Raw genomic sequence first — 115,343 nt, 5'->3', positions numbered from 1 at the left:
GCATCAGCGCCTTCGCCGCCGGCACCTATCTGCACGGCGGCGGCAGCACGGTCGTCGCGATCCTCCTCGCCGTGCTGCTCGGCGTCGGCTCCGGCCTGCTCAACGGGCTGCTGGTCAGCCTGGGCCAGGTGCCCGCGCTGGTCGTCACCCTCGGCACCCTGTACATCATCCGGGGCGTCGACTCCATCTGGGTCGGCTCCCGGCAGATCACGGCGGCCGACCTCCCCGGCGGCTTCGTGGACTTCGGCTCCGGCGGCATCTTCGCGATCCCCTGGCTCGCCGTGATCGCGCTCGTGGTGCTCGTGGCGACGGGGTACTACCTCAAGCACTACGGCAGCGGGCGGGAACTGTACGCCCTCGGCTCCAACCCCGAGGCGGCCCGGCTGGCCGGCATCCCGGTGCGCAAGCGGATCCTGGCCGCGTACACCTTCTGCGGCGCGCTCGCCGGACTCGCCGGAGCGATGTACCTGGCCCGGTTCGGCAACGTCGACTCCGGCACCGGCAACGGCTACGAACTCACCGTCGTCAGCGCGGTCGTGGTCGGCGGCATCGCCTTCACCGGCGGCTCCGGCAGCGTCTACGGCGCCGCCCTCGGCGCCCTGCTGCTCACCTCGATCAACAGCGTGCTGCCCGCGCTCGGCGTCAGCTCCGTCTGGGTGCTCGCGATCAACGGCGTCCTGCTGCTGCTCGCCATCGCCGTCGACCGGATCGTGGCGCTGCGCGTGACCGCCGCCCTGAAGAAGAAGTCGGCCCCGAGGAGGATCGCCATGGCGAAGGAGAAGGCCGGTGCCTGAGTCGCTCACCCGCGCGGTCCGCTGGGACACGGTCGTCGGCGCGCTGCTCGTCGTCCTGTTGCTGCTGTCGTTCGGCTTCGTCGACGGCTTCGGCAACGCGCTCAACCTGTCGTTCCTCCTCGGCAACACGCTCCCGATCGCGCTGATCGCCCTGCCGATGACCCTGCTGGTCGTCGCCGGCGAGATCGACCTGTCCGTCGCGTCCACGGCCGGGCTGTCCGGCGCGGTGATGGGCAGGCTGTGGAACGAGGGCATGACCATCGAGACGATCATTCCGCTGTGCCTGCTGCTGGGCGTGGTCTGCGGGCTGGTCAACGGTCTGCTGGTGACCCGGCTCGGACTGCCCTCCCTCGCCGTCACCATCGGCACCCTCGCCGCCTACCGGGGCATCGCGCAGATCGTCCTCGGGTCCGACGCGGTGACCGACTTCCCGCAGCAGTACCTGGACTTCGCCGCCGGCCGTGTCGCTGACACGTTCCTGCCGAAGGCGTTCCTGCCCTTCGTCGTGGTGCTCGCCATCGCCGTGGTGCTGCTGCACGCCACGCCGTTCGGGCGGTCATTGTTCGCCATCGGGGCGGGGGAGGAGGCGGCGTGGTTCGCCGGGATCCGGGTGAAGCGGACGAAGCTGCTGCTGTTCGTCGCCACGGGGTTCATGGCGGCGTCGACGGGTGTGTTCTGGGCGCTGCACTACGCCAGTGCGCGCTATGACAACGCCACCGGGCTCGAACTGTCCGTCGTCGCCGCCGTGCTGCTGGGCGGGATCGACTTCGACGGGGGCAAGGGCACCATCGGCGGGGCCATCGCCGGTGTCTTCCTGCTCGGTGCGCTGCAGAACGTGATGAGTCTGCTGAACGTGTCGGCGCAGTCGCAGATCGTCGTGACGGGTGTGCTGCTCGTCGTCTCCGTGCTCGGGCCCCGGGTCGCCCGGCAATACAGCACCGCGTCCCTGAAGGGACGCTCCCACCCCTCCTCCTCGTAAGGAACCCTCCGCCATGCGCGCGTCCCGCCTCACCCTCGTCTCCGTCACCTCCCTCGCCCTCGCCCTCACCGCCTGCGGTGGCACGACCAAGAACGATGTCAAGAACGACAACTCCGCCGCCGCCTCCGCCGGCAAGGCCGATCCGAACGCGGCCACCAAGAAGGGGCTGACCGTGGGCTTCCTGCCCAAGCAGGTCAACAATCCCTACTTCACCACCGCCGACAAGGGCGGTGAGAAGGCGCTCGGCGAACTCGGCTCGACGTACAAGGAGGCCGGGCCGAGCAGCGCCACCGACACCGCCGGGCAGGTGAGTTACGTCAACACGCTCACGCAGCAGCGGGTGAACGCCATCGCCGTCTCCGCGCAGGACCCGGGTGCCCTGTGCACCGCGCTGAAGCAGGCCATGACGAACGACATCAAGGTCGTCACCTACGACTCCGACACCGACCCCGGCTGCCGCAACGCCTTCGTCTCGCAGGCCGGTGCCGAGGACCTGGGCCGTACCGAGGTGCAGCTGCTCGCCGAACAGATCGGGTACAAGGGCGAGATCGCGATCCTGTCGGCCGCGCAGACCGCGACCAACCAGAACACCTGGATCGGCTACATGAAGGACGAGCTGAAGGACCCCAAGTACAAGGACATCAAGCTCGTCAAGATCGCCTACGGCAACGACGACGCCCAGCAGTCCTTCCAGCAGACCCAGGGCCTGCTGCAGGAACACCCGGACCTGAAGGGGATCATCTCCCCGACCACCGTCGGCATCAAGGCCGCCGCCCAGTACCTGTCGGGCTCCAAGTACAAGGGCAAGGTCAAGCTGACCGGGCTCGGCACGCCGAACGACCTGCGCAAGTACGTCAAGAACGGCACCGTCGACGCCTTCGAGCTGTGGGACCCGGCCAAGCTCGGGGACCTGGCCGCCCGGACCGTGGTCGCGCTGGCGTCGGGGCAGATCACCGGCAAGGAGGGCGAGACCTTCAAGGCCGGCGGCACGACGTACACCATCGGCAAGGACGGCGTGATCAGCCTGGGCAAGCCGACCGTGTTCGACGCCAGGAACATCGACCAGTTCGACTTCTGAGCCGACGGGGGCTGTTGATGCAGCGCGTGTGTTTCCTGCTGAAGGTGCGGGCCGACCGGCTCGACGAGTACCGGGAGCGGCACGCGGCCGTCTGGCCGGAGATGCTGGAGGCCCTGAGGGCGACCGGCTGGCACAACTACTCGCTGTTCCTGCGCGAGGACGGCCTGCTCGTCGGCTATCTGGAGACGGAGGACTTCGCCGCCGCCCAGGCGGGCATGGCGGCCACCGACGTCAACGCGCGCTGGCAGAAGGAGATGGCGCCGTTCTTCGAGTCCCTGGACGGCGCCCGCCCCGACGAGGCCATGAAACCGCTCACCGAAGTGTTCCACCTCGCCTGACCACCTGGAGCCCACCATGAGACGACGCACCGTGCTGGCCGGCGCCCTCGCCGCCTCCGTCACGGCCGCCGGAACCGCACGGGCGGCCGCCCCCGGCCCGTCGGTCACGAGCAAGGGAACCACCCGACTCGACGCCCAGGCCGTCTACTTCGTCTCCTACGACGGCCTGGTCAACAACAACTCCTTCCAGAAGAACGGCCTGCTGACCCACAAGGGCCACCAGTACGCCGCCTGGTACACGGCGAGCCGCAACGCGGTCGTCGCCCGCCGGGCCCTCGGCTCCGCCACCTGGTCGACGGCCACCCTGCCGCACCGGCTCAAGGCCGACGACTCCCACAACGTCATCTCCATGGGCGTCTCCGCGACGGACGGCCGCCTCCACCTGAACATGGACTCCCACAGCGACGGCTTCTTCTACGTCAAGTCCGTCGCCGGGCTCATGGACGACCCGACGGGCACGGCCTGGACCCCGTCCGTCTTCGGCGCCGTACAGACCACCCTCGACGGGCTCGCGCTCACCTCGCAGTTCACCTACCCGCAGTTCGTCGCCACCCCGGAGGGCCGGCTCCAGCTCAGCTACCGCGCCGGTGTCTCCGGCAACGGCCGGGGCGCCCTGGCGGAGTACGACGGGTCACGCTGGACCGCGCTGGGGGAGTGGACCAGCGCGACCGGCACGTACACCAGTGAGCACGGCTCCAGCACCGCCCGGAACATGTATCTGCACGGCATCGACTACGACACGCGGGGCCGGCTGCACGCCCTGTTCACCTGGCGGGAGCAGAACGCGGCCGTCATGTGCGGCGGCGGCGGCATCACCAACCACGACACCGGCTACGTCTGGTCCGACGACCGCGGCCGTACCTGGCGCAACGACGCGGGCACCGTCGTCGGCACCACCGGCGGCGCCGACAGGGTCTCCGTCGGCGACGGCGGCCTCGTGGTCGACCCGCTGAACCCGGACCACTCGCTGATGAACCAGGAGAGCCAGACCACCGACTCCGCCGGCCGGCCGCACGCCGTCATCTCCTACGTCCCCGGCCGCTTCGGCCAGTGCACCACCGACTACGTCGCCGACCGCACCGCCCACGGACGCGCCTTCCACCTGCGCAAGAACGCCTCCGGCGGCTGGCAGAAGACCGAGATCCCGGTCCCCCTCGGCTCCAGCCAGCGCACCAAGCTGGTCCTGGACCGGTACGACAACGCCTACGCCGTTTTCCCGTACGGTCGTATCGCCGCGGCCTCGCGGGCTTCCGGGTACACCGACTGGACGCTGCTGTACGACGGCGGCGGACTGAACGCCTTCGGCGAGGTCGTCATCGACGAGACCCGGGTCAGGGCGGACAACGTGCTGTCGTTCATGTACCAGGAGAAATCCACCGGCACCACACCCTCGGCACTGCACGTGGCCGACTTCGCCCTGCCGGCGTGACGGTAATGTGAAGGTCGTCCCGCCGCATCCCCGTTCCCTGGAGGTCCGAAGCCCGATGGCCCAGTCGGTGGGTATCAAGGACGTCGCCCGCGCCGCCGGAGTGTCGGTGGGCACCGTGTCCAACGTCATCAACCGCCCGGACACCGTCGCCGGCGAGACCCGCGCCCGGGTGCTGTCCGCGATCGACCGGCTCGGCTACGTCCGCAGCGAGTCGGCGCGCCAGCTCCGGGCGGGCCGCAGCCGGATCATGGGGCTGCTCGTGCTGGACATGGGCAACCCGTTCTTCGTGGACGTCGCGCGCGGCGCCGAGCGGGCGGCCCGCGAGGCGGGGCTCGGTGTGATGGTGTGCAACAGCGCGCAGAACGCCGCCGAGGAGGCCGAGTACCTGTCGCTCTTCGCCGAGCAGCGAGTACGGGGGGTGCTGCTCACCCCGGCCGACGCCACCGGCCGCAACATCGAGGCGTTCCGCCGGCACGGCATCCCGTTCGTGCTGGTCGACCGGGTCGCCGAGGGCACCACCGAGTGCTCGGTCTCCGTGGACGACGTCGCGGGCGGCGCGCTCGCGGTCCGGCATCTGGTGGACGCCGGGCACCGCTCGATCGCCTACGTCAGCGGGCCGCCCGGCTTCAACCAGGTCCGCGACCGGCGCACCGGCGCGCTGCACGCGCTCGCCGAGGCCGGGCTCGGCCCCGAGGCGCTGCGCGAACTGCCCACCGAACGGCTGGACGTGGCCGCCGGCCGGGACGCCGGGGCCCGGCTGCTCGGTCTCGCCGACCGGCCCACCGCCGTCTTCTGCGCCAACGACCTGCTCGCCCTCGGCGTGCTCCAGGCGATGTACGCGGCGGGCGTCACCGTCCCGGACGACCTGGCGATCGTGGGCTACGACGACATCGAGTTCGCCGCCGCGGCCGCCGTACCCCTCACCTCCGTGCGCCAGCCCGCCGTCACCATGGGCGCCCTCGCCGCCGAGCTGCTGCTGGAGGAGACCGAGCAGGGCGAGGGCGAAGGGAAGCGGACGCACGAGCACCGGCGCGTGGTGCTCCAGCCGGAGCTGGTGGTGCGCCGCTCCAGCCTCGCCGCACGCTGAGCCGGGTCCCGCGGCCGGTCCCGTGCTGACCGGCGGTTCAGTGACGATCCATGATCCCGGGGCTCGGCCCACGCCCGCTCATGTGCTCAACTGGGACACGTCCGGACCGTCCGTCCCAGGAGACCCGTTGAGCCTCAGCTACCGCCAGCCCGGCGTCGTCCTCACCGACCGCCACTTCACCGTTCCCCTCGACCACGCCGACCCGGGCGGCGAGACCATCGAGCTGTACGCCCGCGAGGCGGTGGCGAGCGACAAGGCCGGGCAGGACCTGCCCTGGCTGGTGTACCTGCAGGGCGGCCCGGGGTTCGGGGCGCATCGTTTCGTCGGACGTCAGGCCTGGCTCGACCGGGCCCTGAAGGAGTACCGTGTCCTGCTGCTCGACCAGCGCGGCACCGGCCGCTCCACCCCCGCCACCCGGCAGACGCTGCCGCTGCGCGGCGGCCCCGCCGCACAGGCCGACTACCTGACCCACTTCCGCGCCGACTCCATCGTCCGCGACTGCGAGGCCATCCGCCCCCAGGTCACCGGCGGCGCCCCGTGGACCGTGCTCGGCCAGAGCTTCGGCGGCTTCTGCACGGTGTCGTACCTCTCCCTCGCCCCCGAAGGCGTCCACACCGCGCTCGTCACCGGCGGTCTGCCCTCCCTGCACGCCCACGCCGACGACGTCTACCGGGCCGCCTACCCGCGCATCGAGCGCAAGGTCACCGCGCACTACGCCCGCTACCCGCAGGACGTGGAGCGGGCCCGCCGGATCGCCGACCACCTCCTCACCCACGACGTGGTCCTGCCGAACGGCTACCGCTTCACGGTGGAGGCCTTCCAGTCCCTCGGCCTGATGCTCGGCGCGAGCGACGGCAGCCACCGGCTCCACCACCTGCTGGAGGACGCCTTCGTCCGCACGCCGGCCGGCCTCGAACTCGCCGACGCCTTCCAGGAGCAGGTCCAGTCCCTCCTGTCGTACGCCGCCCACCCCCTCTACGCCCTCGTCCACGAGTCGATCTACGGCCAGGACGCCCGCCCCACCGCCTGGGCCGCCGAACGCGTCCGCGCCGAGTTCCCGCAGTTCGACGCGGCGAAGGCGCTCACCGGCGACGGCCCGGTGCTCTTCACCGGCGAGACGGTCCACCCCTGGATGTTCGACGCCGACCCGGCCCTGCGGCCCCTGCGCGAGACGGCCGAACTGCTCGCCGCCCGCACCGACTGGCGCCCGCTCTACGACCCGGCACGGCTCGCCGCGAACGAGGTCCCGGTCGCCGCCGCCGTCTACCACGACGACATGTACGTCGACACCGCCCACTCCCTGGAGACCGCCGCCGCGATCCGCGGCCTGCGTCCCTGGGTCACCAACGAGTACGAGCACGACGGCCTGCGCGCGGGCGCGCCCCGGGTGCTGGACCGGCTGCTGGCGCTGGTGCGCGACGAGGTGTGACGGACGAGGTGTGACGGACGAGGTGTGACGGAGGCGGTGTGACGGAGGCGGTGTGACGGAGGCGGTGTGACGGACGAGGTGTGACGTACGCGGCGGACCGGGCGTGCGGGCAAAAGGAGTTGCGTGCCGGGGAGGGCGGCATAGTGTGCCGCCCATGACGGAGTCCAAGATCACTCAGCTCCAGCCCCTGCCCGGCGACTGGCAGCGGGCCCTCGCCGTGGTGGCCCACCCCGACGACCTGGAGTACGGCTGCTCCGCGGCCGTCGCCGCCTGGACCGACGCCGGCCGCGAGGTCGCCTATGTGCTGGCCACCCGTGGCGAGGCGGGCATCGACACCCTGGACCCCGCCGTCTGCGGCCCGCTGCGCGAGCGCGAGCAGCGGGCCGGCGCCGCCGTCGTCGGCGTCACCACCGTGGAGTTCCTCGACCACCGGGACGGCGTGATCGAGTACGGCGTCGGGCTGCGCCGCGACATCGCCGCCGCGATCCGCCGCCACCGCCCCGAACTCGTCGTCACCCTCAACCACCGCGACACCTGGGGCGGAGTCGCCTGGAACACCCCCGACCACGTCGCCGTCGGCCGCGCCACCCTGGACGCCGCGGCCGACGCCGGCAACCGCTGGATCTTCCCGGAACTCGCCGAGCAGGGCCTGGCACCCTGGAACGGCGTCCGCTGGGTGGCCGTCGCCGGCTCCAGCAGCCCCACCCACGCGGTCGACGCCACACCCGGTCTGGACCGGGCGGTGCGCTCGCTGCTCGAACACCGCGCCTATATCGAGGCGCTGACCGACCAGGACCCGGAAGCGTACGTCCGTGACTTCCTGACCGAGACCACCACCGCCACCGGCAAGCGCTTCGGCGGCACACCGGCGGTGGCCTTCGAGGTGTTCGGCCGGTAGGTCACCTCAGGGCCGGGCCCGGGTCGACCCGAGGTGCCGTCGTTCGTCTGCCGGTTCGTCGTGGCTGGTCGCGCGGTTCCCCGCGCCCCTCGGGGTGCGCCCCTCGTCGGCCCCGCTCAGACGTACCGTTCTCCGCTCCAGCCTCAGCCGCAGCCCCTCCGGCATCAGCGTCAGGCGTTCGGCGACCGTCAGGCGGTAGCCGGGGTCGGCCGACAGGTCGTAACGGCGCAGCAGCAGGCCCAGGACCAGGGTCGCCTCGTGCAGGGCGAACTGGCGGCCGATGCAGGCCCGGACGCCGGTGCCGAACGGCTTGAAGGTGTGCGGGGGACGGGCCCGTACGGCCGGCGCGGTGAAGCGGTCCGGGTCGAAGCGCTCGGGGTCCTCGCCCCACACCTCGGGTTCGCGGTGCAGCATCGGCGTCAGCACCATGGCCCACGCGCCCCGGCGCATCGGGTGCTCGTCGGCGAGGACCGTGTCCTTACGGGCCTCGCGGGCGAAGGCGGGCGCGGTGGGCCACAGCCGCAGCGACTCGTCCAGCACCCGGCGGACGTAGCGCAGCTTGGCTATCCGGTCGTAGGCGGGCTGCTCGGTGTCGCCCCAGACGCGGTCCACCTCGGCGCGGGCCCGGGCGGCGATCTCGGGGTGCCGGGCGAGGTAGTGGAGGGCGAAGGAGAGCGCGCCCGAGGTGGTCTCGTGGCCGGCCACCAGGAACGTGATCACCTGCTTGCGGACGTTCTCCGCGGACAGCCGCTCCCCGGTCTCCGGGTGCGCGGTCGCCAGCATGCGGTCCAGCAGGTCCCCCTCGCCGCCACCGGACCGGCGCCGGGCGGCGACGAGGCCGTCCACCGTGCGGTTGAGGTACGCCATGTCGGCCGTGTTGCGCCGGGCGGCGGCCCGCAGCAGCAGCGGGGCCAGCGGTCCGGGCACGCTGTTCAGCCGCTGGGCGTAGGTGAGCGTGCCGACCATCGCCGTGACGAACGGGTGCGGGCGTTCCCGCTCGAAGGAGCCGAAGTCGTGCCCGAAGCCGGTCCGCGCGATGGTCTCCAGGGTCAGCCGGGTCATGTCGCCGGGCACATCTACCGTGCGCCCGGCCGCGAGCTGCCGGTCCCAGTGGTCGGTCAGCCGGCCGGCGACGGCCAGCATCATGCCGTGGTAGCCCTCCATGGCCTCCCGGCTGAATCCGGGCGCCAGGACGTCGTGCGCCAGCTGCCAGTTCGGTTCGTGGTTGTAGGCGGTGAACAGTCCGTCGCCGGCCAGCGGCCGCAGATTGGCGACGCCGAGGCCGACGTGCTTGGCGAACCGGGACTCGTCGGCGAGGTCGGCGACGAACCGTGCCCCCCACACGAACACGAACTCCTTGCCGAAGGCCCGGCGGCGGAAGACCGGCCCCAGCTCGCGCGCGAAGCGCATCGAGTCCTGCAGCGGCCGGTGCCGGTCGGCGCCGAGCACATCGCCGAGCAGCGGCAGCCGGCGCGGCGGATGCGGGATGCGGTGCAGCTCGGGCCAGCCCTGTTCGGCGCTCCGGAAACCCCTCGGCAGCCCGGTCTCCATGGTCTCCGTCGTCTCCGCCATGACGCGATCTCCCTTGATCCAGCGGATGGTTGAGGCACTGACGCGCGCGTGTTGTACGTGGGTTCAATAACGCGGTTCAGTGTCGACCCGTTGTTGAACCCGCGTCAAGTAAAGTGACGCCATGCCCGCGAACCAGGGGGAGCGAGCCCGGCGCAGACTCAGTACCGGGGAACGCCGTGAGCAGTTGCTGTCGGTCGGCGCGAAGCTGTTCTCGGAGAGCCCCTACGACGAGGTGTGGATCGAGCAGGTCGCCGAGATCGCCGGGGTTTCGCGCGGGCTGCTGTACCACTACTTCCCGACCAAGCGGGACTTCTTCGCCGCCGTGGTGGAGCGGGAGAGCGCGCGCATGCTGCGCATGACGGCCGCCGAGCCCGGGGTGCCGGTGCGCGAGCAGCTCGCCGCCGGCCTCGACACCTACCTCGGCTACGTCCAGGCCCACGCCCATGGCTTCCGTGCCTTCCACCGGGCCGACGCGGCCGGCGACCAGGCCGTGCGCCGGGTCTACCAGCGGGCCCTCGCCGCCCAGGAGAAGCAGATCCTGGCCGCGCTCGCCGCCGACCCGGAGTTCGGTCCCGTCGTGGAGACCGCTCCCCGGGTGCGGCTGGCGGTGCGCGGCTGGCTCGCCTTCACCACCGCGGTGTGTCTCGAATGGCTGCGCGGCGAGGGCGAATTGAGCCGGGAGCAGGTGCGCGATCTGTGCGCCCGCGCGCTGCTGGGCGTCCTGCCGTAGGCCCGTCGTAGGCCGGAATGATTCCGTCCGTCGGTGTGGCGTGGTTGGCGTGCGCCCCGATCTTCGATAGGTTAGGCAAGGCTTACCTAAGGAGGTCCCGGGATGGGTGACACGCAGGACTGGACGGCCGCCCCCGGCGCGGCGGAACGGGCACGCTCGGTGCTGGCCACGGCGTGGTCGTGCGCGGTGACCGCGGACGGCGCCCGCGAGGAGTACGTCGGCGCGCACTCCGTGACCGAGGACGGCGCGGTGCGGCTGGCGGTGCCCGACGACAGCGCCCTGTTCGGGGCGGTCCTGTGCGCCCCGCGCCAAGAGCCCTCCGCCCTGCTGGAGTTCGCCGACGTCGCCCCCGTACCGGTGCGCCACCGTGTCCGCGCCCGGCTCTTTCTCTCCGGCTGGTTCGCCCCGTCCGAGGGCGCCCTCCTCTTCCGGCCCACCCGCGTGGTGCTGCGCCAGGCCGCCGGGGCCGTGGTGGTGGACCTGGACGAGTTCACCGCCGCCCGGCCCGATCCCCTCGCCGGCGCCGAGGCCCGGCTGCTCACCCACCTCGCCGACGCCCACCCGGACGCCGTCGAACGGCTCACCCGCCTGGTGCGGCCCGAGAGCCTGCACGCCGCGACCCGGGTGGCGCCGCTCGCCGTGGACCGGCACGGACTGACCCTGCGCATCGAACGCACCCGCGCCCACGGCGACGTACGACTGCCCTTCCACACGCCCGCCGACGACATCACCCAGCTCACCGAGCGCGTGCACGCCCTGCTCGCCCAGGCCAGTGCCGCCGCCTGCCCCCGCGCGCTACAGCGGCAGCGCGCAGACGGCGACGGGTGACGCGAACGGCTCGCCGGTCAGGCGGAGTTCACCGCTGTCGGGGTCGACGCGGAAGACGGTGACCGTGCCGGAGCGCTGGTTCGCCGCGAACAGCAGCCGGCCGTCGGGCGCGAACGCGATCTGCCGCGGGAAGTCCCCGCCCACCGGCACCGTGCCGAGCAGCCGCAGCCGGGCCCCGCCGGCCTCGACGGCGTACCGGGCGAGGCTGTTGTGGCCCCGGTTGGCGAGGAAGGCGTACCGCCCGTCCGCCGTCACCAGGATCTGCGCCGGATAGTTCGTGCCGCCGCCCGACCCGGTCGGCTGCGGCTCGCCGATCCTCAGGCGCCCGGTTTCCGGCTCATAGGCGCACACGGCGACGGTGTCGTCCACCTCGTTGGCCAGATAGGCGTACCGGCCGCCCGGATGGAAGGTCAGATGGCGCGGCCCCGCACCGGGCCGGGTCCGGGCCCGGGCCACCTCCGTGAGCGTCCCCTCGGTCTGGTCGAGGCGGTAGGTGTAGACGGTGTCGGTGCCCAGGTCCACGGCGAGGACGTGCCCGCCGTCGGGACTCGTGACGATCTGGTGGGCGTGCGGGCCCTCCTGGCCGGGGCCGGGCGGCGGAGAGGTGTGCGTGACCAGCCCGGTGCGCTCGCCGAGCGCGCCCGTGGCGTCGATCGGGTGCACGGCGACACTGCCGGAACCGTAGTTGGCGCTCAGCAGCCAGCGTCCCGTGGGATGCACCGAGAGGTGACAGGGCCCGGCGCCGCCGGTGCTCCGGGTGCCGAGGATCCGCCGGTCGGCAAGGCGTACGGCCGTCACCCCGCCGTCCTGCCGCTCGTCCACCGCGTACAGCGTGCGGCCGTTCGGGTGCACGGCGAGATACGACGGGTCGGGGACCCCGGTGAGCGTGCCCGACCCGGTGATCCGGCCCGACCCGGGGTCGTACGACGCGAGAGCGATGCCGGTGCCGCCGCCGTCGACGGAGGTGTAGGTGCCCACGTACAGCGGGCGCGGACCGGACGGCTTCCGGGGCGGCGGGGTGGCCTCCGGCCGGCTCTCCGGGGCCTTGCGGTCCGCCGGCGGGGCTGCCGGGGAGGGCACCGCCACGACGGCCGCCGTGCCGGCCACCGCCCCGACGAACCGGCGCCGGGTCCAGCCGCCGCCGCGCTCGCGGTCCCGCCGGGACGGGGAAGACCCCTCGTCCGCCGTCCGTGCCTCCGTGTCCATGCCGCACCTCAGGTCGTCGGTCGCCCCGCTCGTGACAGCCACCTTGGCCCGCGCACACCGCCAAGGGCAAGCCGGGCAACGGGCGTTGCACGTGCTGCAACCGGCGGGGATGCCGGCGGTGCTACCACTCGCCGTCCTCGACCGGCCTGCCCGGCGCGTCCTTGAGCGGCGTCACCTGCCCGGCGGACGGCGCCTCCCAGGGGTCCAGGTCGTTGCCGAGCCACTCGCCGACCGGCTTGACCGCCTCCAGGGTGTCCGTGGGGGCGAGGTCCTCGGCGTCCTCGTCGTAGTAGTCGTACCAGGGCAGGCCCGCCCGGGTGTACGCGGCCCGGTCGACCGGCGACGGCGGGGGCGCCTCGCCGGTGATCCGGCGCCACTCCGGGGGCGTGACCAGGTGCACGAACACCCGCCCGGCCGGTTCCTCCGACCAGTCACCGAGCGGCCGGTCGTCCCGGTACACCTCCTGCCGCATCGAGCCGCCCACGCCGAGCCCCATGGCCGCGGCGCGCCGCTGCGGAGCGGCGGCCGGGGGAGCGGGAGCGCCGAAGGACGCGGCGGGCGGGGGCGGCGGCGCTCCGCCGGGGGCCGCCGCGGCCATGGGCAGGGCCGCGTTGTACCCGCCGGCCGCGCCGTACCCGCCGGCCGCGCCGTACCCGCCGGGCGGGCCCAGCTGCCGCGAGCGCTCCCGCTCCCGGCGCCGCCACTCGGCGAGGGCCTCCTCCTTCAGCGGGAACGACTGGAGCTGGACCCCGCCCCACACCTCCTCGCCGGTGACCTGTCCCTCGACGGTCGCGCCCAGCCCCAGCGGTACGGCCACGAACTGGCGGACCGTGCCCCTGCCGGAGTTGATGCCGTCCAGCCAGGGCTGGCGGGGCAGCACCACATAGTTCTGCGGACGCCGGGACAGCCGGTCGCGCCACGGCTTGCCGGACACCGCGCACACCTTGCCCACACCGACCTGGAGCGCCGCCGGCTCCGTCGTGCCGCCGAAACTCAGCCACATCGCCTCGCGCAGATACACCGGCAGCATCACACCGCCCCGCGCCCGCATCCGCTCCGGCACCCGGTCGGCGTGGTCGGCCACCCGCCGGACCGGGAACTCGCCCAGGCCCGGCGGCAGCGGATGGGTGCCGCTCTCCGGCAGCCGCAGCGTGCGGACGAACCGCACCGCCACCCCGCCGGGCAGCCGCAGTGTGTTCCCGTCGATCCGGACTCCGCCACCGGTCATCCGTACGCTCCCTCGCCTCCGGCGCCGGCCCGCCCCGGCGGCTCCCTCACCGATAACGCTCACCGAACCCCGCACGGTTCCGCCACAGCTCCTCCTGGACCCCCAGGCGGTCGCGCAGCCAGGCCAGCCGGGGCAGCTTGGTCCGCTGCCCGCGCGATACCCGGTCCAGCTCCTCCAGCAGGCGGCGGGCACGGTGCTCGGTGTTCAGCTCGTCGATGATCCGGGTCGTCTCGGTCAGGACGGCGCCGAGCAGCTGCCAGTGCGCCCAGTCCTTCTGGATCTCCTCCCTGAGCAGCTCGGCCAGCCGGTCCCGGGTGCCGGCCGCCGTGTGCAGCTCGGCCGACAGCCGCGCCTCCGCCGACTCGGCGTTCTCGCTCACATGGCTGGTCACCAGCACGGCGAAGCTGACGATGGCGTCGGCGATCTCCGACAGCAGCTGCTCCACGGTCGCCCCCACCCGGGGCGGGAACAGCTCCTCGGACCCGCGGGCCTTCGCCAGGTCCGTGAACGAGCGGGCCAGCACCCGCAGCACCACCGTGCAGATCTCCATCGTGTCCAGACCGGTGCGCAGCACCACCCGGTGCAGCAGCCCCTCCTTCACCCGCGGATTGAGCCGCAGGCTGTCCTCGGCCTGCCGCAGCGCCGCGTCCACCTGCACGATGTCGTGGTCCAGCCGACGCGCCTCGTGCAACCGCTCGGCGGCCCGCTCCCAGGGGGTCCGGCCCGCGGCCTCCTCGCCCATCCGCAGCATCAGCTGCCGCACCCGCCGGGCCAGGTCCTCGATGGACCGGCCCGCCTCGTCCACCCACACCGGGGGTGGCAGCAGCAGGTTGCAGGCGGTGCCGACGACCGCGCCGATCAGCGTCTCCACGATCCGCGCCCACGCGGTGAACCCGACCGTGGTCACCCCGAGCACCAGCATGGCGCTGATCGCCACCTCGGCCACGTACTCGTCGACGCGCACCATGTGCCCGACGGCGAGTGCGGCGACGATCAGCAGCGCGAGGCTCCACCAGGTCAGGCCCACCAGCACGCTGAAGGCGATGGCGACCAGCACACCGGCGACCACCGAGTTCACCCGGCGGATGCCGTTGGTGAGGGTGGCGTAGAAGGTCACCTGGACGACCAGCAGCGCGGTCAGCGGTGCGGTGAGCGGGGCCGGCTCGGGGCTCAGCCGGAGCGCGATGACGTAGGCGACCGTCGCCGCCGCGGCCGACCGCAGCGTCTGGACGACCACCGGCTCCCGGCGGCGTTTCGCCAGACGCAGCAGCCCCGCGGTCCACTTTCGTACGTCGTGCATCCCTTGGCCTGTTCCCCGTCCTCGGGGGCATCGAACGTGGCCGTTTGCGGACTCTTTCCGTCTGTTTCAGGCCAGATGCTTACGCATACAGCTTGTCGAGGAAGGCGGAGAGATTGCCCCGGGTGCGCGCTATCTGCTCCTCCAGGGTGAGGCTCTCCTCGAACCGGGCGCCGGACTCCGGGACCTTCTTGCCGCGCACGTACAGCGAACACGCCAGGTCCGTGCACATGTACAGCCCGACCGAGTTGCCCTCGCGGCCCGCCGCGCCCGCCTTCCGCGCGGTCATCAGGGACACCCCGCCGCCGGGATGCGTCGTCAGGCACACCGAGCACATGCTGCGGTGCAGGAAACCGCGCTGGGAGGCGGGGAAGCGCAGGGCGACGCCGGTGAGCCGGCCGTCCCGCTCGGTGACCAGATAGCTCCGGTCCGGAGCGCCGGGATCGCGCCAGCCGAGGAAGTCCAGATCGTCCCAGGGGCGTTCGCCGAGATCACGCGGGACCGCCAGCCGCTTGGCCTCGCCTTTGGAGCAGTTGATGAACGAGCTGCGGATGTCCTGCTCGGTGAGCGGTCTCATGGGGAGTCCTTCCGGATGCGTGGCATGCAAGGAAAACCTAGGGTCTCTAGGTACACGGCTACTCTATTTAGCCACCAGAAGGGTGGGCCAATGAATTTCCGGTCCCCTACTGCCCTTCGGCGGGCCTCGGCTCCGGTGGCCACACGCCCGGGCTCAGGACGCCCAGGGCGTAGGCGCGGGCGACCAGCTCGGTACGGTTGGTCGCACCCCAGCGGGCCGACAGGCGGCGCAGGTGATAGGTGACGCCGTCCCGGCTGAGGCCCAGTTCGCGGGCGGCGCGGGCGGTGGTGGCGCCGCCGGCCAGCAGGGCCAGCACCCGCCGCTCGACCTCCGTGGTCCGCACCGGCTCCGGCTCCCGCGCGGGCTGCTCGCCCCCCACCCGCAGCATCACCAGCAGCGCGGGTGTCTCCTCCACGGTGTCGCTCACCGGATCCGCCGTCAGCTCCCCGTACCGCTCGCCCCCGCCGGGCGCCGGCCAGCACACCGACACCTGGTAGCGGGAGCGGTGCCGCAGCCGCAGCGCCTCGGCGATCCGCTCCACCTGGCCGGCCTCCTGCGGCCGGAACAGCTCCAGCACCTGCCGGCCGCGCAGCCGGCCCGGGGTCGTACCGCACTCCGCGGCCATCGCCGGGTTCGCCAGCACCACCTGGCCGTACACATCGCACACCGCCACCGGTACCGCCACCCGGTCGAACAGCATGAGCGCACGGTTGCGCCACACCACCGCGTCGGCCCCACCCGATTCCATGGCACCTCCCGGTCCGCCGGCCGACTGCCATCCAAGAGGAAGCGGCAGGTCAGCGGCAACTCGGGGGAGCGAGGGGCGCCGCAGGCTCTCGACGCGGCCGGTGCCGCGTGAGCAGGCCATCGGCACCCCGCCCGCCGCCTGGAGGAGTGCGCTGCGCGCCGTGCCGCGGGCGCGTAGCCCGTGTCCGGCCGGTCGCCGGCCAGCAGCAGCACGGCGGCACAGGGCGACGAACCGCCGGACGACGTCCCACTGCGGAACCCGGCGCCGCCGGCCGTTCACTGGCTCGCGGCCGGCCCGCGCAAGCCCCGGCGCCCACTTTCCACTGCACGAACGTGTAGTGCCGTGGCACGGGCGCCGGATGCCCGTCGACCACCCTGGAACGCAGTAGTCCGCTACCGCGAAAGGCAGTTGTCGCGTCATGCCCCCCACCGCACTGCGCCCAGGACCGGCCGCACCCCTGGCCGGCGTCCCCGTCGTCGACATCACCGCCACCGGCCCTGGCCACACCCCGATCCAGCAGGTCATGGGGCTGATGCGGGAGCACGGTCCGGTGCTGGTGCGCCGGCTGCACGGCCGGGACGCGATGTTCGTCGCCGACGCGGACCTGGTCGCCGACCTGGCCGACGAGGAGCGCTTCGCCAAGCACATCGGGCCCGCCCTGGAGAACGTGCGCGAGTTCGCCGCCGACGGCCTGTTCACGGCGTACAACGACGAGCCCAACTGGGCCAGGGCGCACGACATCCTGATGCCCGCCTTCGCGCTCGGCTCGATGCGCACCTACCACCCGGTGATGCTGAAGGTGGCCCGGCGACTCATCGACTCCTGGGACCGCGCGGCCCGGGCCGGCCGGCCCGTCGACGTGCCCGACGACATGACCCGGATGACGCTCGACACCATCGGACTGGCCGGGTTCGACTACGACTTCGGCTCCTTCGAGCGCGACGAGCCGCATCCCTTCGTGGAGTCGATGGTCCGCTGCCTGGAGTGGAGCATGACCCGCCTGGCCCGCACCCCGGGCGCGGACCACTCGGCGGCGGACGCGGCCTTCCGCCGGGACGCCGACTATCTCGCCCGGGTCGTGGACGACGTGATCGCCGCCCGCACCGGCACCGACCAGAGCGGCGCCGAGGACCTGCTCGGGCTGATGCTCAGCGCCCCGCACCCCGCCGACGGCACCACCCTGGACCCGGCCAACATCCGCAACCAGGTCATCACCTTCCTGATCGCCGGCCACGAGACCACCTCCGGCGCGATGTCCTTCGCCCTGTACTACCTCGCCAAGCACCCCTCCGTCCTCCGGCTCGTGCAGCGCGAGGCCGACGCGCTGTGGGGCGACACCCCCGACCCGGAGCCGACGTACGAGGACATCGGCCGGCTCACGTACACCCGCCAGGTCCTCAACGAGGCGCTGCGGCTGTGGCCGACGGCCGCCGCGTTCAGCCGGCACGCCCGCGAGGACACCCTGCTCGGCGGCCGCATCCCGCTGCGCGCCGGGCAGGCCGTCACCGTGCTCGCGCCGATGCTGCACCGCCAGCCCGTGTGGGGCGACAACCCCGAGCTGTTCGACCCCGAGCGGTTCACCCCCGAGGCCGAGGCGGCCCGCCCGGTGCACGCCTTCAAGCCCTTCGGCACCGGTGAACGCGCCTGCATCGGACGGCAGTTCGCGCTGCACGAGGCGACCATGCTGCTCGCCCTGCTGGTCCACCGCTACCGGCTGCACGACCACGCCGGCTACCGGCTCACCGTGAAGGAGACCCTCACCCTCAAGCCCGAGGGCCTCACCCTCACGCTCACCCCGCGCACCCCCGCCGACCGCGTGCACGCCCCGCTGCCCGGCACCGCCCCCGCGCGGGCCGCCGGCACCCCGGCCCCGGACGCCCTCCCGGCCCGGGTCCGCCCCGGCACCCGCGCCCTCTTCCTGCACGGCAGCAACTACGGCACCTGCCGGGACTTCGCCGCCGGGCTCGCCGACGAGGCCGCCGCCGTGGGATGCGCCACCGAGGTCGCCGCCCTGGACGCCTACGCGGACGGCCTGCCCACGGACCGGCCCGTCGTCATCACCGCCGCCTCCTACAACGGCCGCCCCACCGACGACGCCGTCGCCTTCACCGCCTGGCTCGACGGCACCCCCGACCTGACCGGAGTGACCTACGCCGTCCTCGGCGTCGGCGACCGCAACTGGGCCGCCACCTACCAGCAGGTTCCCACCCGCGTCGACGCCCGCCTCGCCGAACTCGGCGCCACCCGGCTCACCGAACGCGCCGCCGCCGACGCCTCCGGCGATCTCACCGGCACGGTACGGGAGTTCACGGCCCGGCTGCGCACCGCGCTGCTCACGGAGTACGGCGACCCGGACGCCGGGAACGACACCCCGGCCGAGCCCGCCCACGCCTACGCGGTGCGCACCCTGACCGGCGGCCCGCTGGACGCCCTCGCCGAACGGCACGGGCTGGTCCCGATGACGGTCACCGAGGCCCACGACCTCACCGCCCCCGGCCATCCCCGCACCAAGCGGTTCCTGCGCGTGGCGCTGCCCGAGGGCGTCACCTACCGCACCGCCGATCACCTGGCCGTGCTGCCCGCCAACGCCCCGGAGCTGGTGGAACGCGCCCTCGCCGCGTTCGGCCTCGACGCCGACGCCGTTCTCGACATCCGGGCCACCCGCCCGCGTCGCGACGGACTCGCTGTCGACCGACCGCTGACGGCACGGCAACTGCTCACTCACCACGTCGAGTTGCAGGAGCGGCCGACCGAACGGCAGCGGGCGCTCCTCGCCGAGACCAACCCCTGCCCGCCCGAGCGTGCCGCCCTCGCCGCCCTGACCACCGACGACCCGCGCACCCTGGTGGAGCTGGCCGAGGACCACCCCGCCCTGCGCGGAGCCCTCGGCTGGCCGCTCCTGCTCGACCTGCTGACCCCGCTGCGGCCCCGCCACTACTCCATCTCCTCGGCGCCGGCGGCCGACCCGCGCCACGCCGACCTCATGGTGTCCGTGCTCGACGCCCCGGCCCGGTCGGGCAAGGGCCGCTACCGGGGCACCGGCTCCGGTCATCTCGCCTCCCTGCGCCCCGGCGACACCGTGTACGCCCGCGTCCAGCCCTGCCGCGACGCGTTCCGGGTCGACGGCTCGGCACCGGTCGTGATGGTCGCCGCCGGCACCGGACTCGCTCCGTTCCGGGGGGCCGTCGCCGACCGCCTGGCCGCCTGTCAGGCAGGCACCCGACTCGCCCCGGCGCTCCTCTACTTCGGCTGTGACGCGCCCGAGGCCGACTACCTGCACGCCGAGGAGCTGCGGGCGGCCGAGCGGGCCGGAGCGGTGTCCCTGCGCCCGGCCTTCAGCGCCGCCCCCGAGAACGGGGCCGTCTTCGTCCAGCACCGGATCGCCGCCGAGGGCGACGAGGTGTGGCGGCTGCTGACCGCCGGGGCCCGGGTCCACGTCTGCGGCGACGGCGCCCGCATGGCCCCCGGCGTCCGCGAGGCCTTCCGTACCCTGTACCGGGAACACACCCCCGGCGCCGACCGGGCGGCGGCCGAGCGGTGGCTCGACACGCTGGTGGCGGACGGGCGTTACGTGGAGGACGTGTACGCGGCGGGCTGAGCCGCCGCCGGGGAGGGGGCACCGATGGGGGAGTCCGAGGAGCGGACGCGGATCGGGGACTCGCACGAGCGGGCGCGGCGGGTCCTGGCCGCGGCGGGCCTGCCGCCCGCCCGGCTGGTCGGGGTGCGCCCCCTCGGCGGCGGCACCTACAACACCGTCGAGGAACTCCGGCTCGCCGACGGCAGCCGCTACGTGCTGAAGACCGCGCCCGCCGGGCCGGGCCTGCGCTACGAGTCCCGGCTGCTGCGCTCCGAGGAGGCGTTCTGCCGGGCCGCCGCCGAGGCCGGTGTCCCCGCGCCCCGCACGGTGCACACCGACCCCGGACCCAAGGCGCGGCACGCGCTGCAGACCCTCTGCCCCGGAGCGCCCTGGGACGGCTCCCTGCCCCAGGCGGAACAGGCGGCCCTGCGCCGCGAGCTGGGCGCGCAGGTGGCCCGGCTGCACCGGATCACCGGACCCGGCTTCGGCTACCCGTCGGGCGCGCTCGGCCCGCTCGCCGCCGACTGGCGGACGGCGTTCACGGGGATGCTCGACGCGGTCCTCGCCGACGCCCGCGACTACGCCGCCGAACTGCCCCGGCCCGCCGACGAGGTGGCCCGTACGCTCCGCTCCGCGTACGGCGCGCTGGACGAGGTCACCGTGCCGCGCCCGGTCCACTTCGACCTGTGGCCGGGCAACATCCTCGTGGACCGCACCCCCGGCGGGCCCCGCGTGGGCGGGCTCGTCGACGGCGAGCGCATGTTCTGGGGCGACCCGGTCGCCGACTTCGTCTCCCTGGCCCTGCTGGACGACATCGAGAAGGACCAGGACTTCCTCGCCGGCTACCGGGACGCCGACGGCCGGGTCTCCTTCGACCGGCCGGAGCGGCTGCGGCTAGCCCTCTACCGCGCCTACCTCTACCTGATCATGCTGATCGAGACGGTGCCCCGGGCGGTCGGCGCGGACCGGCAGCGGTGGACCCAGGAGACCGTCGCCCCGGAGCTGGTCGCCGCACTGGACGACATCGAACGCCTCCGCCTTAGCTCATAGCGTGAACTAAGGGTTGGCAGAATGTCGCGTTCCGGCTGCCCGAAGGGGTATGTTGCAGGTCGGGCACGGTTCGTGAAGGGAGCCACATGGCGGGGCGCAACGGACGCACGGTACGCGACCTGAGGCGAGGCAACCGTACGGCGGTGCTCCAGCGGCTGTACTTCGACGGTCCGCTCAGCCGGTTCGAGCTGGGTCCGGCCACCGGACTCAGCTCCGGTTCGGTCAGCAACGTGGTCGCGGACCTGATCGCGGACGGACTGGTCGAGGAGGCCGGCAGCGTCGACTCCGACGGCGGCCGGCCGCGCACGCTGCTGCGGGTCGCCCCGCACAGCGGCCAGATGATCGGCGTCGACGTCGGCGAGACCCGGGTCCGGGTGGAGCTGTTCGACCTGGCCCTCACCGAACTGGCCCGCGTGGAACGGCCGTTGGCCCCGCAGGGCTACGACGTCGACGTCATCGCCGGCCACATCCGCGACGGCGTCGCCGAGGTCCTCACCGCCGAACAGGCCGACCCGGGGCGGCTGCTCGGCGTCGGCGTCGGCGTCCCCGGCATAGTCGAACACACCCCGGACCGCGGTGCCGTCGTCCACGGCCAGACCATCGGCTGGGACGCGGTCCCGCTGGAGCGGCTGCTCCGCTCGGCCTCCCAGCTCCCGGACGAGGTGCCGTACTTCATCGACAACGGCGCCAAGACCCTCGGCCAGGCCGAGATGTGGTTCGGCGCCGGGCGCGGCGCCCGCAACGCCGTCGTCGTGCTCTTCGGCTCCGGCGTCGGCGCCTGCCTGGTCACACCCGAGGTGGAACACGGGCGGGCGGTGGAGTGGGGCCATCTGACGGTACGGGTGCGCGGGCGCCGCTGCCGCTGCGGTGCGCCGGGCTGCCTGGAGGCCTACGCGGGCGCGGAGTCGCTGCTGGCCCGCTGGCGCGAGGAGGGCGGCCGGCCGCCGGAGGGCACCGACGAGGAGACCGCGCTGACCGCGATGCTCGCGGCGGCGTACCCGCCCGAAGGCGGCACACCCGACCCGGTCGCGCTGGCCGTCCTGGAGGAGACCGCGGAGTACCTCGGCGCCGGCCTGTCCGACCTGATCAACCTCTTCCAGCCCGAGCGGATCCTGATCGGCGGCTGGGCCGGGCTCCAGCTCGGCACGCGGTTCCTGCCCGCCGTACGCCGGCACGCGGCCACGTACGCCCTGCGGCACCCGGCCGACAAGGTCACCATCGACCTCGGCCGGCTCGGTCCGGACGCGGTCACGGTCGGCGCCGCGATCCTCCCCCTGGCCGAGTTCTTCGCCGCCGGCGGCCGCCACCCCGAACCCACCACCGAACCCCGCCTCCCCGCCTGGCGAACAGCCCTCCAGGACCGAACCCCTCAGTGAGCGGCGACCCCGGCGGGCACAGGGCGACCCGGGCTCGTCCCGGCCGCTTCGGCTGAGGTCGACGGCCGGCCGCTCAGGCCGACGGTTCCTGTGGGGTCGGATGTTCCGGGTGCACCGTGCCCGGTCGGGGGGAGTCGCGGGGGCCGGTGCCGGCTTCGTCCGTGTCGGGTACGGCGTGCTCGTCCGGTTCGTCGTCGCGTGGGCGTGCCGGGGTGACGTCCCACGGGTCCTTGTCGGGGCTGGCCTGCTGGTCGGGCATGTCCCGGGGTACCGGCCGTTCCCCGGGGCCGGATCCGGGCTTCTGCTCGGGCATGGTGTTCTCCGTTCCTCCCTCGTCCGGGGCGGGGCCGTTCAGCCGACCTTCCGTCCGCGCATCGGCTCGGTCTCCATTCCGCCGCCCTTCTGCAACCCGTCCAGGAACTCCTGGAGCACCTCGGTCGCCGTGCGCCGCGGCTCCCAGCCCAGTTCGGCGCGCGCCCGTGCGCAGTCCATCAGCGGCAGCCGCAGGACGGCGTCGAACAGGTGCGGGGAGGCGGGCAGCAGGCGCAGGCCCCAGGCGGCGGCGATCGCCGAGCGAGCCGCCGTACGGGGCAGCCGCAGCGGCCGGGAGCCGAGCAGCTCGGCGAGGACGCCCGCGTCGAGCGGGGGATCGGCGGCCAGGTTGAAGGCGCCGCGGGCGCTGTCCGTGTGCACCGCGAGCCGGTAGGCCTCGGCCGCGTCGTCCGTGTGGAGCGCCTGCACTCTCAGGCCCGGGATGTCCGGAAGGAACGGCAGCAGCTCCGGGCGGGCCAGCGGACCGGGCAGGAACCGCCCGCCGAAGATCCGCCGCTGCTCGCTCGCCGACTCCCACTTGAACAGGAACGCCGGGCGCATCCGGACCACCCGCACCCCGGGGTGATCACGCTCGAACACGTCCAGTGTGCGCTCCAGATAGGCCTTCTCCCGGCAGTACGCGGCGTCCGGCCAGCCGTGCGTCGGCCAGGACTCGTCCACCGGGCGGTCCTTCGGCCCCGGCGAGTACGCCCCGACGGAGGACGCGTGCACCAGCACCGGTACCCGGGCCGCGGCGACCGCCTCGAAGACCCGGATGCTGCCGAGCACATTGGTCCGCCAGGTGGTGGCCGGATCGTGCGTCGGCTGGAACGCCCAGGCCAGATGGATCACGGCGTCGGCGCCCTCGAACCGCTCGGCGAGGTTGTCCTGGTCCGAGCCCAGGTCGACGGCGGACCACTCGGTCTTCGGCGGCGACCACTCGGGCGTCCGCCGGGCCAGCCCCCGCACCGACCTGACACCGGGATCCTCCGAGAGCAGACGCACCACACTCGTCCCGACATTGCCGGTGGCGCCTGTCACGACCACCCTGCTGCCCGCTGAGCTGCTCACCTTCGGCTCCTCTCGTCGGCATCGGCGGAGGCTGCGACGAGCGGCCGGGTACCCGGGCGCCGGATCCGCACACGCGGCGCCCCCGGACGGCGCACAGCGGAAGCGGGCAGTGGAAAGCCCCGGCCGTGACGGGGGAATCACGACCGGGGCGGACGGGTGGTGGGCGCGGATGGCGGTCGCCTCTCGGCGAGACGCTCCACAGGGCTTCAGCCGAACGATCGTCCCTGTGGGCAAAAGGTGAGGCCCGGGGACACTGTCCCATCCACACCCACGGCTTGTTCAACGGGCAACCACACCCGGGTGTTCCATCCCCACAGGTGACCTGCGTCACCACCGTCACCGCTCAGCCCAGCGGGCTTCCGGCCAGCCGCGCCAGCAGATCCGCCGGATCGGCGTACACCGCCTCCGCCCCGGCCTCCTCCAGATCGGCCCGCGGGATCCCGCCGCACAGCAGCCCCACACAGCGCACCCCGGCCTTGCTGCCCGCCCGCATGTCCCACACGGTGTCCCCGACGAACACCGCCCGCGAGGCCGGCACCCCGGCCAGCTGAAGCGCGTGTTCCACGGGCTCCGGGGCCGGCTTGCCCTGCCGTACGTCGTCGGCGCTCGCCGTGGCCGCGATGGCGTCGTCCGCGTCGATCGCCCGGCGCAGCGCGCCCAGCTCGGCACCGCTCGCCGAGGTGGCGAGGACCACCTTCCAGCCGTCCCCGTGCAGCCGCCGCAGCAGCTCCCCGGCCCCCGGAAGCGCGGGCAGCCGGTCGAAGTACTGTCCGTACAGCGCCGTGTGCGCCCCGCTCAGCCGTGCGTCCTGGTCCCGGTCCCGGTCGTCGCCGAGCAGATGGGCGACCAGGTCCGTGGAGCCGAGGCCGACGGCCCGGTGCACGGCGTGCATGGGGACCTCGTGCCCGGCCTGCCGGAACGCCTCCCACCAGGTGACGACGTGCAGGTGATTGGTGTCGACGAGGGTCCCGTCGACGTCGAACACGGCGGCACGGTCCATCCCAGGTCCTCTCGATCAGCTTGCGACAGTCAGCTTCCGGCCCGGGTACCACGCCCCGACTCCGCCACGCGCGCCGGCAGCCGGCCCTCACGGGTCCAGCCCAGCAGCTCCTCGGCCGACCAGGTGGTCACCACCCGCTCGGGCGGCACCCCGCACTCCTCGGCCCGGGCGCAGCCGAGGATCTGCCAGTCCAGCTGGCCGGGCGCGTGCGCGTCGGTGTCGACCGAGAACAGCACCCCCGCCTCGACCGCCCGGCGCAGCAGCCGACGCGGCGGGTCGAGCCGTTCCGGACGGCTGTTGATCTCCACGGCGGTGCCCGACTCGGCGCACGCGGCGAACACCTCGTCCGCGTCGAACTGCGACTCGGGCCGCCCCCGGCCCGTGACCAGACGCCCGGTGCAGTGCCCGAGGACGTCGGCGTGCGGATCGCGCACCGCGGCCACCATCCGGCGGGTCATGGACCGCGCGTCCATCCGCAGCTTGGAGTGGACCGACACCACGACCACGTCCAACTGCTCCAGCAGCTCCGGTTCCTGGTCCAGCGAGCCGTCCTCCAGGATGTCGCACTCGATGCCGGTGAGCAGCCGGAACGGCGCCCACCGCGCGTTCAGCTCCGCCACCACCGCGAGCTGCTCCCGCAGCCGCTCGGGCGACAGCCCGCGGGCCACGGTCAGCCGTGGCGAGTGGTCGGTGAGCACGGTCCACTCATGACCCAGCTCGGCCGCCGCCCGCCCCATCTCCTCGATCGGGCTGCCCCCGTCGGACCAGTCGGAGTGCGTGTGACAGTCCCCGCGGATCAGCGCCCGCAACTCGGCACCGGCCCCCTCGGCACCGACCGAGGCCCCCGCCTCCTCCTCCAGCCTGCGCAGATACCCGGGCACCTCACCGGCCAGCGCCTCCCGCACCACCTGCGCGGTCTTCGGCCCGACCCCCTTCAGCGACTCCAGCGTCCCGGCCGCGGCCCGCTCGGCGACCTCCTCCGCGGACAGCGCGGCCAGCGTCCGGGAAGCGGTGCGAAAGGCCCGTACCCGATAGGTGGGCGCGAGCGCCCGCTCCAGGAGAAAGGCGATCCGGTCGAGAGCGGCGACGGGGTCCATGCACACCAAGGGTGCACCAGACGCCCTGAAGGGGCGCGGGGAACCGCGCGAGCAGCCGACCCCCGGCCCGCGCTCCGCAGCACACCCCGTGCTCCCGCGTCGAAACCCGTTTGTCCACCCCGCCCCCGGGTACTGCGATGCCCACGCTCACCAGAGGAGGCCGTCCATGCCACGCGCAGCGATCGTCACCGGCTCGGACTCCGGCATCGGCCGGGCCACCGCCGTACGCCTGGCCGAGGCGGGCCTGGACATCGGCATCACCTGGCACTCCGACGAGAAGGGCGCCGAGGAGACGGCGCGGGAGGTCCGCGCGCACGGCCGCCGCGCCGCCGTGGCCCAGCTGGACCTCACCCGGCTGCCCGAGGCCGCCGACACGGTGGACGAGCTGTGCGCCGAGCTGGGCCGGGTCGACGTCCTGGTCAACAACGCCGGTACGGGCACCATGACCCCCTACCTCGACCTGACCCTGACGGAGGTGCGCCGGGTCCTGGACATCGACCTCGTCGGCCCGTTCCTGCTCGGACAGCGGGCCGCGCGGCAGATGATCCGGCAGGGCGACGGCGGCCGCATCGTCAACGTCACCTCGGTGCACGAGCACCAGCCCCGGGTCGGCGCGGCCCCGTACTGCGCGGCCAAGGGCGGCCTAGGCCTGCTGACCCAGGTGATGGCCCTGGAGCTGGCCGAGTACGGCATCACCGTGAACGCGGTCGCGCCGGGCGAGATCGCCACCCCGATGACCGGCCAGGAGGACACCGACGTGCACACCGAGCGCCGCCCCGGCGTGCCGCTCGGCCGGCCCGGTGACGCCCGCGAGGTGGCTGCGGTGATCGCGTTCCTCGCGAGCCCCGACGCCTCCTACGTCACCGGCGCCTCCTGGAGCGTCGACGGCGGCATGCTGCGCATGGGCCCGCAGGCCGGCTCCCATCTGACCAGCGACGACTGGCGCCGCCCCTGAGCCGGTCCGCCGGCCGGTACCGGTGGACGACCCGTCCGGGCGGGTTGCGTTCTACCCTCGATTGCATGACCGAACAAGCAGCTCCCCACATCTCCCATCCGCGGATCATGGTCCTCGGGGTGTGCCCGGGCAGGCACGGTGAGCCGCCCTTCCGGATCATGGAGATCGACGGTCAGGTGGTCGGCGAGGCCAGGACCGTCACGGACGTGCTGGAGACGGCGGCCGCCTACGGCATCCCCATCCACGACCTCGACGACCCGGACGTGGTCCGCTTCGTGGGCGGGGACAAGTACAAGTGGACGGTGCACTGACCGGCCGGCACGTCCGGCTCAGCCGACCGTCCACTTCTGGTTGGCACCGCCCGTGCAGGTCCAGATCTGCAGCCGGGTCCCGTTGGCCGCGTTGTTGCCGGTGACGTCGAGGCACTTGTTCGCCTGCGGGTTGACGATGTCGTGCGCCCCGGTGACGGTCCACTTCTGGTTGGGGCCGCCGGTGCAGTCCCACAGCTGGACGGTCGAGCCGTCCGCCGTGCCGTTGCCCGTGACGTCCAGGCACTTGCCGAGCGCCCGCAGCGTGCCGTCCGTGCCGACGGTCCAGGCCTGCGCGCCCGTGCCGTTGCAGTCGTAGAGCTGGACCGGGGTGCCGTTCGCGGGGTTCGCGCCGGCCACGTCCACGCACTTGCCCGCCAGGCCCCGGATCGGCACACCGGCGGCGCTGTCGCTCGTGGTCACCGACACCGAGTCCACCACCAGCGCTTGCGGGAACTGCGTGGAGCCGTCCGGGTCGCCGGGCCAGTAGCCGCCGACCGCGAGGTTCAGGATCAGGAAGAACGGCTTGTTGAAGACCCAGGTCCGGCCGCCCAGGTCGGCGGGGGTCCGGCGCTGGTAGACGTTCCCGTCCACCGACCAGGTGATCGAGTCGGGCGCCCAGTCGACGGCGAAGGTGTGGAAGGCGTCCGCGAAGGCCTGCCCGTTCGGCAGCGTGTAACCGGCGCCTATGCCGCCCGAGCCGGAGTAGCCGGGCCCGTGGATGGTGCCGTGCACGGTCGAGGGCTCGAAGCCGACGTTCTCCATCACGTCGATCTCGCCCGAGTCCGGCCAGTTGACCGGCGTGCCGAGCATCCAGAACGCGGGCCACATGCCCTGCCCGCGCGGGATCTTCATCCGTGCCTCGACATGGCCGTACTGGGCGGTGAACTTCCCGGCGGTGTTCAGCCGCGCCGAGGTGTACTGGCAGCTGCCGTACCAGCACTGGTAGCCGGCCGGGTTCTCCTTCCGGGCCGTGATCACCAGGTGGCCCTGGCCGTCCAGGGCGGCGTTCTTCGTGCCCGAGGTGTAGTACTGCCGCTCGTGGTTGTTGACGTTGTCACCGGTCTCCAGGGTCCACTTCGAGGAGTCGACCGCGGCGCCGGCGGGCCCGTCGAAGGTGTCCGAGAAGGTGGTGACGGCCGCTGCCGCCGGGGTGGCGGTCTGCGCGGCCCGCGCGGGGCCGACGGCGACCGAGCCGACCAGGGCGGCGGACAGGGCGGCGAGGAGACATCTGCGGAGCAGGCGTGGGGAGGCCATGGCTCTCCGATCGGTGTGGGGGCGGGAGCTGCGCGCCTCTTGATTTAAGGAGTGAGATAAGGGGGTGTCAATACTGTGGTACAGACCTGGTGCTGACGATCACTCGGCCGACGGCTCCCGCACCCGCCGGTGCACCCCCCGCCCGAGCCGCCGCCCCAGCAGCAGCCAACCCACCAGCGCCCCGGCCGTGTTGAGCAGTACGTCGTCGATGTCGAAGGCCCGGCCCGTCACCAGCGCCCCCTGGACCAGCTCCACCATCAGCATCACCAGGGCCGTCAGCGCGAGCACCCGCACCACCCCCCGGGCACGCGGCGCCAGGACCGGCACCAGCACCCCGAACGGGACGCCGAGCAGCAGGTTCCCGCCGACCTGCCGGACCGCGTCCCGCGCCGACGCCTGCTCCAGATAGGCCCGGAGCGAGCGGCCCGGGTGCAGATTGCTGTGCGTCAGCGGCACCGAGGCGGGGGACGGCTGGAGCGTGACCCGGGCCAGGAGGACGGCGAACGCCACCATCAGCGCGAAGGCGACCAGGACCGCCAGCAGCCGGACGGGAAGCGGCAGCGCGTGCCGCGCGGCACGGGGACGGTCCTTCGCGTCCCGCCGGTGCCTCCAGGCGGCAGCGGCACGCGGACGGGTCTCGCCGTCCGGGCGCCGCCTGCGGACGGCGGCCGCACGCGGGCGGGACTTCACGGGCGGCCACTGCCTCCGGACGGCGCGCAGGACCTCGGGCAGCCGCGGGACGGTACGGGCCATGCGCTCCTCCAGTCGTCAACTTCCGCGTTCCGAACGTCGGTTACCCGCACCCCGGCCCGGGATGCCGCCGCCCGGCACGCACCCGTGGTTTCCGTTCACGCCTCCGGGGCACTCCGGGTGCGGACCCGCGTGCCGCCGCTCCCGCCCGGGTCCGGCGGTGCTTGGATGCCCCCAGCGGCACTCCGGACACATCGCCGCGTACCCGTGCACAGCGGGCCGGAGAACAGTGGAACAGCGCACAGCGGACCCGAGGAGGTGCTGCATGACCCGCCGTACGGCCCCCCGCGCGGCCCTCCTCGCCGCCGGCGAACTCCTCGCCTGGTGGGCGGCGCTGACGCTGCTGTGGCTGGTGCTCATCAGCACGGTCGACACTCTGGAACGGATCGTCGGCGCGGGCTGCGCCGCCGCGGGCGCTCTGCTGGCCCGGGCCGGCCGGCGGGCGGTGACCTGGCGGTGAACGGCTGGATCCTCGCGGCGACCGTCGAGCTGGGCGGGGGAGGCGCGGCCGCCCTGTGGGGCGTGACCACCGGCCCGCCGGCCCGCCGGGTGATCGCGCAGAACCTGACCACCTCCGCCGTCTGCCCGGCCCTGCTGCTCCTCGCCCAGGGCTACGGCCGCCCGTCCTACGTCGACCTCGCCCTGCTCCTCGCCCTCCTCGGCCCGGTCGGCACCCTCGTCTTCGCCCGCCTCCTCTGCGACGACCTGACCGGGCAGCGAACCGCCGCCTGGGGCCTGACCTGGACGGCGGCGGGACTGGCCGCGGCGGCCGTACTCGCGCTGTGCGCCACCGTCGGACCGGGCCGGGCCATGTTCAAGCTCCTGCTGATCGGAGCCCTCCTGATCAGCGGCAACGTGATCGCCTCCCGGGCACTGGCGGGCGGCTTCCGGGGGGTGCGGGGTGGCTGACGACACGGTGGGCGGGGCCCGCCCCGTGCACGAGGCCCGCACCAGGCGGCCCGCAGGGGCGCGGGGAACCGCCCGCGTACCCGACGACCACCCGTGGTCGGCAAGGCTCCGTGCCCCAGGACGGCGAAACCCGTGTGACCAGGCGAGGCCGATGTGTCCGACGCGGTGATCGTCGTCGCCCTGCTGCTCGTGGCCGCCTCCGCCACCGCGGCCGTGGCCCAGCGCGACCCCGCCCGCCAGGCGCTGGTGCTGTCCTTCCTCGGCCTCCTGCTGGCCGCGTTGTTCACCGTGCTCCAGGCCCCCGACGTCGGCCTGTCCCAGCTCGCCGTCGGCTCCGCCCTCACCCCGCTGCTGATCATGCTGTCAGTGCGCAAGGTCAGACGCCGGGGCCGCTCGAAGGAGGGGCCGAAGTGAACCGGCTGCGGCTGGTCCTGCTGGCCGTCGGCGGCGCCGGCCTGGCCGCCCTGCTCGTCGCCGCCTGCCTCCGCCTGCCGGACTTCGGCGGCCGGTGGCACCCGTACGGCGACCGGGCCGTCCACGCCTCCCTCACCCGGCACACCGCCAACACGATCGCCTCCGTCAACTTCGACCAGCGGGCCTACGACACCCTCGGCGAGATGAGCATCCTGTTCGCCGCGGTCCTCGGCTGCGTGGTGCTGCTGCGCCAGACCCGAGACGAGCACCGGGCGCAGCCCGAACCCGCCGAGGTGGCCCGCCCGGTCCGCCGCTACGCCCTGCTCGCGCTGCCCGTCGCCCTGCTCACCGGCCTGTACGTCATCGCCCACGGCCAGCTCAGCCCCGGCGGCGGCTTCCAGGGCGGGGTCGTCGCCGCGACCGCCCTGCACCTGCTCTACCTCGGCGCCGACTACCGCGCACTGGAACGCGTCCGCCCCCTCGGCGTCTACGAGACCACCGACTCCCTCGCGGTGTCCGCCTACCTCGTCCTGGGCACCGCCGGAGTCCTGGCCGGCACCGCCTTCCTGGCCAACACCCTGCTGCCGTACGGCACCTTCAACACACTGTCCTCCGGCGGCACCGTCCCGCTGCTGAACGCGGCCATCGGCATGGAGGTGGCCTGCGCGGTCGTCGTCCTGCTCGCCCACTTCCTCGACCAGGCCGTGGAGATCGAGGAGACCCAACAGGAGAGGACCGAGGGGGCGCACGAGAGGTGAACACCGCGATGCACGTCCTTCCGTACCTGGCCGCCGCCTACATCTTCCTGACGGGCTGCTACGGCCTCGCCACCAGCCGGAACCTCATCCACGCCGTCGGCTGTCTCGCCGTCTGCCAGTCCGCCACCTACGTCCTGCTGCTGGCGGTCGGCTACCGCGACGGCGCCACCGCGCCCGTCTTCTCCGACATGAAGCCCGGCTCCCGGCCGGTGGTCGACCCGGTGGTGCAGGCCCTCACCCTCACCGACATCGTCGTCGGCGCCACCGTCACCGCGCTGCTGCTCGCCCTCGTCCTGCAGATCGCCAAACGGCACGGCACGATCGACCCCGACGAACTGCGGGAGCTGCGCGGCTGATGCACCACCTGATCCCGCTGCTCGTCGCCATCCCGCTGCTCGGCGCCGCCCTGCTGGTGGCCCTGGGCCGCCTTCTGCCCCGGATCGCCGTCGAGATCACCGGGTTCGCCGTCTCCGGCGGCACCGCGGCCCTCGCGCTCGTGCTGCTGCTGAACTCCGCACCGCCGATGGTCGAGTGGGTCGGCGGCTGGCTGCCCGTCGACGGGGAGAGCGTCGGCATCCTGGTGGTCGGGGACGGCCCCGCGCTCGGCATGGCCGCGCTGGCCTCGCTGCTGACCCTGGCCGCGCTCGCCTACTCCTGGCGCTACTTCGACGAGCCCCCGCCGGGCCGCGCCGGTTCCTTCACCGCGCTGATGCTGGTCTTCCAGGGCGCCATGTGCGGATTCGCCGTAGCCGGGGACCTGTTCAACGCGTTCGTGTTCTTCGAGCTGATGAGCGTGGTGGCCTACGCCCTGACCGGCTACCGCATCGACGAGGCGAAGGCCGTCCAGGGCGCGCTGACCTTCGGTGTGGTCAACTCCCTCGGCGCGTACGCCATGCTGATGGGCATCGCCCTGCTGTACGCCCGTACCGGCGAACTGGCCATGGCGAAGATCGGCCGCGGGCTCGACGCCGCCGGGCAGGACGGGCCGGACGCGCTGGTCCTCGCCTCCTTCGTGCTGGTGCTCACCGGGCTGCTGGTGAAGGCGGCCGCCGTACCCTTCCACTTCTGGCTCCCGGACGCGCACGCCGTCGCCCCCACCCCGGTCTGCATGCTGCTCTCCGGCGTCATGGTCGAACTCGGCGCCTACGGCGTCTGGCGGGTGTACGGCACCGTCTTCGCCGGACCCGGCGGCATCCCCGCCGCCGACCTGACCCGGGCCCTGGTGACCCTCGGCGCCCTCACGGCCGCGACCGGCGCCGTCATGTGCTGGTACCAGCGGCACATCAAACGGCTCCTCGCCTACTCCACGGTCGCCCACACCGGCCTGTTCCTCGTCGGGCTCGGCGTCCTCACCCCCGAGGGCGACGACGGCGTGGCCCTGTACCTGCTCGGCCACGCAGGGGTGAAGGCCGCGCTGTTCGCCTGCGCGGGCTTCCTGCTGGACCGGTTCGGCAGCGTGGACGAGCACGCGCTGCACGGCCAGGCCCGGCAACTGCGCGCCACCGGGGTGATGTTCGCCGTCGGTGCCCTCGGCCTGGCCGGTCTGCCGCCGTTCGGTACGGCGCTGGGCAAGGCGGTCACCGAGGAGGCGGTCGGCGGCCCGCTCACCGTGGTGTACGTGGCCGCCTCCGCGATCACCGCGGGCGCGGTGCTGCGGGTCACCGCCCGCGTCTTCCTGGGCCTCGGCCCGCGCCCGGAGGACGCGGAGTACGAGACCAGCGGCTCCGACGAGGAACCGGAGACGTCCGGCTTGCTGCGCCGGATCCCGGACACCATGACGACCGTGCCCGCCGTGCTGCTCGCCGCCGCCCTCGCGGTCGGGGTGGTCCCCGGCTTCGGCGCCCTGGTGGCCCGGTCCGTCAACGAGGCCGGCTCGGGCGGCGCCCACGCCTCCGTGCACTGGACCGCGCACGGTGCGCTGCTGGGGGTGGCCTCCACGGTGCTGGCCGTGGCGCTGGCCGGTCTCGCCGTCACCCGCCCCCGCTGGGTGGCCGCCCCCGACTGGGCCACGCCCGTCAGACATCTGCAGTCCGGGCACGTCGGCGACTACGTGGCCTGGCTGCTGGTGGGCGCGACCGTCCTGGGCGCGCTGGCCCTGCCGGGGGTGCTGGGGTCCTGATCAGGTGCCGTAGACGATGTGCACCTCCGTGAAGCCGAGGGAGTGCAGCAGGCCCTGGAGCATGCCGGTGGTGTTGCTCTCGGCGCGCGCGGTCAGCCCGCTGCGCTCGGCCGCGTCGCCGATGTGCCGCACGGCGAGCCGCTGCACGGCCTGCTCGCTGTTGGGGTTGTCCGAGAACAGGTCGCCGAGCCGGTCCAGCAGCCCGCGCTGCTTGGACACGGCGTAGGAGTGGTCGGGATCCAGGGCCGGCCTGCCGAGCCGCGCGTGCGGCAGCCGGATGGTGGCGGACGTACGGTCGCCGTCGACCCGCACGTCCTTCTCGCCGACCCGGCCGAGGTCGACGTAGGCGTCCACGGTGCCCGCGCCGACGTACAGGGTGCGGGTGCCGCGGACGGCGTCGGGCAGGAACTTGGCGTCCTTCTCCAGGTCCACGACGACCTGGAAGTTGCCCGAGGCCGCGTCGTAACGGCTCATGTCCCGGATCGACTTGAGCAGCGCGGGCCCGGAACGGTCGTGGGTCTCGGTGCCGAACAGGTCCTTGATGCCCGGCAGTACGGCCAGCCGGATCCCGGCGAACAGCACGGCGAGCACCAGTACGATCGCCGCCACGGCCATGGCCATGATCCTGGCCCAGCCCGGCAGGCGCCTCACGGAAGTCGTCATCGCGACGGTCCTCCTTCCTGCCGACCGGATGCCCCCGGAGGGCCGGAACAGACCGGTCCGTCACAGCGAGCCGGACGCGGCCTCGGAGCGGGCCACGGCCGCGTCCAGGTCCGGCTGCGGGGGCAGCAGCCGGGTCAGTCCGGTGACCCGGAACACCCGCAGGGTCAGCGGGTGCGTGCACACGAGGTGCAGTTGCCCGCCGCGCTCCAGCACCCGGACGCGCGCCCGGTACAGCAGCCGCAGCCCCGAGCAGTCGAAGAACTCCACCGGCCGCAGGTCGATGACGACCCGGGCGCCGGGCCGGTCGGTGACCCGGTCGAGGAACGGGCCGATCTCCGTCGCCGCGGCGATGTCGATCTCGCCCCGGAACTCCAGCACCGTGTGTCCGCGGTGGTCGTACATGCCCAGTTGCCGGGTGAGAGGTACGGGTTCGTGTCGCACCTCGGCACCACCTCCCACCCCGCGCCCCGACGTCGCTTCCCGATCGTCAAGTTACCCTCGATGGAAGGAATTTGAGCATGTTCGATTGACATATGTCTTCGAGTTTGACGCGTGTCGTCGGCGCGTGTCGCTCAGTCCGCCAGCAGCACCAGCTTCCCGGTGGTCCGGCCGGTGTCGCCCAACTCGTGCGCCTTCGCGGCGTCGGCCAGCGGGAACGTCCCGGCGATCGTGGCCTTCAGCCGCCCGGACTCCGCCAGTTCCGCGATCGCCCGCATCCCGGCCCGGTCCGCGTCGACCAGCATGCGCACCGCCCGCACGCCCAGCCGCTCGGCCTCCTCGTAGAAGTCGTCGTCGCCCACCGGCAGGATCGACACCACCACACCGCCCGGTCGCAGCATCCGCAGGGACCGCACGGAGGTCTCGCCGCCGAGCGTGTCCAGGACCACGTCGACGTCCCGGACCGCCTCCGTGACGTCGGTGGACCGGTAGTCGACCGGCTCGTCCACGCCGATCTCCCGCAGGAAGTCGTGCTTGCCCGCGCTCGCCGTACCGATCACGTACGCCCCGCGCGCCTTGGCGATCTGCACGGCCACATGGCCGACGCCGCCGGCCGCCGCGTGGATCAGCACCCGCTGCCCCGGCTGGACGTCCGCGTGCTCGGTCAGCGCCTGCCAGGCCGTCAGCGACACCAGCGGCAGCGCGCCCGCCTGCACGTGGTCGAGGGAGGCCGGCTTGTGGACCAGGGCCCGGGCCGGGACGGTGACGTACTCGGCGTGCGAGCCGTGACCGAAGGGGTAGGGCAGCATGCCGAAGACCTCGTCGCCCGGCCGGAAGGCGGCCACGCCGATCCCGGTCTCCGCGACCTCGCCGGAGACGTCCCAGCCGAGGACGAACGGCGGCTCGCCCAGGAACAGGCCGAGGGCCCGGTGCTTCCAGTCGGTGGGGTTCACCCCGGCGGCCCGCACCCGGACCAGCACCTCGTTCGGGCGCGGCTGCGGCCGCTCGACCTGTACTTCCTTCAGGACCTCGGGACCGCCGAGGACGTCCTGGCTGATGGCTCGCATCGTGTTCACATCGCTCATGGTCCCCCAGCCTGCCGGAGCCCGCCCGGCCGGGAAATGGCACGATTGCCAACCTTCGATAGGATCGTGCCATGTCTGATGTGGAGCTGCGCCCCCGCCGCCCGGAACGGGTCGTCGTCCTGGCCCTCGACGGCGTCTACCCGTTCGAGCTGGGCATCCCCAGCCGCATCTTCGGCGCGGCCGACGGCCACTACGAGGTGCTCACCTGCTCGGTCGACGGCCGCCCGGTGCGCACCAACGCCGACTTCACCATCGGTGTCGCCCACGGCCCCGAGATCCTTCGGACGGCCGACACGGTCGTCGTCACCTCCATGGCGCCCGCCCACATCCCCGCCGAGCTGTCCGCCGAGGTCACCGCCGCCCTGGCCCGGATCCGCCCGGACGCCCGGATCGTCTCCATCTGCACGGCCGCCTTCGTGCTCGCCGAGGCCGGCCTCCTCGACGGCCGCCGGGCCACCACCCACTGGCAGGTGGCCGACGTGTTCCGCCGCCGCTACCCACAGGTGGACCTCGACCCGGACGTCCTCTTCGTCGCCGACGGCCGCATCCTCACCTCGGCCGGGGCGGCCTCCGGCGTGGACATCTGCCTGCACATCGTCCGCACCGACCACGGCAGCGAGCTGGCGAACGCCGTCGCCCGCCGCTGTGTCGTGCCCCCGTTCCGGGACGGCGGCCAGGCCCAGTACATCGAGCAGCCGGTCCCCGAGAACGGCGCCGCCGGCACGGCCGCGACCCGCGCCTGGGCGCTGGAGCGCCTGGACGAGCCGCTCACCCTGGCGGACCTCGCCGCGCACGCCCGGATGAGCCTGCGCACCTTCGCCCGCCGCTTCAACGACGAGGTCGGCCTCAGCCCCGGCCGCTGGCTCATCCAGCAGCGGGTGGCCCGCGCCCGGCACCTGCTGGAGGCCAGCGACCTGCCGGTGGACCGGATCGCCGCCGAGGTCGGCTTCGCCACCGGCGCCTCGCTGCGCCAGCACCTGCACGCGGCGATCGGCGTCTCCCCGCAGGCCTACCGGAGAACCTTCCAGCGGACCCGCTGAACGTTCCGGCCCGCCCCGCCGTCGAAGGACCGCACAGTGCACAGGAGAACAGGGGCGGGGCATGCGCAGAGGGCTCGTGGTGACGGCGGTGGCGGTGCTGACGGCGGCGGTGGCGGGGTGCGACGACGGATCCCGGCCGGACCTGGTGGTGCGGGGCACCCCTCCGGCGACCCCCTACAGCGGCCCGCTCCACGTACCGACCAGGCAACTCGACGAGAGCACTCCCGAGGCGATCCGGCTGGCCTCCGGGGCGGCCGGCCGGGCGCTGGAGTGCGACGGGGAGATCTTCGACGGCTCCGGGCCCGACGGATGGAGCAGGTCCGACGGCGGGGACACCCCGGCGGAGGGCCTCGCCCTCTACTTCGACATGGTCCAGCCGGAGCAGCCCGGCCACGGCTACCGCGTGGAGCGGGAGGAGCCGGACCGGGTCCTCTACTCCTACGATGTGGACGGCCGTACGAAGGTGGCGGTCGTGGTGGCCAAGGACCAGAAGGACCGGCCCGGCTGGGGCCCGGAGACCAACGCCTCCTGCGACCCGGCCGAACTCCCGGAGAGCTTCACGGCCACCACGGACTGGCAGATCTGGACCGACCGCGCGGGCCGCCGGGTCCCGGTCACCACCCTGCACAGCTCGTCGGGGCCGGCGCACTGCGGCTGGCAGTCCGCCGGCTTCCTCGCCCTGGGGAAGCGGACGTACGCCCGTGACCCCGAGGGTGTGCTGGGCCGGGACGGGCTGCTCCGGGCGCCGTACCGCGCGACGGTCCGCATGCCCGCGGGTGCCCGGGACACCGGGTACCACCACCGTGGCCGCCGGCTGTGGCTGACGGACGACAAGACGACGGCGTACGTCCGCACGGACCACGGCGTGGAGGCGTGGCCGCTGGTCGAGGAGGGTGTCGGCTGCGCCTGACCGGCGCCGCGGTCACTCCGCCGCGTACACGCACGCGCCTCCCACATAGGTCAGCGCCACGCGTGTCTCCGCGATCGCCTCCGGCGGCCCGGTGAACGGGTCCCGGTCCAGGACCACCAGGTCGGCGAGCGCGCCGACGGCCACCCGGCCGGTGTCGTCCAGGTGGTTGACGTACGCCGACCCGGCCGTGTACGCCGTCAGCGCGTCGGCGAGGTCCAGCCGTTCGTCCGGCAGGAACACCGGTCCGGTGCCGCCCGGCTCGACCCGGTTGACCGCGACGTGGATGCCCTGGAGCGGATCGGGGCTGCTCACCGGCCAGTCGCTGCCCGCCGCGAGCCGCGCCCCGGAGCGCAGCAGCGCCCGGAACGGATACTGCTGCCGGGCCCGTTCGGGCCCGAGGAACGGGATCGTCAGCTCGTCCATCTGCGGCTCGTGGGCGGCCCACAGGGGCTGGATGTTCGCGGTGGCGCCGAGCCGGGCGAAGCGGGGCACGTCGTCCGGGTGCACCACCTGGAGGTGGGCCAGATGCGGCCGGGTGTCGCGCGGCCCGCCCGCCGCCCGGGCCGCCTCGATCGCGTCCAGCGCGTCCCGTACGGCCCGGTCGCCCAGCGCGTGGAAGTGGCACTGGAAGCCGAGCGCGTCCAACTCGGTCACGTACCGGGGGAGTTGCGCCGGGTCGATGAAGCTCGTACCGCGGTTGGCCGTCGCGCAGCCGCACCGGTCCAGGTACGGTTCGAGCAGCGCCGCCGTGTGGTTCTCGGCGACCCCGTCCAGCATCAGCTTCACCGCGCCCGCCCGGAACCGGACCCGGCTCGACGCGGCCCGCTTCTCGACGAGTTCGGGGATCTGCTCCGAACCCCGCTCCCGGTCCCACCACAGGGCGCCGACGACCCGGGCGGTGAGCGAACCGTCCTCGGCGGCGGTGAGATACGCCTTTGCCGGGTCGTCCATGCCGAGGAAGTCACCGACCAGCGCGTCCTGCCAGGCGGTGATGCCGAGCGCGTGCAGATGCCGCTGGGCCCGCAGCAGCGCGGCCAGCCGGTCGGCGGGGGTGGCGGGCGGGGCCAGCCGGCCGACCAGCTGCATCGCACCCTCCTGGAGCGTGCCGCCGGGCTCCCCGGACGCGTCCCGCTCGATCCGCCCGTCGGCCGGGTCCGGGGTGTGCCGGCCGATCCCGGCCAGCTCCAGCGCCCGGCTGTTCACCCAGGCGCCGTGATGGTCACGGTTGGGCAGGTACACCGGCCGGTCCGGGACGACCGCGTCCAGCAGCTCCTTCGTCGGCGTACCGCCCGCGAACGCCTCCATCGACCAGCCGCCGCCGAGGATCCACTCCCGCTCCGGGTGGGCGTCGGCGTAGGCGCGCACGGCGGCCACGGTCTCCTCGGCCGTCACCCGGCCCGTCAGATCGCACCGGGACAGTTCCAGCCCGGCCGGCACCGGATGGACGTGCGCGTCCTGGAATCCGGGCAGCAGCAGCCGCCCGGCCAGGTCCACCACCTCCGTGCGCGGACCGGCGAGTGCGCGCAGCTCCGCGTGCCCGACGGCGGTGATCCGGTCCCCGGTGACGGCCACGGCGGTGGCGGTACGGCCCTCGGGGGTGAGGACGGGGCCGCCGGTGAAGAGCAGGTCAGCGTGCATGGTGCCTTTCCTGGTCGGTCGGTTGGAGGGGGTGGGCGGTTTCGGCGAGACGTCGCCCGGCCGGCCACCGGAAACCCGGACACGATCATCCCGAGCGGGGTACGGCACCCCGGCGGCCGGGACGCGTCGCCCGGACACGCCTTGGGTGACTCCGTGCGCGGACCGGGGATCCGCGGCCACACTGAGCGCAACGATCATTCCAAGGAGGCCGTACGCCATGACCCCGCCCCCCGCCCGCAGCGCCGAGCAGCGCAAGAAGGACACCCTCCACCGGCTGGAGAACGACGTCGACGCGTGGGTCGCCACCGCCGGACCCGACGGCGCGGCCCCGTATCTCGTACCGCTGTCCTTCGTGTGGGACGGCAGCTCGCTGCTGATCGCCACTCCGGCCGAGAGCCCCACCGGCCGCAACCTCGTGGCCACCGGCCGGGCCCGCCTCGGCATCGGCCCCACCCGGGACGTCGTCCTGGTCGACGGTGTCGTGCGCGCGGTGACGCCCGAGGACCTGCCCGAGGAGGACGCCGAGGTCTTCGCCGGGAAGACCGGCTTCGACCCGCGCCGACTGGCCACCCGCTATCTGTACTTCCGGGTGCTCCCGCAGCGGATCCAGGCCTGGCGCGAGGAGAACGAACTGCGCGGGCGCGAGCTGATGCGCGACGGGGAGTGGCTGCCGGCCGACTGAATCCGGCGGCCCGGGATATCCGCCTGGGAAGAGGCCGAGAGGACACTTCCTCGATCCCGGGAGGACCCATGACACTGGTGAAGGCGGGCCTGGTGGTGCTGGACTGCGCCGAACCCGAGAAGCTCGCCGAGTTCTACCGCGGCTTACTGGACGGCGAGCGGACCGCCGCCTCCGCCAACCTGGTGGAGGTCCGGGGCGCCGACGGCATCCGGCTGGCCTTCCGGCGCGATGCCAACGCCACCCCGCCCAGCTGGCCCCGCCCGGAGAACTCCCTCCAGATCCATCTCGACTTCCTGGTGCACGACTTGGACGAGGCCGAGCGGCGGGTCGTGGCCCTGGGCGGCCGCCCCATCGACACGAGGGACGCCACGGGCCCGTACGAACACCGCGCCTACGCCGACCCCGCCGGCCACTCCTTCACCCTGCGCCTCCTGCCCCCGACAGCGCCCAAACAGGGCTGACGGGCGTCGCGGTGAGCTGGTCGGGGGCGCCGCAGCCGGGGGTGGCTGCGGCGCCGGAGCGGACGGGGTCAGTCGCGGCCGGTCTTGTCGGTGCTCGGCCATACGCCCGTCGACCGGGCGATGGCCTTCGCGCCGGTGCGGTCCACAGCGCTGCGGACCACCGCGAAGATCGCGCCCTGGACCGCCGCGGCCAGCAGGATCTCGCCCCAGCTGCGGTCCGGGTCCAGCGCGTCGGGTGCGTCCTCCTCGTGCCGGATGGCCGTCCACGCCTTGCGGAAGGCCATACCGGCCAGCGCACCGCCCGCCCAGCTGAGCACGAATCCGACCGGCTGATAGACGAGAGGGAGCTTCTTCTTCTTGTTCTTGGCCATGTGTGACTACTTCCTCGTGAGGCGTCCCTCATGCGGGCCGTCCTTGCGGCGACACCCGTTCGCCCGGAGGCACCGGCCCCGGCGGCGTCCCGTCCCCGAACGGCCGGCCACCCAGCTCCGCGCGGCGGTGCGGGCTCAGCCAGCCGGCGAGGTCCGGGCCGAGCGGCACGATGCCGGTGGGGTTGATACCGGAGTGCACCTGGTAGTAGTGCCGCTTGATGTGGTCGAAGTCGACCGTGTCACCGAAGCCCGGCGTCTGGAACAGATCCCGCGCGTACGCCCAGAGCACCGGGTGCTCCGCCAGCTTCCAGCGATTGCACTTGAAGTGACCGTGGTAGACCGCGTCGAACCGGACCAGCGTGGTGAACAGCCGGATGTCCGCTTCCGTGAGGGTGTCGCCGACCAGATACCGCTGCCCGGACAGCCGCTCACCGAGCAGTTCCAGCCGCCGGAACACGGCCGCGCACGCCTCCTCGTACTCCTTCTGGTGCGTGGCGAACCCGGCCCGGTACACACCGTTGTTCACGTCCTCGTAGACCTCGGCCATCACCTGGTCGATCTCCTCGCGCCGGCCGGCCGGGTACAGGTCCGGCGCACCGGCGCGGTGCAGGGCCGCCCACTCGGTGGCCAGGTCCAGGGTGATCCGCTGGTAGTCGTTGGTGACCAGCCGCCCGCTCGGCACGTCCACCACCGCGGGCACGCTCACCCCGCCCGGGTAGCCGGTCTCCCGCTTGTCGTAGGCCTCGCTCAGGAACCGGATGCCGAGCACCGGGTCCCGTCCGCCGGGGTCCAGGGTGAACCGCCAGCTGCGGTCGTCCTGGATCGGATCGGCCACCGCCATCGGCAGCGCCTCCTCCAGCCCCAGCAGCCGGCGTGAGATCACCGCCCGGCTCGCCCACGGACAGGCGCGGGAGACCACCAGCCGGTAACGGCCCGCCTCGACCGGCCAGCCGTCCCGGCCGTCGGCGGTGATCCGGTCCGCGAAGTGGCTCCTGGACCGGCTGAAGGTCCGGTGCCCGTAGGCCCTGTTGCCGTCGCCGCCCATGCTCTCCTCCTCGCCGCCCGGGGTCCTCCTCGCCCCGCGTTCCCCGTTTCGCGCGTCCCGCACGGGGGTGTGAGCCGTCCGGTCGGGGGCAGTCGGCGAAAGGTGAGCAGGACATCCTCGGAACGGGAGACGGCCGCACGGACGGCCGAGGACAGCGGAGGCCGGCCCGACGCCAAGGCCGGCGGCGAGACCGACACCACGGCGGGCGTCCAGGCCGACGCCGACGCCCACGCGGGCGGCCGAGCCGACGGCGGAGCCGGTGCCGAGGCCCCGGCCGACGCGACAGCCGCCGTCAGCGCCGACCGGCACACCAAGGTCACCGTCCTCGTGGCCCTCGGCGCCAATCTGGTGATCGCCGTCGCCAAGGCGGCCGGCGGGGTCCTCGCGGGCTCGCCCGCGCTGCTGTCGGAGGCCGCGCACTCGGTCGCCGACAGCCTCAACGAGGTCTTCCTGCTGGCCGCGCTGAGCCGCAGCCGCCGCCCCGCCGACACCCGGCACCCCTTCGGCTACGGCAAGGAGCGTTTCTTCTGGTCCCTGCTCGCCGCCGTGGGCATCTTCGTCATGGGCGGCTGCTTCTCCTTCTTCCAGGGCTTCGAAGCCCTCCGCAGCGGCGCCGAGGAGACGTTCAGCGGCTATGTGGCGGGCCTGATCGTGCTGGGTGTGGCCCTGGTCGCCGAGGGCGTCTCGCTGCTGCGCGCGCTGCACCAGGTGCGCCGGCAGGGCGGCGGTCTCGGCGGGCTGCGCGATCCCGCGCTGCGCACGGTGGTCGCCGAGGACGGCACGGCGGTGCTCGGCGTGACCCTCGCCCTCATCGGGATGGGCCTGCACATGGCGACCGGGCAGGTCGTCTGGGAGGCCTCCGCCTCGCTGGCGATCGGCCTGCTGCTGGTCTACGTCGCCTACCGGCTGGGCCGCGACGCCCAGGCCCAGCTGATCGGGGAGGCCGCCGACCCCGAGCTGACCGGGAGGATCCGCGCGCTGCTGCGGGCGCAGCCGGAGATCGACAGCGTGGAGGCGGTGTTCACCATGAAGATGGGCCTCGACTCCACCCTGGTCGCCGCCCGCGTCGACCTGGTGCCGGGCCTGGACAGCGAGCGCGTCGAGGAGGTCGCCGTACGCATCAAGCGTTCGGTCACCCGGACGTTCCCCGACGCGGGCCAGATCTTCCTGGACGTCACCGACCGGCGGGCGGGCGAGGCGCGAGAAAGCCCCGCCGCGACGGGGGAACGCGGCGGGGCCTGACGCACGAGTGCCCGGCCGGAAGCCGGTTCACACGTCCCCGGAACAGATTTTTCTGAAACGGGCCGGTGTCCGGCCTGAATCAGCCCTCGTCGAGCGGCTCCAGGACGAAGACCGGGATCTCCCGGGAGGTCTTCTCCTGGTACTCGGCGTACGGCGGGTACGCGGCCACCGCCCGCTCCCACCACTCGGCCTTCTCCGCCCCGGTGACCTCACGGGCCCGCATGTCCCGCTTCTCCGGCCCGTCCTGCAACTCGACGTGCGGGTCCGACTTCACGTTGAAGTACCAGACCGGATGCCTGGGCGCGCCGCCGAGGGAGGCGACCGCCGCGTACCGGCCCTCGTGCTCCACCCGCATCAGCGGCGTCTTGCGGATCTTCCCGCTCTTCGCGCCCCGCGTGGTCAGCACGATCACCGGCAGCCCGGTGTCGCGCAGCGTCGTCCCCTTCGTCCCGCCGGAGCTCTCGTACAGCTCGACCTGCTCGCGCACCCACTGCGTCGGGCTGGGCTCGTACTCGCCCTCAAGAGGCATGGGTCCCGCTTCCTTTCCTAGGTCCAACGAATCCGTGCCATCCGATCACTGCCCGCCCGGGGCGGGAACGATCCCTGTACGCCGAACGGCCGGTGGCCGGATCCGGCCACCGCACCCCGGGTACTTCGGCCAGATGACGAAGGTCACCGAAGTGGCCGAACTTGACGTCGACCCATAGATGCCTGGGGCATCTAATGAAGATCGGCACGACGCACTTCTTTCGTCTGCGAGGTCTTTCCATGACGGAACTGACGGACACCAGCGGCCCGGCTGCCCCGGCCGAACCCGTCGCCTTCCCCCAGGACCGCACCTGCCCCTACCACCCGCCCACCGGCTACGACCCGCTGCGCGACGGGCGCCCCCTGTCCCGCGTCACCCTCTACGACGGCCGTGAGGTCTGGGCGGTCACCGCCCACGCCACCGCCCGCGCCCTGCTCGCCGACCCCCGGCTGTCCACCGAGCGCCGCCGCCCCGGCTTCCCCGTGCCCACCCCCCGGTTCGAGGCGGGCCGCAACCGCAGGGTGGCCCTGCTCGGCCTGGACGACCCCGAGCACCACCGACAGCGGCGGATGCTGATCCCGTCGTTCACCGTCAAGCGGGCGGCGGCACTGCGCCCCTGGATCCAGCGGATCGTGGACGGACTGCTCGACACGATGATCGCGCAGGGACCGCCCGCCGAGCTGGTCTCGGCCTTCGCGCTGCCCGTGCCCTCCATGGTGATCTGCGGCCTGCTCGGAGTGCCGTACGCCGACCACGAGTTCTTCGAGGAACAGTCCCGCAGGCTGCTGCGCGGCCCGACCGGCGCCGACACCGTGGCCGCCCGCGACCGGCTGGAGGAGTACCTCGGCGGACTGATCGACGCCAAGGCCAAGGAGGCCGAGCCCGGCGACGGCATCCTCGACGAGCTGGTCCACCAGCGGCTCCGCACGGGCGAACTGGACCGCGCCGACACCGTGTCGCTCGCCATCATCCTGCTGGTCGCCGGCCACGAGACCACCGCCAACATGATCTCCCTCGGCACCTACACCCTGCTCCAGCACCCGGACCGGCTGGCCGAGCTGCGCGCCGACCCCGCGCTGCTGCCCGCCGTCGTGGAGGAGCTGATGCGGATGCTGTCCATCGCGGAGGGGCTGCAGCGGGTGGCGCTGGAGGACATCGAGATCGCCGGCACCACGATCCGGGCCGGCGACGGCGTGCTCTTCTCCACGTCGGTGATCAACCGCGACCCTTCCGTGTACGACGACCCCGACGCCCTGGACTTCCACCGCCCCGACCGCCACCACATCGCGTTCGGATTCGGCATCCACCAGTGCCTGGGCCAGAACCTGGCCCGCGCGGAACTGGAGATCGCCCTCGGCAGCCTGTTCACACGGCTGCCCGGACTACGGCCGGCCGTCCCGGCGGAGGAGATTCCCTTCAAACCCGGCGACACGATCCAGGGAATGCTGGAACTCCCGGTGACCTGGTAAGAGGCTCTGCTCATGCATATCGACATCGACAAGGACGTCTGTATCGGCGCCGGGCAGTGCGCGCTGGCCGCGCCGGGCGTCTTCACCCAGGACGACGACGGCTACAGCACCCTCCTGCCCGGCCGCGAGGACGGCGCGGGCGACGCGAACGTCCGGGAGGCGGCCCGCGCCTGCCCGGTGAGCGCGATCACCGTGCGGGACAGCACGGGCTGACGGGCCGTCCGGCGGTACGGCGACCACGGGCCGCCGTACCGCCCGGGCGCCCTTCAGCGCACCTTGCGGACGTACGTGGCGGCGCCCGGGGTGGACACATCCCGGTCGCGGCGGACGATGCTCAGCCGGTCGCCCCAGCGGGCGCGGGCCGCGCGCAGCCCGCCGTCGGTGTACTCGATGTCCACCACCCGGTCGTCGAAGGCCTCCGCGTACACCTCGCACTCGTCGTACTGCCCGCACTCCTCCGTGACCGCGAAGTCCAGCCCGGCCCGCTCGCGCCGCCCGGCCAGCTCCGCGGTGTTCTTCTGCCCGACGGCCAGGTGCCGGGCGTGCGCGTGCCGGGAGAGCAGGGCCATGAAGGCGGTGGCGTCGGACGCGGTGAGCAGCCCGTGGGAGCGGGTGTAGCTGTCGTAGTTGTCGGGCTCGACGGCGTCGTAGCCCTTGTCCGCGCAGCCGTCGATCCACCGGCTGACGCGCTGCGCCACGCGCGTCCGCTTGGCCGGGGTGCCGATGTCCAGCAGCGGCTCGTCCCAGTCCCTGTCGATGACGATCTCGCCCCGCGCGTCGCGCAGCAGCAGGTCGGCCGGCCAGGAGGAGCGCTCGGCGGGCTGCGCCTGGAACGCGTTGACGTAGCAGATGTTGTACAGGCCCGGCGCGGGGGAGTCGGACCGGTCGCGGCTGACGATCCGCACCCCCGCGGGCGGGGGATAGGCGCCGCCGATCTGGTAGTCGAACCCGGCGTGCCGCGGCGGCAGCCGCAGCGTGGCGGACCGGGCCGTGCCGTCCTCGTCCCGTTCGCCGGGGGCGCAGCCGGCCAGGGCCGTCACCGCGACCACCAGCGTCGCCGCCAGGGCGCCCAGGGCCGTGCGCGCTCCCGTGGCGCGGTGCACACCCGAGGGGGACACGTCCGCTCCGTCCTGCCCACGCCGGGCGGCGCGGCACGTGTCAGGATCAAATCCTCCGCACACCGGCGGCGTCAAGTCGGCCCCGGGCCGCCGTCGTAGGCTCTGCCGTGACCATCGTCCCGAAGGCAGGAGCAGCAACGATGCAGTACGTGAAGCTCGGTTCGACGGGCCTGGACGTCTCGCGGATCTGTCTGGGCTGCATGACGTACGGCCTGCCCGACCGCGGCGTCCACGAGTGGACCCTCGACGAGGAGGCGTCCCGCCCGCTGATCCGGCAGGCGCTGGAGGCGGGCATCAACTTCTTCGACACCGCCAACGTCTACTCCGACGGCACCAGCGAGGAGATCGTCGGCAAGGCCCTGCGGGACTTCGCCCACCGCGACGAGATCGTGCTGGCCACCAAGGTGAACGGCCGGATGCGGCCGGGCCCCAACGGGGCGGGGCTGTCCCGCAAGGCCATCATGAGCGAGATCGACCACAGCCTGCGCCGGCTCGGCACCGACTACGTCGACCTCTACCAGATCCACCGCTACGACCACGCGACTCCCGTCGAGGAGACGATGGAGGCGCTGCACGACCTGGTCAAGGCGGGCAAGGTGCGCTACATCGGGGCGAGTTCGATGTACGCGTGGGAGTTCTCCAAGGCGCAGTACACCGCCGAGCGGCACGGCTGGACCAAGTTCGTGTCCATGCAGAACCACTACAACCTGCTCTACCGCGAGGAGGAGCGGGAGATGCTGCCCCTCTGCGCGGACCAGGGCGTCGGGGTGCTGCCCTGGAGCCCGCTCGCGCGCGGCCGGCTCACCCGCGACTGGGGCACGGTCACCGAGCGCAGCGCCAACGACGACTTCGGCGGCCGGCTGTACCTGGAGAGCGACCGCGCGATCGTCGAGGCCGTCACCCGGATCGCGGACGACCGCGGTGTGTCCCGCGCCCAGGTGGCCCTCGCCTGGCTGCTCCACCAGGACACCGTGGCGGCCCCCATCGTCGGCGCCGCCAAGCCGCACCACATCGAGGACGCGGTGGCCGCGGTGGAACTGGAGCTGAGCGAGAAGGAACTGGAGGAACTCCAGCAGCCGTACACCCCGCGCGCGATCAGCGGCCACTGATCTCTCTGCCCAGGCGGTCCGTGCGGCACGAAATGGGTGCCGCGCGGGCCGCCGTTGACGAAATGTCAATGAATAAACGAGTGCGGTGAATCCCGAGAATCGGGAGATCACTTGTTCGGATGTGTTCGGCTGTGCAAAAGTGCCGCCTCAGGTGGACGTTCGAGCTGCGTCATGACCTCGCCATATCAATTGGTATGGACTAATTCCCCGTAGTGCGTCTGGAGGAATTCGGCCGTGACCGAGGCAGGCCCGTCGGACGAACAGCTGAGTGCCGAGCTGAAGAAGTGGACGGGAGCGTCACCCGCGCTGCATCCCGTCGGCGAACTCCTCGACCGGCACTGGGCGGCCGCCTTCGCCTACGCCCGGCTGTGCACCGACGGGCCGCGCGCCGCCGGCATGCTCACCACGGCCGCCTTCACCCGGCTCTTCGGCGCGTCCCTCCGGCAGGCCGGCCCGACCGCCGCCTGGCGGCCCCAGGTGCTGGTCGCCGTCCGCCGCATCGCGGCCGAGTGGGACACCGACGGCCGGCAGGAACTCCTCCACCCCGACCTGCGCCCCGGCGACGGAACCGGCGAGCGCGCCGCGGCCCGGCTGCTGCCGCCGCCCGACCGGCGGCTGCTGTCCCGCGCGTTCCAGCGGATCCCCGAGATCTCCCGCGCCGTGCTGTGGCACAGCGAGGTCGAGGCCGAACCCCTGGCCGTGCCCGCCGCGCTGCTCGGTCTGGACGAGGAGGACGTCCGCGTGGAACTCCGCCGGGCCCGCGAGCGGCTGCGGGAGGAATGCCTCCAGGCGCACCGCGAACTCGCCCCCGACGCCGAGTGCCGGCGCTATCTGCGCATGCTCGACGTGACGTTCCGGCGCGGCGGCACCGACATCGACCCGGACCTGCGCGAGCACCTGGCCGGCTGCGGTCACTGCGGCCGCACCGCCGGCCAGCTCACCTGCTTCAACCACGGTCTGGGCCTCGCACTCGCCGAGGCGATCCTCGGCTGGGGCGCCCGCGCCTACGTGGAGTCCCGGGCGGCCCGCGCCGAGGAGCCCGCCGCACCGGTCCCGGCTGCCGCCGCCGTCGCGGCGGGGGGCGGGGACGCCGCCGCTCCCGAGGGCGAGGACGCCTTCGCAGCCCAGGGCGGAGACACCTTCGCGCCCCTGGCCGGGGAGCCCTTCGCACCGGTGACGGGCGAGCCCTTCGCGCCCTTGGCCGGTGAGTCCTTCGCGCCGGTGGCCGGGGAACGCTTCGCACCGGTGGCGGGAGAATCCTCCGCGTCACCGGCAGGGGAGCCCTTCGCGCCCGCCGACCCCGCCGACCCGGTCCGAGCCGTCGCGCCGGCGCCGGCCTCAGCCACGCCCCGCCGCCGTGCGGCCGTCCGGCGCCGAACGGCCGCCGCCCCCGTCGTCGCCGACAGCACTCCAGCCGAAGCCGCTCCGGGCACCCCAGCCGGTCCGGGCACCGCCCCCGCGCCCGCCTCCCCCCGCTCCGCGTACCGCGCCGCCCGTCGTGCCCGGCGGCGGAACCTCGCGCTGGCCGTCGTCACCGTCAGTGGTCTCGTCGTACTGCCGCTCGCGCTGTGGTCGGCGCTGGGGTCCGGCGACAGCCCGGAGCCCGGCCCCTCCGGCACCCCCTCCCGCACGCCGGGCGGGGACGCGGCCTCCCCGGGGCCCTCCTGGGCCGGGCGGAACACGCCGGGCCAGGGCGCCCTGCACGGCAGGCTGCGCAACCTCGCCTCCGGCCTGTGCGTCGGTGTGGCCGGCGAGAAGGCCGTCGAGGGGGCCGACACGGAACTCGTCGACTGCTCCGCCGCCCCGACCCAGCAGTGGACGTACGAGACCGACGGACTGCTGCGCAACGCCGCCGCTCCCGACCTGTGCCTGGACTCCGGCCTCGGCTACTCCGTGCGCCTCGCCTCCTGTACGGCCACCGGCCGGGCCGCCCGCGACATCCGCTACGACTTCACCCTCCAGGGCGCCCTGGTGCCGCACTCGGACCAGGGGCTGGCCCTCACCCCGGCCGCCACCGACGGCTCCGGCGCCCTCGTGCTCAAGACCCGCGCCCCGGGCACCGCCCAGCGCTGGTCCGTCGACACCGCCCAGCCGGACCTGCGGATGGAGAACGTCAACTGGGACGGCGACAGCACCCCGGTCCCCATGACCGCCCCGCCCACGACCCCGCCGGCCACGGCCACACCGTCCAGGACGGCCGAGCCGACGCCCACCCCGAGCGCGACCGCGTCCGCGTCCCGTCCGGTGCCCTCGCCGACCGCCACCGCCGACCCGTGCACGGCGCACCCGGAGTACTGCGGCTGGGGTGGCGGCGGCTGGGGCGGAAGCGGCGGACGGCATCGCCGCTGAGTCAGGGGTGGTGCGGCGGCGGGGGCGGGATCGTCCCCAGGTCCGGGGCCGGTTCCGGCCACACCAGCAGTACCGGGCAGGGCGCGTGGTCGACGGCGAACCGGACGGCCGGGCCGAGACTCTTCGGTCCGAGCCGGGACCGGTCCCCGTCCCGGGCCAGCACCAGCAGCCCGGCCCCCTCGGCGGCGGCCACCACCTCCCGCTCGACCCGGCCCGACCGCTCCTCGCGCGCACACGGCCGGCCCAGCCGTTCGGCGGCCGCGTCGAGGAGCGAGGCCGCGGACGTACCGCCGAGCGCCTCCAGCCGGTCACCCGGATCCCTCCCCCAGCCTTCGGCCGGGAGGTGCCCCGACGGGTGGCCCCGCCCGAGCAGCCCGGCGAAGGCCCCGTGGGCCACGCCGGGCACGTCCGGTCCGCTCACATGGAGCAGCACCACCTCGGCGTCGTCCGGGGCGTGGGCGCGCACCGCGTCCACGCAGGCGGGCCAGGTGCCCTCCACGAGCCAGGCGATCACCCGCATCTTCCAGGCCTCCCACGTCACAGAATCCTGAGCGACCCCCACAGTGCCACCACCGCGACCGCGAGGGAGGACGGCACGGCGAGCAGACCGAGCCGGGTGAACTCCCCGAGGTCCACGTCGTGCTCGTGCTGGTGCACGATCCGCCGCCACAGCAGCGTGGCCAGCGACCCGGCGTAGGTGAGGTTCGGGCCGATGTTCACGCCCAGCAGCACGGCGAGGACCGCGCCCGGCCCGGCGGGCGCCGCCAGCGGCAGCAGCACCAGCACCGCGGGCAGGTTGTTGATGAGGTTGGCGAGCAGCGCGGCCAGCGCGGCGACGCCGAGCAGCGCGGGCAGCCCGGTGCCGTCCGGCACCACATGCCCGAGCACGTCCGCGAGCCCGTTGTCGACCACCGCCCGCACCACGACGCCCAGCGCCAGGACGAACGCGAGGAAGCCCGGGGCCGCCGCCCGGACCACGGTCAGCGGGCCCGCCTGCCGGCGCACCAGCGCCCGCCCGGCCAGCACCAGCGCGCCGGCCGCGGCCACCCAGGCGGGGTCCACGCCGAACGCCGACGCCACCACGAACCCGGCCAGCGTGCAGCCGACGGTCACCAGCGCGAACAGTGGCAGCGGGGGCACCTCTGCGGTGTCCCGGCCCGCCGGGGCCGCCGCCGTGAGGTCCCGGGCGAAGAACCGCCGGAACACCAGGTACTCGACGCCGATCGCGGCCAGCCACGGCAGCGCCATCAGCGCCGCGAACCGGGTGAAGCTCAGCCCGCTCGCCGCGAACGCCAGCAGGTTCGTCAGGTTGGACACCGGCAGCAGCAGCGACGCCGTGTTCGACAGGTGCGTGCAGGCGTACACGTGCGGCTTGGGCCGTACGCCCGTCCGCGCGGCCGTCGCGAAGACCACCGGGGTGAGCAGCACGATCGTGGCGTCCAGGCTGAGCACGGCGGTGATGGCCGAGGCCAGCGCGAAGACCGCCGTCAGCAGCCGCACCGGCCGGCCCGCCGCCCACCGGGCCGTCCACGCCCCGCACGCCCGGAACAGCCCCTCGACATCGCAGAAGTGGGCGAGCACCAGCACCGCCGCCAGGAACCCGACCACCGGGCCGAGCCGTTCGGCTTCGGCCCGGGCGTGCTCGAGCGGGATCGCGCCGGTCGCGACCGCGATCCCGGCGGCGGGCACGGCCATCACCGCCTCCGGCCACCCGAAGGGCCGTACGACGGCCCAGGCCAGCACGGCGACCAGCAGAACGGCGGACAGCGCCTCGGCGAGCGGGGTGTTCAGGGCGGGTCCTTCCGGAGTCGGTCACACGGTGCCCGCCCATGAAAACAGACGACCGTGAACGCGTTACGACGACGGGCTGCCCGGCGCACCGAGGAACTCCGCCCAGCCGCCCGCCGGGGCCTGTCCGGGCGGCAGCGTGCGCAGTCTGCGCAGCACCGCCGGGTCCTGCGCCTCCAGCCAGGCCACGAGCTGTTTGAAAGACACGAAGCGCACGTCGTCGTAGGAGGCCATCTTCCCGATGGCCTCCTCGACGGCGTCCATGTAGATGCCGCCGTTCCAGCGTTCGAAGTGGTTGCCGATGAAGAGGGGGGCGCGGTTGGTCTCGTAGGCCCGCCGGAAACCGGCCAGGTAGGTGTCGCGGGCCTGGGCGCGCCAGGTGCCGTACTGCGCGCGGTCGCCGAGCGGATTGCCGCCGGACTGGTTGAACATCATGTTGTAGTCCATCGAGAGCACTTGGAAGGAGTGCCCGGCGAACGGTATGGACTGCAGCGGGAAGTCCCAGAGCTTCCCGCCCTGCACCTTGCCCGGCCAGATCTGGAGCCCGCCGGGGGAGCTGGCGTCGTACTTCCAGCCGAGCGCGGCGGCCGTGGGCAGCAGGTTGGCCTGGCCCTCCAGGCAGGGGGTGCGGCCACCGGTCAGCTCCTTGCGGTAGTCGAAGGGGAGCGGGTCGAGGTCGGTGAAGCCGGTGTTGGTCTTCCACCGCGTCACGAAGCCGACGGCCTGCTCGATCTCGCTGCGCCACTCGGCCGGGGACCACCTGCGCACGCCGGTCGCGCCGCAGAAGTGCCCGTTGAAGTGGGTGCCGATCTCGTGGCCCTCCAGCCAGGCCGCGCGCACCTGCTGGAGCGTGGCGTGGATGTGCCGGTCGGCGAGGTAGCCGATCGCGGAGGCGCCGACCGGGTGCTGCGGGGGCCGGTAGAGGTGCTTCTTGGACTCGGGCAGGGTGTAGATGCCGCTGAGGAAGAACGTCATCTTCGCGCCGTGGTCGGCGGCCACCGTGCGGAACCGGGAGAACAGCTTGTTGCTCACCTCGCCCGCGCCGTCCCACGAGAACACCACGAACTGCGGCGGCTCCTGGCCCTCCTTCAGCCGGTCCGGCTTCGGCTGGTGCGGCTGGGCACCGGTGTCGGCGGTGGAGCCGTCGCCGATGGGCTTCACCGGCCGGGCCTGCGTGGTGCCCTCGCCGTCCGCCGAGTCCGGCCCGCCGGTCCTGAGGCCGGTGCCGGAGGAGCAGGCGGCCAGTGCCCCGAGGGCGCCCGCCGCCGCCCCGGCCGTCAGCACCCGCCTGCGTGAGATCCCGCTCATCTTCTCCCCGATTCCCTGGTCGTCGGCCCTCGCGGGGCCTGTGCGTCGTGCGGTCGACCGGGTTCGATGACGGGAGGCGGGGGAAAGATCGCGGCCGGCGGCGCCTGTTGCCGTCCTGTGACAGTTGTGGCGCCGTCATGACGAACCCCGCTGCCTCGGGGGTGGTGGCAGCGGGGTTCGCGTTCGGAGGGGGCGCCGGCTCAGGGGCCCGTGCCGGGGCTGAGCACCGTCAGCCGGACGGCCGAGGAGTTCCCGGCGACCGGCACCGGCCCGCCCGACCAGGCCGCCCGCAACGGGTCCCGCTCGTCCGGCGGGGTGACCAGCAGCGCTGCCGGCCTGGCCGTCTTGGCGCCGCTGATCTCCGGGTTGGAGAAGGTCAGCCCCGCCCAGGCGCTCCGCCCGGGCCGGAGGGTGACGGTCACCGGGGTGCCCGGTTCCCGCTTCGGGTCCGGACCGAGCTGGGTGCCCGAGCCGTTGACGAAGGCCGCGCCCGGATAGCCGCGCACGGTGCAGCTGCGGGCGGAGGTGTTGGTGAGCACCACCGGGAAGTTCTCCTGGCCGGCGCCCGGGTCGTTGCGGCCCACGGAGGCGCGCAGCTCGGAGGTGTGGCAGCGGGTGCTCGCCGCGGCCGGTGTGGTCGAGGCCGGCGGGGTCGAGGCCGCAGCGCCGCTGGGCGAGCCGGTCCCCTTGGGCGCCGGCGACGAACTGGTGCCGGCGGGGGAGGAGGCCGGGGCGGACCGCGGGGCCGTCGGGGTGTCCCGGGCGGGTGCGGCCGTACCGGAGACGGTGGCCGGAGCGGCGCTGTGCGCGCCGGAGTCGTCGCCGCAGGCGGTCAGGAGGCCCAGCACGGCGACCGTGCCCACGAGCAGGGCACCGTGCCGCGCGGACCGGGGGCTGTACACCATGTCTCCACACTCCTGGAGGGTCACGGCACGCGACGGGGACGCGTGCCTACGGCGCCGGGTGCGCCGTCCTCTCCGTCCGATGCACGGACCGCCGGAAAAGTTCGGGACGCGGCGGATTCTGTCGGGTTCCTTTCCCCGTTCCGGCCCCCGGCAGGCGCCGGTCAGGCCACCCGCAGCGAACGGAGTACGGCGTCGGTCGCGTCCTCGCCGTCCCGTTGACGCACCTGCACATACACCTGCGGGTGCGCGGCGCCGCCCGCCGGGGCCAGCGCGGACTCGGTGACCGAACCGCCGTCCGGGCAGCCGCTCCAGGACCGGACCAGCCCGTGCCAGTGGGCGTCCGTGAAGGTGCGGGCGCCGGTGTACCGGCAGCCGGAGTGGTCGAGGGACTTCACCTCGGCGGTGACGTCACCGCGCGCGCTGACCCCCACGAACACCCCGTCGACGGTGGGCTTCGGGTCGGACCAGCGGGACAGGTCGTCGGCCACCACGAGACCCGGCTCGTGCCCGGACGCCAGCCCGAGCGTCCCCGGGTCCCAGCCGGAGTCGCGCAGCTCGCGGCCGAACGCGTCCGGCACCCGCAGGGTCACCCGTCCGGTGGCGTCCGCGACCCGTACCCCGCCGGCCGCGGGGCCGTCCCGGTGCAGCGCCACGGTCACCGTGACCGCGGCGGCGGTGGCGGCGAGGACCGCGGCGACCACCAGGGTCACGGTGTCGAGCCGGCCCCGCACCCTGTCCAGGCGCCGTACGGGCCGCGCCGAGGCCGCTGACGCAGCTGACGGCGCGGATGATGCTGACGGCGCGGATGATGCTGACGGCGCTGACGGTGCTGCGGCCAGCCGGTCCAGCTCGTCCGCGAGGGCCAGGGCGCCCGGCCAGCGCCGTGCCCGCTCCGGCTCCAGCGCGCGCAGCAGCGCCCGCTCCACGTCCTCGCCGAGTTCCGGCCGCAGCCACCGGGGCGGTGTCACCTGACCCGGCGGTCCCGGCACGGTCCCCGTGAGCAGTTCGTAGCCGACCGCGCCCAGGCTGTAGACGTCCGCCCGCTCGTCGATGCCCGCGCCGGGTTCGGCCTGCTCCGGTGGCCGGTAGCCCGCCGAACCGGCCGCCAGGGTCAGCACCGAGGCCTGCGCGAGGCTCTTGGCCAGGCCCAGGTCGGCCAGCAGCACCCGCCGGGTGCCGTCCGGGGCGGTGTGCAGCAGCACGTTGGTCGGCTTGATGTCGCGGTGCACGATGCCCGCCTCGTGCAGCGCGGCGGCTCCGCGCGCGGCCTCGGCGGTCAGCGCGAGCGCCTCCCGCACCGGCAGCGGACCGTCCGCCAGCAGATCGGCGAGGGTCCCGCCGCCGGCGTACTCCATCACGAAGTACGGCCTGCCGTCCGGGAGTTCCCCGATGTCGTAGACCTGCACCACCCGGCTGGAGCCGGCCCGGCGCAGCAGCCGCGCCTCGGACAGGAAGCGCTCCCGGATGTCGAGCCGGTGCGCCCAGTTCTCGGCGAGGACCTTCACCGCCACCGGGGCCTGGAGTTCGGGGTCGTGGGCGAGCCACACCGTGGCGAAGGCGCCGCTGCCCAGCGGCCGTTCGAGGCGGTGGCGGCCGATCCGCTCCAGGGGGTGCATACGACTATCATGCCTGGCCTGAGATCGACGTGGAGGGGGGCCGTCCGTGCAGGACCAGGCGCCGATGGAGGAGTTCGCCCGACGCGCCGCGGCCGGCGACAGCGCGGCCCTGGACCGGCTGCTGACCGAGGTCCGGCCCGAGGTCGTGCGCCGCTGCGCGCGCTTCCTGCCGTGCCGGGAGGACGCCGAGGAGGCCGCCCAGGACGTGCTGCTCCAAGTGGCCCGGAACATCTGCGGCTTCGAGGGCCGCAGCCGCTTCGGCACCTGGCTGTACACCGTGGTCGCCAACTGCTGCCGGCAGAAGTACCGCGAGCTGAAGCGGCGGGCCGCCGAACAGCCCGCGGCCATCGAGCCGGCGCACGCCGTCGACCCGCGCACCACCAGTGTGATCGCCGGCTCCCGGGTGGATCTGCTGGAGGCCCTGGACCGCCTGGAGCGGGAGCATCCGCATCTGGTCGCGCCACTGGTCTACCGGGACATCTGCCAGCTCGACTACGCCGAGGCCGCCGAACGCGCCGGCATCCCGCTCGGCACCTTCAAGTCCCGCCTGCACGAGGCCCGCAAGCAGGTACGGCCCTGGCTGACGGCCTCCTGACGCCCAGCCCCCGGGTCTACTGGTCCTCCTCGAACAGCGGCAGCTCCGCCCAGATCGTCTTGCCCTCCGGATGGTGCCGGCTGCCCCAGCGCTGGGTGAGCTGGGCGACCAGCAGCAGTCCGCGGCCGCCCTCGTCGAAGATCTTGGCCCGGCGCAGGTGCGGGGCGGTGTGGCTGGTGTCGGAGACCTCGCAGATCAGGGTGGCCGCGTCATGGATCAGCCGGAGCCGGATCGGGCGCGCGCCGTACCGGATGGCGTTGGTGACCAGCTCGCTGACCACCAGCTCCGCCGTGAACGACGCCTCGCTCAGCGACCAGGCGTCCAGCTGCTCCACGACCTGCTTGCGGATCGGCGCGACCAGCGCCGGGTCGGCGGGGATGTCCCAGGTCGCCACCTGCGAGGCGGGCAGGCCCCGGGTGCGGGCGAGGAGCAGCGCCACGTCGTCGGGTGCGCCGCCGGACGGGAGCAGTGTGTGCAGGACGCGGTCGCAGGTGGCGTCCAGGGATTCCGCGTACGCACCGAGGGCCCCGTGCAGCAGCTCCCGGCCGGCCTCCGGGTCCCGGTCCCGGGACCACATCAGCCCGTCCGTGTACAGCGCGAGGACGGTTCCCTCGGGCAGTTCCACCTCGGCGGACTCGAAGGGCAGCCCGCCCAGGCCGAGCGGGGGGCCGGCCGGCAGGTCCAGGGCGGTCGGCGTGCCGCCCGGCCGCAGCACCACGGGAGGCGGGTGACCGGCGCGGGCCAGGGTGCACCGCCGGGACACCGGGTCGTAGACGGCGTACAGGCAGGTCGCGCCGACCTCGCCCGGGCTGCCGGCCTCGCCGGGGCTGACCTCGGGTCCGGACTCCTCCGACAGCCGGACCACCAGGTCGTCGAGGTGGGTGAGCAGCTCGTCCGGGGCCAGGTCGATGTCGGCGAGGGTACGGACGGCGGTGCGCAGCCGGCCCATGGTGGCCGAGGCCTGGATGCCGTGCCCGACGACGTCCCCGACGACCATCGCGACCCGCATCCCGGACAGCGGGATCACGTCGAACCAGTCCCCGCCCACACCGGCCCGGGCGGCCGGCAGATAGCGGGAGGAGACGTCCAGCGCGGCCGTGCGCGGCAGGTACCGGGGCAGCAGGCTGCGCTGGAGCGCGAGCGCGGTGTCCCGCTCCCGCGAGTACCGGCGGGCGTTGTCGATGCAGACGGCGGCCCGTGCGGTGATCTCCTCGGCCAGCAGCATGTCGTCCGCGGTGAAGGAGTCCGGGCGGCGGTGCCGGGTGAGCACCGCGACCCCGAGGGTCAGCCCGCGCGCCTGGATGGGCACCGACATCGAGGAGTGGATGCCGAACCGCCGTACCCGCTCGCCGCGCTCCGGGTGCCAGTTCAGCCAGTGGTCCATGTCGCCGGCGGCCACCGAGGTGGTGATCGTGCGGCCGGCGGTCAGCGAGTCGGCCTGCGGGGAGAAGGCCGGGTACTCCTCCGCCGTGCCCGGTTCGATCACCGCCTCCGGGACGCCGTCCAGCACGGACTGGTGGGCGGTGCGGCGCAGCCGTACCGGCGCGGTGATGCGGGCGGGGGGCTCGCCGCCGTACTCCTGCGGGTCCAGCAGGTCGATGGTGACGAAGTCGGCGAGCGCGGGCACGCACACATCGGCCAGCTCCTGCGCGGTCCGGGTGACGTCGAGCGTGCTCCCGATGCGCACGCTGGCCTCGTTGACCAGCTGCAGCCGCTGCCGGGCCCGGTGGTTGTCGGTGACGTCGTGCGCGGCCAGGCACACGCCCCGCACCCGGCCCGTCTCGTCCCGGACCGGCGCCATGCGGGCGAGCCAGGCGTGGGCCCGGTCCTGCCCGCCGGTGCGCAGGAAGGTCTGCACGTCCAGCGGCTGTCCCGAGGCCAGCACCCGGAGCATGCCCCGCTCCAGCTCCTCGCTCTGCGTGCTGCCGCTGATCTCCGTGAGCCGGAGCCCCCGCACCCGTTCCGCCGGCAGCCCGACGACGCCGGCCATCGCCGTGTTCATCCGGCACAGCCGCAGCCGGTCGTCGTACACCGCGACCGCGCACGGCGACTGCATCAGGCCCGCCTCGGCGAGGGGGCCGTCCGCGGCCGGGGGCCGCGCGTCGGTGAGCGGGGTGACCACGAGCCAGCCGCCCGGGTGCTCGTCGCGTTGCGGGCGGCGGTGGGCGAGCAGCCACACGGGGAGGGTACGGCCGTCCTGGTGGCGCAATCCGACCGTGCCCGCCCAGCGCGGGCCCCGGGGTGGGGCCGGTGGGTCGGTGTCGGCCAGCAGTTCGGCGGCGGGGCGGCCCAGGACGGCGTCGGCCGGGTGGCCGAGCAGCCGGCGGGCGCCCTCGTTCCACTCCGTCAGCGTGCCGTCATCGCCGATGACGGCCCGGGCCGTCGCCGCATCGTCGAACGGATAGACCCGGCTCATCGTCGCCGCTCCCAAGCGCACACTCACAGTGAACAGGTGGCACCAGCCGTGTTCCAGCGTAGTGCGTCCCGCCCTCCCGCGAGCGTCGGCCCCGGGCCGGCCGGCCGACGGGTCGAACACGGTCGGGGCACGGTCAAGGGGGAAATCCGGCCGATCTTCGGTGCGGGGCCGGTACCGGAGTCCGGACTCTTGACGATCGTGTGTGGCAGGACGTCAAAATCTGTTTGTTCACGATCAGTTGTGAGTACTTCTGGGTCCTGACGAGGGAGAGCCGCCCATGACGGTCACGCGCAGATCGGTTCTGGTCGCAGCCACGGCGGCGCCCGCGGCCGGAACGCTCCTGAGCCTTCCCGCGACCCCGGCCGCCCTCGCCGCCGAGGCGACCGGCGCCGGGGGGCGCCACACCGTGCCGCTGCGGGACGGCTGGCGCTTCGCCCTGGTGGACCCCGGCGGCCTCACCGACCCGACCGGCGCCCATGCGCGGGCCGCCGACCCCGGCTACGACGACTCGGCCTGGCGCGAGGTCGCCGTACCGCACGACTGGAGCATCGAGCAGACCCCCACGACCGAGCACGGCACCACCAGCGGCACCGGATTCTTCCCCGGCGGTCTCGGCTGGTACCGGCTCGCCTTCACCCTTCCGCGGGCGTACGCCGGCAAGCGGATCGCGGTGGAGTTCGACGGCGTCTACATGGACGCGTACGTCTCCTGCAACGGCACCGAGGTCGGCCGTCACCCGTACGGCTACACCGGCTTCGCCCTCGACCTCACCGAGGTCGTGCACACCGACGGCACCACCCCGAACGTGCTCGCGGTCAAGGTGCAGAACCAGCTGCCGAGCAGCCGCTGGTACTCCGGCAGCGGCATCTACCGCGAGGCCCGCCTGGTGATCACCGAGCCGGTGCACGTGGCCCGCTGGGGCACGTACGTCACCACCCCGGAGGTCTTTGACGACCGGGCGCTGGTCCGGGTCCGGACGACCGTGCGCAACGAGTCCGGCACCCGTGCGGACGTGGAGATTCGCTCCCGGATCACCGCACCCGACGGCCGGACGGTCGCCCGCGCGGCCACCACCGCCGCCGTCTCGGAGGAGGCCGCCGAGACCCATGAACTCACCGTCCCGAAGCCCCTGCTGTGGGACTTCGCGACCCCGGAGCACCGCTACACGCTGCACACCGAGCTGCGCGTCGGGGGCCGCACCACCGACACCTACCGCACCCCCTTCGGCATCCGCACCTTCCGCTTCGACCCCGACGAGGGCTTCTCCCTCAACGGCGCGTACACCAAGATCAAGGGCGTCGACCTCCACCACGACCAGGGCGCCCTGGGCGCGGCGATCAGCATCGACGCCGTGCGCCGGCAGATGCGGATCATGAAGTCGATGGGCGTCAACGCCTTCCGCACCTCCCACAACCCGCCCTCGCCGGAGATGATCCGGGTCTGCGAGGAACTGGGCATCGTGATGATGGTGGAGGCCTTCGACTGCTGGCGCACCGGCAAGACCAGATACGACTACGGCCGGTTCTTCGACGAATGGTGCGAGAAGGACGCCACCGAGATGGTCCTCGCCGCCCGCAACTCGCCCGCCGTGGTGCTGTGGTCCATCGGCAACGAGATCCCCGACTCCACCTCCACCGCGGGGCTCGCCATGGCGGACCGGATCATCGGCGCGATCAAGGCCGCCGACGACACCCGGCCGCTCGTCATCGGCTCCGACAAATACCGGCGCGTCCCCGCCAGGGGGTCGGCGGCCGACCTGATGCTCGCCAAACTGGACGGCCTGGGCCTCAACTACAACACGGCGAAGTCGGTGGACGCCCTGCACGCGGCCTACCCGCACCTGTTCCTCTTCGAGTCCGAGTCCTCCTCGGAGACCTCGACCCGGGGCTCGTACCAGGAGCCGGAGCATCTCAACACGGGCGAGAACCACACGCCGGGCAGGCGGGAGGTCTCCTCCTACGACAACAACCTCGCCTCCTGGACGATGAGCGGCGAGTACGGGCACAAGAAGGACCGGGACCGGACATGGTTCGCGGGCCAGTTCCTGTGGTCGGGCATCGACTACATCGGCGAGCCGACGCCGTACGACGTCTTCCCGGTGAAGGCGTCCTTCTTCGGCGCGGTCGACACGGCCGGCTTCCCCAAGGACATGTACCACCTCTTCAGGAGCCAGTGGACGGCCGAGCCGATGGTCCACCTACTGCCGATGACCTGGAACCACGAGGAGGGCGACACCGTCGAGGTCTGGGCGTACGCCAACGTCCCCACCGTCGAGCTGTTCCTCAACGGAGAGTCCCTCGGGGCAAGGGAGTTCGACGTCAAGAAGACCACCGACGGCCGCACCTACCTGGAGACCACCGAGCCCACCGGCGACGACAAGACCTTCACCGACGGCCCCTACCCCGGCAGCTACACCAGCCCCAACGGCAGCGCCGGCAAGCTCCACCTGACCTGGAAAGTGCCGTACCGGCCCGGTGAGTTGAAGGCGGTGGCCCGGCGGGACGGCAAGGTCGTGGCCACCGACGTGCTGCGCACCGCCGGCGCCCCGCACGCCGTACGCCTCACCGCCGACCGCGAGTCCCTCGCCGCCGACGGCCGTTCGCTCGCCTTCGTCACCGCCGAGATCGTCGACGCGCACGGCGTGGTCGTGCCCGACGCCGGACACCTCATCGCCTTCGACGTCACCGGCGGCTCCCTGGCCGGCGTCGACAACGGCCGCCAGGAGAGCGCCGAGCGCTACCAGGCGAGCACCCGCACCGCCTTCCACGGCAAGGCCCTCGCCATCGTCCGGTCCGGCCCGCGGCCCGGCACGCTGAAGCTCACCGCCCGGGTGGACGGCCTGCGCCCGGACACGGTCCGCCTGACGGCCACCCCGGCCCGCTCGGCCGCGACCACCGAACCCGCCGCCCTCCGGCCCGACCGTCCGACGCCGCCCGCCCACCCGTACGCCGACGCCAGTTACTCCGGCCGCCCGGACACCCTGCCCGCCGCCATGCTGGACGGCGACCCCGCCACCGGCTGGTCCAACGCGTTCACCAAGTCGGCGACCGCACTGCTCCCCGCGTTCGACGGAGCCCGGAGCGAGGACTGGGTGTCGGTCGACTTCGGACGCACCCGGACCTTCGACCGGGTCGCGGTCTCCTTCACGGTCGACGCGGGCCACACCCTGCCCGCGCGGGCCGAGGTGGCGGTCTGGGACGGGCACGCCTACGTCCCGGTGACCGGCGCGCAGGTGGAGTGGGCCACCGCCTCCGACACCCCGACGGTCATCACCTTCGCCCCGGCCCGCGGCTCCCGGCTCCGCCTGACCCTCACCGGCGCGCACCCGGGACAGGTGGAGGGAGCGGTGCGGATCAGCCGGCTGGACATATGAGCTGGTACCGCAGCGAGTACCTGCTGACCTGCGGATATTTACGCGTGAGTACCCGCGCGGTACCGTGTGGGGCATGCCAGCTCTCAACGTGGAGTTCAGCGAACGGGAACTAGAGGACCTGCGGCAGATCGCCAAGGAGCGCGGTACGTCGATGAAGGCCCTCGTGCGTGAGGCCGCCGCCGCCGACATCGCCCGGCACCGGGCCCTGCAGGAGGGCGCCGAGGCGTTCCGCCGCTTCTTCGCCGGCCACGCCGAGGAATTCGCGGCGGCCTTCCCCGACGACGAGCGTCCCGGCAAGGGCGAGGCCGCCTGAGTGATGCCCTCCGTCATCCATATCGACGTCCCGTGGCTGCTCCAGCGGCACGAGGAGGTCCTGCCCGACCAGCCCGCCGTGGACGACTTCTCCGCGCTGGTCGCCGCCGTCGCCCGGCACCGGGTGGACCCGCCCCGGCTCGGCGTGGACTCCGACGCGGCCTGGCGCGCCGCCGCGCTGCTGCACACCCTCGCCGTGCTCAAGCCGCTGCCCGCGGCCAACGCCCGCTTCGCCTGCGCGACCGCCGTGGCCTACATGTTCGTCAGCGGTGCCGGCATCGACCCGCCCTACGGCGCCCTCGTCGACCTGGCCCGCGACCTGATCTCCGGCAAGACCGACGTGTACGGCGCCGCCGACCGGCTCCGTTCCTGGCAGATCTGACCGGGCGCCGGGCGGCCGGCCCCGTGCCGGCCGGCGGGGGGAAGCCGCCGGGACCGCCGGCCGGGACGGGGCCATCGGGGGAGGACCGGCTCCCAGTCCACTACCTGGCCGCCCGCTCCGGGAGCGTGCGCGCCCCGCCGGTGTGTGCGCACACTTCACACGGGGCGCATGCGGAATCGGTCCGCTTTTCGCCAATCCCTGTCATCGGGCGACTTTCTGACTTTCTTTCAATCCGGCCGAAGTCTTTCGCGCGCCTTGTTGCTCCTGTGGCAGGTGTGCAAGGGTTCAAACGCGGTGAATTTCCGCTCGCACCACGCGCCAAAGGAATCCGCTCCGTGCTCACCCCCCACCCCCCTCGTCCTCCCTATCCGCCGTCCGGCGCCGAACCCGGGGAATCCGACGAGTTCCTCGCCGGTCCGCTGCGGGCCGGCTCCGACGCCGAGGCCTCCCGGTCGGCGGCCCTCCTGATGGCCCGGCACTGGCAGCCGGCCCAGGAGTACGCGGTCATCTGCCTGGCCGCTTCCGGCCCCCTCGCCCACATGGTCACCGCCACCGCCTTCCACCAGGTCCTCGGCAGGCTGGCGCTCGGCGAACCCGCCGACGCGCTGCGGCCACGCCTGCTGGTGGCCGTCCGGGACACGGTCGTGAACTGGTCCGGTACCGACCGGATCACCGCCGTACTGCCCGGACTCGGAAAACCCGCCGGGGCCCGCGGAATGCGTACCGCGCAGCCGCTGACACCCGAGAACCGCGCCCTCTCCGACCGCGCGTTCCACGCCCTTTCCCGGCTGGAACAGGCACTGCTGTGGCACACCGAGGTCGAGGCCGAGCCGCCGGAGGTGCCCGCCGGACTGCTCGGCATGGACCTCCAGAGCGCCACCGCCGCGCTCGAACAGGCCCGGGAGAAATTCCGCGAGGGCCTGGTGCGCGCCCACCGGGAACTCGCGCCCGGCAAGGAGTGCCGCTACTACAACCGCCTGCTCGACGTCCCGATCCGCCGGGGCGGCGCGCTGCTGCCCGACGTCCAGGAGCATCTGGCCGGCTGCGCCTTCTGCCGGCACGCGGCCGAGCAACTCGGCCAGACCGACGCCGCCCTGGGCGTGCTGCTCGCCGAGGCCGTGCTCGGCTGGGGTGCCCGCCGCTACCTCGACTCACGTCCCGGCCGCAGCCCCGGCCCCCACCGCTCCGGCTCGCGCCGCTCCGGCGGGCGCCGGCGCGGCGGCGGGCGGCGCCGCGCCGGTGTGGGCGGATCCGGGCTGCCGGCCCGGTTCCTCGCCGGGGTGTCCGCGCGCCGGCCGCCCGGCACCGCCTGGTCGTCCCGGACACTGCTGACCGGCGTCGGCGTGGCCTCGGCCGGTCTGCTCGCGACGGTCCTGGCGATCAGCGCGTGGCCGGACGGCGGCGACGGCACCGAACCGGTCGTCTCCACCGGCGCCGTCCCCGGCGCGTCGACCCCGTCGAGCACCCCGGGCCTGCCCGCCGCCGGACGCCCGGGCCCGCTGCGCAACGCCGCCGGGCTGTGCCTGGACGTCAAGGGCCCGCCGGAGGCCGGGGCGAGCGCCGTCCTCGCCGTGTGCTCCGGCGCGGCCACGCAGCGGTGGACGTACGAGACCGACGGGCTGCTGCGCAGTGCCGCCGGCGTCGGTCTGTGCCTGGACTCGCATGCCGACGCCGGTGTGGTGGTGCTCGGCGACTGCGCCGACACCGGGTCGGCGCGGGGGGACGATGTGCGCTACGACCTCACTCCGCGGGGCGAGTTGGTGCCGCGGTGGGACCGGACCCTGGCGCTCGCCGCCGGCGGTGACGGGGCCGGCGCCGACCTCGTGGCCAAGGTCCGGGACGGGTCGGCCGGCCAGAGGTGGACAGCGGCGTAGGCCTCCGGCGGCTCGCCCCTCAGGGGGTGGGCGTGCCGTCGGTCTCCAGGTCCGACCGTGTCACCGTACCCGGGCTCGCGTGACCCGACAGGGCCAGCGTGAGGTCGAACTCCGCCAGGAGGCAGCGGATGACGTGGTCCACGCCGGCCTCGCCGTCCAGACCGAGGCCGTAGACGTACGGGCGGCCCAGCAGGACCGCGCGGGCGCCGAGGGCGAGGGCCTTGAAGACGTCGGCGCCGGTGCGGACCCCGCTGTCGAACAGCACGGTGAGGCGGTCGCCGACCGCGTCCGCGACGCGGGGGAGGGCGTCGGCCGCGGCGACGGAGCCGGCCACCTGACGGCCGCCGTGGTTGGAGACCACCACGCCGTCCATTCCGGCGTCGGCGGCGAGCCGGGCGTCGTCCGGGTGCAGTACGCCCTTGAGGACGATCGGACCGTCCCAGTGCTCGCGCAGGAAGGCCAGGTCCGGCCAGGTGTGCCCGGCGTCGCCGAACAGACCGAGGAAGTGCAGCACCGCCGCGTTCGGGTCCTCGTCCACCGGCTTGGCGAGGCCCGCCTGGAACGCGGGGTCGGTGAAGTAGTTCGCGGTGCCCACGCCGTGCAGGAACGGCAGGTACGCCTGGTCCAGGTCGCGGGGCCGCCAGGCCAGCAGCGGGGTGTCCAGGGTGACCACGAGCACCGAGAAACCGGCCGCCCTGGCCCGGGCGAGGAAGCTCCGGGTCACCTCGCGGTCCTTGCCCCAGTACAGCTGGAACCACCGCTCGGCGTCCCCCATCGCCTCCGCCACCCGCTCCAGCGGGGTGCTCGACGCCGACGACAGGATGTACGGCACGCCCCGCGCGGCGGCGGCCCGGGCGGCGGCGGACTCGGCGTCCGGGTGCATGATCGACAGCACGCCGACCGGGGCCAGGGCGAGCGGCGCCGGCAGGGTCCGCCCGAGCACCTCCGTCGTGAGCTCGCGCGTCTGCACGTCCCGCAGCATGCGCGGCACGATCCGGCGCCGGGCGAGCGCCGCCCGGTTGGCGCGGGCCGTGCTGCCGTCGCCCGCGCTGCCCGCCACATAGCCGATCGGGCCCGGGCCCAGCCGGTGCCCGGCCAGTTCCTCCAGCCGGGTCAGATCGGTGGGGAGCCGGGGCACCGCCCCGGACATCCCGTTCAGATAGATCTCGTACTGGAAGTCCGCCCAGTGCTGTGCCATCGGTCCCTCCCGAGCGTCGTCGGCCGCGTGCGCACCCGACCATACCGACCGGTAAGTCAGTAGCGGCAGGGCCGGCGCGGGGTCGGCGCGGGGCCGGAGTGGCGGAGGCACCCGCTCCTGGTGATCACTTCATGAACACAAGGAGTCATGAAGGGACTTTTCGCGGGCGGAGCCGGAATGTTTCAGGACGATTAACGAACAGCTGATTTTCAGCCAGCTGGCAGCTTCCGGAGCGGCGGAACGGCTCTGTTCCGGGGTCACGGCGTTCGAACTCCGTGACTTCACGCCACTGATTCAACACGAAAGGTTACTGAAACCCATGGGTTCGATGTGAGTTTCGGCGGTGGACTCGGCAGAGTGGCGCACGCCGCTCCGGCGCCCGACCGGACCGGAGCCGGCAACTCGTCTGTTCGAGCGGAAGGATGCACACAATGCGGAACACCGCGCGCTGGGCAGCGGCCCTCGGCCTCACGGCCGCCGCCGTCTGCGGACCCCTGACCGGGGCCGCCGTCGCTGCACCGGGCGCCGCCCCGTCGTCGCTGTACGCCCCCTCGGCGCTGGTGCTCACCACCGGCCACGGCAACGACGCGGCCACGGCCACACCGGAGCGCGCCGTCACCCTGAACTGCGCCCCCACGGCCTCGGGCACCCACCCGGCAGCGGCGCAGGCCTGCGCCGAACTGCGCGGCATCGGCGGCGAACTCGACGCCCTGAAGCCCTCCGGCGACGTGATGTGCACCAAGGTCTACGACCCCGTCGTCGTCACCGTCCAGGGCGTCTGGCAGGGCAAGCGCCTCTCCTACGAGCGCACTTTCGGCAACGCGTGCATGAGGGACGCCGTCGGCGGCACCCTGTTCGCGTTCTAGGACCGGGATCGCAGACGTCCCCGTGGACGCCGGATCAGGCCCGCAACTGGGGAGTGCGGCCCCTGGAGCGGGGAACCTGCGATCTCGTACCGGGACCGGCGGGCGGAGTGGGGCCGCCCGCCGGACCCGGTCACACAGCCGCTCCCCGGCAGGTCCGTGGGGGGCCTTCCGGGGAGCGGCGAAAAACAATCTGTTTCAACGGGGTGTTCAGGCCTTGCGCCGGTGACTCGTGTCGCACCAGGGGTAGCGGCGACTGCGCCGGCAGGTACAGAGAGCGACGCGGAACCGGTCCGAGGAAACCGTGCTCCCGTCCTCCAGTTCGATCTCCACGGGCCCTTCCACCAGGAGGGGCCCGTGCCGTTGCACGGTGATCCGGCGGGCGGCCCGCCCGGCCGCGGCGTCCGGCGCCGGGCCGGCGGGGGCGTCCGCCGCGCGGTCAGCAGGGTCGTTCGGCACGGATCACCACCAGTTCCTCCCTGTCGTCGGCCGGCGCGAGCAGCCCGCGCCGGCGCAGCCAGTCCGCCCGGGAGCGCAGCACCGGTCCGAAGGGGATCCAGCGGCGCCGGACCACGGCGGCCTTCAGCCCCGCCGCCCGCAGCAGCTCCAGGGTGCGGCCCGGACCGCTCAGCGCCGAGTGCACGATCAGCAGTGTGCCCCCGGGGCTCAGCAGCGCCGGCGCGTCCCGGCAGATCGGGTCCAGCAGCAGCCGCCCGTCGCGCCCCGCGTCCCAGGCGAGGGACCGGCCGTGCGGCCCGCGCCCGGTGTCGGGCGCCGGCACATAGGGCGGGTTCACCAGGATGAGGTCGTACGTCCGGCCCCGCACCGGCGCGAACAGGTTGCCGCGCCGGATCCGCACCGGCAGCCGGCTCAGCCAGGCGTTCAGCCGGGCCGTCCACACCGCCCGCCGGGACACGTCCACCGCGGTCACCTCGGCGCCCCGCCGGGCCGCCTGCAGGGCGAGCGCACCGCTTCCGGTGCCCACGTCCAGCACACGCGTACCGGGCGGCGGGGCCACCTCCTGGAGGGTCTCGGCCAGCAGCTCGGTGTCGTCCTGCGGGGCGTACACACCCGGAAGCATCACAGTGATCACACCGTGCGGTTACCCGCGCCATCAGGATGTATGAGACATCTCCTGTTCCAGGGGAGCCCGCAGGGACGACCGTCCCGCACGCCAGCGGGCGAGCAGCCGCCGGGCCAGGCGCTCCTCCAGGTACTCGGTCGCGTCGATCCCGAAGGCGATGTCCGGTGCCAGCTCCGGCTCCTCGGCGAGCAGTCCGCCGATCACCTCGTGCCGGACGACCTGCTCGTGCACCGCGTCCGCCTCCACGTGCTCGTCGTAGAAGAACTCCGCGGCCGGCCCGGCGCCGGTGCGGCGCATCGCCTCGGCCAGCCGGCGGGAGCCGGGGGAGGAGGTGATCTCCACGTCGGCGAAGTGGCCCACCAGCGCGCCGCGCAGGTCGCGGTGCAGGCCGAACAGGGACATCAGGTTGACCACGGCGAGCATCTCGGCCGGGGCCGCGTCCACATGGCGGCCGTACGCGGTGTCCAGGCCCAGGTCCGTCATCAGGTCGGCGAACAGGCGCGCGTGCACCCGCTCGGCCCGGCCCCCTCCGAACTCGTCGTACTCCACCGCCGCCATCGCCGCCTTGGCCCGGCCCCACAGCCGCGGCAGCACCCAGGCGTGCGGGTCGGCCTCCTTCAGGTGGTACAGCGAGCGCAGCGCCGCGTACTCCCGCAGCTGCCACAGCTCGCCCTCCGCGCACAGGAAGTGGGTGACGCCCGTGCCCTCGGCCGGCTCGACCAGGAGGGCGGCGAGCGCCTCGTCCAGGCTGTCGTGGACCGGGGCGTCGGCGCGCAGCGCGGACCCGAAGCGCCGCTCCAGCCCCGCGCGGACGCGCAGCAGCTCCGGGTCCCACTCGGCGTCCGGCGGGACCCCGGCGAAGCCGCGGTAGTGCAGCTCGTAGCAGAGGTACAGGGCGAGCTGGAGGTCGTCGCCGTACGGGTCCGCGGCCTTAGCGTCCGCGGGGCGGGGGAGGGGGGCCGTGCCGCGCAGATACGCGGCGACCGCGGCGGAGAGCGGGCCGCGGGGCGCGGGCAGCAGGGGTCCTCGCGGGTCGTGGTTCATGAGGCTCGGGTACCCGGCCCGCGGGAAAGCACGGGTGATCAACGGCACGCCTCCGTCCGAGCCGATGGCGCCCCTGGCGTCGCCCGAGCGGTCTCCGGCGGCGCACGTGTCGGCGCCGGCCTTCGGAGAGCGTCTTGGTGTTCGTCGGTGTCGGCACCGGCCTTCCGCGAGCGTCTCGGTGCTTGTCGGTGTCGGCGTTGGTCTCCCACGAGCGTCTCGGTGTTCGTCGGTGCCGTCGCCGGACTTCCCCGGGCCGCTCCCCGGCTGCGCGCGTGTCGTCCCCGCCCCCGTCGCCCGGCTGGCCTCAGTCGTCCTTCGCCTGTTCCTGGGCCCCGGTGTCCGGGGTGCTGGCGGTGCCGGCCTCGTCCGCGCGGTCGTCGGTGCCGTTCGTGTCGTCGTCGTCGCCGGCCGCGGCCGCGGCGGCCTTCTCCTCGTCGCGTTTCTCGGCCTCCTCGACCTCCCGGAGCACCTCCTCCAGGGCCGACGCCGGCCGGTCCTCGTGGTCGTTTCCGCCCGGCATGAGGTCTCCTTCCGCCGTGGTGGTGATCTCCCCTGCGAGTTACCCACGGGCGTGGTCTCAAGCGCCCCGCCGGACGGGTGAGGGGCCGCCGTCCCCCTGCGGACGGCGGCCCCTCGGTCCGGTGGACCCGTGGCGGTCACATGTGGACGACGGGCGCTGCGCCCGCGTCCTGGCGGGGCACTCCGCGCCGGTAGGTGAGGAGCGCGATGACCGCGCCCGCGCCGAAGAGGGCCGCCGACCACCAGAACGCGGTGGTGTAGCTCTCGATCGTGGCCTGCGCCCGCACCAGCTTGCTGGTGGCGTCCCGGCCGGACAGGTACGCGGTGGCGGCGCTCGACGCGAGGGTGTTCAGCAGCGCCGTGCCGATCGAACCGCCGACCTGCTGCATCGCGTTGACGGTCGCGGAGGCCACGCCGGCGTCCTCGGCCGCGACCCCGCCGGTGGCCAGCTGCATCGCCGGCGGCATGACCAGGCCGAGGCCCACACCGATCACGACCAGCTGCGGCAGCACCGCGCCGAGGTAGCCGGAGCCGAGGCCGATGCCGGTCAGCCAGGCCATGCCGGCCGTGGCGATCGCGAAGCCCAGCGGGATGACCGCTTTCGGGCCGAGCCGGGGCAGCAGCATCGTCGTGCCGGCCTGGGCGGTCACCATCAGCGCGCCGACCATCGGCAGGAACGCCGCACCGGTCTTCGTGGGGCTGAAGCCGAGGTTGAGCTGGAGGTAGTAGGTCAGGAAGAGGAACACGCCGAACATGCCCGCGCCGGTGATCAGCACCGCCAGGAAGGAGGCCGCGCGGTCCCGGTCGAGCAGGATGCGCATCGGCAGCAGCGGGTGCGCCGCGCGGGTCTGCCACCAGGCGAAGGCCGCCAGCAGCAGACCGCCCGCGAGCAGGAAGCCCCAGGTCGGCGGGGAGTCCCAGTCGTGCGTCTCGGCGTTGGAGAAGCCGTAGACCAGGCCGAACAGACCGGCGGCCACCAGCACCGTGCCCGGCACGTCGAGCTTGGCGTTCGCCGCGTCGCGGTGGTTGCCCAGCAGCAGCCAGCCGCCCGCGAAGGCGACGACCGCGATGGCCACGTTGACGTACAGGGTCCAGCGCCAGTCCAGCGCGTCGGTGAGCACACCGCCGAGCAGCAGGCCGACCGCGCCGCCGGCGCCGGCGATCGCGCCGTACACGCTGAACGCCCGCGCCCGCTCCCGGGCGTCGGTGAACGTGGTGTTCAGCAGCGACAGCGCGGCCGGGGCGAGGAGCGCGCCGAAGGCACCCTGCAGGGCGCGGGCGACGACCAGCATGGTGAAGCCGTTCGCGGCGCCGCCCAGGGCGGAGGCCGCGGCGAAGCCGACGACGCCGACGAGGAAGGCGGGCTTGCGGCCGAACAGGTCGGCGATCCGGCCGCCGAGCAGCAGCAGGGAGGCGAAGGCGAGGGCGTACGCCGTCACGATCCACTGCCGGTTGCCGTCGGAGAAGCCGAGGTCGGTCTGGGCGGACGGCAGGGCGATGTTCACGATCGTGGCGTCCAGGACCACCATCAGCTGGGCGATGGCGATGACCGCCAGGATCCACCACCTCTTGGGCGAGGCCTCGGCGCGCTCTATCGCCCCCGCTCCGGTGCGGGAGCCTTCGGCCAGGGTCTTCTCGGGCATGCGGAACCACTCCGGGGAAGCGGGAAGGCAAACAGCTCGTAAACGAAACTGTTTCGTACACATCGAGCCTAGGCCACCGCGAGCGAAACGGCAACGTTTCTTTATCGCGGGCCCCTCCGCCGTGCGCGGCGTTTCGGTCTGTGGCGCCCTGGATACACCGCGAAGGTTCGGCCCCGGCATTCGCGAGCCCGTGCACGCCGTCGCAGTGAGGTCGTCACCATGTCCCATGCCCCGTCCCCGCCAGGTCCGTCGAACGACACCCGGCCGCTCCCGGCCCCGGCCGGCACGGCGGCCACCGCCCCGCGCCCCGGCCGGGGCGGTACCGCCCTGGTGACGGGTGCCTCCTCCGGTATCGGCGCGGCCGTGGCCCGCCGGCTGGCCGCCGAGGGCGGCTGGCGGCTGGCGCTGAACGGGCGGGATGTCACCCGACTGGAGCAGGTGGCCGCCCAGGCCGGAGCGGTCCCGCTCCCCGCCGACCTGACCTGTCCCGGCGCCGACCGCCGGCTCACCGCCCTCGCCCTGGACCACCTCGGCCGGCTCGACCTGCTGGTGGCGGGCGCCGGCGTGGGCTGGGCCGGGGACTTCACCGGCATGCCCGCCGCGACGATCGACGAGGTCGTGGACGTCGACCTGCTGGCCACGGTGCACCTGGTGCGGGCCGTGCTGCCGCACATGGTCGCCGCCGGCTCCGGACGCATCGTGCTCATCGGATCCCTCGCCGGCAGCGTGGGCGTGCGCGGCGAGGCCGTCTACTCCGCGGCGAAGGCCGCCCTGGCCACCTTCGCCGACTGCCTGCGCTACGAGCTGCGCGGCACCGGAGTGGGCGTCAGCCACGTCATCCCCGGCGTGGTCGACACGCCCTTCTTCGACCGGCGCGGCACCCCCTACACACGCGCCTGGCCACGTCCCGTACCCGTCGAACGCGTCGCGGACGCGGTCTGCGCCGCCGTCCTGCACGGCCGGGACGAGGTGTACGTCCCCGGGTGGCTACGGCTGCCCGCCCGGGTGCGCGGTGCCGCGCCCGGACTGTACCGGCGGCTCGCCGCCCGCTTCGGATGACCGCCATGACCACCATGACCGCCCTCACGGTGCTGCTCGCCCTGCTCGCCGCCCTGTCCAACGCCTCCGCCTCGGTACTCCAGCGGCGGGCCGCCGTACAGGAACCGGAGGCGGACCAGGCCGGCGGGGCGCGGTCCTCCGTGCGCCGGTACGCCCATCTGCTGCGCCGCCCCTACTGGCTGGCGGGCGCCGGACTGCTGGCGCTGTCCAGCCTGCTGCAGGCCGGGGCGCTGGCCGTGGGCAGCCTGTCGCTGGTCCAGCCCCTGCTCGCCGCAGAGCTGCTGTTCACCCTGGCCGTCGGCAGCGTCGTCTTCCGGCGCCGGCCGGACGGGCGGACCTGGCTGGCGTTCGCCGCGCTCGGCGGCGGACTCGCCCTGTTCCTCCTCGCCGCCGCGCCGTCCCCCGGCCGGCCCACCGCGCGGCCGGGGGACTGGCTGCTCGGCGGCGGCGGGGCGTTCGGCGCCGTCGTGCTGCTCGTGACCGTCGCACGCCCGACCCGGGGCGCCTCCCGGGCCGCGCTGCTCGGTCTCGCCTCCGCCGTGTCCTTCGCCCTCACCGCCGCGCTGCTCAAGGAGGCCGTGGGGCGGCTCGGGCAGGGCCCCGCGGCGATGTTCGGGCACTGGTCGCCGTACGCCACGGGGGCCGCCGGGCTCGTCGCCTTCGTGCTGCTCCAGGGCGCCCTCGGCGCCGGCTCGCTCACCGCCTCCCAGCCGGCCCTCACCCTCGGCGACGCGCTCACCAGCGTCGTCCTCGGCTGGGTGCTGTTCGCCGAGTCGATCCGCCTGGGCCTGAACCTGCTGCCGGAGGCGGTCGGCGTCGCCCTGATCGGCGCGGGCAGCATCGGCCTGGCGCACGCCCCGTCCGTGGGCGGGGAGTGGGACGCCACGGACCCGAGGGCGTACCCCGGATCCGCCGCCGTGCCGCGCACCCCGAGGAGGTAGGTCACCGATGTCCCCCGTGTCCGGACGCGCCCGGCGGACGGCCGCCGTCCTGCTGCCGGCCGGTGTCGCCCTGGCCCACATCGGCCCGGCGGCCAGCTGGCTCCCCGGCGTACGGCCGCTGCTCTTCCCCGGGCTCGCCGGCACCGGCCCACGCCGGCACATCGCGCTCACCTTCGACGACGGACCGGACCCGGCCTCGACCCCGTGCTTCCTCGACGCGCTGGACGGGCTCGGGGTGCGGGCCACCTTCTTCGTCCTCGGCGAGCACGCGGTCCGCCACCCCGAGGTGGTCCGGGAGACGGTACGGCGCGGGCACGAGCTGGGGGTGCACGGCTGGACCCACGACCGGCCCTGGCACCCCGCGTTCGCCCGGGACGCCGAAGCCGTCGCCCGGACGGTCCGCACGGTGTACGACCTCACCGGTCACCGCCCGCGGTGGTACCGCCCCCCGTACGGCATCCTCACCACCAGCCGCTGGGCGGCCGCCCGGCGGGCCGGGCTGCGGACGGTGCTGTGGTCGGTGTGGGGCAGGGACTGGACGGCCGACGCCACGCCGGCGTCCGTACGGGCCCGGGTCACCGCGGACCTGAGCGGCGGCGGCACCATCCTCCTCCACGACTCCGACCGCCACTCGTCCCCCGACTGCTGGCACGCGACACTGACGGCCTTGCCGGCCATCGTCCAGGACTGCCGGGAAGCCGGCCTCACGGTCGGGCCCCTGCGCGACCACGACCCGACTCCGGTGCCGGGCGGGAGCGCTGCCGCGGCCGGGCCGGGGGTGGGCGACCGGGGCGGGTGAGGGGCGGGGCCCCGCGGAGCCGCACGGACCGTCGCGGACTGGCGGCGGGTGCGCCGTTCGCCATCACCGGCCGGGGGCGAGCGGCTGCCGGGGGGTGCCGCCGCCCGGCGCCGTACGTACCTCGCCCCGCCCCGGCCACGGCTCCCGCCCCGGCCACGGCTCCCGGCCCGCCCAGGGCCTCGCCGCCTCACAGGTCCGTCACGCAGTCCAGCGGGTCACGGCGGAACAGCGCCTGGCCGCGGGCCACCAGGTCGCTGCGTTCCCGGGTGTTCTCGCCGAGCCGCCCGAGGGCTGACAGGAGGGCGGGGGCGTCCGGGGCGAGTTCGGACAGGCCCAGGGCGGCCATGTGGCGGACGCCGTCCGTGCCGTGGCCGGGGAGTGGGCGGTGGCCGATCACGGGCAGGCCCATGGCGAGGGCCTGGACGGCGGTCTGGCCGGCCGCGTTGTCCACCAGGGCGTGGCAGGCGGCCAGCAGGCCGGGCATGTCGTCGACCCAGCCCAGGGGGAGCGCCGCCGGCTCCCGGGAGAGGCCGGCGAGGAGCCGCTCGTTGCGGCCGCACAGCACCACCGGCAGATAACCGGCCGCCGCCAGCAGCCGGGCGGTGGCGGCCGGGCGGGACGCCGCCCCCCAGGCGCCGGCGGACAGCAGCACCGGCGGCCGGCCGGGCGCCCGCGCGGCGAACCGCTCCCGCCACCGGGCCGCCCCGGGGGCCGGCGCGCGGAAGGCCGGCGCGACCACCGGGCCGGTCGTCACCACCGGCATGGCGAGGGACCGGCGCACCTCCTCCGCCGCCGCGTCCGTGAGGCACAGGTACCGGTCGTTGCCCGGGTGCAGCCACTGCCGGTGCACCGCGAAGTCGAGCAGGAAGACGGCGCTCGGCACCCGCATCCCGCCCCGCGCCCGCAGATGGCCGGTCAGCTGTGCCGCCAGATGGAACACGGACACCACCACGTCGGCGTCCAGCCGGTCCACCAGTTCCGTCAGCCGGTCCCCGGCGAGCCGGGCCAGCGGGACCCCGCTCGGCCGCCGGCCGGGCCCGCCGCGCAGGAACGCGCCGTAGATCCCGGCGTACACCCAGGGCAGATGCCGTACCGATGCCTGGTAGCCGCGGCGCAGGCCCGTACCGAGGCCGTACGGCAGCAGCCGCAGCACGTCGACCACATGGGCCTCGTGGCCCCGGGCCGCGGCCCGCCGGGCGAGTTCGGCGGCCACGGTGTCGTGGCCGGCTCCCATGCTCGCGCTCACGATCAGCGTCCGCCGCCGGCCGCCCGGCGCGTGAGGTTCGGTGGTAGGCACGGGGCCCGATTCTCCGCCCGCGCGGACCGCGAACGGCGGACGCGCCCGTCGTGTCGCCGCAACCGGGCGGTCACTCGTGCGCAGCATCGCGCCGCGCCCGTGCCCGCCCTCCGGCTGCGAGTCGTCCGGTGCGTGCCAGGCTGGAGGCATCGGAACGACACAGCGTGTGGGCGGCGAGCACGGGAGGAGCCGTGAGGCGGTTGCGGCGCGGCCTGCACCGCGCGTGGGAGTGGGTACGCCTGCGGGCCCTGTTCGAGCACGGCCGTGAGCTGGAGCTGATGCACCGGGCCATGGGGTTCGCCACCCTGGCCCTGGTGACGCTGGCACCGCTGCTCATCGTGGTCGCCGCGGCCGACCCCCTGGTGCGCGGCGGCTTCGCCTCCTGGCTCACCGACGGGATGGGGCTGTCCGGCCGGTCCGCCCACGTGATCACCGACGTCATCAGCCCGCCGCGCAACGTCATCGGCACCACCAGCGTCTTCGGTGGCCTCCTGCTCGCCGTGTTCGGCGTGTCCTTCGGCGGCAGTGTGCAGAACGCCTACGAAAGGATCTGGGGCCTGGCCTCCGGACCCTGGCACCGGGTGTGGCGGCAGGCGACCTGGCTGGTGGTGCTGACGGCGTACCTCTACCAGGAGGTGGCGTCCAAGTCGACGCTGCACGGAACGCAGCGCATCGTGCTGTCCACGCTGAGCGGTGTGCTGTTCTTCTGGTGGGGGCAGCGCTTCCTGCTCGGCGGGCAGGTGCACTGGCGCTCACTGCTGCCCGGCGCGGTGGCCACCGTCATCGGCCTGGTCGGCCTGCGCGCCTTCTCCCACCTCGTCTTCACCCCGCTCGTCGTCACCAACGCGCTCAGCTACGGCGCCGTCGGCACTGTCCTCGTCATCGAGTCCTGGCTCATCGGTGTCGGGTTCGTCATCTACGGCGGCGCCCTGTTCGGACGCTGGTTCACCGAGCACCACTGGATGCCGTCCCACCACCACGACGAGCCGGGGCACGAGGAGGAATTCGGTTAGGCCAGCTGCCGGCGGACCAGCTCGTGCAGCCGGCCCCCGGTGTCCGCGAGCAGCTCGGCCGGGGTGCCCTGCTGGACGACCTTGCCGTCCTCCATCACGATCACCCGGTCGGCGTCCAGGACGGTCGACAGCCGGTGGGCGATGACGATCCGGGTGGCGTTCAGCTTGCGGGTGCTGTCGATGACGATGCGCTGGGTGTCGTTGTCCAGGGCGCTGGTCGCCTCGTCGAAGAAGAGGATCCGCGGGCGCCGGATCAGCGCCTGGGCGATCATCAGGCGCTGCCGCTGGCCGCCGGAGATCGCGCCGTTTCCCGCGACGATCGTGTGCAGCCCCATCGGCATCCGCTTGATGTCCTCCGCGAGCCCCGCCAGCTCGGCCGCCGCCATCGCCTCCTCCGGCGTGTACGGCTCGGCACCGCAGATGACGTCCATGATCGACCCGGTGAACGGCTGGGCGTGCTGCAGGACCACCCCGCACTGCCGGCGCACCGCCGACTGGTCGAGCGCCGCCAGGTCCTGGCCGTCGTACAGGACGCTGCCGGAGACCGGCCGGTCGAAGCCGATGAGCAGGCGCAGCAGCGTGGACTTGCCGCAGCCGCTCGGGCCGACGACGGCCACGAACTCGCCCGGCCGTACGGCGAAGGACACGTCGTCCAGGACGAGCGGGCCGTCGTCGGCGTACCGGAAGGAGAGCCGGCGGGCCTCCAGCGCGCCCGACAGCGGGCCCGGGCGGGTGCTCGCCGTGCGCACCTCGGGTGTGGCCTCCAGCACCGGCTTGATCTCCTCGAACAGCGGCAGCGCCGCCACCGCCGACACCAACGCGCCGGTCAGCTGGGTGACCGAGGTCAGCACCATGGTCACCGACGTGTTGAAGGTCAGGAAGTCCGCCGCCGACATCGCCCCCTTGGCCGGGCCCGCCAGCAGCATGAACATCAGCAGGGTGCACACGGGGAGGTAGACCGCGCCCAGCACCGTCGTCAGGTTCTTGATCCGGCCGACCCTCTGCTGCAGTTCCCGGCTGCGCGCGAACTCCCGCGCCCAGGCCGCGTAGGCGTAGTTCTCGGCCGCCGCCACCCGCAGCTTGGGCAGCCCGCGCAGGGTCTGGAACGCCTGGTTGTTCAGCTTGTTGCCGAGCATCACCAGCTGCCGCTGCCAGCGCACCTGCCACAGCCCGAGCCCGCCGAAGACCGCCGCGATGACGACGAGCATCCCGATCGCCGCCATCGCCATCGCCGGGCTGTACCAGAACAGCAGGGCGAGGTTCATCGCGCCGACCGTCACCGACTGGGCGACGACCGGGCCGACGCCCGCCAGCAGCCGGCGGATCGCGCTGATGCCCATGGCCGCGCCGGCCAGTTCACCGGTCGAGCGCTGGGTGAAGAAGCGGGTGGGCAGGCGTAGCAGCCGGTCCCAGACGGCCGGCTGGAGCGCCGCCTCGATCCGGCCCTCCAGGCGCAGGATGGACAGGTTCTCCAGCAGCGTGAACGCGGCCGCGACCACCCCGCTGACCATCACCGCCAGGCACACCTGGACGATCAGGCCCTCCTGGGCCCTCGGCACGTACTCGCCGAGCACCTTGCCGGTGGCGATCGGCACCAGCGCGCCGATCGCCACCGTCACCAGCCCGGCGAGCAGCAGGCTCAGCAGGTCGGCGCGGGTGCCGCGCAGACTGAACCGCAGCAGTCCGAGCGGCCCGAGGCGCTTGTCGGGCAGCGGCCGGTAGAACATCACCGCGCGCGGCTCGAACTCCTCCGCGTTCGCCTTCTCGACGGGCGTCTCGCGCCCCGTCCCGGGGTGGACGGCCACATAGCCGCCGCGCCGCCACAGCAGCGCCACCGGCGCCCCGGACAGTGCCCGGTGGCCGACCAGCGGGCCCACGTTCTCGCGCCACCAGCGCCCGTCCAGGCGGACGGCGCGGGTGCGCACCCGGGAGGCCAGCGCGACCCGCTCCACCGGGTCGAGACGGTCGCTCTCCGTGCCGCTCTGCGCGGGCTCGGCCAGCCGGATGCCGGCCGCCTCCGCGACCAGCCGGCAGGCCGCGTAGGTGGCGTCCGCGTCGGCGGCCGTCGTACGGCGCGAGGAGCGCTTGCCGATGGAGGCCAGCAGCGTCCGGTCGGCCTGGGCGCGGACCGCTTCACCGGCCTTGATCCCGGCGGCGGTGCGCGTCTCGTGGGTGCGCTCCAGCTGTTCGATCCACCGGTCCAGCGCGGTCAGCAGCCGGTACTGCTGGTCCACCATGCTCTGCCACAGCGCCGGGTCCATCAGCAGGTCCGCGGCGGCCTCCGCGCCGTACAGCGAGCCGTACTGCACGCTGCCCGGCGGCACCTGCATCCAGAAGACGTCGTCGTCGCCCGGGGCCTCGGCCCGCTCCTCGGCCATCGGCGCCTGGAACAGCACGGACAGGCCGCGGCCGACGCCCAGGGCGAGCGCGTACTCCAGCGGGCTCGACGTCGGCGGCACGTACTGCGGGTTGCCGTACTCGTCGTACGACCAGGTCTGGGTCTGCGCCGGCTGGTACAGCTCGCGCAGGTTGACGCGGTGCACCACACAGTCCCGGACCGGGCGGGCCACCAGGGTGTGCTGGGGCCCGGCGACCGGGCCGAGCAGCAGCGTGCCCGCCTCCAGCCGGCCGAGGTGGTGCCAGTGGCCCTGCTGGGCGGCGTCCACCGCGAACAGGTCCAGGGCGCCGGCCGCGACCAGCCACAGCACCTGCGGACCCTCCAGGTCCAGCCGGCCCAGACCGGCGCAGTCCAGCCGCGTGCCCAGCGAGCCGAGCGCGCCCAGGACGAGGTCCCCTTCGTGTACGGATTCGTGTACGGAGGTCATCTCACCGCTCCCTGACCAGCGCCGCGTACACGCCGCCGCGCGCCACCAGCTCCTCGTGCCGCCCGCGCTCCACGATCGTGCCGTGCTGGAGGACGACGATCTCGTCGCTGTCGCGGACCGTGCTCAGCCGGTGCGCGATCACCACGCAGGCGCAGCCGCGCCGCCGCAGGTTGTCCATCACGACCTGCTCGGTCTCCGCGTCCAGCGCGCTGGTCACCTCGTCCAGCACGAGGATGCTCGGCCGGCGCACCAGCGCCCGCGCGATCTCCAGGCGCTGGCGCTGCCCGCCGGAGAAGTTCCGGCCGTCCTGCTCCACCTTGCTGTGGATGCCGCCGGGCCGGCGCATCACCACGTCGTACAGCGCCGCGTCCTTCAGCGCCTCGACCACGGCCTCGTCGGGGATCGACGGGTCCCACAGGGCGACGTTGTCGCGGACCGAGCCCTCGAAGAGGAAGACGTCCTGGTCCACGAAGGAGACCGAGGAGGCGAGCGTGCCGCGCGGGATGTCCTCCAGGCGGCGGCCGTCGATGCGGATCACGCCGTCCCACGGCGTGTACAGGCCCGAGATGAGCCGGGAGACCGTGGACTTGCCGCTGCCCGAGCCGCCGACCAGCGCCACCTGCCGCCCGGGGCCGACGGTCAGGTCGAAGCCGGTCAGCAACGGTGTGTCGAGCGGGCTGTAGCCGAACGTGATGTTCTCCAGCTCGACATGCCCGTGCAGCCGCCGGGTCGAGTCGCCCCCGCCGGGCCGGGCGTACAGCGGGTCGGCCTGGAAGTTCTCCACGTCCTTCAGCCGGGCCACGTCGGCCGCGAAGTCCTGGATCCGGCCCGCCACGCCGTTGAGCCGGGTCAGCGGCGCGGTGAAACGGGTGACCAGCGCCTGGAACGCGACCAGCAGACCGACCGAGATGTGCCCCTCGACCGCGCGCAGTCCGCCGATCCACAGGATGAGCGCGCTGTTGAAGGTGGCGAGCGTCGGCGCGACCACGCCGAGCCAGGCGCTCGGCACACCGAGCCGCTGCTGCTCCTCCAGCGTGGTGGCGTGCTGCCCGGCCCACTTGCGGAAGTAGCCGTCCTCGCCGCCGGTCGCCTTCAGTGTCTCGATCAGCTGCAGGCCGGTGTACGAGGTGTTGGTGAGCCGCGCGGTGTCGGCGCGCAGCTTCGCCGTCCGGGTCGCGCGCAGCCGTACGACGAGCCGCATGGCCACCACGTTCAGCAGGGCCACGGCGATGCCGACGAACGTCAGCTGCGGGTCGTAGGTGTAGAGCAGGACCGCGTACAGCACGACCACGATCGCGTCGACGCCGGCCGCCGCGAGGTCGCGGGCCAGGGTCTCGGCGACCTGGTCGTTGGACTGCAGGCGTTGCACCAGGTCGGCGGGGGAACGCTGGGCGAAGAACGTCACCGGCAGCCGCAGCAGATGCCGCAGGAAGCGGGCGCTGGAGAGGGTGGAGGAGATGATCCGGCCGTGCAGCAGGTTGGCCTGCTGGAGCCAGGTCAGCACCAGGGTGAGCAGCACACAGGCGGCCATCGACGTGAACAGCACGCCCAGCAGCGAGGTCTGCCCGCCGATGAGGAACATGTCGATGTAGGTGCGGCTGAGCGCGGGCACGGCCGCGCCGACCGCGACCAGCAGCAGGCTGGCCAGGACGGCGGCGGGCAGGGTGCCCGCGGTGCCGCGCAGCCGGGCCGGCATCGCGCCGAGCACACCGGGCTTGCGGCCGCCCCTGGCGAAGTCCTCGCCGGGCTCCAGGACCAGCACGACACCGGTGAAGCTGCCGTCGAACTCCTCCATGGGCACGAAACGGCGGCCCTTGGCGGGGTCGTTGACATACACCCCGCGCCGGCCGAAGCGGCGGCCCATGCCGTCGTAGACGACGTAGTGGTTGAACTCCCAGAAGAGGATGGCCGGGGCCCGCACCTCGGCGAGGGCGGCCAGGTCCATCTGCATGCCCTTGGCGGTCAGGCCGTAACTGCGGGCCGCCTTCAGCAGGTTGGAGGCGCGGGAGCCGTCGCGGGAGACACCGCAGGCGATGCGCAGCTCCTCCAGCGGGACGTGCCGGCCGTAGTGGCCGAGGACCATCGCGAGGGAGGCGGCGCCGCACTCGACGGCCTCCATCTGCAGCACGGTGGGCGTACGGACCGTGCCGGTACGGGACGTGGGGGCCGGGCGCTTGGCGGGGGCCGCCCGTCTGCGGCCACGGGTTTCCTGGGTTCTTCCCTGGAGGCGGGTCACGGGAGCAGCCAATCGACGGGACGCTGGTCGGCGAGCCGGACGGAGCCGGTGGCGAGGGTCATGGAGTCGAGCCGGAAGGGCGGCCCGTCGGAGGTGGACCAGCGGTAACCGCTCTTGGTGGACGACGACTTGTCCAGCTCCACCAGCACGGCCACCGGGCGGCCCTTGCGGGTGAACTGTTCGCCGAGCTGGCTGTCGCCGAGGAACGCGGAGATCGACTGGGCGGACTGCGCGGTGCGGTCCACCGACTTCACCTCGCCGCGCAGCACGCCGTACCGCTGTGTCGGTACGGAGGACACGGTCAGGTCGACCGAGGCGTGCGCGGGGATGGCGGCGGCGTTCTCGGCCGGCACGTACACGGTCGCGTACAGCGGATCGGAGGCGTGGGCGACCTTCTCGACCGCGGCGACATTGGTGCCGGTCTGGATGATCTGGCCGATGGTCGCGGCGAGCGTGGTGACGCGGCCGGCGGCGACGGTCCGGACCACCGTGTCGCCTTGCTCCGTACGGACTTTGAGGACGGGCGCGTTCGCGGGCAGCCGTTCGCCCTGCCGGGCGAGGACGGCCGTCACCTGTCCGGCCACCGGGCTCTGGAGCAGATAACTGCCCTGCCCGTGGGTGAGGATGGCGGGCGCGCTCACCGTGGAGGCGACCGAGCCGGTCACCGCCCACACGGAGGCGGCGGCCATGACGACGACGGTGACGCCGAGCGCGAGCCAGCCCTGCGGGCGGGCGAGCCGCACCGGAAGGTCCAGCTCCTCCGGCGACTGGAGCTTGGCGAGGGCCTGTTGGCGGAACTGCACGGAACTTCCCTCACCTGGGGGTCAGACGCATGTGGTCCTGGGGGTCGGACGCATGTGGTTCAGGCACCCGAGAGTCCCGGAGCCGAGGGACGGCTCCGGGACGTCGGTGACACCGAGGTGCGATCAGAGACCGGCGACCAGGCCGTTGATCGGGGCGGTGTTCAGACCGGTCACACCCTCGACGGTGCCGACGACCGTGTTGACCAGGCCGTTCACGCCGGGGGCGATCTCGTTCACGGTGCCGAGGGTGCTGTTGAGGGTGTTGGAGGACAGGCCACCGGAGACGTTGTCCAGCTCGGCGTCCGAGATCTCGACGGTCTCAACCTGGGGGGTGGAGTTCATGGTGGAACTTCCCTTCGTATGGATATTTCACAAGGGGGGAGCGGCCCCCTCTGGGGACAGACGGACGGCCGCGACCGCGGGCGCCGGGCACCGTCTGCGACAGGCCCGCCGGACCCCCGCGGCCCGATGGATCAAAGCACGCACGCGGGGCGCGCTTCCAATCCAACCAGGGCTCTCACCTGGGCAATTGGCTCACGAACGGGTTCATACGTGCAGGCGTGCGCACGGGGTGTCAGCGACTCCTTCACATGCCGCACGGCATCGTCGCGTCGGCTGCCTTGCCCACCGGGCGGCGAATCCGGCACTCCTCGCCAAAGGCGTGTCAGGGGGCGTGCGGATGTGCAGAAGCCCGGGTGCCGGTGAGGTGGCTGAGTGGTGGATGTGCAGATTCCCTGAAGGGGAGATTCCGTTTGACGTTCGGAACTGACCGTTACCGATCAGTAGCTGACTGTGTCAGCCGAGAATCGCATAGACCGTGCTCGCCCGGGCGGCGAGCGCACCCGAGGCGGCATCGCTCAACGTGACGTCCGCGAACGCCATCCGGCGGCCCAGCTTCGTCAGGACCGCTTCGATCCGGACATCCGCACCGGTCACCGCGCGCTGGAACGAGGTCGACTGCTGCACCGTCGTCATGGGCACGAACCCGCCCCGCGCGGCCGACACCGCGATCACCGTCGCCGTGTCGGCCGCGGCCATCAGCGCCTGCCCGGACAGCCCGCCGCCCTCCCGGGCCAGCCGCTCCGACCAGGGCAGCCGCAGCACGGCCCGGTCCTCGCCCACCGCCTCGACGGCCAGCCCGAGATCGAGCACCCAGGGGGCGAAGTTGACGGAGAGGATCTTGTCGGCTTCGGCGGTGGTCATCGTCATATGGGGGATTGTTCCCGCCCGCCCGCCGCGACACGCCCGGCGTGGCCGATTCGGCACGCCGATACGGCCGTACGGAACCGGAATTGAACACACCACGCGGCCGGTGCGTACCTACGGCCATCCAGGCGCCGCGATACCCACCCCCCTACGAACTGCCCGCGAGCGGCAGACCCCCCGTCCCAGGAGGTCGAGAAGTTGAGTCACAAGCGAATGCCCAAGCGCAAGGCCGCGATAGCGGTGGGCGGTGTCGCGGCGCTCGGAGCGGCGGCCCTCCTGCTGCCCAACGCCAACGCGTCCCAGGACGAGAACCAGGCGTCGGGCACCACCGGCACCGCCAAGACCCTGAAGGCCGCGGACGCCTCCGGCCTCGCCGCCCAGCTGGAGAAGATCCTCGGCGACGCCTTCGCCGGGTCGTACTACGACAGCGGCAAGCAGCAGCTCGTCGTCAACGTGGTCAGCGGCGACGACAACGTCATCGTCCAGGCGAAGAAGGCGGGCGCGGTCGTCCGCCAGGTGGAGAACAGCACCGCCGAACTCAAGGCCGCCGCGCGGACACTGAAGGCCAAGGCCACCATCCCGGGCACCTCCTGGGCCGTCGACCCGCGCACCGACAAGGTCCTGGTCACCGCCGACTCCACCGTGACCGGCGCCAAGTGGGACAGACTGCAGTCGACGGTGCGGAGCCTCGGCTCCGGCATGGCGACGCTGAAGAAGTCCTCCGGCACCTTCAAGACGTTCGTCTCCGGCGGCGACGCCATCTTCTCCCAGGCGCAGGGCGGCAACGTCCGCTGCTCCCTCGGCTTCAACGTCACCGCCTCCGACGGCAGCCCCGCCTTCCTGACGGCCGGTCACTGCGGCGTCGCCGCCAAGGAGTGGTCCGACTCCGAGACCGGCGAGCCCATCGCCACCGTCGACCAGGCGACCTTCCCCGGCGAGGGCGACTTCTCCCTCGTCAAGTACAACGACCCGAACACCCAGGCGCCCAGCGAGGTCGACGCCGGCAACGGCCAGACCGTGCAGATCAAGCAGGCCGCCGAGGCCACCGTCGGCGCGACCGTGTTCCGGATGGGCTCCACCACCGGGCTGCACGACGGCCAGGTCACCGGACTCGACGCCACCGTCAACTTCCAGAGTGAGACCGACCCGAGCGGCGTCGACACCGTCACCGGCCTGATCCAGACCAACGTGTGCGCCGAACCCGGTGACAGCGGCGGCTCGCTGTTCACCCAGGACGGCAGCGCGCTCGGCCTCACCTCCGGCGGCAGCGGCGACTGCACCAGCGGCGGCGAGACCTTCTTCCAGCCGGTCACGACCGCCCTCCAGGCCACCGGCGCCACGCTCGGCGACGGCGGCGCGGGAGCGGGCGACCAGGCCGGTGCGGGTGACCAGGCGGGGGCCGGTGACCAGGCCGGCGCCGGTGACGGAACCGGTGCCGGGGACGAGGCGGGCGCGGGCGCCGGCGATCAGGCGGGTGCGGGTGACCAGGCGGGCGCCGGTGACCAGGCCGGGGCCGGCGAGGGCGCAGGCGCCGGGGACCAGGCGGGGGCCGGCGGTGACCAGATCGGTGGCGGTGCCGACCCGTCCGCGCCGTCCGACGCCTCCGGCTCCGGCGCGGCGCACGAGGGATCGTCGTCCCTCACCGGCTCCCACTGAGCACACCGGCACACCCCTGAAGCTCCCCGGCCGGCCTCCCCCTCGGTCCCGGCCGCCGGGGAGTGGTCCGGCCCTCCGGCGGGAGGGCCGGACCACGGCCGAGTCGGGGGGAGAGAGACCGCTGAGTGCGGGGAGACGGCTGAGCGTGGCGAGGCGGCGAGCGGTCCGCCCGCGTCAGCCGTCGTCTCGCGCCCGCAGCAACAGCACCGCCACGTCGTCCACCCGCTGCCGCTCCGCCGTACTGTGCCGGACCACGTCGTCCGCCAGGCTCTCCAGCGGCTGGTCGCCGACGTCCGCGAGCAGCGCGCCGAGGCCGGCCAGCGCGTCCTCGATGTCGACACCGGGTGACTCCACCAGTCCGTCGGTGTAGAGGACGAGCACCGCGCCGGGAGCCAGGGACACCTCGGTCGTCGGATACACGGCCGCGGCGTCGATCCCCAGCAGCGGTCCCCCGGCCAGGTCCAGCACCCGCACCCGCCCGTCCGGCCGGCGCAGCAGCGGTGGCGGATGACCCGCCCGGGCCATCACGGCCCGCCCCCGCGCGGGGTCCAGCCGCAGATACAGACAGCTGGCGAACAGGTCCGCACCCAGATCGATCAGCAGCCGGTTGGTGCTGCTCATCACCTCGTGCGGGGCCTGCCCCACCGTGGTGTACGCCCGCACACCCGTGCGGATCTGGCCCATCAGGGCCGCCGCGGTCACGTTGTGCCCCTGGACGTCACCGATCACCGCCGCCGCCAGCGGGCGGGTCGGCACCAGGTCGTAGAAGTCGCCGCCGATCTCCATGCCGTGGGTGGCCGGCAGGTAGCGGGCCGCCGCCTCGATGCCGGGCGGCGGGGTCAGCGAGTGCGGCAGCAGGGCCTGTTGCAGGCCGTGCGCCAGGCGGTGTTTGGCGTCGTAGAGCAGGGCCCGCTCCAGGGCCTGCGCGATCAGGCCGCCGAGCGAGGTGAGCACCGCGCGCTCGTCGGCGGGGAACAGGTGCGGCTCGGCGTAGGCCAGCACACAGGCACCGACCGGCCGCCCGGACGCGATCAGCGGCAGGTACGCCCAGGCCGCGAAGCCGTCCGGGGTCTCGTGCCGACCCGGGTACAGCCGCTCCAACTGCTCCCGGGAGTCGAAGAACGCGGGCACCCCGCTGTTCAGGGCCTGGGTGCCCGGCGTCCGCTCGGACAGCGGCAGCCCGTCGAACCGCTCCACGACGCGCGCCTGCGGGTAGCCGCGGTGCCCCAGCACGTGCAGCCGCCCGCCCTGCGCCCGCAGCAGCACCAGCGCCTGGCTGCCGACCGCCGGCGCCACCTCGTCCCACACCAGCTGCACCACGTCCCGCACCCCGACCGCCTCGGTCAGCGCACCGGCCAGGCTCAGCACCTGAGAGATCGTCACCAGCCGGGACGGTCCCGGACCCGCCTGCGGAGTCCCGCGCGCCATCTCCGCCACCGCCCGGGCCCGGCTGATGCGCACGCTCAGTCCGGTGGTGCTCGGATACAGCCGGAACGACAGCCACTCGCCGGGCGGACGCAGCGCCACGAACGAGGTCACCTGCTGGCTCATCAGCGCCGCGCGGTACCGGTCCTCGTACATCGGGTCGTTCAGCCACGGCACCGACACCCAGGGCAGGGTGCCCAGCAGCTCCCCGGACGGCCTGCCGAGCAGCTCGGAGGCGGCCGGGTTCACGAAGCCGATCCGGCCGTGCAGGTCCAGCGACAGCAGCCCGTACGGCAGCCGGGACACCATCCGTGCCGCCTCGACCGTGCCCAGGTCGCCCGCCACGCCCGACACCGGTACCGCGAGCACGTCCGGTTCGTGGCCGAGCGGCCGCTCCTCCCGCGCGGCACGCTCCAGCCGCAGCGCCAGCCGTTCGCAGGCCGCCGTCAGATGGTCCCGCTCCCGGTCCGACAGCTCCGGCGGATGCGCGCCCGGCCAGGTCACGAACACCGCGCCGTACACCATGTGCTCCGTCGCCACGGGCGCCGCGGCCAGCGCGAACGGGTACGGCAGCACCACCGAGATCCGCGGATAGCGGTGGGCCATCTCCTCCTCGCCGCTCACCCAGACGAGCCGTCTCCCGCGCGCCGCCTCCGCGACCGGGATCGGCGCGCTCAGCCCGACCCGCTGCCACGGCGCCGCGAACGCCCGGGGCATGCCCGCCATCACCGCCATCTCCAGGACCGGTTCGTCGGACCTGAGCAGATAGACCGCGCCGGAGTGCGCCCCCACCTCGTCCAGCAGCGTGGCCAGCGCGAGCGACAGCACCGGCTGCCCGGGCGGCGCCGCCCCCCTGGGCCCTGGCCCGTCGGACACGCCGACCACCTCCTCGCACGGCCGCGCGTCGCATCCCGGGCACCAGACTCCCTCGCGGCGCCGCCCGGCGCACGGCGAGCACGCGGGAGGCTCCACCGGTTGTCCCTCCGCCTCGGACGACACGCATACCCCGGCCGGGCACCATGCGCGGGCGCCGCCGGGGTGAGCGGGCGGGGGGAGGAGGAGCGAGGGGAGAAGCGGAAGGAGCCGTCCGGCCGCGTGTTGTCCCGTCGTGCCTGGTCCGGGCGCCCCGTGGCGGGAGCGCCGGTGCGGGGCCGCGCCAGGACGCTGGGCTGGAGCACGGGTGGTGTACGAGTTTCTCGTGTGCGCCCCTGTCGCGCCTGGATGGCCGATTCTGCGCGCCCGGGCCGAGGTTCCCGGCCGTCCGGTCGCCGGAGGGGGCGCGTGCCGAGGCGGACGGCGCGGGGGCGATCGGAGCGGGTCGGGGACGGGCCGGAGTGGCGCGCCGCGCGTGTCGTCGGCGTGCCGGGCGGCGGCCCCGGAGTGTCCGCTGGCCGAATCATCACCCCAGATCAGGGGCAGTCCGGCCAACCGGTCGAACGGCGGGGGGCGGCGCACCGGCGCGCGGCGGACGGGCGAGGGACGGCGCGTCGGCCGGTACCCGGCGGCGGTCTTTTTCCCGCGCGCCGGTTTGCGGTCGAGGCGCCGGGGCACACGCGGGGGCGACGATCCGGCCGCGGCCTCGGGCGCGCAGGGGGCCTCACCAAGTGGCCGGACAGTGACGCAAAAGCACAGGCGAAGTACTCTCCGTTCAACTTCTGGGGGTTGCTTGCGCGTGACTCGCCGTGAAGACTGTGGCCGAGTTCCATCGAAACGAAGGTGTCTGGGAGTGCGCATCATGCCAATCGCGGGGCGGCATGCACTGCGACTGCGTATTCTCACACCTCGTTCACAGGGCCCGGGGCCGCGTGCCCCGCTGTCCGTTCACGAGCCGGGAGGGTCCCGCGCGCATGCCGCGCGGGAGGTATCGCCGAGGGGATGGGTTATGTCGGGTTGGCGCGTCGTACGACCGGGCTCGCTGCGGGGCCGTGGCCGGCCGCGCAGCCGCCGCGTCCTTCACCGCATGTGCTGAGCTTCGCCGCGTGCGCCGAGGGTTCAGCGCACGCGGCGAGGGCCTCCGGCCAACCCTGACGGCGACCGGCGGCGGCGAACCGTGCCGCCGCGCACGAGGAGGCCACGCGGGTCGCGCCCTCGTACCGTCCGTCCGACATCCCGGCAGCGGGGGCGCCGCCATGCCCGGAACCATCCGCGGCCGGCCCCCTGTGGGCGACTCCTCCATGCCCGTACGCGCTAGCAAGGAGACAAGGTGATCAGCAGGCAACCGACGGGCGAACGGCTCCTCCTGGAGGAGTTACCCGAACGCTGGCGGGGCTTACGCGAGACCGGGCCGGTGCGGTACGACGAGAAGCAGGGGGTCTGGCAGGTGCTGGACCACGAGTCCGTCGCCACCGTGCTCGCCGACCCGGCGACGTACTCCTCCGACCTCTCCGCCCTCACCCCGACCCAGTCCGACTTCGAGACCTTCCGGCAGGGCAACTTCGTCGGCATGGACCCGCCGGAGCACCGCAAGCTCCGCACCCTGGTGAGCCAGGCGTTCACCCCGCGGGTCGTCCAGGGGCTCGGCCCGCGCATCGAGGCCGTGGCCGCCCGGCTGCTGGACGAGGTCGCCGACCGCGACCGCTTCGACCTGGTCGACGCCCTGGCCTATCCCCTGCCGATCATCGTGATCGCCGAACTGCTCGGCATCCCGGCCGAGGAACACCGCCTCTTCCAGGAGTGGGCGAGCGTCCTGTTCGGCGGCGACCAGCTCGGCGAGGCGCCCGACATGGCCGATCTGGAGCGGGCGCTGGAGGCCATCGCCCCCACCGTGCGCGAGATGAACGACTACATGCTCGACCACATCCGCGCCCGCCGCGCCCGCCCCGGCGACGACCTCACCAGCAGACTCATCTCCGCCGAGGTGGACGGCGTCCGCCTCGCCGACCAGGAGATGGTCGGGTTCGTGGCACTGCTGCTGGTCGCCGGACACATCACCACGACCGCGCTGCTGGGCAACGCCGTCGTCACCTTCGACCGGCACCCCGGCACCGACGCCGCGCTGCGCGCCGACCCCGCGCGGATCCCGGCCGCCGTCGAGGAGGTGCTGCGCTGGCTGCCGCCCTTCCCTGAGCTGGGCCGCCGGGTCACCCGTCCCGTGACTCTCGGCGGTCATGACATCCCGGCCGACGCACTCCTGATGGCACACCTGGGCGCCGCCAACCGGGATCCCGCCCGCTTCGACGCGCCCGACGCCTTCGACGCGACCCGGAACCCGAATCCCCATCTGACCTTCGGGCACGGCATCCACTTCTGTTTCGGCGCGCCGCTGGCCCGGCTGGAGGCGCGGATCGCCCTGCGCATGTTGCATGAACGATTCCGCACCCTGGTGATCCCCTCCTACGAGGACATCGCCTACCAGAACCCGGCCGTCATCATCGGCGTACGGCATCTGCCCGTCGAGGTCGGCAGACCGTAGCCCGGGCGCGCGCAGCGCCCCCGGCCGGCCCCCACACCGCTCGTGCCCGGGCCGCACCGGCACACCCGCACATGAGACCCACCCAACGGGAGTCCCCTTCTCATGCCGTACACCATCCCCGCCGCTCCGGCCGCCTCCCGGACGCCGTCCCTGTTACACCAGGAACTGCAGGACCGTCTCGACGCCCTCGCCCGTACCCACCGGGTGCCCGGCGCCCAACTCGCCCTGGACACCGGCACGGACGTCCTCTCCGTGCACACCGGCACGGCCGACACCACGACCGGCAGCCCCTTCACCGCGGACACGGCGGTCCCGCTGGGCTCGCTCACCAAGCCCTGCACCGCCGCGCTCGTCATGCTCCTGGCCGACGACGGCGACCTCGACCTGGACGAGCCCGCCGCCGCACACCTCCCCGAGCTGTGCGGTACACCTGAGGTGACGATACGTCACCTACTCAGCCACACCGGAGGGTTACCCACCGGCCCGGACTCGGACACCGCCGCCACGACCACCGCCGCCCGCTACCTCGCGTCCGTCTGCACCACCCGCGACGCGCTGTTCGCGCCGGGGACCGACTTCTCCTACTCCAACGCCGGCTACGTCGCCGCCGGACGGCTGGTCGAGACGGTCACCGGAATGCCGTGGACCGAGGCGGTGGGTGCGCTGCTCCTCGAACCGCTCGGTGTCATACCCGTGTTCGTCGGCGACAGCGCGCCCGCCCGTCCCGTCGCCGCCGGACACGCCGTCAACACCGCGACCGGGCAGGCCCGTCCGGCCCGGCAGAACCTGGCGCCGCTGGAGGCGCCGGCCGGTGCGCTGCTCGCGAGCGCCCGGGACCTGGCCGCGTTCGGCACCGCGCTGATCGGCCGGGCGGACCTGCTGCCGCCCGCCGTCGCCAAGGAGATGCGCCGCCCCGAGGCCGCCGCCCGGCCGGGAGCGCTGGCCGACGGCTGGGGCGCGGGACTCGCCCTGTACCAGCGGGGCGACCGCGTGTGGTGCGGGCACGACGGCAACGCCCAGGGCACGTCCTGCCATCTGCGGGCCGACCCGGAGAGCGGGGTCGTGGTCGCCTTCACCGGCAACTCCTCGGGCGCCACCGCGCTGTGGCGCGACCTCGCCGGGGAACTGGGCCGGCTGACCGGCATCCGGGTGCCCGCGGAGCCCGCCGGCGCGCGGTCCGTGGACCGGGGCCGGCCCGTCGAGCTGCCCGACTGCCTGGGCACCTATCGCAACGGCGCCACGACGTACCGCGTCGCGCCCGGACCGGACGGCGCGCCGGCCCTGTCGGTGGACGGTGACCTCCCCATCCCGCTGGTCTGCTACGCCGACCTCTCCTGCGACCTGCTCGATCCGGACACCGGGCGCGTCGAACCCGGCGGCCGGTTCCACCGCGATCCGGCCTCCGGCCGGGTCGACCGGGTGCAGATCTCGGGACGCATGGCCTGCCGGGTCGCCGACGGCTGAGTGCGGGTGCGGGTGCGGGTGCGAGTGCGTGTCGGTTTCGGGACGGCCGTCGCCGGCCGGCTGGGCTCGGCTTGGGCCGGTTGGACCCGGCTCGGTTTCGGACCCGGGCCTGCGGGGCCGTCACCCGGGCGTGGGGCCCAGGCCGGATCGCTTCGTCGCCCACGGGGGGCGGCGGGGCGGCCCGGACCGGGGGTCGTACGAGTCAGGTGATCGTCTCCGGCCAGTCGTCACCGTCGGCCGTTCCGCCCCGCGCCGGGTCACCGTCGGGCGTCCCGTCCCGGCCCGTCCCGGCCCGTGCAGGGTCACCTCGTCGGACCCGGCACGGCACCCCCGTACCCCTCCCGTACCGCCGCACCGTCGTCGCGCACATCCGGTGTGCCATCCCGATCCAGCGCACCGCCCCCTTGCCCCGGCCCGGCGCCGCATCGTTCCGCTCTCCGAAGGACTTCACCCATGACGGACCTGCACGACAAGCCCGCACCGGCGTCCTCCCTGCCGCCGCAGGCCGGCCCCGCCGCCGGCGCGCCGGAAGGCGACGCGGCTCCGGCGTATCCGACGCTCGGCGAGCTGTTCACCGCCTGGGTGGCCCGCACCCCTGACGCACCCGCCCTCACCGACGGCCGGCGGACCTGGACCTACCGCGAACTGGCGGACCGCGTCGACCGGTTGGCCGTACACCTGGCCCGGCGGGGAGCCGGGCCGGACCGGGTCGTCGCCCTGGTCCTGCCTCGCTCCATGGAGCTGATCGCGGCCGAGCTGGCCGTCGCCCGGGCGGGCGCCGCCTTCCTGCCCGTGGACCCCGCCTATCCCGCAGAGCGCCGCGCGCTGATGCTCGCCGACGCCGCGCCCGCCGTCACCCTCGACGATCCGCAGCGGGTCGGCGAACTGCTGGACACCGGGGGCGGGGCGGTGGCCGAGGCCGAAGTCCACGCGGACCACGCCGCCTACGTCATCTACACCTCCGGTTCCACCGGCACCCCCAAGGGCGTGACCGTCACGCACCGCGGCATCGGCGGCTTCACCACGGCCGCCGCGGAACGGTACGCGGTGGGTCCCGGCGACCGCGTGCTGCAGTTCTCCTCGCCGAGCTTCGACGCGTCCGTGCTGGAGCTGTGCGTCTCCGTGCTGTCCGGCGCCACGCTCGTCGTACCGCCGCACGGGCCCTGGCTGGGCGACGAACTCGCCGCGGTCCTGGACGAGCACCGCATCAGCCACGCCCTCATCCCGCCGGCCGCGCTGGCCACCCTGCCCGACCCGGCGCAGGGCACCGCGCGCCATCTGCGCACGCTGATCGTGGGCGCGGAGGCCTGCTCCGCGGGGCTGGTCGACCGTTGGGCACCCGGGCGCCGCATGATCAACTCCTACGGTCCGACCGAGGCCACGATCGTGGCCACCTGGACCGGGCCGCTCACCGCCGGCCGGGGTACGCCGACGATCGGCGGAGCCCTGCCGCACACCCGGGTGCACGTCCTCGACGCGGCGCTGCGTCCGGTACCACCCGGGGCGGACGGCGAGTTGTTCGTCGGGGGCGACGCGGTGGCCCGCGGCTATCTGGGCCGCCCGGGGCTGACGGCCGCCCGCTTCGTCGCCGACCCCTTCGGCCCGCCCGGCGCCCGGCTGTACCGCACCGGGGACCGGGCGCGCTGGACGGCGGACGGGGAACTCGAGTTCCTGGGCCGGCTGGACCGGCAGGTCAAGATCCGCGGCTTCCGTATCGAACCGGGCGAGATCGAGGCCGCCCTGCGCCGCGCCGGCGCCGGGAGGGTCGGTGAGGCGGTGGTCGTCGTCCGCGAGGACGAGCCCGGCCACCAGCGCCTCGTCGCCTACGTCACTCCGACCACCGAACCGACGCCCACGGCTCCCGCCGACCGGGCCGGGGCCCCGACGCCCGCGGCTCCGTCCGGAATACCGGCGTCCGCCGACCGGGCCGGAGCCCCGGCGTCCGCCGATTCGACCAGCCCGGCCGCCCCCGTCGACCCGGTCGCTCCTGTGGTCCCGTTGGCCTCGGCTTCGTCGGTTGATCCGGCCGCTCCCGTCGGTCCGTCGGCCTCTGAGGCCTGCGTAGACCCGGTTGCTCCCGTCGGTCCGTCGGTTTCTGCCGCCTTCCCCGACCGGGCTGCTCCCGTCGGCCCGCCAGCCTCTGCCGCCTCCGCCGATCCGGCGGCCTCCGTGGACCCGGCGGCCTCCGTCGGCCCGGCGGCCCTCGTCGACCCGTCGGCCTCGGCCTCCTTCGCCGACCGGGCTGCTCCCCTCGGCCCGTCGGCCTCCGCGCCCTCCGCCGCCCCGGCCCCTCCCACCGGCCCGGCAGCCTCGACCGGCCCGGCAGCCTCGACCGGCCCGTCGGCCCCCACCGGCCCGTCGGCCCCCACCGCCTCGGCACCTCCGGCCAGCCCCGCCAACTCGCCCGCCCCTACTGCCCGGTCGACCCCCGCCCCCTCCACTACCCCAGCCCCTTCCACCACCCACGCCCCCTCCACCACCCCCACCCCCTCCCCAAGCCCCCTGGACCCCGCCGCCCTCCGGGCCGCCGTAACCGCCCTGGTCCCCGCTCACATGGTGCCGTCGGCCATCGTGGTGCTGGAGCGGATGCCGCTCACCCCGCAGCACAAGGTCGACCGACGGGCGCTGCCGGCGCCCGGGCGGGCTGTGGTGGGCGGGCATGTGGCGCCGCGGTCGGATCAGGAGCGGGCACTCGCGGCGATCTGGGCGCAGACCCTGGGCGTCGACGCGGTCGGGGTGACGGACGACTTCTTCGAGCTGGGCGGCGAATCGATCCTCGCCGCCCGTGTGCTGGCCCGGATCCGGGACGAGCTGGGCGTGCGGCTGACGGTGCGGGACGTGTTCAGCGCGCGGACGATCGCCGGCCTGGCCCCGCTGCTCGGCGACCCGTCGGCCGCCGCACCGCCGGAGCCGATCCCCCCGGCCCCCGACGAGGGCACCCTGCCGCTGTCCAGCGCGCAGCGACGGCTGTGGTATCTCGACGAGCTGAACCCGGGCGGCACCGAGTACAACACCGGCGTGTCCCTGCGGCTGCGCGGTCCCCTGGACCCGGACGCGCTGCGCCGTGCCCTGCACCGCCTCGCGGCCCGCCACGCCTCCCTGCGCACCACCTTCACCACCGCCGACGGCCAGGGCGTCCAGCGCGTCGCACCGGAGCCGGACCTGCCGCTGCGGACCGCCGACCTCACCGACGTACCCGAGGCCCGCCGCACCGAGGCCGCCGAGGCACTGCTCACCGAGGAGCTGAGCCGCCCCTTCGACCTGGCGGCCGGCCCGCTCACCCGGGCCCTGCTCGTCCGGCTCGCCGCCGAGGACCACCTGCTGCTCCTGGCCCAGCACCACATCGTCACCGACGGCTGGTCCGTGGGCGTCCTCACCCGTGAACTCGCCGCCCTCCACCACGCGGAGGCCACCGGCGAGCCCGACGGCCTGTCGCAACCCGCCGTGCAGTACTCCGACTTCGCCCTGTGGGAGCCGCGGCAGCGGGGCGGTGACGCGGATGTCGCCGACCTCGCCTACTGGAGGCGGCATCTGGCCGGTCTTCAGCAGCTCGAGCTGCCCGCCGACCGGGCGCGTCCCGCTGTCCGTACCACCGCCGGGGCCGCCCACCGGCACCCGCTGCCCGCGGAGTTGGTGACCCGGCTGCGGCAGCTCGCCGCCGGGCGCGGCACCACCGTGTTCACCCTGTTCGCGGGCGCCTCCGCGCTGCTGTTCTCCCGGTACTCCGGGCAGCGGGACGTCGCGTTCGGCACCGTCACCACCGGGCGTGGCCGGCGGGACCTGGAGGACGTGCCGGGCTTCTTCGCCAACACCGTTGTGCTGCGCGGCGAGGTGGACGAGCGGGCGACCGTGGACCGGTTCGTGGAGAGCATGCGGACGACGGTGCTGGACGCCTTCGCCCACGACGGGGTGCCCTTCGACCGGGTGGTGGAGGAGCTGGCCCCGCCCCGCGACCCGAGCCGCACCCCGCTGGTGCAGGCGCTCGTCGTGCAGCAGACCGCTCTCCCCGAGCCGCCGCTCTCCGGCGGGGTGCGCTTCACGGAGCACCCGCTGCCCCGCCCGGCCGCCCGCTTCGACCTGGTGCTGGAGTTCACCCCGGACACGGACGGCGGCTGCGTGCTGACCGCCGAGTTCAACACCGACCTGTTCGACGCCACCACCGTGGCCCGTCTGACCACCCATCTGCACCGCCTGCTGGAGGGCATGGCGGACGGGCCGGGCCGCACCCTGGCCGAGCTGCCCATGCTCTCCGCCGAGGAGCAGCACACCCTGGTGGACGCCTGGAACCCGCCCGCCCGCCGGGCCCGGGACACCGGGCACGCCACGCTGCCCGGCCTGTTCCACGCCCAAGCGGCCCGGACCCCGGACCGTACCGCCGTGACCTGCGGCCCGGTCCGGCTGGACTACGCCGAGGTCGCCCGGCGCGCCAACCGGCTCGCCCGGCTGCTCCTCGCGCGCGGCGCGGGCCCGGAGACCCTGGTCGCGCTGTGCCTGCCGCGCTCCGCCGACCTCGTACCCGCGCTGTGGGCGGTGCTCACCTCCGGCGCGGGCTATCTCCCCGTCGACCCCGGCTATCCCGCCGAGCGGGTCCGCCTCATGCTCGACGACGCGCGGCCCGCCCTCGTGATCGCCACCCGGGAGACCGCCTCCGCGCTGCCCGCGGACTGCGACCCGCTGTTCCTGGAGGACTGCGCCGACCCGGCCGTGCCCGACACGGACCTCACCGACGCCGACCGGCCCCGCCCGCTGCTGCCGGACCATCCCGCGTACGTCATCTACACCTCGGGGTCCACCGGCCGCCCCAAGGGGGTCGTGGTCACCCACCGCAGTGTCGTCGCGCTGGCCGCGTGGGCCGAGGAGCGGTTCGGGGCCGCGGGGCTGGACCATGTGATCGCCTCGACCTCCCTCAACTTCGACGTCTCCGTCTTCGAGTTGCTGTGCCCGCTGACGGCCGGCGGCACCGTCGAGGTGGTCGCCGACCTGCCGGCCCTCGCCGACGGCACCGGTCCCCGGCGGGCCGGGCTGCTCAGCGGAGTACCGTCCGTCGTCTCCCGCCTGATCGCGGGCGGTACGGCCCCCGTGACCGCGGACACCGTCGTCCTCGCCGGTGAGGCCCTGCCCGCGCAGACGCTGCACGACCTGCGCGCCGCCCTGCCCGGGTGCCGGATCGCCAACATCTACGGGCCCACCGAGGCCACCGTGTACGCCACCGCCTGGTTCGCCGGCGACCGGCTGCCGGAACAGGCCCCGCCCATCGGCGGCACCGTGGCGCTCACCCGGGCCTATGTCCTCGACGGCTCCCTGCGGCCCCAACCGGTCGGCGTCACCGGCGAGTTGTACCTCGGTGGCGGTGGCCTGGCCCGCGGCTACCTGAACCGGCCGGGGCTGACCGCGGCCCGGTTCGTCGCCGATCCGTTCGGCGCGCCGGGGGAGCGGATGTACCGCACCGGCGACCTGGTGCGCCGCCGCGCCGACGGCGCCCTGGAGTACGTGGGCCGGATCGACCAGCAGGTCAAGGTGCGCGGCTTCCGCATCGAACTGGGCGAGGTGGAGGAGGCGTTGCGCGGCTGCGCCGGCGTGGCCGAGGCGGCGGCCGTCGCCACCACGGACGGCGACGGCCACCGCCGCCTGGCCGGATACGTCGTCCCGGCCGCCGGGCAGCGGGTGGAACCGGAGGCCGTACGCCGCGAACTCGGCCGTACGCTGCCCGACTACATGGTCCCGTCGACCGTGCTGGTGCTGGACGGCCTGCCGCTCAGCCCGAACGGCAAGCTCGACCGGGGCCGGCTCCCCGACCCGGGCCCCGCCGTGCGCGCGGTACGGCATGTCGCGCCCCGCACGCCCACCGAGCGCGCCCTCGCCGCGATCTGGGCCGAGGTGCTGCGGGTGGAACGCATCGGCGTGGACGACAACTTCTTCGAACTGGGCGGCGACTCGATCCTCAGCATCCAGGTGGTGGCCCGCGCCCGGCAGGAGGGCCTGCCGCTGACCTCCCGGGACGTCTACCGGCACCAGACGGTCGCCGCGCTCGCCCGCTGCGCGGACGCGGCCCAGGGCCCGCGCGAGACGGCCCCCGCACCGGAGTCGGCCACCGGCACGGCTCCCCTGACCCCGATCCAGCGCTGGTTCTTCGGCGCCCTGGCCGAGCGCGCCGGCCACTACGCGCAGGCGCTGTCCGTCCAGGTGCCCGACGACCTGGACCCCGCGGCCCTGGAGGACGCGCTGAACGACCTGGTCGCCCACCACGACGCCCTGCGCTCCCGCTTCGTCGCCGACGACGCGGCCCCCGGCGTCCGCTGGCACATCGACGGCGCGGCCCCCCGCCTCCACCTGGCCCGCCACACCGGCCCGGACGCGGACACCCCCCACTTCGGGCCCTTCGACCTCGCGCGCGGGCCGCTGCTGCGGGCCGTGCTGCACGACCGGGGGCCCGGCCGGCCCCCCGTCCTGCACCTCGCCGTCCACCACCTGGTGGTCGACGGCGTCTCCTGGCGGGTGCTGCTGGACGACCTGGACCGCGCCTACCGGGCCCGCCGCGCCGGCGAGGACGGCGCTGCGGCGCTGCCCGCGAAGTCCTCGCCGCTGCGCGCGTGGTCCCGCCGGCTGAACGCCCACGCGGCGGACGGCGGCTTCGACGACGAGCGGGAGTACTGGGCCCGGGCGGTCCCGGAGACGGAGCCCGCGGTGCCGGCAGGCCCCGGCACCTACGGCTCGCAGCGCGCGGTCACCGTGCGGCTGAGCCCCGAGGACACCGCGGCCCTGCTGCGCACCCTGCCCGACACCTACCGCACCCAGGCCAACGACGTCCTGCTCGGCGCCCTCGGCCGGGCGCTGTGCGCCGGGACCGGCCGGGACCGGGTCGTGGTCGACGTCGAGGGGCACGGCCGCGAGGAACTCTTCCCCGAGCTGGACCTCAGCCGGACGGTCGGCTGGTTCACCACCCGGTACCCCGTCGCGCTCGCCGTCCCGGAGGACGCCGGCTGGGACGCCGTACTGAAGCGGGTCAAGGAGCAGCTGCGTGCCGTACCCCGGCACGGCCTGGGCCATGACGCGCTGCGCCACCTGGCCGGTCCGCAGGCGGCGCCGAGCACCCCGGACGCGCAGATCAGCTTCAACTACCTGGGCCGGATGGGCTTCCCGGAGGATCCCGACGGCCTGTACCGGGGCACGGTCCGCCCGCTGGAGCTGGACGCCGACCCGGCGGCCCGGCGCCCGCACGCCCTGGAGGTCGTCGGCCGACTGGTCGACGAATGCCTGGAGTTCACCTGGTTCTTCTCGGACCGGCTGCACCACGAGGACACGGTCGCGGACCTGGCCGGGCGGTTCGCCGACGCGCTCGCCGACCTGGCCCGGTACGCCGCCCGGCCCGGAGCCGCCGGGCGCACCCCCTCGGACTTCCCGCTGGCCCGGCTCGACCAGGCCGCCGTCGACCGGATCACGGGCGCGGACCCGGCGGCGGTCGCGGACGTGTACCCGCTCACGCCCACCCAGGCGGGCATGCTCTTCCACGGCCTGTCCCAGGACGACCGCGGGGTCTACTTCCAGCAGCTGACGTTCGTCCTGGACGGCGTCCCCGACCCGCGGGCCCTCGCCGCCGCCTGGCAGCACGTGACCGACCGCACCGAGGTCCTGCGCGGCCGGGCCGTCTGGCAGGACGTACCCGAACCGCTGCTGGTCGTGCAGCGCCACGCGGCGGTGCCGGTCACCCACCTGGACTGGCGCGACCTGACGGACGAGGAGCGCCGCGCCCGGCTGGACGACGTGCTGGCCCGCGACCGGGCCGACGGCATCGACCTCGGGCGGGCGCCGCTCCAGCGCCTGCTCCTCGCCCGTGTCTCCGACACCGCGGTGCGCGTCGTCTGGTCCTTCCACCACCTGCTCCTGGACGGCTGGAGCCTGTTCCAGGTGCTCTCGGACGTCTTCGCCCACCACGCCGGGACCGCCCCCGACGCCCTCCCGGACCGCCCGCCGTACCGCGACTACGTGGCCTGGCTGCGGCAGCGCGAACCGGCCGCCGCCGAACGGCACTGGCGTCACCGCCTGTCCGGCCTGGCCGAGGCCACCCCGCTGCCGTACGACCGTGAGCCGCGCGAGGCCCACCGCGCCGAGTCCACGCACGCGGTCCGGGCCACGCTGCCCGCGGCCGCGAGCCGGGCGCTTAAGGAGCTGGCGCGGACGTCCGGCCTGACCCTGAACACGCTGGTGCAGGGCGCCTGGGCGCTGCTGCTGGCCCGGCAGTCGGGCCGGGACGAGGTGGTGTTCGGCACCACCGTGTCCGGACGGCCGCCCGAGCTGCCCGGCGCCGACCTCATGACCGGCCTGTTCATCACCACCCTGCCCACCCGGGTCACCGTCCCCGGCGACGGCACCCTGCTCGACTGGCTGCGCGCCCTCCAGCACGACCAGAGCGAGGACCGGCGCTTCGACCACCTGCCGCTCACCCGGATCCGGGCGCTCACCGAACTCCCCGAACGGGTCGGCCTGTTCGACAGCATCGTGGTCTTCGAGAACTACCCGGTGGACGACGGCCTCGCCGCCGCGCACGGACTCGCCCTGAGCGGCCTGGAGGGCGTCGAGACCACCAACTACCCGCTGAGCCTCACCGCCTACCCGGGCCCCGAGCTGGCGCTGCGCCTCGGCTACGACCCCGAGCTGTTCGACGCCGGCACCGCCGAGCGGCTGGCCGAGTACCTGACCGTCCTGCTCACCCACATGCCCGCCGGCTCCGGCCGCCCGCCCGCCCGGCTCCCGCTGCTCGCCCCGGACCGCCGCGAGCAGGTGCTGCACGCCTGGAACGACACCGCCACCCCCCTCCCCGACACCAGCGTGGCCGACCTCTTCGCCGCACAGGTCCGCCGCACCCCCGGCGCCGTGGCCCTGGAGGCCGGCGACACCCGCCTCACCTACCGCGAACTGGACGCGCGCGCCGAGAAGTTGGCGGTGCGCCTGGCCGGGCTCGGGGTGCGGCCGGAACACGCCGTCGGCGTGCTCATGGACCGTTCCGTGGACCTGATCGTCACGCAGCTGGCGCTCGTCCGCACCGGCGGGGTGTACGTGCCGCTGGACGGCAGGGCACCGGTCGAACGGCTCCGCCGCACGCTGGCCGAGGCCGGCGCCGGCCTGCTGCTCACCGACGCCGGCTGGCAGGAGACCGCCCGGGAGCTGCTGCCCGGCGACGGCGTGCTGCGCGCCGACGACACCACCGGCGCGGCACAGGCTCCGGTGCCGCTCCACGCCGTCCACCCCGACAACGTCCAGTACCTCATGTTCACTTCGGGCTCGACCGGCACCCCCAAGGGGGTCGCGGTGCGCCAGCGGGACGTCGTCGCCCTCGCCCTGGACCGGGCCTTCGCCGGGCACGACCGGGTCCTCGTGCACTCGCCGCACGCCTTCGACGCCGCCACCTACGAGGTGTGGGTGCCGCTGCTGCGCGGCGGCACGGCCGTGCTCGCCCCGCCGGCCGACCTGGACGCCGCCGAGGTCCGGCGCGCCGTCACGGAGCGGGGCGTGACCTGCCTGTGGCTGACCGCCGGGCTGTTCCGCCTGCTGGCCCAGGAGGACCCCGGCTGTCTGCGCGGCGCCCGCGAGGTGTGGACGGGCGGCGAGGCCGTGCCGGGTGCGGTCGTACGCCGGGTCCTGGACGCCTGCCCCGGCCTGACCGTCGTGGACGGCTACGGACCCACCGAGACCACCACCTTCGCCACCCGCCGTGTCTTCCGCCCGGGCGATCCGCTGCCCGCCGTGCTGCCCATCGGACGCCCGCTGGACAACACCCGCGCGTACGTCCTGGACGCCACCCTCCAGCCCCAGCCGCCCGGCATCCCCGGCGAGTTGTACATCGCCGGTGCGGGACTCGCCCGGGGCTACGCGGGCCGCCCCGGGGCGACCGCCGCCCGCTATGTCGCCGACCCCTTCGGGCCGCCCGGCACCCGCATGTACCGCACCGGCGACATCGTGCGCTGGAGCGCCGACGGGGAGCTGGAGTTCGTCGGCCGCGCCGACGACCAGATCAAGATCCGCGGCTTCCGCGTCGAACCCGCCGAGATCGAAGCCCGCCTCACCGCCCACTCCGGCATCGCCGAGGCCGTCGTCTCCCTGTACGAGGACGCCGGACGCAAGCGGCTCGCCGCCCACCTCGTACCGGCCGACGGTGCCGTGACGCCCTCCGCCGGCGAACTGCGCGCCCACCTGGCGGCCGGACTGCCCGACTACATGCTGCCCGCCGCGTTCGTCACCGTGCCGGAGCTGCCGCTGACCGCCAACGGCAAGGTCGACCGGCGACGGCTGCCCGCACCCGACTGGTCTGCGGGCGGCGAGCGCGGCCACCGCGCCCCGCGCACCGGGACCGAGCGGATCCTCGCCGGGATCTGGGCCGAGCTGCTCGGCGTCGAACGGGTCGGCGTGGACGACAACTTCTTCATGCTGGGCGGCGACTCGATCCTCAGCATCCAGGTGGTCTCCCGGGCCCGGGCCGCGGGACTCACGCTCACCCCGCGCGACCTCTTCCGGCACCCCACGGTGGCCGAGCTGGCCGCGGCCGGCGGGGACGCGGCGCCCGCCGTCGCCGGCACCGAACCGGTCTGCGGTGCGGCGGACCTCACCCCGATCCAGCACTGGTTCCTGGACCCGCGCCCGGCCCACGCCGGGTTCTTCAACCAGTCCGTCGTCATCGAGACGGCCGGCCCGGTGGACGAGGACGCCCTGCGCCGCGCCCTCACCGCCCTGTGGACCCACCACGACGCCCTGCGCGCCCGGTTCGTCCTCGACGGCGAGGGCGAGGATGCCTGGCGCCAGGACGTCGCCGACGCCGACGGCCCGGTTCCCGAGCTGCTCCAGGTGCACGGCCCGCAGGACGAGGAGCGCGTCACGGCGGAGGCCCACTCCCGGCTCCGCCTGGACACCGGCCCGGTGTTCACCGCCCGGCTGTTCACCGCCGACGGCACCCGGACCGCCCGGCTGCTGCTCCTCGCCCACCACCTGGTGGTCGACGGCGTCTCCTGGCGGATCCTGCTGGAGGACCTGGAGACCGCCTACCGGCAGGCCGCGTCCGGGGAGTCCGTACGGCTGCCCGCCCGCACCACCTCCGTACGGGAGTGGGCCCGCCGGCTGCGCGACCACGGCCGCTTCACCGCACAGCTCACCCACTGGGAGCGGGCCGCCCGGGCCTGCGCCGACCCGCTGCCCGTGGACCGCGACGGCGGCAACACCGCGGCCGACGTCCGCGAGGTCACCGTCCGCCTGGACCGCGAGCGCACCGACCACCTCCTGCGCCGCGTCCCCGGCGTCTACCGCACCCGTGTCGACGACGTCCTGCTCACCGCGCTGGGCCGGGTCCTCGCCGACTGGACCGGACGCGACACCGTCGCCGTCGGCCTGGAGGGGCACGGCCGCGAGGACCAGCTCTTCGAGGACGTCGACCTGTCCCGCACGGTCGGCTGGTTCACCTCGCTCTTCCCGCTCGCCCTGACGGTCCCGGCGGGGGACTGGGGCACCGCCCTGAAGTCGGTGAAGGAGCAGCTGCGGGCCGTACCCGACCGGGGACTGGGCTACGGCGTCCTGCGCCACCTCGCCCGCGAGGCGACGCTCACCGGCGCGCCCGCGCCCGGTATCGCCTTCAACTACCTGGGGCGCTTCGACTGGTCCGCCGACGGCGGTGCCCTGATCGGAGCGGTGCCCGCCGGCCTGGACGGCGCGGAGGCGCCCGGCACCGAGCGGCCGCACCTGCTGGACGTCGTGGCCCGGGTCGAGGACGACCGGCTGGAGATCACCTGGTACTACAGCGCCGGACGGCACCGCGAGGACACCGTCACCGCGCTCGCCCAGGGCATGCTGCGGGCCCTCGGCGACATCGTCGCGCACTGCGCCCGGCCCGGCGCGGGCGGCCGTACCCCGTCGGACTTCCCGCTGGCCCGCCTGGACCAGGCCGCCGTGGACCGGATCGCCGGGGACGGCCGGGACGTCGCGGACGTCTACCCGCTGACCCCGATGCAGGCGGGCATGCTCTTCCACAGCCTGCTCGACCCCGCCGGCCGCACCTACGTCAACCAGGTGCAACTGGTGCTGTCCGGCGTCACCGACCCGCACGCGCTCGCCGAGGCGTGGCAGCACACCGCCGACGCCAACCCGGTGCTGCGCACCGGCCTGGTGTGGCAGGAGACCCCGGAGCCGCTCCAGGTCGTCCGGCACCGGGCCACCGTGCCCGTCACCCACCTCGACTGGTCCGGCGGCCACGGACACGACCTGGACCGGCTGCTCGCCGAGGACCGGGAGACGGGCATCGACCTGGGCGCGGCGCCCCTCATGCGGCTGACACTGATCCGGCTGGGCCCGGACCGGGTCCGCCTGCTGTGGACCTTCCACCACGTCCTCCTCGACGGGTGGAGCGCCGCCCAGCTCTTCGACGAGGTGTGCGAGCGGTACGCGGCCCTCACCTCCGGGCGCCGCCCGCAGGTGGCCGAGCGCAGGCCCTTCGCCGACTATCTGCGCTGGCTGGCCGGGCGGGACACCGGCCGGGCCGAGGCGTACTGGCGTACGACCCTCGCCGGCTTGCAGGCCCCCACCGAACTGCCCCGGGACCGGCGGCCCGCCGAGGCCCACCGCGCCTCCTCCTCCGGGTCGGTGCGGATGACCCTCGGCCCGGACGTCTCGGCGCGGCTGCGGGAGACAGCCCAGCGGGCCGGGCTCACCCTCAACACCGTGCTCCAGGGCGCGTGGGCGCTGCTGCTGTCCCGCTACGGCGGCGGCGACGACGTGGTGTTCGGCACGACCGTCTCCGGACGGCCCGCCGAACTGCCGGGCGTCACCTCGATGGTGGGCCTGTTCATCAACACCCTGCCCACCCGGGCCCGCGTCGACGGCGACCGCCCGCTGCTGGACTGGCTGCGCGAGCTGCAGAGCGCCCAGTCCGAGGCGCGGCGCCACGACTTCGTCTCGCTGGCCCAGGTGCAGTCCTGGAGCGAGGTGCCGGGCGGCACCGGCCTGTTCGACTCCATCGTGGTCTTCGAGAACTACCCCTTCGACGAGGGCGCGCTGGCCCGGCACGGCCTCACCATGGAACAGGAACGGGACGTCGAGCCGACGAACTACCCGCTCAGCGTGGTCGTCGCGCCCGGGGACACCCTGGCCGTCAACCTGGATCACGACCCGGCCGTCTTCGACACCACGACGGTGGAGGCACTCGGCGAGAGCCTGCGCACCCTGCTGACCGGCATGGCCACCGACCCCGACCGCCGCCTGGCCGACCTGCCGCTGCTGGACCCGGCCGCGGGGCGTGCGCTGGTGGACCGGTTCGGCGGCAGGCCGGCCGAGGCCCCGTACGGCACCCTGCCCGAGGCGTTCCGGCGGCAGGCCGAGCGCGCCCCGGACGCCCCGGCCGTCCGCCACGGCGACACGAGCCTCACCTACCGCGAACTCGACGCCCGCTCCAGCAGGCTGGCCCGCCGGCTCATCGCCGCCGGCGCCGGCCCCGAGCACTTCGTCGCCCTCTGCCTGCCCCGCACCGCCGACCTGGTCGTGGCACTCCTCGCGGTGCTGAAGAGCGGCGCCGGATATCTCCCGGTCGACCCCCAGTACCCGGCCGAGCGGGTCGCGTTCCTCTTCGAGGACGTACGGCCCGACGCCGTGATCACCGCCACGGAGACCGCCGGCCGGCTGCCCGAGGGCCCGTTCACCCGGATCCTGCTGGACGAGGACCCGGACACCGAGGTGCCGGACACCCCGGTCGGCGACGGCGAACGGCACGGCCCCCTGCTGCCCGGCCACCCCGCCTACGTCATCCACACCTCCGGCTCGACCGGCCGCCCCAAGGGCGTCGTCGTCAGCCACGCCTCCGTGCTCGCCCTGACCGACTGGGCGGCGGCCGAGTTCACCGGCCGGGGCCTGGCCCATGTGATCGCCTCCACCTCGCTCAACTTCGACGTGTCGGTCTTCGAGATCTTCTCGCCCCTGCTGTCCGGCGGCTGTGTGGAGATCGTCCGCGACCTGCTGGCCCTCGCCGAGCGCCCCGGCCCCTGGCGGGCCGGACTGCTCAGCGCGGTGCCGTCGGCCCTGGACCGGCTGCTCGCCGAGGACGCCGTGCGGATCACCGCGGACACCGTCGTCCTCGCGGGGGAGGGGCTGCCCGCCCGGACCGTACGCCGGGTCCGCGACGCCGTCCCCGGCAGCGAGGTCCGCAACATCTACGGCCCCACCGAGGCGACCGTCTACGCCACCGCCTTCACCTGCGACCCGGCCGACCCCGACCGCGACCCGCCGATCGGCCGGCCGCTCGGCGGCGCCCGCGCCTACGTCCTGGACCAGCGGATGCGCCCGGTACCCGTCGGCGCGCCCGGCGAGCTGTACCTCGCCGGAACCGGTGTCGCCCGCGGCTACCTCGGCCGCCCCGGCCTCACCGCGACCCGCTTCCTGCCCGACCCGTTCGGCCCGCCCGGCAGCCGCATGTACCGCACCGGCGACCTGGTCCGCTGGACGTCCGACGGCGACCTCGTCTACCTGGGCCGCGGCGACGACCAGGTGAAGGTGCGCGGCTTCCGCATCGAACTCGGCGAGGTGGAGGCCGCGTTGACCCGGCACCCGGCCGTGGCCGCGGCAGCGGCCAGGGTGGTCGACCACACCGGCCACCGCCGCCTCGTCGGCTACGTGGTGCCCCGCACCACCGACCTGCCGGACCCCGCCGAACTGCGGGCCTTCCTCGCCGGCAGCCTCCCCGACCACCTGGTCCCCGCCCTCGTCGTGCCGTTGGAGCGGTTGCCGCTCGGAGCCACCGGCAAGCTCGACCGGCGGGCGCTGCCCGTACCGCAGTGGGCCGCCGCGGCCGGCGGGGAGGCGGGGCGGCCGCCGCGTACCGAGGCGGAGCAGGCCCTCGCGGCCATCTGGTGCGAGGTGCTCGGCGTACCCGAAGTCGGCGCCGACGACAACTACTTCTCGCTCGGCGGCGACTCCGTCCTCGGAATCCGGATCGTCTCCGCCGCCCGCCGGGCCGGACTCGCCCTGACCCCCCGGCACCTGTTCACCCACCAGACCCTCGCCGAACTCGCCGCCGCGGCCGAGCGGTTGCCGGACTCGGCCGTCTCCACGGTCACCGCCGAGCAGGGCCCGGTGACCGGCGACGCCCCGCTCACCCCCGTCCAGCACTGGCTCCTGGACACCCTCACCGGAGACCCCGCCCACTTCAGCCAGACGGTCGCCTTCGAGCTGGCCACGGACCCCGACGAGCGGCTGCTGCGGGCCGCCCTGGCCGTCGTACTGGAGCACCACGACGCGCTGCGGCTGCGCTTCGAGAAGGCCGGGGACGGACGGTGGCGGCAGTACGGCACCGCGCCCGGTGACGCGGCCCCGCACCTGGAGGTGCATCACCGGGCGGCGCCGGACGAGGTCGCCCGTGCCCTCGGCGCCGGCTTCGACCTGGCGGGCGGGCCGCTGCTGCGGGCCGCGCTGTGCCGGCCGGACGACGGCGGCCGGCCGGTGCTGCTGCTGGCCGCGCACCACCTGGTGGTGGACGCCGTGTCCTGGCGGATCCTCCTGGACGACCTGGACACCGCCTACCGCGCGCTGCGGGACGGCGAGCGCCCCGCCCTCGGCGCCAAGAGCACCTCGTTCCGGGACTGGGCCCGCCGGCTCGCCGCGCACACCGAGGCCGGCGGCTTCGACGCCGAACTCGCCCACTGGCGCGGCCTCGACACCGACACCTCCCTGCCGGCCGACCACCCCGGCGGCGCGAACACCGTCGCCGACGAGGAGAGCGTGAGCGCCGGACTCGACGCCGAGGAGACCCGCCGGCTGCTCCAGGACGTGCCGGACGCCTACCGCACCCGCGTGGGCGACGTCCTGCTGTGCGCGCTCGGCCGGGTCCTGGCCCGCTGGACGGGCCGGGACCGGGTGGCGGTCACCCTGGAGGGCCACGGTCGCGAGAACCTGTTCGAGGACCTCGACCTCGCCCGCACCGCGGGCTGGTTCACCGCGATGTACCCGGTCGCCCTGGACGTGCCCCGGGACGCCGGTACCGGCACCGCGCTGAAGGCCGTCAAGGAGAACCTGCGGGCCGTACCGCACGGCGGACTCGGCTACGGCGCGCTGCGCTTCCTGCACCCCACGGCCGGCCGCGAGCTGCCCGCCCTGCCGCCGGTCTGCTTCAACTACCTGGGCCGGCCCGACGGGACCCCCGCCCCGGGCGGGCTGCTGCACGCACCCCACGGCGGCCTCACCGGCGGCATGGACCACGCCGCCGGACGGCCGTTCCTCCTCGACGTCCTCGGCCAGATCACCGAGGAGAAGCTGGAGTTCACCTGGTCGTACTCCCGCTCCGTGCACCGGCGGGAGACCGTCGCCCGGCTGGCGGCCGAGCTGGCCGGTGAACTCCGTGCGATCGTCCGGCACTGCGCCGAACCCGGCGCGGGCGGCCGTACCCCGTCCGACTTCCCGCTCGCGCCGCTGGACCAGACGGCCGTGGACCGCCTCGTCGGCGACGGAGCGGACGTCACGGACGTGTATCCGCTCACGCCCACCCAGACCGGCATGGTGATGCACGGCCTGGACGAGGCCGAACACGGCCTGTACGTCGAGCAGATCACCTTCGTCGCCGACGGCGCCCACGACCTCGCCGCGCTGGCCGCCGCCTGGCAGCACGTCGTCGACCGCACCCCGGTGCTGCGCACCTCCGTCGCCCTGCACGGCGTACCCGTGCCGCTCCAGGTCGTCCACCGGGGCGTGACCCTGCCGGTCACCGAGCACGACTGGAGCGGGCTGCCGGAAGACCGGCGGGAGGCCGAGCTGGAGCGTCTGCTCGCCGGCGAGCGAGCCCGGGGCATCGCCCTGGACCGCGCCCCGCTGCTGCGGCTCGCCCTGGTCCGGCTCGGCCCGGACGCGGTCCGCGTGGTGTGGACCTTCCACCACGTCCTGCTGGACGGCTGGAGCGTCTTCCACGTCCTGTCCGACGTCATGGCCGCGCACGCCGCCCTCACCCGCGGCGAACGGCCCCGGCTGCCCGAACGCAGGCCGTTCGCGGACTACGCCGCCTGGCTGGCCGCCCGCGACACCGGCCCCGCCGAGGAGCACTGGCGCGAGGTCCTGGCCGGCTTCGGCACGCCGACCCCGCTGCCGTACGACCGCAGGCCCGCCCCGGGCGCCACGGCCCGCTCCGGCACCTGGCTGTCGCAACGGCTCGACACCGACCGGACGCGGCAGCTGACGGAGTTCGCCCGCCGGCACCGGCTCACCCTCAACACGCTGGTGCAGGGCGCCTGGGCGCTGCTGCTGGCGCGATGGAGCGGGGAACGCGAGGTGTGCTTCGGCGCCACCGTCTCCGGCCGGCCCGCCGACCTGCCCGGCGCCGACACCATCACCGGCCTGTTCATCACCACGCTGCCCGCCCGGACCGTGGTCGACGGCGGCGCCGGCTGTGCCGCCTGGCTGCGCGCGGTGCAGGAGGCCCGCGCCGAGGACCGCCGGCACGACCACCTGCCGCTCAACGCGCTGCACGGCCTCACCCGACTGCCTCCCGGCACACCGCTGTTCGACAGTCTCGTGGTCTTCGAGAACTACCCGGTCGGCGACACGACCGCCGGGGCGCACGGGCTCGCCCTGCGCGACCTGGACGCCCGGGAGGCCACCAACTACCCCCTCACCGTGGTCGTCTCGCCCGGCGACCGGCTGGCCGTCGAACTCGGCTACGACGCCCGGTACTTCGACGCGGCCACCGCCTCCTCGCTGGCCGGACAGCTGCTGCACACCCTGGACGCCCTGGCCGCCTCGGACGGCACCGCCCGCCTGGACGACCTCGACATCCTGCCGCCCGCGCAACGGGACCGGCTGCTGCACGCCCCGGCCCGCCCGGCGCTCGGCCCGGTGCCCGCCGCCACCCTGCCCGCCCTGGTCGAGGCCGCCGTCGACCGGTGGCCGACCGCCCCCGCGCTCGACGCGCCCGGCACGCTCCTCACGTTCGCCGAGGCCGAGGCGCTGGCCAACCGGCTCGCGCACCGGCTCATCGCCCGGGGCGCCGGACCCGGCGACCTCGTCGCGCTGCTGCTGCCCCGCTCGGCGGACATGGTGCTGGCACAGCTCGCCGTGGCGAAGGCGGGTGCCGCGTTCCTGCCCGTCGACCCCGCCTACCCCGAGGAACGGATCGCCCTGATGCTGCGCGACGCGGCACCCGCCCTCACCCTCGACGCCAAGGAGGTCGCGGACCTGCTCGCCGCCCCACCGGACGACGTGCCCGGACACCGGCCCGGCGACGCCGACCGGACCCGCCCGCTCGACCTGGACGACCCGGCCTACGTCATCTACACCTCCGGCTCCACCGGCACCCCCAAGGGCGTCGTCGTCACGCACCGCGGGCTCGCCGCGTTCTCCGCCGCCGAGGCCGCCCACTACCAGGTCGCCCCGGGCGACCGGGTGCTGGCCTTCGCCACGCCCAGCTTCGACGCCTCCGTGCTGGAGCTGTGCATGTCCCTGCCGCACGGCGCCCGGCTGGTCGTACCCCGGCCCGGCCCGCTGCTCGGCGCCGAACTGGCCGACACGCTGCGGGCCGGGCGCATCACGCACACCCTGCTGCCGCCGGCCGCGCTCGCCACCGTGCCCGCCGACGCGCCCGGCACGCTGCCCGACCTGAAGACGCTGATCGTCGGCGCCGACGCGTGCGGTGCCGAACTCGTCGCCCGCTGGGCCCCGCACCACCGCATGGTCAACTCCTACGGACCCACCGAGGCCACCGTCGTCGCCACCTGGTCCGCGCCCCTCGCGGCGGACGGCGCCGCACCCCCCATCGGCCGCCCGCTGCCCGCCACCGGCACCTACGTCCTCGACGCCCGGCTGCGGCCGGTCCCCGACGGTGTCGCCGGCGAACTGTGGCTGAGCGGACCGGCGTTGGCCCGCGGCTACCTCGGCCGGCCCGGGCTGACCGCGGCCCGGTTCCGCGCCGACCCGTTCGGGCCGCCCGGCACCCGCATGTACCGCACCGGCGACCTGGTGCGCCGCGACAGCGCCGGCGAACTGCACTACCTGGGCCGCACCGACCACCAGCTGAAGCTGCGCGGCCACCGCATCGAGGCGGGCGAGGTCGAGGCCACCCTGGTCCGCCATCCGGGCGTGCTGGACGCCGTGGTGACCGTACGCGAGGACGAACCCGGGCAGCCCCGCCTGGTCGCCCACCTGCTCACGGCACCCGGCGCCGAACCGCCGGCCGCCACCGAACTGCGTGAGCTGGCCGCCCGCTCCCTGCCCGGTCACATGGTCCCCTCGGCGTTCATGGTGCTGGACCGCTTCCCGCTCACCGAGAACGGCAAGACCGACCGGGCCGCCCTGCCCGCCCCGGCACCGGCCGAGGAGGAACCGCGGCCCGGGTACGTCGCTCCCCGCACGCCCACCGAGGAGGCGCTGGCGGCCGTCTGGGAGGAGACCCTCCAGACGGCCGTGGGCGCCGAGGACGACTACTTCCTGCTCGGCGGCGACTCCATGCGCGCCCTGCTCATCGCCTCCCGCGCCAACGACGCGTTCGGCGTCACGCTCACCCCCCGCGACGTCCTCGTCTCCCGGACCGTCGCCGCCCTGGCGGAACTCGTGGAGGAACAGGTGCTGAGCGAACTGGAGGAAGCCGCGTACGGCGACGGCGACGGCGACGGTTACGACGAGGACGCCGCTGCCGGCGGCCACGACCACGAACGGTGAGGATCCGACGACCATGACGTCTTCGACCCCTTCGAACCCCTCCGGCTCCGCGCGGCCCTCCCGGCGGGACCGTGCCGAGGCGCTGCCCGAGGAGATGCGGGAGGCGCTGCGACGGCGGCTGGCCGGACGGGCCGGCGGCGCGGCCCCGGCCGCCCGGCAGGGCATCCCGCGCGCCGACCGGGACCGCCCGCTGCCGCTGTCCTTCGCACAAGCGCGGCTGTGGTTCCTGGACCGGCTGCGCCCCGGCGACCCCCGCTACAACAGCGCCGTCGCCGTCCGCCTCACCGGCACGCTGGACCGCGAGGCCCTGCGGGAGGCCCTCACCGCCGTCGTGGCCCGGCACGAGGCCCTGCGCACCACCTTCGAGGAGACCGACGGCCGCCCGGTGCAGCGCGTGCACCCCGCCGGCCCGGTGCCACTGCCGGTCCGGGACGCCGGCGACCTGGACGCGGACCTGCTGGCCGAGTACTCCCGCCCCTTCGACCTGCGGCACGGTCCGCTGCTGCGCGCCCTGCTGCTGCGCGAGTCCGCCACCGCGCACGTCCTGCTGCTGACGGCCCATCACATCGTCACGGACGGCTGGTCGATGGGCGTGGTCCAGGACGAGCTGTGCACCGTCTACGACGCCCTCGCCCGCGGCGCCCGACCGGACCTGCCCCCGCCGGCCACGCAGTACCCGGACTTCGCGGTGTGGCAGCGCGAACAGCTCTCCGGCCCCCGCCTGGAACGCCACCTCGCCTACTGGAAGGAGCAGTTGGCGGGCGCCGTCGCCCCGGAGCTGCCCCTGGACCGGCCCCGGCGCGGCGAGGAGGCGGGGCAGGGCGCCGTCCACACCTTCACGGTTCCGGCCCGCCTCACCGCCCGGCTGCGCGACCTCGCCAGAGAACAGCACAGCACCCTCCACACCGCCCTGGTCGCGGCCGTCCAGGCGCTGCTGGCCCGCTGGTCCGGCCAGGACGACATCACCGTCGGCTCCCTGACCCCCGGCCGGTCCCGCACCGACCTCGAACGGACCGTCGGGTTCTTCGTGAACACGGTCGTGCTCCGCACCCCGGTCGACGCCTCCGGCTCCTTCCGCGAGCTGCTGGCGAAGGCGGCCGGCACCGTGGGCGACGCCTTCGCGCACGGCGACACGCCGTTCGAGCGGATCGTGGAGGCGGTGGGCGCACCCCGCGAGGCGGGCCGCAACCCGCTGTTCGACGTCATGGTCCTGCTGCACCCCGACCCGCCCGCCGCGACCGCCCCGCGCGGCCTCGCCACCACCCCGGTCACCGTGCCCCGGCAGGCCGCCACCTTCGACCTGAGCATCGAGTTCGTGCCGGACGGCGCGGCGCTCACCGGCCTGCTGGAATACCGCACCGACCTGTTCGACGCGGTCACGGCCGAGCGGCTGGCCGGACAGCTGCTGCGCCTGCTGGAGGGCGCCGCCGAGGCACCGGACCGCCCACTGGGCAGCCTGCCCCTGCTGTCCGGGGACGAGATACGGCGTGTCGTCCACGACTGGAGCACCGGCCCGCTCCACCCCGTGGACGACACCACCTACCCGGTGCTCTTCGAGCGCCGGGCGGCCCGCACCCCCGACGCCCTCGCCCTCGTCGCGGGCGGCGAACGGCTGGACTACGCCACGCTCAACGCCCGCGCCAACCGGCTCGCCCACCACCTCATCGCGCTCGGCGCCGGCCCCGAACGGCTGGTCGCGCTGCGGCTGCCGCGCACCGCCGACATGATCACCGCGATCCTCGCCGTCTGGAAGTCCGGCGCCGGCTACCTGCCGCTGGACCCGGCCCTGCCCGAAGAACGCGTCCGCTACCTGCTGGACGACGCCCGCCCGGCCCTCGTCCTGGACGAGGCCGCCCTGCGCGCCGTACCCGCGACCGCCCCGGACACCGACCCCGCCGACGCCGACCGGCGCGCCCCGCTGCACCCCGAGCACACCGCGTACGTCATCCACACCTCCGGCTCCACCGGCCGCCCCAAGGGCGTCGCCGTGTCCCACCGCGCGGCGGCGCACCTGCTGGCCGCGCACCGGGCCGGCTTCGTCGCCGAGGCCGGCGGCGGCCCCCTCAGGGTCGCGCTCACCGCGTCCTTCTCCTTCGACACCTCCCTCGAAGGCGTGCTGCTGATGGCCGACGGCCACCCGCTGCACCTGGTCGACGAGACGACCCGGATGGACCCGGCCGCACTGGTCGAGTACGTCGTCGAACACCGCGTCGACTTCCTCGACGTCACCCCCTCCTACCTGCGGCAGCTGCTGCCCGCCGGCCTGCTCACCGACCCCCGGCACCGCCCCCGGGTCCTCATGCTCGGCGGCGAGGCGGTCGGGCCCGCGCTGTGGCGGGAACTGGCCGCCCACCCGGACGTGACCGCCCACAACTTCTACGGCCCGACCGAGTGCACCGTCGACGCGCTGTCCTGCCGCATCGACGCAGGCGACCGCCCGCTGGTGGGCCGACCCCTGCCCGGGGTACGCGCCTACGTGCTGGACGACCGGCTGCAACCGGTGCCGCCCGGCGTCGGCGGCGAGCTGTACCTCGCGGGCGCCCAGCTGGCCCGGGGCTACACCCACCGCCCCGGACTGACCGCCGCCCGTTTCCTCGCCGACCCCTACGGGCCGCCCGGCACCCGTATGTACCGCACCGGCGACCTGGCCCGCTGGACCGCCGACGGCCGCCTGGACTACCTCGGCCGCGCCGACGACCAGGTGAAGGTGCGCGGCCACCGCATCGAGCCCGGCGAGATCGAGGCCGCCCTGCTGGAGCTGCCCGGCATCGCCGCCGCCGCGGTGGTCGCCGTACCCGACGCGCACGGCCACACCCGTCTCGCCGCCTACGTCGTCCCCGCGCCCGGTACACCCCGGCCCGCCCCCGCCGAGCTGCGGGCTGCCCTGCGCCGCACCCTGCCGGACGCCCTGGTGCCCGCCTCCTTCACCCCGCTGGACGCGCTGCCGCTGACCACCAGCGGCAAACTGGACCGGCGCGCCCTGCCCGCTCCCGAAACCACCGAGCGCGACGGCGAGTTCGTGGCCCCGCGCACCCCCGACGAGGAGACGCTGGCCGCCATCTGGGCCGAGGTGCTCGGCGTGGCCCGGGTGGGCGTCACGGACAACTTCTTCGAGCTGGGCGGCGACTCCATCCTCAGCATCCAGACCGTCTCCCGCGCCCGCGCCGCCGGTCTGCGGATCGGCTCGCAGGACGTCTTCCGGCACCAGACGGTCGCCGATCTGGCCGCCGCCGCGTCCCACAGCGCCGCGGAGTCCCGCCGCACCGCCGACCTGCCCGCCCCCCGTCGCCCGCACGAGGACGGGCCCGCCCCGCTCACCCCGGTCCAGGAGTGGTTCCTCACCACGCACGGCCCGCTGCGGCACTTCAGCATGTCGATGCTGCTCGACCTGCCGTACGACCTGGACGAGCGGGCGCTGGAACGGGCGCTGGAGGCCCTGGTGGACCGCCACCCCGCCCTGCGTACCCGCTTCACCCGCACCGACGGCACCTGGCGGCAGCACCCCGGCACCGGCCCGGCCACCGGACTGCTCACCCGGCACGGCCCCGGGACCTCGCCGGAGGAGGCCGCCGAGGCCGCCCGCGCGGCGCTGGACCCGGCCACCGGCGCCCTGTTCCGCGCCGCCCTGCTCACCGGCGGACCCAGCCCGCAACTCTTCGTCACCGCCCACCACCTGGCGGTCGACAGCGTCTCCTGGCGGGTGCTGCTGGCCGGCCTGGAAGAGGCCTACCGGCAGGCCGCGGCGGGGGAGGAGCCCCGGCCGGAGCCCGAGCACACCCCGTTCGCCGACTGGGCGCGCGAGCTGGCCGGACGGGTGCGGGCCGGCGACCTGGACGACGACCTGCCCCACTGGACGCGGGAAACCGCGCTGCCGCGCACCCCGCTCCCCGTCGACCTCCCCGGCACCCCGCTCGCCGGATCCGTGCGCACCGTCCGCACCCGGCTGGACCGCGCCACCACCGAGGCCCTGCTGCGCCGCGTGCCGCCCGTCTACCGCACCCAGGTCAACGACGTACTGCTGAGCGCGCTGGCCCGGGTGCTGGCCGACTGGACCGGCACCGACCGGGTGACCGTCGCCCTGGAGGGCCACGGCCGGGAGGAGGACCTGGCCGAGGGCGCCGACCTGTCCCGCACCGTCGGCTGGTTCACCACCCAGTACCCGGTCACCCTGACCCCGGCGGGCCCCGCCGACTGGGGGGCCACGCTCAAGGCCGTCAAGGAAGCGCTGCGGGCGGTGCCCCGCCGCGGCCTGGGCTACCAGGCGCTGGGCCACCTCGGATCCCCCGACCGCGCCGCGCGGGCCCTCGCCGAACTCCCGCTGCCCGACGTGTGCTTCACCTACCACGGGCAGTGGGAGGCGCCCGCCGGGCGGGACTTCGCGCCCGCGGCCGACGTACCCGGCCGGGACATGGACCCCGGCGCCCCCCTCGACCACCTCCTGGACGTCTCCGCCCTGGTCGCCGACGGCGAGCTGGAGATCACCTGGCACTACAGCGACCAGGTGCACCGGGCCGGCACGGTACGGCAGTTGGCCGACGGCATGGTGCGCGCGCTCACCGGCATCGCCGAGCACTGCGCCCGGCCCGGCGCGGGCGGCCGTACCCCGTCCGACTTCCCGCTCGCGCGCCTCGACCAGGCCGGCGTGGACCGCCTCGCCGGGGACGGCCGGGACGTCGAGGAGCTGCTGCCGCTCACCCCGCTCCAGGAGGGCATGCTCTTCCACCGGCTGGTCGGCGGACCGGACGACGTCTACCTCGACCAGGCCGCCCTGCTGCTGGACGGGGTGACCGACCCCGACGCCCTCGCCCTGGCCTGGCAGCGGGTCACCGACCGCACCCCCGCGCTGCGCACCTCGGTGGTGTGGGAGGACGTACCGGTGCCGCTCCAGGTCGTGCACCGCCACGTCAGCGTGCCCGTCGAGCAGTTGGACTGGCGGGAACTGGACCCGGAGGAACGGGACCGACGGCTCGGCCGGCTGCGCGCGGACGACCTCGCGCGCGGCCTGGACCTCGGCACCGCACCCCTGATGCGCCTCACCCTCGTGCGGCTGCCCGAGGCCCGGTTGCAGCTGCTGTGGACCTCCCACCATCTGATCCTGGACGGCTGGAGCCTGGCCCAGGTGCTCACCGACGTGTTCGAGGAGTACGCGGCCCTCACCGCCGGCACCGCGTCCCGGCCCCCGGTACGGCGGCCGTTCGGCGACTATGTGCGCTGGCTCGCCGGCCAGGACACCGAGGCCGCCCGCGCGCACTGGCGGACCGTGCTCGCCGGGTTCGCCACCCCCACCCCGCTGCCCGCCGACCGCGTC

The 115,343-nt window shown here is 74.3% G+C and carries 84 protein-coding genes (2 of these 84 cut by a window edge); 45 read left to right on the top strand and 39 right to left on the bottom strand.

Annotated features, from left to right (window positions below; translation table 11 throughout):
* The 8 genes from ACZ4U1_RS04425 to ACZ4U1_RS04390 all read left to right on the top strand — a co-directional run.
* Positions 1–794, top strand: partial view of an ABC transporter permease gene (locus ACZ4U1_RS04425; protein WP_467899421.1) — the 3' portion only. Its footprint begins 277 nt before the window's first position; the window shows 794 of its 1,071 coding nt (coding positions 278–1,071); its start codon lies off the left edge, out of view; it ends in the stop codon at positions 792–794.
* Positions 787–1,773: an ABC transporter permease gene (locus tag ACZ4U1_RS04420; protein ID WP_467899419.1), complete on the top strand. Its 987-nt coding sequence runs from the start codon at positions 787–789 to the stop codon at positions 1,771–1,773. Before ACZ4U1_RS04425 ends, ACZ4U1_RS04420 begins: the two co-directional genes overlap by 8 nt.
* A gap of 13 nt (positions 1,774–1,786) precedes the next feature.
* Positions 1,787–2,851: a rhamnose ABC transporter substrate-binding protein gene (rhaS, locus tag ACZ4U1_RS04415; protein WP_467899418.1), complete on the top strand. Its 1,065-nt coding sequence runs from the start codon at positions 1,787–1,789 to the stop codon at positions 2,849–2,851.
* Positions 2,852–2,868: 17 nt separating this feature from the next.
* Positions 2,869–3,189: an L-rhamnose mutarotase gene (locus ACZ4U1_RS04410; RefSeq protein WP_467899416.1), complete on the top strand. Its 321-nt coding sequence runs from the start codon at positions 2,869–2,871 to the stop codon at positions 3,187–3,189.
* A gap of 16 nt (positions 3,190–3,205) precedes the next feature.
* Complete coding sequence (locus ACZ4U1_RS04405; RefSeq protein WP_467899414.1) at positions 3,206–4,618, top strand: BNR repeat-containing protein; 1,413 nt, start codon at positions 3,206–3,208, stop codon at positions 4,616–4,618.
* A 55-nt stretch (positions 4,619–4,673) separates the two neighbouring features.
* Positions 4,674–5,705, top strand: coding sequence for a LacI family DNA-binding transcriptional regulator (locus ACZ4U1_RS04400; protein ID WP_467899411.1), 1,032 nt, complete (start codon positions 4,674–4,676; stop codon positions 5,703–5,705).
* A gap of 127 nt (positions 5,706–5,832) precedes the next feature.
* Positions 5,833–7,134 (top strand): alpha/beta fold hydrolase, encoded by a 1,302-nt coding sequence (locus tag ACZ4U1_RS04395; RefSeq protein ID WP_467899409.1) that lies wholly within the window; start codon positions 5,833–5,835, stop codon positions 7,132–7,134.
* A 154-nt stretch (positions 7,135–7,288) separates the two neighbouring features.
* Complete coding sequence (locus ACZ4U1_RS04390) at positions 7,289–8,032, top strand: PIG-L deacetylase family protein (RefSeq protein ID WP_467899407.1); 744 nt, start codon at positions 7,289–7,291, stop codon at positions 8,030–8,032.
* Between the two features lie 6 nt (positions 8,033–8,038).
* On the opposite strand, the gene ACZ4U1_RS04385 is transcribed toward ACZ4U1_RS04390, so the two are convergent.
* Positions 8,039–9,604, bottom strand: a complete 1,566-nt coding sequence (locus ACZ4U1_RS04385) for a cytochrome P450 (RefSeq protein ID WP_467899404.1) — start codon at positions 9,602–9,604, stop codon at positions 8,039–8,041.
* Positions 9,605–9,725: 121 nt separating this feature from the next.
* On the opposite strand from ACZ4U1_RS04385, the gene ACZ4U1_RS04380 reads away from it, so the two are divergent.
* Both ACZ4U1_RS04380 and ACZ4U1_RS04375 read left to right on the top strand, forming a co-directional pair.
* Entirely contained in the window at positions 9,726–10,334 is a 609-nt protein-coding gene (locus tag ACZ4U1_RS04380) for a TetR/AcrR family transcriptional regulator (protein ID WP_467899402.1), read from the top strand.
* A 102-nt stretch (positions 10,335–10,436) separates the two neighbouring features.
* A complete protein-coding gene (locus ACZ4U1_RS04375; RefSeq protein WP_467899400.1) occupies positions 10,437–11,162 on the top strand; it encodes a DUF2470 domain-containing protein in 726 nt (241 codons plus the stop codon).
* On the opposite strand, the gene ACZ4U1_RS04370 is transcribed toward ACZ4U1_RS04375, so the two are convergent.
* From ACZ4U1_RS04370 to ACZ4U1_RS04350, 5 genes are all read right to left on the bottom strand, one after another.
* Complete coding sequence (locus ACZ4U1_RS04370; RefSeq protein WP_467900086.1) at positions 11,130–12,269, bottom strand: lactonase family protein; 1,140 nt, start codon at positions 12,267–12,269, stop codon at positions 11,130–11,132. The two genes, ACZ4U1_RS04375 and ACZ4U1_RS04370, sit on opposite strands and share 33 nt — an antisense overlap.
* Before the next feature lie 220 nt (positions 12,270–12,489).
* Positions 12,490–13,596, bottom strand: coding sequence for a hypothetical protein (locus ACZ4U1_RS04365; RefSeq protein WP_467899398.1), 1,107 nt, complete (start codon positions 13,594–13,596; stop codon positions 12,490–12,492).
* A gap of 46 nt (positions 13,597–13,642) precedes the next feature.
* Complete coding sequence (locus tag ACZ4U1_RS04360; RefSeq protein WP_467899396.1) at positions 13,643–14,896, bottom strand: FUSC family protein; 1,254 nt, start codon at positions 14,894–14,896, stop codon at positions 13,643–13,645.
* Between the two features lie 79 nt (positions 14,897–14,975).
* On the bottom strand, positions 14,976–15,470 hold the full coding sequence (locus ACZ4U1_RS04355; protein WP_467899394.1) for an FBP domain-containing protein: 495 nt from the start codon (positions 15,468–15,470) through the stop codon (positions 14,976–14,978).
* Positions 15,471–15,576: 106 nt separating this feature from the next.
* On the bottom strand, positions 15,577–16,218 hold the full coding sequence (locus ACZ4U1_RS04350; RefSeq protein WP_467899392.1) for a LuxR C-terminal-related transcriptional regulator: 642 nt from the start codon (positions 16,216–16,218) through the stop codon (positions 15,577–15,579).
* 418 nt (positions 16,219–16,636) lie between these two features.
* Here ACZ4U1_RS04350 and ACZ4U1_RS04345 point away from each other — a divergent pair, with 418 nt between their 5' ends.
* The 3 genes from ACZ4U1_RS04345 (at position 16,637) to ACZ4U1_RS04335 (ending at position 22,221) form a co-directional block, all read left to right on the top strand.
* Complete coding sequence (locus ACZ4U1_RS04345) at positions 16,637–19,816, top strand: cytochrome P450 (protein ID WP_467899390.1); 3,180 nt, start codon at positions 16,637–16,639, stop codon at positions 19,814–19,816.
* 24 nt (positions 19,817–19,840) lie between these two features.
* The gene (locus ACZ4U1_RS04340) at positions 19,841–20,845 is read left to right on the top strand and encodes a phosphotransferase family protein (RefSeq protein ID WP_467899388.1); all 1,005 of its coding nucleotides are present in this window, start codon (positions 19,841–19,843) and stop codon (positions 20,843–20,845) included.
* A gap of 86 nt (positions 20,846–20,931) precedes the next feature.
* Positions 20,932–22,221, top strand: coding sequence for an ROK family protein (locus ACZ4U1_RS04335; RefSeq protein WP_467899386.1), 1,290 nt, complete (start codon positions 20,932–20,934; stop codon positions 22,219–22,221).
* 73 nt (positions 22,222–22,294) lie between these two features.
* Here the strand turns inward: ACZ4U1_RS04335 and ACZ4U1_RS04330 are convergent, their stop codons facing one another.
* The 4 genes from ACZ4U1_RS04330 to ACZ4U1_RS04315 all read right to left on the bottom strand — a co-directional run bounded on the left by ACZ4U1_RS04330 (position 22,295) and on the right by ACZ4U1_RS04315 (position 25,701).
* A complete protein-coding gene (locus ACZ4U1_RS04330; protein ID WP_467899384.1) occupies positions 22,295–22,534 on the bottom strand; it encodes a hypothetical protein in 240 nt (79 codons plus the stop codon).
* 38 nt (positions 22,535–22,572) lie between these two features.
* Complete coding sequence (locus ACZ4U1_RS04325) at positions 22,573–23,604, bottom strand: SDR family oxidoreductase (protein ID WP_467899382.1); 1,032 nt, start codon at positions 23,602–23,604, stop codon at positions 22,573–22,575.
* Between the two features lie 343 nt (positions 23,605–23,947).
* Positions 23,948–24,604, bottom strand: coding sequence for an HAD family hydrolase (locus tag ACZ4U1_RS04320; RefSeq protein WP_467899381.1), 657 nt, complete (start codon positions 24,602–24,604; stop codon positions 23,948–23,950).
* A gap of 29 nt (positions 24,605–24,633) precedes the next feature.
* Positions 24,634–25,701, bottom strand: coding sequence for a PHP domain-containing protein (locus ACZ4U1_RS04315; RefSeq protein ID WP_467899379.1), 1,068 nt, complete (start codon positions 25,699–25,701; stop codon positions 24,634–24,636).
* A gap of 166 nt (positions 25,702–25,867) precedes the next feature.
* Between ACZ4U1_RS04315 and ACZ4U1_RS04310 the strand changes: the two genes are divergently transcribed.
* Complete coding sequence (locus tag ACZ4U1_RS04310; protein WP_467899377.1) at positions 25,868–26,656, top strand: SDR family oxidoreductase; 789 nt, start codon at positions 25,868–25,870, stop codon at positions 26,654–26,656.
* A 65-nt stretch (positions 26,657–26,721) separates the two neighbouring features.
* Positions 26,722–26,967 (top strand): hypothetical protein, encoded by a 246-nt coding sequence (locus ACZ4U1_RS04305; RefSeq protein ID WP_467899376.1) that lies wholly within the window; start codon positions 26,722–26,724, stop codon positions 26,965–26,967.
* Positions 26,968–26,985: 18 nt separating this feature from the next.
* Here ACZ4U1_RS04305 and ACZ4U1_RS04300 read toward each other — a convergent pair whose 3' ends face one another.
* A complete protein-coding gene (locus ACZ4U1_RS04300) occupies positions 26,986–28,221 on the bottom strand; it encodes a lectin (protein ID WP_467899374.1) in 1,236 nt (411 codons plus the stop codon).
* Between the two features lie 99 nt (positions 28,222–28,320).
* Positions 28,321–28,974: a VanZ family protein gene (locus ACZ4U1_RS04295; protein ID WP_467899372.1), complete on the bottom strand. Its 654-nt coding sequence runs from the start codon at positions 28,972–28,974 to the stop codon at positions 28,321–28,323.
* Positions 28,975–29,236: 262 nt separating this feature from the next.
* Here ACZ4U1_RS04295 and ACZ4U1_RS04290 point away from each other — a divergent pair, with 262 nt between their 5' ends.
* The 6 genes from ACZ4U1_RS04290 (at position 29,237) to ACZ4U1_RS04265 (ending at position 33,171) form a co-directional block, all read left to right on the top strand.
* Positions 29,237–29,431 (top strand): hypothetical protein, encoded by a 195-nt coding sequence (locus ACZ4U1_RS04290; RefSeq protein WP_467899370.1) that lies wholly within the window; start codon positions 29,237–29,239, stop codon positions 29,429–29,431.
* A complete protein-coding gene (locus ACZ4U1_RS04285; protein ID WP_467899368.1) occupies positions 29,428–29,880 on the top strand; it encodes an MrpF/PhaF family protein in 453 nt (150 codons plus the stop codon). The genes ACZ4U1_RS04290 and ACZ4U1_RS04285 overlap by 4 nt, the downstream gene beginning before the upstream one ends.
* 153 nt (positions 29,881–30,033) lie before the next feature.
* Positions 30,034–30,294, top strand: a complete 261-nt coding sequence (locus tag ACZ4U1_RS04280; RefSeq protein WP_467899366.1) for a Na(+)/H(+) antiporter subunit B — start codon at positions 30,034–30,036, stop codon at positions 30,292–30,294.
* The gene (locus ACZ4U1_RS04275; protein WP_467899364.1) at positions 30,291–31,052 is read left to right on the top strand and encodes an MnhB domain-containing protein; all 762 of its coding nucleotides are present in this window, start codon (positions 30,291–30,293) and stop codon (positions 31,050–31,052) included. The genes ACZ4U1_RS04280 and ACZ4U1_RS04275 overlap by 4 nt, the downstream gene beginning before the upstream one ends.
* An 8-nt stretch (positions 31,053–31,060) precedes the next feature.
* Positions 31,061–31,408 (top strand): sodium:proton antiporter, encoded by a 348-nt coding sequence (locus ACZ4U1_RS04270; RefSeq protein WP_467899363.1) that lies wholly within the window; start codon positions 31,061–31,063, stop codon positions 31,406–31,408.
* A complete protein-coding gene (locus ACZ4U1_RS04265) occupies positions 31,408–33,171 on the top strand; it encodes a complex I subunit 5 family protein (protein WP_467899361.1) in 1,764 nt (587 codons plus the stop codon). Before ACZ4U1_RS04270 ends, ACZ4U1_RS04265 begins: the two co-directional genes overlap by 1 nt.
* Here the strand turns inward: ACZ4U1_RS04265 and ACZ4U1_RS04260 are convergent, their stop codons facing one another.
* The 3 genes from ACZ4U1_RS04260 to ACZ4U1_RS04250 form a co-directional block, all read right to left on the bottom strand.
* The gene (locus ACZ4U1_RS04260; protein WP_467899358.1) at positions 33,172–33,834 is read right to left on the bottom strand and encodes a DUF4230 domain-containing protein; all 663 of its coding nucleotides are present in this window, start codon (positions 33,832–33,834) and stop codon (positions 33,172–33,174) included.
* A 60-nt stretch (positions 33,835–33,894) separates the two neighbouring features.
* Positions 33,895–34,275, bottom strand: a complete 381-nt coding sequence (locus ACZ4U1_RS04255) for an anti-sigma factor antagonist (protein ID WP_467899357.1) — start codon at positions 34,273–34,275, stop codon at positions 33,895–33,897.
* A 131-nt stretch (positions 34,276–34,406) separates the two neighbouring features.
* A complete protein-coding gene (locus tag ACZ4U1_RS04250; protein ID WP_467899356.1) occupies positions 34,407–35,357 on the bottom strand; it encodes an NADP-dependent oxidoreductase in 951 nt (316 codons plus the stop codon).
* A 71-nt stretch (positions 35,358–35,428) separates the two neighbouring features.
* Here ACZ4U1_RS04250 and ACZ4U1_RS04245 point away from each other — a divergent pair, with 71 nt between their 5' ends.
* Together ACZ4U1_RS04245 and ACZ4U1_RS04240 are read left to right on the top strand one after the other, a co-directional pair.
* A complete protein-coding gene (locus ACZ4U1_RS04245; protein ID WP_467899354.1) occupies positions 35,429–36,397 on the top strand; it encodes a GlxA family transcriptional regulator in 969 nt (322 codons plus the stop codon).
* A 61-nt stretch (positions 36,398–36,458) separates the two neighbouring features.
* Positions 36,459–37,307 (top strand): hypothetical protein, encoded by an 849-nt coding sequence (locus ACZ4U1_RS04240; protein WP_467899352.1) that lies wholly within the window; start codon positions 36,459–36,461, stop codon positions 37,305–37,307.
* A gap of 12 nt (positions 37,308–37,319) precedes the next feature.
* Here ACZ4U1_RS04240 and ACZ4U1_RS04235 read toward each other — a convergent pair whose 3' ends face one another.
* Positions 37,320–38,945, bottom strand: a complete 1,626-nt coding sequence (locus ACZ4U1_RS04235) for an amidohydrolase (RefSeq protein ID WP_467899350.1) — start codon at positions 38,943–38,945, stop codon at positions 37,320–37,322.
* Between the two features lie 217 nt (positions 38,946–39,162).
* Here ACZ4U1_RS04235 and ACZ4U1_RS04230 point away from each other — a divergent pair, with 217 nt between their 5' ends.
* The gene (locus tag ACZ4U1_RS04230) at positions 39,163–39,627 is read left to right on the top strand and encodes a pyridoxamine 5'-phosphate oxidase family protein (RefSeq protein ID WP_467899349.1); all 465 of its coding nucleotides are present in this window, start codon (positions 39,163–39,165) and stop codon (positions 39,625–39,627) included.
* Between the two features lie 68 nt (positions 39,628–39,695).
* Complete coding sequence (locus ACZ4U1_RS04225; RefSeq protein ID WP_467899347.1) at positions 39,696–40,088, top strand: VOC family protein; 393 nt, start codon at positions 39,696–39,698, stop codon at positions 40,086–40,088.
* A gap of 68 nt (positions 40,089–40,156) precedes the next feature.
* Here ACZ4U1_RS04225 and ACZ4U1_RS04220 read toward each other — a convergent pair whose 3' ends face one another.
* Together ACZ4U1_RS04220 and ACZ4U1_RS04215 are read right to left on the bottom strand one after the other, a co-directional pair.
* Positions 40,157–40,459, bottom strand: coding sequence for a DUF4235 domain-containing protein (locus ACZ4U1_RS04220; protein ID WP_467899345.1), 303 nt, complete (start codon positions 40,457–40,459; stop codon positions 40,157–40,159).
* Positions 40,460–40,487: 28 nt separating this feature from the next.
* Positions 40,488–41,504, bottom strand: a complete 1,017-nt coding sequence (locus ACZ4U1_RS04215; protein ID WP_467899343.1) for a glutathione S-transferase family protein — start codon at positions 41,502–41,504, stop codon at positions 40,488–40,490.
* 102 nt (positions 41,505–41,606) lie between these two features.
* On the opposite strand from ACZ4U1_RS04215, the gene ACZ4U1_RS04210 reads away from it, so the two are divergent.
* Positions 41,607–42,746 carry a cation diffusion facilitator family transporter gene (locus ACZ4U1_RS04210; protein ID WP_467899341.1) on the top strand — a complete coding sequence of 380 codons (1,140 nt, stop codon included), beginning with the start codon at positions 41,607–41,609 and terminating at the stop codon, positions 42,744–42,746.
* Positions 42,747–42,825: 79 nt separating this feature from the next.
* Here ACZ4U1_RS04210 and ACZ4U1_RS04205 read toward each other — a convergent pair whose 3' ends face one another.
* On the bottom strand, positions 42,826–43,275 hold the full coding sequence (locus ACZ4U1_RS04205) for a nitroreductase family deazaflavin-dependent oxidoreductase (RefSeq protein ID WP_467899339.1): 450 nt from the start codon (positions 43,273–43,275) through the stop codon (positions 42,826–42,828).
* 239 nt (positions 43,276–43,514) lie between these two features.
* Between ACZ4U1_RS04205 and ACZ4U1_RS04200 the strand changes: the two genes are divergently transcribed.
* A complete protein-coding gene (locus ACZ4U1_RS04200) occupies positions 43,515–44,744 on the top strand; it encodes a cytochrome P450 (RefSeq protein ID WP_467899336.1) in 1,230 nt (409 codons plus the stop codon).
* Positions 44,745–44,756: 12 nt separating this feature from the next.
* Positions 44,757–44,957 carry a ferredoxin gene (locus tag ACZ4U1_RS04195; RefSeq protein ID WP_189299357.1) on the top strand — a complete coding sequence of 67 codons (201 nt, stop codon included), beginning with the start codon at positions 44,757–44,759 and terminating at the stop codon, positions 44,955–44,957.
* A gap of 53 nt (positions 44,958–45,010) precedes the next feature.
* Here the strand turns inward: ACZ4U1_RS04195 and ACZ4U1_RS04190 are convergent, their stop codons facing one another.
* Complete coding sequence (locus ACZ4U1_RS04190; RefSeq protein WP_467899335.1) at positions 45,011–45,862, bottom strand: endo alpha-1,4 polygalactosaminidase; 852 nt, start codon at positions 45,860–45,862, stop codon at positions 45,011–45,013.
* A gap of 140 nt (positions 45,863–46,002) precedes the next feature.
* On the opposite strand from ACZ4U1_RS04190, the gene ACZ4U1_RS04185 reads away from it, so the two are divergent.
* Entirely contained in the window at positions 46,003–46,971 is a 969-nt protein-coding gene (locus ACZ4U1_RS04185; protein ID WP_467899332.1) for an aldo/keto reductase, read from the top strand.
* 234 nt (positions 46,972–47,205) lie between these two features.
* On the top strand, positions 47,206–49,320 hold the full coding sequence (locus ACZ4U1_RS04180; protein WP_467899330.1) for an RICIN domain-containing protein: 2,115 nt from the start codon (positions 47,206–47,208) through the stop codon (positions 49,318–49,320).
* Position 49,321: 1 nt separating this feature from the next.
* Here ACZ4U1_RS04180 and ACZ4U1_RS04175 read toward each other — a convergent pair whose 3' ends face one another.
* The 5 genes from ACZ4U1_RS04175 to ACZ4U1_RS04155 all read right to left on the bottom strand — a co-directional run bounded on the left by ACZ4U1_RS04175 (position 49,322) and on the right by ACZ4U1_RS04155 (position 54,937).
* Positions 49,322–49,840, bottom strand: a complete 519-nt coding sequence (locus ACZ4U1_RS04175) for a universal stress protein (protein WP_467900084.1) — start codon at positions 49,838–49,840, stop codon at positions 49,322–49,324.
* A gap of 17 nt (positions 49,841–49,857) precedes the next feature.
* Positions 49,858–51,063 (bottom strand): SLC13 family permease, encoded by a 1,206-nt coding sequence (locus ACZ4U1_RS04170; protein ID WP_467899327.1) that lies wholly within the window; start codon positions 51,061–51,063, stop codon positions 49,858–49,860.
* A 111-nt stretch (positions 51,064–51,174) separates the two neighbouring features.
* Entirely contained in the window at positions 51,175–52,416 is a 1,242-nt protein-coding gene (locus ACZ4U1_RS04165) for a polysaccharide deacetylase family protein (protein WP_467899325.1), read from the bottom strand.
* A gap of 200 nt (positions 52,417–52,616) precedes the next feature.
* The gene (locus ACZ4U1_RS04160; protein ID WP_467899323.1) at positions 52,617–53,321 is read right to left on the bottom strand and encodes a DUF4232 domain-containing protein; all 705 of its coding nucleotides are present in this window, start codon (positions 53,319–53,321) and stop codon (positions 52,617–52,619) included.
* 161 nt (positions 53,322–53,482) lie between these two features.
* Complete coding sequence (locus ACZ4U1_RS04155) at positions 53,483–54,937, bottom strand: serine/threonine-protein kinase (protein WP_467899321.1); 1,455 nt, start codon at positions 54,935–54,937, stop codon at positions 53,483–53,485.
* Positions 54,938–54,983: 46 nt separating this feature from the next.
* Between ACZ4U1_RS04155 and ACZ4U1_RS04150 the strand changes: the two genes are divergently transcribed.
* A complete protein-coding gene (locus ACZ4U1_RS04150) occupies positions 54,984–55,532 on the top strand; it encodes an RNA polymerase sigma factor (protein WP_467899319.1) in 549 nt (182 codons plus the stop codon).
* 16 nt (positions 55,533–55,548) lie between these two features.
* On the opposite strand, the gene ACZ4U1_RS04145 is transcribed toward ACZ4U1_RS04150, so the two are convergent.
* Entirely contained in the window at positions 55,549–57,948 is a 2,400-nt protein-coding gene (locus ACZ4U1_RS04145) for a SpoIIE family protein phosphatase (RefSeq protein WP_467899317.1), read from the bottom strand.
* 277 nt (positions 57,949–58,225) lie between these two features.
* Here ACZ4U1_RS04145 and ACZ4U1_RS04140 point away from each other — a divergent pair, with 277 nt between their 5' ends.
* From ACZ4U1_RS04140 to ACZ4U1_RS04125, 4 genes are all read left to right on the top strand, one after another.
* On the top strand, positions 58,226–61,321 hold the full coding sequence (locus ACZ4U1_RS04140) for a glycoside hydrolase family 2 TIM barrel-domain containing protein (RefSeq protein WP_467899315.1): 3,096 nt from the start codon (positions 58,226–58,228) through the stop codon (positions 61,319–61,321).
* Between the two features lie 73 nt (positions 61,322–61,394).
* A complete protein-coding gene (locus tag ACZ4U1_RS04135; RefSeq protein ID WP_356155176.1) occupies positions 61,395–61,634 on the top strand; it encodes a hypothetical protein in 240 nt (79 codons plus the stop codon).
* A 3-nt stretch (positions 61,635–61,637) separates the two neighbouring features.
* On the top strand, positions 61,638–62,015 hold the full coding sequence (locus tag ACZ4U1_RS04130) for a hypothetical protein (RefSeq protein ID WP_030607468.1): 378 nt from the start codon (positions 61,638–61,640) through the stop codon (positions 62,013–62,015).
* Between the two features lie 335 nt (positions 62,016–62,350).
* Positions 62,351–63,889 (top strand): RICIN domain-containing protein, encoded by a 1,539-nt coding sequence (locus ACZ4U1_RS04125; RefSeq protein WP_467899312.1) that lies wholly within the window; start codon positions 62,351–62,353, stop codon positions 63,887–63,889.
* Positions 63,890–63,908: 19 nt separating this feature from the next.
* Here ACZ4U1_RS04125 and ACZ4U1_RS04120 read toward each other — a convergent pair whose 3' ends face one another.
* Positions 63,909–65,087: a lactate 2-monooxygenase gene (locus ACZ4U1_RS04120; protein WP_467899310.1), complete on the bottom strand. Its 1,179-nt coding sequence runs from the start codon at positions 65,085–65,087 to the stop codon at positions 63,909–63,911.
* 431 nt (positions 65,088–65,518) lie between these two features.
* On the opposite strand from ACZ4U1_RS04120, the gene ACZ4U1_RS04115 reads away from it, so the two are divergent.
* Positions 65,519–65,953, top strand: coding sequence for a protease inhibitor (locus tag ACZ4U1_RS04115; protein WP_467899308.1), 435 nt, complete (start codon positions 65,519–65,521; stop codon positions 65,951–65,953).
* Positions 65,954–66,160: 207 nt separating this feature from the next.
* Here ACZ4U1_RS04115 and ACZ4U1_RS04110 read toward each other — a convergent pair whose 3' ends face one another.
* The 5 genes from ACZ4U1_RS04110 to ACZ4U1_RS04090 all read right to left on the bottom strand — a co-directional run bounded on the left by ACZ4U1_RS04110 (position 66,161) and on the right by ACZ4U1_RS04090 (position 70,240).
* Positions 66,161–66,409 (bottom strand): CDGSH iron-sulfur domain-containing protein, encoded by a 249-nt coding sequence (locus ACZ4U1_RS04110; RefSeq protein WP_467899305.1) that lies wholly within the window; start codon positions 66,407–66,409, stop codon positions 66,161–66,163.
* Entirely contained in the window at positions 66,390–67,031 is a 642-nt protein-coding gene (locus ACZ4U1_RS04105; protein WP_467900082.1) for a HemK2/MTQ2 family protein methyltransferase, read from the bottom strand. The genes ACZ4U1_RS04110 and ACZ4U1_RS04105 overlap by 20 nt, the downstream gene beginning before the upstream one ends.
* A 33-nt stretch (positions 67,032–67,064) precedes the next feature.
* A complete protein-coding gene (locus ACZ4U1_RS04100) occupies positions 67,065–68,078 on the bottom strand; it encodes an iron-containing redox enzyme family protein (RefSeq protein WP_467899303.1) in 1,014 nt (337 codons plus the stop codon).
* A gap of 304 nt (positions 68,079–68,382) precedes the next feature.
* A complete protein-coding gene (locus ACZ4U1_RS04095; RefSeq protein ID WP_467899301.1) occupies positions 68,383–68,598 on the bottom strand; it encodes a hypothetical protein in 216 nt (71 codons plus the stop codon).
* Positions 68,599–68,734: 136 nt separating this feature from the next.
* Entirely contained in the window at positions 68,735–70,240 is a 1,506-nt protein-coding gene (locus tag ACZ4U1_RS04090) for an MFS transporter (protein ID WP_467899298.1), read from the bottom strand.
* Positions 70,241–70,459: 219 nt separating this feature from the next.
* On the opposite strand from ACZ4U1_RS04090, the gene ACZ4U1_RS04085 reads away from it, so the two are divergent.
* Genes ACZ4U1_RS04085 through ACZ4U1_RS04075 form a run of 3 tightly spaced genes read left to right on the top strand, consistent with a single transcriptional unit; the run spans position 70,460 to position 73,039 of the window.
* The gene (locus ACZ4U1_RS04085; RefSeq protein ID WP_467899296.1) at positions 70,460–71,299 is read left to right on the top strand and encodes an SDR family NAD(P)-dependent oxidoreductase; all 840 of its coding nucleotides are present in this window, start codon (positions 70,460–70,462) and stop codon (positions 71,297–71,299) included.
* Between the two features lie 14 nt (positions 71,300–71,313).
* Positions 71,314–72,240, top strand: coding sequence for a DMT family transporter (locus ACZ4U1_RS04080; RefSeq protein ID WP_467900080.1), 927 nt, complete (start codon positions 71,314–71,316; stop codon positions 72,238–72,240).
* A 7-nt stretch (positions 72,241–72,247) separates the two neighbouring features.
* Positions 72,248–73,039 (top strand): polysaccharide deacetylase family protein, encoded by a 792-nt coding sequence (locus tag ACZ4U1_RS04075; protein ID WP_467899294.1) that lies wholly within the window; start codon positions 72,248–72,250, stop codon positions 73,037–73,039.
* Positions 73,040–73,226: 187 nt separating this feature from the next.
* On the opposite strand, the gene ACZ4U1_RS04070 is transcribed toward ACZ4U1_RS04075, so the two are convergent.
* Positions 73,227–74,336 (bottom strand): MGDG synthase family glycosyltransferase, encoded by a 1,110-nt coding sequence (locus ACZ4U1_RS04070; protein ID WP_467899291.1) that lies wholly within the window; start codon positions 74,334–74,336, stop codon positions 73,227–73,229.
* 191 nt (positions 74,337–74,527) lie between these two features.
* Here ACZ4U1_RS04070 and ACZ4U1_RS04065 point away from each other — a divergent pair, with 191 nt between their 5' ends.
* Positions 74,528–75,349 carry a ribonuclease BN gene (locus ACZ4U1_RS04065; protein WP_467899289.1) on the top strand — a complete coding sequence of 274 codons (822 nt, stop codon included), beginning with the start codon at positions 74,528–74,530 and terminating at the stop codon, positions 75,347–75,349.
* Here ACZ4U1_RS04065 and ACZ4U1_RS04060 read toward each other — a convergent pair.
* The 5 genes from ACZ4U1_RS04060 to ACZ4U1_RS04040 form a co-directional block, all read right to left on the bottom strand.
* Positions 75,346–78,174, bottom strand: coding sequence for an NHLP bacteriocin export ABC transporter permease/ATPase subunit (locus ACZ4U1_RS04060; protein WP_467899287.1), 2,829 nt, complete (start codon positions 78,172–78,174; stop codon positions 75,346–75,348). The two genes, ACZ4U1_RS04065 and ACZ4U1_RS04060, sit on opposite strands and share 4 nt — an antisense overlap.
* A 1-nt stretch (position 78,175) precedes the next feature.
* Entirely contained in the window at positions 78,176–80,293 is a 2,118-nt protein-coding gene (locus ACZ4U1_RS04055; RefSeq protein ID WP_467900079.1) for an NHLP family bacteriocin export ABC transporter peptidase/permease/ATPase subunit, read from the bottom strand.
* 113 nt (positions 80,294–80,406) lie between these two features.
* Complete coding sequence (locus ACZ4U1_RS04050; protein ID WP_467899285.1) at positions 80,407–81,213, bottom strand: hypothetical protein; 807 nt, start codon at positions 81,211–81,213, stop codon at positions 80,407–80,409.
* Positions 81,214–81,336: 123 nt separating this feature from the next.
* Positions 81,337–81,555 (bottom strand): type A2 lantipeptide, encoded by a 219-nt coding sequence (locus tag ACZ4U1_RS04045; RefSeq protein WP_361695101.1) that lies wholly within the window; start codon positions 81,553–81,555, stop codon positions 81,337–81,339.
* 453 nt (positions 81,556–82,008) lie between these two features.
* Complete coding sequence (locus ACZ4U1_RS04040; protein WP_467899283.1) at positions 82,009–82,422, bottom strand: PaaI family thioesterase; 414 nt, start codon at positions 82,420–82,422, stop codon at positions 82,009–82,011.
* A gap of 210 nt (positions 82,423–82,632) precedes the next feature.
* Between ACZ4U1_RS04040 and ACZ4U1_RS04035 the strand changes: the two genes are divergently transcribed.
* Positions 82,633–84,075, top strand: coding sequence for a S1 family peptidase (locus ACZ4U1_RS04035; RefSeq protein ID WP_467900077.1), 1,443 nt, complete (start codon positions 82,633–82,635; stop codon positions 84,073–84,075).
* A gap of 174 nt (positions 84,076–84,249) precedes the next feature.
* On the opposite strand, the gene ACZ4U1_RS04030 is transcribed toward ACZ4U1_RS04035, so the two are convergent.
* Positions 84,250–86,385 (bottom strand): PP2C family protein-serine/threonine phosphatase, encoded by a 2,136-nt coding sequence (locus ACZ4U1_RS04030; RefSeq protein ID WP_467899281.1) that lies wholly within the window; start codon positions 86,383–86,385, stop codon positions 84,250–84,252.
* Positions 86,386–87,703: 1,318 nt separating this feature from the next.
* Here ACZ4U1_RS04030 and ACZ4U1_RS04025 point away from each other — a divergent pair.
* From ACZ4U1_RS04025 to ACZ4U1_RS04010, 4 genes are all read left to right on the top strand, one after another.
* Positions 87,704–88,912: a cytochrome P450 gene (locus ACZ4U1_RS04025; protein WP_467899278.1), complete on the top strand. Its 1,209-nt coding sequence runs from the start codon at positions 87,704–87,706 to the stop codon at positions 88,910–88,912.
* A 102-nt stretch (positions 88,913–89,014) separates the two neighbouring features.
* Entirely contained in the window at positions 89,015–90,376 is a 1,362-nt protein-coding gene (locus ACZ4U1_RS04020) for a serine hydrolase domain-containing protein (protein ID WP_467899276.1), read from the top strand.
* Positions 90,377–90,829: 453 nt separating this feature from the next.
* Entirely contained in the window at positions 90,830–110,035 is a 19,206-nt protein-coding gene (locus ACZ4U1_RS04015; RefSeq protein WP_467899273.1) for a non-ribosomal peptide synthase/polyketide synthase, read from the top strand.
* Between the two features lie 13 nt (positions 110,036–110,048).
* A protein-coding gene (locus ACZ4U1_RS04010) for a non-ribosomal peptide synthase/polyketide synthase (protein WP_467899271.1) crosses the window boundary here: on the top strand, positions 110,049–115,343 show its 5' portion. The gene runs 14,934 nt beyond the window's last position; the window shows 5,295 of its 20,229 coding nt (coding positions 1–5,295); its start codon is at positions 110,049–110,051; the stop codon falls past the right edge of the window.

The sequence above is a fragment of the Streptomyces sp. NPDC028928 genome (assembly GCF_055564915.1).
The sequence above is the reverse complement of the archived record's forward strand: the minus strand, read 5'-3'. Positions and strand labels throughout refer to the sequence as shown.

What these genes read in the sequence shown, in the direction of transcription:
- rhaS (WP_467899418.1), top strand. Translation starts at nt 1,787, where the DNA reads ATGCGCGCGTCCCGCCTCACCCTCGTCTCCGTCACCTCCCTCGCCCTC.
- ACZ4U1_RS04410 (WP_467899416.1), top strand. Translation starts at nt 2,869, where the DNA reads ATGCAGCGCGTGTGTTTCCTGCTGAAGGTGCGGGCCGACCGGCTCGAC.
- ACZ4U1_RS04405 (WP_467899414.1), top strand. Translation starts at nt 3,206, where the DNA reads ATGAGACGACGCACCGTGCTGGCCGGCGCCCTCGCCGCCTCCGTCACG.
- ACZ4U1_RS04400 (WP_467899411.1), top strand. Translation starts at nt 4,674, where the DNA reads ATGGCCCAGTCGGTGGGTATCAAGGACGTCGCCCGCGCCGCCGGAGTG.
- ACZ4U1_RS04390 (WP_467899407.1), top strand. Translation starts at nt 7,289, where the DNA reads ATGACGGAGTCCAAGATCACTCAGCTCCAGCCCCTGCCCGGCGACTGG.
- ACZ4U1_RS04385 (WP_467899404.1), bottom strand. Translation starts at nt 9,604, where the DNA reads ATGGCGGAGACGACGGAGACCATGGAGACCGGGCTGCCGAGGGGTTTC.
- ACZ4U1_RS04380 (WP_467899402.1), top strand. Translation starts at nt 9,726, where the DNA reads ATGCCCGCGAACCAGGGGGAGCGAGCCCGGCGCAGACTCAGTACCGGG.
- ACZ4U1_RS04375 (WP_467899400.1), top strand. Translation starts at nt 10,437, where the DNA reads ATGGGTGACACGCAGGACTGGACGGCCGCCCCCGGCGCGGCGGAACGG.
- ACZ4U1_RS04365 (WP_467899398.1), bottom strand. Translation starts at nt 13,596, where the DNA reads ATGACCGGTGGCGGAGTCCGGATCGACGGGAACACACTGCGGCTGCCC.
- ACZ4U1_RS04360 (WP_467899396.1), bottom strand. Translation starts at nt 14,896, where the DNA reads ATGCACGACGTACGAAAGTGGACCGCGGGGCTGCTGCGTCTGGCGAAA.
- ACZ4U1_RS04355 (WP_467899394.1), bottom strand. Translation starts at nt 15,470, where the DNA reads ATGAGACCGCTCACCGAGCAGGACATCCGCAGCTCGTTCATCAACTGC.
- ACZ4U1_RS04350 (WP_467899392.1), bottom strand. Translation starts at nt 16,218, where the DNA reads ATGGAATCGGGTGGGGCCGACGCGGTGGTGTGGCGCAACCGTGCGCTC.
- ACZ4U1_RS04345 (WP_467899390.1), top strand. Translation starts at nt 16,637, where the DNA reads ATGCCCCCCACCGCACTGCGCCCAGGACCGGCCGCACCCCTGGCCGGC.
- ACZ4U1_RS04340 (WP_467899388.1), top strand. Translation starts at nt 19,841, where the DNA reads ATGGGGGAGTCCGAGGAGCGGACGCGGATCGGGGACTCGCACGAGCGG.
- ACZ4U1_RS04335 (WP_467899386.1), top strand. Translation starts at nt 20,932, where the DNA reads ATGGCGGGGCGCAACGGACGCACGGTACGCGACCTGAGGCGAGGCAAC.
- ACZ4U1_RS04330 (WP_467899384.1), bottom strand. Translation starts at nt 22,534, where the DNA reads ATGCCCGAGCAGAAGCCCGGATCCGGCCCCGGGGAACGGCCGGTACCC.
- ACZ4U1_RS04320 (WP_467899381.1), bottom strand. Translation starts at nt 24,604, where the DNA reads ATGGACCGTGCCGCCGTGTTCGACGTCGACGGGACCCTCGTCGACACC.
- ACZ4U1_RS04315 (WP_467899379.1), bottom strand. Translation starts at nt 25,701, where the DNA reads ATGGACCCCGTCGCCGCTCTCGACCGGATCGCCTTTCTCCTGGAGCGG.
- ACZ4U1_RS04310 (WP_467899377.1), top strand. Translation starts at nt 25,868, where the DNA reads ATGCCACGCGCAGCGATCGTCACCGGCTCGGACTCCGGCATCGGCCGG.
- ACZ4U1_RS04305 (WP_467899376.1), top strand. Translation starts at nt 26,722, where the DNA reads ATGACCGAACAAGCAGCTCCCCACATCTCCCATCCGCGGATCATGGTC.
- ACZ4U1_RS04300 (WP_467899374.1), bottom strand. Translation starts at nt 28,221, where the DNA reads ATGGCCTCCCCACGCCTGCTCCGCAGATGTCTCCTCGCCGCCCTGTCC.
- ACZ4U1_RS04295 (WP_467899372.1), bottom strand. Translation starts at nt 28,974, where the DNA reads ATGGCCCGTACCGTCCCGCGGCTGCCCGAGGTCCTGCGCGCCGTCCGG.
- ACZ4U1_RS04290 (WP_467899370.1), top strand. Translation starts at nt 29,237, where the DNA reads ATGACCCGCCGTACGGCCCCCCGCGCGGCCCTCCTCGCCGCCGGCGAA.
- ACZ4U1_RS04270 (WP_467899363.1), top strand. Translation starts at nt 31,061, where the DNA reads ATGCACGTCCTTCCGTACCTGGCCGCCGCCTACATCTTCCTGACGGGC.
- ACZ4U1_RS04265 (WP_467899361.1), top strand. Translation starts at nt 31,408, where the DNA reads ATGCACCACCTGATCCCGCTGCTCGTCGCCATCCCGCTGCTCGGCGCC.
- ACZ4U1_RS04260 (WP_467899358.1), bottom strand. Translation starts at nt 33,834, where the DNA reads ATGACGACTTCCGTGAGGCGCCTGCCGGGCTGGGCCAGGATCATGGCC.
- ACZ4U1_RS04250 (WP_467899356.1), bottom strand. Translation starts at nt 35,357, where the DNA reads ATGAGCGATGTGAACACGATGCGAGCCATCAGCCAGGACGTCCTCGGC.
- ACZ4U1_RS04245 (WP_467899354.1), top strand. Translation starts at nt 35,429, where the DNA reads ATGTCTGATGTGGAGCTGCGCCCCCGCCGCCCGGAACGGGTCGTCGTC.
- ACZ4U1_RS04240 (WP_467899352.1), top strand. Translation starts at nt 36,459, where the DNA reads ATGCGCAGAGGGCTCGTGGTGACGGCGGTGGCGGTGCTGACGGCGGCG.
- ACZ4U1_RS04235 (WP_467899350.1), bottom strand. Translation starts at nt 38,945, where the DNA reads ATGCACGCTGACCTGCTCTTCACCGGCGGCCCCGTCCTCACCCCCGAG.
- ACZ4U1_RS04230 (WP_467899349.1), top strand. Translation starts at nt 39,163, where the DNA reads ATGACCCCGCCCCCCGCCCGCAGCGCCGAGCAGCGCAAGAAGGACACC.
- ACZ4U1_RS04225 (WP_467899347.1), top strand. Translation starts at nt 39,696, where the DNA reads ATGACACTGGTGAAGGCGGGCCTGGTGGTGCTGGACTGCGCCGAACCC.
- ACZ4U1_RS04220 (WP_467899345.1), bottom strand. Translation starts at nt 40,459, where the DNA reads ATGGCCAAGAACAAGAAGAAGAAGCTCCCTCTCGTCTATCAGCCGGTC.
- ACZ4U1_RS04215 (WP_467899343.1), bottom strand. Translation starts at nt 41,504, where the DNA reads ATGGGCGGCGACGGCAACAGGGCCTACGGGCACCGGACCTTCAGCCGG.
- ACZ4U1_RS04205 (WP_467899339.1), bottom strand. Translation starts at nt 43,275, where the DNA reads ATGCCTCTTGAGGGCGAGTACGAGCCCAGCCCGACGCAGTGGGTGCGC.
- ACZ4U1_RS04200 (WP_467899336.1), top strand. Translation starts at nt 43,515, where the DNA reads ATGACGGAACTGACGGACACCAGCGGCCCGGCTGCCCCGGCCGAACCC.
- ACZ4U1_RS04195 (WP_189299357.1), top strand. Translation starts at nt 44,757, where the DNA reads ATGCATATCGACATCGACAAGGACGTCTGTATCGGCGCCGGGCAGTGC.
- ACZ4U1_RS04185 (WP_467899332.1), top strand. Translation starts at nt 46,003, where the DNA reads ATGCAGTACGTGAAGCTCGGTTCGACGGGCCTGGACGTCTCGCGGATC.
- ACZ4U1_RS04175 (WP_467900084.1), bottom strand. Translation starts at nt 49,840, where the DNA reads ATGCGGGTGATCGCCTGGCTCGTGGAGGGCACCTGGCCCGCCTGCGTG.
- ACZ4U1_RS04165 (WP_467899325.1), bottom strand. Translation starts at nt 52,416, where the DNA reads ATGAGCGGGATCTCACGCAGGCGGGTGCTGACGGCCGGGGCGGCGGCG.
- ACZ4U1_RS04160 (WP_467899323.1), bottom strand. Translation starts at nt 53,321, where the DNA reads ATGGTGTACAGCCCCCGGTCCGCGCGGCACGGTGCCCTGCTCGTGGGC.
- ACZ4U1_RS04155 (WP_467899321.1), bottom strand. Translation starts at nt 54,937, where the DNA reads ATGCACCCCCTGGAGCGGATCGGCCGCCACCGCCTCGAACGGCCGCTG.
- ACZ4U1_RS04145 (WP_467899317.1), bottom strand. Translation starts at nt 57,948, where the DNA reads ATGAGCCGGGTCTATCCGTTCGACGATGCGGCGACGGCCCGGGCCGTC.
- ACZ4U1_RS04140 (WP_467899315.1), top strand. Translation starts at nt 58,226, where the DNA reads ATGACGGTCACGCGCAGATCGGTTCTGGTCGCAGCCACGGCGGCGCCC.
- ACZ4U1_RS04135 (WP_356155176.1), top strand. Translation starts at nt 61,395, where the DNA reads ATGCCAGCTCTCAACGTGGAGTTCAGCGAACGGGAACTAGAGGACCTG.
- ACZ4U1_RS04130 (WP_030607468.1), top strand. Translation starts at nt 61,638, where the DNA reads ATGCCCTCCGTCATCCATATCGACGTCCCGTGGCTGCTCCAGCGGCAC.
- ACZ4U1_RS04120 (WP_467899310.1), bottom strand. Translation starts at nt 65,087, where the DNA reads ATGGCACAGCACTGGGCGGACTTCCAGTACGAGATCTATCTGAACGGG.
- ACZ4U1_RS04115 (WP_467899308.1), top strand. Translation starts at nt 65,519, where the DNA reads ATGCGGAACACCGCGCGCTGGGCAGCGGCCCTCGGCCTCACGGCCGCC.
- ACZ4U1_RS04105 (WP_467900082.1), bottom strand. Translation starts at nt 67,031, where the DNA reads ATGCTTCCGGGTGTGTACGCCCCGCAGGACGACACCGAGCTGCTGGCC.
- ACZ4U1_RS04100 (WP_467899303.1), bottom strand. Translation starts at nt 68,078, where the DNA reads ATGAACCACGACCCGCGAGGACCCCTGCTGCCCGCGCCCCGCGGCCCG.
- ACZ4U1_RS04095 (WP_467899301.1), bottom strand. Translation starts at nt 68,598, where the DNA reads ATGCCGGGCGGAAACGACCACGAGGACCGGCCGGCGTCGGCCCTGGAG.
- ACZ4U1_RS04090 (WP_467899298.1), bottom strand. Translation starts at nt 70,240, where the DNA reads ATGCCCGAGAAGACCCTGGCCGAAGGCTCCCGCACCGGAGCGGGGGCG.
- ACZ4U1_RS04085 (WP_467899296.1), top strand. Translation starts at nt 70,460, where the DNA reads ATGTCCCATGCCCCGTCCCCGCCAGGTCCGTCGAACGACACCCGGCCG.
- ACZ4U1_RS04080 (WP_467900080.1), top strand. Translation starts at nt 71,314, where the DNA reads ATGACCGCCCTCACGGTGCTGCTCGCCCTGCTCGCCGCCCTGTCCAAC.
- ACZ4U1_RS04075 (WP_467899294.1), top strand. Translation starts at nt 72,248, where the DNA reads ATGTCCCCCGTGTCCGGACGCGCCCGGCGGACGGCCGCCGTCCTGCTG.
- ACZ4U1_RS04060 (WP_467899287.1), bottom strand. Translation starts at nt 78,174, where the DNA reads ATGACCTCCGTACACGAATCCGTACACGAAGGGGACCTCGTCCTGGGC.
- ACZ4U1_RS04055 (WP_467900079.1), bottom strand. Translation starts at nt 80,293, where the DNA reads ATGGAGGCCGTCGAGTGCGGCGCCGCCTCCCTCGCGATGGTCCTCGGC.
- ACZ4U1_RS04045 (WP_361695101.1), bottom strand. Translation starts at nt 81,555, where the DNA reads ATGAACTCCACCCCCCAGGTTGAGACCGTCGAGATCTCGGACGCCGAG.
- ACZ4U1_RS04040 (WP_467899283.1), bottom strand. Translation starts at nt 82,422, where the DNA reads ATGACGATGACCACCGCCGAAGCCGACAAGATCCTCTCCGTCAACTTC.
- ACZ4U1_RS04035 (WP_467900077.1), top strand. Translation starts at nt 82,633, where the DNA reads ATGCCCAAGCGCAAGGCCGCGATAGCGGTGGGCGGTGTCGCGGCGCTC.
- ACZ4U1_RS04020 (WP_467899276.1), top strand. Translation starts at nt 89,015, where the DNA reads ATGCCGTACACCATCCCCGCCGCTCCGGCCGCCTCCCGGACGCCGTCC.
- ACZ4U1_RS04015 (WP_467899273.1), top strand. Translation starts at nt 90,830, where the DNA reads ATGACGGACCTGCACGACAAGCCCGCACCGGCGTCCTCCCTGCCGCCG.